General features: G+C 38.5%; 105 protein-coding genes (1 of these 105 cut by a window edge). 61 read left to right on the top strand and 44 right to left on the bottom strand.

The features are described from left to right. The 3 genes in view from JI723_RS10780 to JI723_RS10770 are tightly spaced (at most 13 nt apart) and all read left to right on the top strand, a layout consistent with a single transcriptional unit that may run on beyond the window. Positions 1-956, top strand: the final stretch of a protein-coding gene (locus JI723_RS10780; protein WP_272579790.1) for a fimbria/pilus outer membrane usher protein. 1,531 nt of this gene lie to the left of the window's left edge; the window shows 956 of its 2,487 coding nt (coding positions 1,532-2,487); its start codon lies beyond the left edge, outside the window; it ends in the stop codon at positions 954-956. Continuing rightward, entirely contained in the window at positions 947-1,954 is a 1,008-nt protein-coding gene (locus JI723_RS10775; RefSeq protein WP_140187752.1) for a fimbrial protein, read from the top strand. Before JI723_RS10780 ends, JI723_RS10775 begins: the two co-directional genes overlap by 10 nt. A gap of 13 nt (positions 1,955-1,967) precedes the next feature. Further along, a complete protein-coding gene (locus tag JI723_RS10770; RefSeq protein ID WP_070929586.1) occupies positions 1,968-2,585 on the top strand; it encodes a fimbrial protein in 618 nt (205 codons plus the stop codon). A 207-nt stretch (positions 2,586-2,792) separates the two neighbouring features. Here JI723_RS10770 and JI723_RS10765 read toward each other — a convergent pair whose 3' ends face one another. Further along, positions 2,793-3,101, bottom strand: coding sequence for a helix-turn-helix domain-containing protein (locus JI723_RS10765; RefSeq protein WP_140180178.1), 309 nt, complete (start codon positions 3,099-3,101; stop codon positions 2,793-2,795). 1,136 nt (positions 3,102-4,237) lie between these two features. Here JI723_RS10765 and grxB point away from each other — a divergent pair. Then, on the top strand, positions 4,238-4,876 hold the full coding sequence (grxB, locus tag JI723_RS10760; RefSeq protein WP_272579792.1) for a glutaredoxin 2: 639 nt from the start codon (positions 4,238-4,240) through the stop codon (positions 4,874-4,876). An 86-nt stretch (positions 4,877-4,962) separates the two neighbouring features. On the opposite strand, the gene JI723_RS10755 is transcribed toward grxB, so the two are convergent. Together JI723_RS10755 and JI723_RS10750 are read right to left on the bottom strand one after the other, a co-directional pair. Further along, positions 4,963-5,400, bottom strand: a complete 438-nt coding sequence (locus JI723_RS10755) for an META domain-containing protein (RefSeq protein WP_319065965.1) — start codon at positions 5,398-5,400, stop codon at positions 4,963-4,965. 15 nt (positions 5,401-5,415) lie between these two features. Next, positions 5,416-6,414: a 2-hydroxyacid dehydrogenase gene (locus JI723_RS10750; RefSeq protein WP_070928625.1), complete on the bottom strand. Its 999-nt coding sequence runs from the start codon at positions 6,412-6,414 to the stop codon at positions 5,416-5,418. A gap of 214 nt (positions 6,415-6,628) precedes the next feature. Between JI723_RS10750 and JI723_RS10745 the strand changes: the two genes are divergently transcribed. The 4 genes from JI723_RS10745 (at position 6,629) to hrpA (ending at position 13,776) form a co-directional block, all read left to right on the top strand. Further along, positions 6,629-9,217, top strand: a complete 2,589-nt coding sequence (locus tag JI723_RS10745) for a YdbH family protein (RefSeq protein ID WP_337979362.1) — start codon at positions 6,629-6,631, stop codon at positions 9,215-9,217. A gap of 49 nt (positions 9,218-9,266) precedes the next feature. After that, positions 9,267-9,440 (top strand): YnbE family lipoprotein, encoded by a 174-nt coding sequence (locus JI723_RS10740; protein WP_139158679.1) that lies wholly within the window; start codon positions 9,267-9,269, stop codon positions 9,438-9,440. Then, a complete protein-coding gene (locus JI723_RS10735; RefSeq protein ID WP_070928620.1) occupies positions 9,437-9,763 on the top strand; it encodes a YdbL family probable chaperone protein in 327 nt (108 codons plus the stop codon). The genes JI723_RS10740 and JI723_RS10735 overlap by 4 nt, the downstream gene beginning before the upstream one ends. Positions 9,764-9,876: 113 nt before the next feature. After that, positions 9,877-13,776 carry an ATP-dependent RNA helicase HrpA gene (gene hrpA, locus JI723_RS10730; protein ID WP_272579795.1) on the top strand — a complete coding sequence of 1,300 codons (3,900 nt, stop codon included), beginning with the start codon at positions 9,877-9,879 and terminating at the stop codon, positions 13,774-13,776. A 49-nt stretch (positions 13,777-13,825) separates the two neighbouring features. Here hrpA and JI723_RS10725 read toward each other — a convergent pair whose 3' ends face one another. From JI723_RS10725 to ydgH, 6 genes are all read right to left on the bottom strand, one after another. After that, positions 13,826-14,794 carry a fimbrial protein gene (locus tag JI723_RS10725; protein WP_081335958.1) on the bottom strand — a complete coding sequence of 323 codons (969 nt, stop codon included), beginning with the start codon at positions 14,792-14,794 and terminating at the stop codon, positions 13,826-13,828. Then, entirely contained in the window at positions 14,791-17,259 is a 2,469-nt protein-coding gene (locus JI723_RS10720; RefSeq protein WP_337979361.1) for a fimbria/pilus outer membrane usher protein, read from the bottom strand. The genes JI723_RS10725 and JI723_RS10720 overlap by 4 nt, the downstream gene beginning before the upstream one ends. Continuing rightward, a complete protein-coding gene (locus JI723_RS10715) occupies positions 17,252-17,923 on the bottom strand; it encodes a fimbrial biogenesis chaperone (RefSeq protein WP_272579797.1) in 672 nt (223 codons plus the stop codon). The genes JI723_RS10720 and JI723_RS10715 overlap by 8 nt, the downstream gene beginning before the upstream one ends. A 43-nt stretch (positions 17,924-17,966) precedes the next feature. Continuing rightward, positions 17,967-18,494: a fimbrial protein gene (locus tag JI723_RS10710; protein WP_140180160.1), complete on the bottom strand. Its 528-nt coding sequence runs from the start codon at positions 18,492-18,494 to the stop codon at positions 17,967-17,969. Between the two features lie 457 nt (positions 18,495-18,951). After that, positions 18,952-20,343 carry an amino acid permease gene (locus tag JI723_RS10705; protein WP_140180158.1) on the bottom strand — a complete coding sequence of 464 codons (1,392 nt, stop codon included), beginning with the start codon at positions 20,341-20,343 and terminating at the stop codon, positions 18,952-18,954. Between the two features lie 278 nt (positions 20,344-20,621). Further along, the gene (ydgH, locus tag JI723_RS10700) at positions 20,622-21,572 is read right to left on the bottom strand and encodes a DUF1471 family protein YdgH (protein WP_070928610.1); all 951 of its coding nucleotides are present in this window, start codon (positions 21,570-21,572) and stop codon (positions 20,622-20,624) included. A gap of 383 nt (positions 21,573-21,955) precedes the next feature. Between ydgH and pntA the strand changes: the two genes are divergently transcribed. Together pntA and pntB are read left to right on the top strand one after the other, a co-directional pair. Next, a complete protein-coding gene (gene pntA / locus JI723_RS10695; protein WP_070928608.1) occupies positions 21,956-23,488 on the top strand; it encodes a Re/Si-specific NAD(P)(+) transhydrogenase subunit alpha in 1,533 nt (510 codons plus the stop codon). Between the two features lie 13 nt (positions 23,489-23,501). Further along, positions 23,502-24,890, top strand: coding sequence for a Re/Si-specific NAD(P)(+) transhydrogenase subunit beta (gene pntB, locus JI723_RS10690; RefSeq protein ID WP_272579890.1), 1,389 nt, complete (start codon positions 23,502-23,504; stop codon positions 24,888-24,890). Positions 24,891-24,953: 63 nt separating this feature from the next. Here the strand turns inward: pntB and uspE are convergent, their stop codons facing one another. Together uspE and JI723_RS10680 are read right to left on the bottom strand one after the other, a co-directional pair. Continuing rightward, a complete protein-coding gene (uspE, locus tag JI723_RS10685) occupies positions 24,954-25,895 on the bottom strand; it encodes a universal stress protein UspE (RefSeq protein ID WP_070928606.1) in 942 nt (313 codons plus the stop codon). A 132-nt stretch (positions 25,896-26,027) separates the two neighbouring features. Continuing rightward, positions 26,028-26,786 (bottom strand): FNR family transcription factor, encoded by a 759-nt coding sequence (locus JI723_RS10680; RefSeq protein ID WP_070928604.1) that lies wholly within the window; start codon positions 26,784-26,786, stop codon positions 26,028-26,030. 339 nt (positions 26,787-27,125) lie between these two features. Here JI723_RS10680 and JI723_RS10675 point away from each other — a divergent pair, with 339 nt between their 5' ends. The 5 genes from JI723_RS10675 (at position 27,126) to JI723_RS10655 (ending at position 32,836) form a co-directional block, all read left to right on the top strand. After that, positions 27,126-28,136, top strand: coding sequence for an NAD(P)H-quinone oxidoreductase (locus JI723_RS10675; protein WP_272579799.1), 1,011 nt, complete (start codon positions 27,126-27,128; stop codon positions 28,134-28,136). Positions 28,137-28,530: 394 nt separating this feature from the next. Further along, positions 28,531-30,471, top strand: a complete 1,941-nt coding sequence (locus JI723_RS10670; protein WP_272579800.1) for a pyridoxal phosphate-dependent decarboxylase family protein — start codon at positions 28,531-28,533, stop codon at positions 30,469-30,471. An 83-nt stretch (positions 30,472-30,554) separates the two neighbouring features. Further along, on the top strand, positions 30,555-31,703 hold the full coding sequence (gene tyrP / locus JI723_RS10665; RefSeq protein ID WP_272579891.1) for a tyrosine transporter TyrP: 1,149 nt from the start codon (positions 30,555-30,557) through the stop codon (positions 31,701-31,703). Positions 31,704-32,085: 382 nt separating this feature from the next. After that, entirely contained in the window at positions 32,086-32,646 is a 561-nt protein-coding gene (locus JI723_RS10660; protein ID WP_070928596.1) for a PadR family transcriptional regulator, read from the top strand. Beyond that, positions 32,630-32,836: a DEAD/DEAH box helicase gene (locus JI723_RS10655; protein WP_272579801.1), complete on the top strand. Its 207-nt coding sequence runs from the start codon at positions 32,630-32,632 to the stop codon at positions 32,834-32,836. Before JI723_RS10660 ends, JI723_RS10655 begins: the two co-directional genes overlap by 17 nt. A gap of 276 nt (positions 32,837-33,112) precedes the next feature. Here the strand turns inward: JI723_RS10655 and JI723_RS10650 are convergent, their stop codons facing one another. Together JI723_RS10650 and JI723_RS10645 are read right to left on the bottom strand one after the other, a co-directional pair. Then, the gene (locus tag JI723_RS10650; protein WP_272579802.1) at positions 33,113-34,042 is read right to left on the bottom strand and encodes a DUF1266 domain-containing protein; all 930 of its coding nucleotides are present in this window, start codon (positions 34,040-34,042) and stop codon (positions 33,113-33,115) included. Between the two features lie 232 nt (positions 34,043-34,274). Then, complete coding sequence (locus tag JI723_RS10645) at positions 34,275-36,011, bottom strand: ABC-F family ATP-binding cassette domain-containing protein (protein ID WP_272579803.1); 1,737 nt, start codon at positions 36,009-36,011, stop codon at positions 34,275-34,277. A gap of 394 nt (positions 36,012-36,405) precedes the next feature. Here JI723_RS10645 and JI723_RS10640 point away from each other — a divergent pair, with 394 nt between their 5' ends. From JI723_RS10640 to alr, 7 genes are all read left to right on the top strand, one after another. Beyond that, entirely contained in the window at positions 36,406-36,882 is a 477-nt protein-coding gene (locus JI723_RS10640; RefSeq protein ID WP_070928587.1) for a GNAT family N-acetyltransferase, read from the top strand. Positions 36,883-37,266: 384 nt separating this feature from the next. Next, positions 37,267-38,337 carry an HlyD family secretion protein gene (locus tag JI723_RS10635; RefSeq protein WP_272579804.1) on the top strand — a complete coding sequence of 357 codons (1,071 nt, stop codon included), beginning with the start codon at positions 37,267-37,269 and terminating at the stop codon, positions 38,335-38,337. Next, complete coding sequence (rbbA, locus tag JI723_RS10630) at positions 38,334-41,093, top strand: ribosome-associated ATPase/putative transporter RbbA (protein ID WP_337979360.1); 2,760 nt, start codon at positions 38,334-38,336, stop codon at positions 41,091-41,093. The genes JI723_RS10635 and rbbA overlap by 4 nt, the downstream gene beginning before the upstream one ends. 6 nt (positions 41,094-41,099) lie before the next feature. Further along, positions 41,100-42,224, top strand: coding sequence for an ABC transporter permease (locus tag JI723_RS10625; protein ID WP_175442538.1), 1,125 nt, complete (start codon positions 41,100-41,102; stop codon positions 42,222-42,224). 182 nt (positions 42,225-42,406) lie between these two features. Beyond that, on the top strand, positions 42,407-42,970 hold the full coding sequence (gene ahpC / locus JI723_RS10620; protein ID WP_070928636.1) for an alkyl hydroperoxide reductase subunit C: 564 nt from the start codon (positions 42,407-42,409) through the stop codon (positions 42,968-42,970). 90 nt (positions 42,971-43,060) lie between these two features. Then, positions 43,061-44,635, top strand: a complete 1,575-nt coding sequence (ahpF, locus tag JI723_RS10615; protein ID WP_272579806.1) for an alkyl hydroperoxide reductase subunit F — start codon at positions 43,061-43,063, stop codon at positions 44,633-44,635. 471 nt (positions 44,636-45,106) lie between these two features. Beyond that, positions 45,107-46,336, top strand: coding sequence for an alanine racemase (alr, locus tag JI723_RS10610; RefSeq protein WP_337979359.1), 1,230 nt, complete (start codon positions 45,107-45,109; stop codon positions 46,334-46,336). Positions 46,337-46,543: 207 nt separating this feature from the next. On the opposite strand, the gene JI723_RS10605 is transcribed toward alr, so the two are convergent. Next, a complete protein-coding gene (locus JI723_RS10605) occupies positions 46,544-47,125 on the bottom strand; it encodes a YebB family permuted papain-like enzyme (RefSeq protein WP_337979358.1) in 582 nt (193 codons plus the stop codon). A 131-nt stretch (positions 47,126-47,256) separates the two neighbouring features. Beyond that, entirely contained in the window at positions 47,257-48,744 is a 1,488-nt protein-coding gene (pdxR, locus tag JI723_RS10600) for a MocR-like pyridoxine biosynthesis transcription factor PdxR (RefSeq protein ID WP_070928644.1), read from the bottom strand. A 106-nt stretch (positions 48,745-48,850) separates the two neighbouring features. Between pdxR and JI723_RS10595 the strand changes: the two genes are divergently transcribed. The 3 genes from JI723_RS10595 to JI723_RS10585 all read left to right on the top strand — a co-directional run bounded on the left by JI723_RS10595 (position 48,851) and on the right by JI723_RS10585 (position 50,587). Next, a complete protein-coding gene (locus JI723_RS10595) occupies positions 48,851-49,309 on the top strand; it encodes a GNAT family N-acetyltransferase (protein WP_070928646.1) in 459 nt (152 codons plus the stop codon). 413 nt (positions 49,310-49,722) lie between these two features. After that, the gene (locus tag JI723_RS10590; RefSeq protein WP_337979357.1) at positions 49,723-49,947 is read left to right on the top strand and encodes a hypothetical protein; all 225 of its coding nucleotides are present in this window, start codon (positions 49,723-49,725) and stop codon (positions 49,945-49,947) included. Between the two features lie 58 nt (positions 49,948-50,005). Further along, positions 50,006-50,587: a helix-turn-helix transcriptional regulator gene (locus tag JI723_RS10585; protein ID WP_337979356.1), complete on the top strand. Its 582-nt coding sequence runs from the start codon at positions 50,006-50,008 to the stop codon at positions 50,585-50,587. Positions 50,588-50,726: 139 nt separating this feature from the next. On the opposite strand, the gene JI723_RS10580 is transcribed toward JI723_RS10585, so the two are convergent. Beyond that, positions 50,727-51,275, bottom strand: coding sequence for an NADAR family protein (locus tag JI723_RS10580; RefSeq protein ID WP_272579810.1), 549 nt, complete (start codon positions 51,273-51,275; stop codon positions 50,727-50,729). Between the two features lie 251 nt (positions 51,276-51,526). Between JI723_RS10580 and JI723_RS10575 the strand changes: the two genes are divergently transcribed. After that, positions 51,527-52,435, top strand: coding sequence for an AEC family transporter (locus JI723_RS10575; RefSeq protein WP_272579811.1), 909 nt, complete (start codon positions 51,527-51,529; stop codon positions 52,433-52,435). Positions 52,436-53,016: 581 nt separating this feature from the next. After that, positions 53,017-54,444 carry an AMP nucleosidase gene (locus tag JI723_RS10570; RefSeq protein ID WP_476445222.1) on the top strand — a complete coding sequence of 476 codons (1,428 nt, stop codon included), beginning with the start codon at positions 53,017-53,019 and terminating at the stop codon, positions 54,442-54,444. Between the two features lie 434 nt (positions 54,445-54,878). Here JI723_RS10570 and hiuH read toward each other — a convergent pair whose 3' ends face one another. Next, positions 54,879-55,292, bottom strand: coding sequence for a hydroxyisourate hydrolase (gene hiuH / locus JI723_RS10565; protein ID WP_070928659.1), 414 nt, complete (start codon positions 55,290-55,292; stop codon positions 54,879-54,881). 209 nt (positions 55,293-55,501) lie between these two features. Between hiuH and JI723_RS10560 the strand changes: the two genes are divergently transcribed. From JI723_RS10560 to JI723_RS10540, 5 genes are all read left to right on the top strand, one after another. Continuing rightward, entirely contained in the window at positions 55,502-56,038 is a 537-nt protein-coding gene (locus tag JI723_RS10560; protein WP_070928661.1) for a GNAT family N-acetyltransferase, read from the top strand. Positions 56,039-56,060: 22 nt separating this feature from the next. Then, positions 56,061-56,480, top strand: a complete 420-nt coding sequence (locus tag JI723_RS10555) for a helix-turn-helix domain-containing protein (protein ID WP_306803286.1) — start codon at positions 56,061-56,063, stop codon at positions 56,478-56,480. A gap of 116 nt (positions 56,481-56,596) precedes the next feature. Then, a complete protein-coding gene (gene accA, locus JI723_RS10550) occupies positions 56,597-57,556 on the top strand; it encodes an acetyl-CoA carboxylase carboxyl transferase subunit alpha (RefSeq protein WP_319065987.1) in 960 nt (319 codons plus the stop codon). A gap of 82 nt (positions 57,557-57,638) precedes the next feature. Then, a complete protein-coding gene (locus tag JI723_RS10545) occupies positions 57,639-58,337 on the top strand; it encodes a phosphohydrolase (RefSeq protein ID WP_272579814.1) in 699 nt (232 codons plus the stop codon). 26 nt (positions 58,338-58,363) lie between these two features. Continuing rightward, positions 58,364-59,254 carry a LysR family transcriptional regulator gene (locus JI723_RS10540; RefSeq protein WP_070928667.1) on the top strand — a complete coding sequence of 297 codons (891 nt, stop codon included), beginning with the start codon at positions 58,364-58,366 and terminating at the stop codon, positions 59,252-59,254. 14 nt (positions 59,255-59,268) lie between these two features. Here the strand turns inward: JI723_RS10540 and JI723_RS10535 are convergent, their stop codons facing one another. The 4 genes from JI723_RS10535 to JI723_RS10520 form a co-directional block, all read right to left on the bottom strand. Beyond that, positions 59,269-59,739, bottom strand: coding sequence for a YehS family protein (locus JI723_RS10535; RefSeq protein WP_272579892.1), 471 nt, complete (start codon positions 59,737-59,739; stop codon positions 59,269-59,271). 276 nt (positions 59,740-60,015) lie between these two features. Beyond that, entirely contained in the window at positions 60,016-60,330 is a 315-nt protein-coding gene (locus JI723_RS10530) for an AzlD domain-containing protein (RefSeq protein WP_070928671.1), read from the bottom strand. Then, positions 60,327-61,028: an AzlC family ABC transporter permease gene (locus JI723_RS10525; protein WP_140180120.1), complete on the bottom strand. Its 702-nt coding sequence runs from the start codon at positions 61,026-61,028 to the stop codon at positions 60,327-60,329. Before JI723_RS10525 ends, JI723_RS10530 begins: the two co-directional genes overlap by 4 nt. A 146-nt stretch (positions 61,029-61,174) precedes the next feature. Beyond that, positions 61,175-62,014 (bottom strand): AraC family transcriptional regulator, encoded by an 840-nt coding sequence (locus JI723_RS10520; RefSeq protein WP_070928675.1) that lies wholly within the window; start codon positions 62,012-62,014, stop codon positions 61,175-61,177. Between the two features lie 513 nt (positions 62,015-62,527). Here JI723_RS10520 and leuE point away from each other — a divergent pair. Further along, on the top strand, positions 62,528-63,169 hold the full coding sequence (gene leuE / locus JI723_RS10515) for a leucine efflux protein LeuE (RefSeq protein ID WP_140180116.1): 642 nt from the start codon (positions 62,528-62,530) through the stop codon (positions 63,167-63,169). A gap of 179 nt (positions 63,170-63,348) precedes the next feature. Here the strand turns inward: leuE and JI723_RS10510 are convergent, their stop codons facing one another. From JI723_RS10510 to JI723_RS10500, 3 genes are all read right to left on the bottom strand, one after another. After that, positions 63,349-63,810 carry a GNAT family N-acetyltransferase gene (locus JI723_RS10510; RefSeq protein WP_272579816.1) on the bottom strand — a complete coding sequence of 154 codons (462 nt, stop codon included), beginning with the start codon at positions 63,808-63,810 and terminating at the stop codon, positions 63,349-63,351. 7 nt (positions 63,811-63,817) lie between these two features. Beyond that, a complete protein-coding gene (locus tag JI723_RS10505; protein WP_319065992.1) occupies positions 63,818-64,447 on the bottom strand; it encodes a GrpB family protein in 630 nt (209 codons plus the stop codon). 140 nt (positions 64,448-64,587) lie between these two features. Further along, positions 64,588-65,460: a DMT family transporter gene (locus JI723_RS10500; RefSeq protein ID WP_272579818.1), complete on the bottom strand. Its 873-nt coding sequence runs from the start codon at positions 65,458-65,460 to the stop codon at positions 64,588-64,590. A gap of 99 nt (positions 65,461-65,559) precedes the next feature. On the opposite strand from JI723_RS10500, the gene JI723_RS10495 reads away from it, so the two are divergent. The 3 genes from JI723_RS10495 to JI723_RS10485 all read left to right on the top strand — a co-directional run bounded on the left by JI723_RS10495 (position 65,560) and on the right by JI723_RS10485 (position 67,832). Continuing rightward, positions 65,560-66,897 (top strand): aminotransferase-like domain-containing protein, encoded by a 1,338-nt coding sequence (locus JI723_RS10495; protein ID WP_272579819.1) that lies wholly within the window; start codon positions 65,560-65,562, stop codon positions 66,895-66,897. A gap of 70 nt (positions 66,898-66,967) precedes the next feature. Next, entirely contained in the window at positions 66,968-67,360 is a 393-nt protein-coding gene (locus JI723_RS10490) for a cytidine deaminase family protein (protein ID WP_081335959.1), read from the top strand. A 4-nt stretch (positions 67,361-67,364) separates the two neighbouring features. Then, positions 67,365-67,832, top strand: coding sequence for an NUDIX hydrolase (locus tag JI723_RS10485; RefSeq protein WP_070928687.1), 468 nt, complete (start codon positions 67,365-67,367; stop codon positions 67,830-67,832). 2 nt (positions 67,833-67,834) lie between these two features. Here the strand turns inward: JI723_RS10485 and JI723_RS10480 are convergent, their stop codons facing one another. Further along, positions 67,835-68,449 carry a LysE family translocator gene (locus JI723_RS10480; RefSeq protein ID WP_272579820.1) on the bottom strand — a complete coding sequence of 205 codons (615 nt, stop codon included), beginning with the start codon at positions 68,447-68,449 and terminating at the stop codon, positions 67,835-67,837. A 149-nt stretch (positions 68,450-68,598) separates the two neighbouring features. On the opposite strand from JI723_RS10480, the gene JI723_RS10475 reads away from it, so the two are divergent. Together JI723_RS10475 and ddlA are read left to right on the top strand one after the other, a co-directional pair. After that, a complete protein-coding gene (locus tag JI723_RS10475; RefSeq protein ID WP_175442536.1) occupies positions 68,599-69,483 on the top strand; it encodes a LysR substrate-binding domain-containing protein in 885 nt (294 codons plus the stop codon). 135 nt (positions 69,484-69,618) lie between these two features. Beyond that, the gene (ddlA, locus tag JI723_RS10470; RefSeq protein ID WP_070928692.1) at positions 69,619-70,719 is read left to right on the top strand and encodes a D-alanine--D-alanine ligase; all 1,101 of its coding nucleotides are present in this window, start codon (positions 69,619-69,621) and stop codon (positions 70,717-70,719) included. A 53-nt stretch (positions 70,720-70,772) separates the two neighbouring features. Here ddlA and JI723_RS10465 read toward each other — a convergent pair whose 3' ends face one another. The 6 genes from JI723_RS10465 to JI723_RS10440 all read right to left on the bottom strand — a co-directional run bounded on the left by JI723_RS10465 (position 70,773) and on the right by JI723_RS10440 (position 76,992). Then, the gene (locus tag JI723_RS10465; protein ID WP_319065996.1) at positions 70,773-71,834 is read right to left on the bottom strand and encodes an alpha/beta hydrolase family protein; all 1,062 of its coding nucleotides are present in this window, start codon (positions 71,832-71,834) and stop codon (positions 70,773-70,775) included. Positions 71,835-71,868: 34 nt separating this feature from the next. Next, positions 71,869-72,417, bottom strand: a complete 549-nt coding sequence (locus JI723_RS10460; protein ID WP_319065997.1) for a shikimate kinase — start codon at positions 72,415-72,417, stop codon at positions 71,869-71,871. Between the two features lie 421 nt (positions 72,418-72,838). Then, positions 72,839-73,612 (bottom strand): GNAT family N-acetyltransferase, encoded by a 774-nt coding sequence (locus JI723_RS10455; protein WP_070927935.1) that lies wholly within the window; start codon positions 73,610-73,612, stop codon positions 72,839-72,841. Between the two features lie 3 nt (positions 73,613-73,615). Then, on the bottom strand, positions 73,616-74,716 hold the full coding sequence (locus JI723_RS10450) for an NAD(P)/FAD-dependent oxidoreductase (protein ID WP_319066000.1): 1,101 nt from the start codon (positions 74,714-74,716) through the stop codon (positions 73,616-73,618). Positions 74,717-74,869: 153 nt separating this feature from the next. Beyond that, positions 74,870-76,033: an MFS transporter gene (locus tag JI723_RS10445; protein WP_319066147.1), complete on the bottom strand. Its 1,164-nt coding sequence runs from the start codon at positions 76,031-76,033 to the stop codon at positions 74,870-74,872. A gap of 161 nt (positions 76,034-76,194) precedes the next feature. Then, positions 76,195-76,992 carry an inositol monophosphatase family protein gene (locus JI723_RS10440; RefSeq protein ID WP_272579824.1) on the bottom strand — a complete coding sequence of 266 codons (798 nt, stop codon included), beginning with the start codon at positions 76,990-76,992 and terminating at the stop codon, positions 76,195-76,197. A 92-nt stretch (positions 76,993-77,084) separates the two neighbouring features. Between JI723_RS10440 and JI723_RS10435 the strand changes: the two genes are divergently transcribed. The 4 genes from JI723_RS10435 to JI723_RS10420 all read left to right on the top strand — a co-directional run bounded on the left by JI723_RS10435 (position 77,085) and on the right by JI723_RS10420 (position 80,545). Further along, the gene (locus JI723_RS10435) at positions 77,085-77,855 is read left to right on the top strand and encodes a DeoR/GlpR family DNA-binding transcription regulator (protein WP_272579825.1); all 771 of its coding nucleotides are present in this window, start codon (positions 77,085-77,087) and stop codon (positions 77,853-77,855) included. Between the two features lie 387 nt (positions 77,856-78,242). Continuing rightward, a complete protein-coding gene (locus JI723_RS10430; RefSeq protein ID WP_318705724.1) occupies positions 78,243-79,166 on the top strand; it encodes an alpha/beta hydrolase family protein in 924 nt (307 codons plus the stop codon). 187 nt (positions 79,167-79,353) lie between these two features. Further along, entirely contained in the window at positions 79,354-79,890 is a 537-nt protein-coding gene (locus tag JI723_RS10425; protein ID WP_070927941.1) for a dihydrofolate reductase family protein, read from the top strand. A gap of 46 nt (positions 79,891-79,936) precedes the next feature. Beyond that, positions 79,937-80,545: a LysE family translocator gene (locus JI723_RS10420; RefSeq protein ID WP_070927943.1), complete on the top strand. Its 609-nt coding sequence runs from the start codon at positions 79,937-79,939 to the stop codon at positions 80,543-80,545. 18 nt (positions 80,546-80,563) lie between these two features. On the opposite strand, the gene JI723_RS10415 is transcribed toward JI723_RS10420, so the two are convergent. Continuing rightward, entirely contained in the window at positions 80,564-81,343 is a 780-nt protein-coding gene (locus tag JI723_RS10415; protein WP_318705723.1) for a GNAT family N-acetyltransferase, read from the bottom strand. 165 nt (positions 81,344-81,508) lie between these two features. Here JI723_RS10415 and frmR point away from each other — a divergent pair, with 165 nt between their 5' ends. The 4 genes from frmR (at position 81,509) to yqfB (ending at position 84,233) form a co-directional block, all read left to right on the top strand. Beyond that, on the top strand, positions 81,509-81,781 hold the full coding sequence (frmR, locus tag JI723_RS10410; RefSeq protein ID WP_070927947.1) for a formaldehyde-responsive transcriptional repressor FrmR: 273 nt from the start codon (positions 81,509-81,511) through the stop codon (positions 81,779-81,781). A gap of 18 nt (positions 81,782-81,799) precedes the next feature. Further along, a complete protein-coding gene (locus JI723_RS10405; protein WP_319066005.1) occupies positions 81,800-82,912 on the top strand; it encodes an S-(hydroxymethyl)glutathione dehydrogenase/class III alcohol dehydrogenase in 1,113 nt (370 codons plus the stop codon). Between the two features lie 60 nt (positions 82,913-82,972). Then, complete coding sequence (fghA, locus tag JI723_RS10400; protein WP_272579829.1) at positions 82,973-83,803, top strand: S-formylglutathione hydrolase; 831 nt, start codon at positions 82,973-82,975, stop codon at positions 83,801-83,803. A 91-nt stretch (positions 83,804-83,894) separates the two neighbouring features. Continuing rightward, a complete protein-coding gene (gene yqfB, locus JI723_RS10395; RefSeq protein WP_070927951.1) occupies positions 83,895-84,233 on the top strand; it encodes a N(4)-acetylcytidine aminohydrolase in 339 nt (112 codons plus the stop codon). Here yqfB and JI723_RS10390 read toward each other — a convergent pair. Further along, on the bottom strand, positions 84,211-85,080 hold the full coding sequence (locus JI723_RS10390; protein ID WP_070927953.1) for a LysR family transcriptional regulator: 870 nt from the start codon (positions 85,078-85,080) through the stop codon (positions 84,211-84,213). The two genes, yqfB and JI723_RS10390, sit on opposite strands and share 23 nt — an antisense overlap. Before the next feature lie 105 nt (positions 85,081-85,185). On the opposite strand from JI723_RS10390, the gene JI723_RS10385 reads away from it, so the two are divergent. Beyond that, positions 85,186-86,118 (top strand): DMT family transporter, encoded by a 933-nt coding sequence (locus JI723_RS10385; RefSeq protein WP_272579830.1) that lies wholly within the window; start codon positions 85,186-85,188, stop codon positions 86,116-86,118. A gap of 74 nt (positions 86,119-86,192) precedes the next feature. Here the strand turns inward: JI723_RS10385 and JI723_RS10380 are convergent, their stop codons facing one another. The 5 genes from JI723_RS10380 to JI723_RS10360 all read right to left on the bottom strand — a co-directional run bounded on the left by JI723_RS10380 (position 86,193) and on the right by JI723_RS10360 (position 90,957). Beyond that, positions 86,193-86,708, bottom strand: coding sequence for a GNAT family N-acetyltransferase (locus JI723_RS10380; protein WP_140180073.1), 516 nt, complete (start codon positions 86,706-86,708; stop codon positions 86,193-86,195). A gap of 21 nt (positions 86,709-86,729) precedes the next feature. After that, on the bottom strand, positions 86,730-87,167 hold the full coding sequence (locus tag JI723_RS10375; protein ID WP_272579831.1) for a GNAT family N-acetyltransferase: 438 nt from the start codon (positions 87,165-87,167) through the stop codon (positions 86,730-86,732). A 336-nt stretch (positions 87,168-87,503) separates the two neighbouring features. Next, entirely contained in the window at positions 87,504-88,493 is a 990-nt protein-coding gene (locus JI723_RS10370; RefSeq protein ID WP_272579832.1) for a D-cysteine desulfhydrase, read from the bottom strand. 17 nt (positions 88,494-88,510) lie between these two features. Next, on the bottom strand, positions 88,511-89,938 hold the full coding sequence (locus JI723_RS10365; protein ID WP_272579833.1) for a Na+/H+ antiporter NhaC family protein: 1,428 nt from the start codon (positions 89,936-89,938) through the stop codon (positions 88,511-88,513). A 473-nt stretch (positions 89,939-90,411) separates the two neighbouring features. Next, the gene (locus tag JI723_RS10360) at positions 90,412-90,957 is read right to left on the bottom strand and encodes a GNAT family N-acetyltransferase (protein WP_272579834.1); all 546 of its coding nucleotides are present in this window, start codon (positions 90,955-90,957) and stop codon (positions 90,412-90,414) included. Positions 90,958-91,085: 128 nt separating this feature from the next. Here JI723_RS10360 and JI723_RS10355 point away from each other — a divergent pair, with 128 nt between their 5' ends. After that, positions 91,086-91,928: a helix-turn-helix domain-containing protein gene (locus JI723_RS10355; protein WP_272579835.1), complete on the top strand. Its 843-nt coding sequence runs from the start codon at positions 91,086-91,088 to the stop codon at positions 91,926-91,928. Positions 91,929-91,935: 7 nt separating this feature from the next. Here the strand turns inward: JI723_RS10355 and JI723_RS10350 are convergent, their stop codons facing one another. Continuing rightward, positions 91,936-92,835, bottom strand: coding sequence for a LysR family transcriptional regulator (locus tag JI723_RS10350; protein ID WP_272579894.1), 900 nt, complete (start codon positions 92,833-92,835; stop codon positions 91,936-91,938). A gap of 175 nt (positions 92,836-93,010) precedes the next feature. Here JI723_RS10350 and JI723_RS10345 point away from each other — a divergent pair, with 175 nt between their 5' ends. The 6 genes from JI723_RS10345 (at position 93,011) to JI723_RS10320 (ending at position 100,380) form a co-directional block, all read left to right on the top strand. Next, positions 93,011-94,195, top strand: a complete 1,185-nt coding sequence (locus JI723_RS10345) for an MFS transporter (RefSeq protein ID WP_140180064.1) — start codon at positions 93,011-93,013, stop codon at positions 94,193-94,195. A 280-nt stretch (positions 94,196-94,475) separates the two neighbouring features. Then, positions 94,476-95,540 carry a bifunctional DNA-binding transcriptional regulator/O6-methylguanine-DNA methyltransferase Ada gene (gene ada / locus JI723_RS10340; RefSeq protein WP_070927967.1) on the top strand — a complete coding sequence of 355 codons (1,065 nt, stop codon included), beginning with the start codon at positions 94,476-94,478 and terminating at the stop codon, positions 95,538-95,540. 266 nt (positions 95,541-95,806) lie between these two features. Further along, entirely contained in the window at positions 95,807-97,054 is a 1,248-nt protein-coding gene (locus tag JI723_RS10335) for an adenosylhomocysteinase (RefSeq protein ID WP_070927969.1), read from the top strand. A 19-nt stretch (positions 97,055-97,073) separates the two neighbouring features. Further along, positions 97,074-98,342 carry a NupC/NupG family nucleoside CNT transporter gene (locus JI723_RS10330; RefSeq protein WP_070927971.1) on the top strand — a complete coding sequence of 423 codons (1,269 nt, stop codon included), beginning with the start codon at positions 97,074-97,076 and terminating at the stop codon, positions 98,340-98,342. Positions 98,343-98,364: 22 nt separating this feature from the next. Next, the gene (locus tag JI723_RS10325) at positions 98,365-99,018 is read left to right on the top strand and encodes a Crp/Fnr family transcriptional regulator (protein WP_070927973.1); all 654 of its coding nucleotides are present in this window, start codon (positions 98,365-98,367) and stop codon (positions 99,016-99,018) included. Between the two features lie 201 nt (positions 99,019-99,219). Continuing rightward, a complete protein-coding gene (locus tag JI723_RS10320) occupies positions 99,220-100,380 on the top strand; it encodes an MFS transporter (RefSeq protein WP_272579837.1) in 1,161 nt (386 codons plus the stop codon). 29 nt (positions 100,381-100,409) lie between these two features. Here JI723_RS10320 and ydeE read toward each other — a convergent pair whose 3' ends face one another. From ydeE to JI723_RS10305, 3 genes are all read right to left on the bottom strand, one after another. Next, a complete protein-coding gene (gene ydeE / locus JI723_RS10315; protein WP_272579838.1) occupies positions 100,410-101,603 on the bottom strand; it encodes an efflux MFS transporter YdeE in 1,194 nt (397 codons plus the stop codon). 289 nt (positions 101,604-101,892) lie between these two features. Continuing rightward, positions 101,893-102,732, bottom strand: coding sequence for a glutathione-dependent disulfide-bond oxidoreductase (yghU, locus tag JI723_RS10310; RefSeq protein ID WP_140180058.1), 840 nt, complete (start codon positions 102,730-102,732; stop codon positions 101,893-101,895). A 48-nt stretch (positions 102,733-102,780) separates the two neighbouring features. Next, a complete protein-coding gene (locus JI723_RS10305; RefSeq protein WP_272579839.1) occupies positions 102,781-103,938 on the bottom strand; it encodes an iron-containing alcohol dehydrogenase in 1,158 nt (385 codons plus the stop codon). Between the two features lie 314 nt (positions 103,939-104,252). Between JI723_RS10305 and JI723_RS10300 the strand changes: the two genes are divergently transcribed. Continuing rightward, entirely contained in the window at positions 104,253-105,425 is a 1,173-nt protein-coding gene (locus JI723_RS10300; protein ID WP_272579840.1) for an anthrax toxin-like adenylyl cyclase domain-containing protein, read from the top strand. A gap of 189 nt (positions 105,426-105,614) precedes the next feature. Then, positions 105,615-106,499 carry a 4Fe-4S binding protein gene (locus JI723_RS10295; protein WP_319066075.1) on the top strand — a complete coding sequence of 295 codons (885 nt, stop codon included), beginning with the start codon at positions 105,615-105,617 and terminating at the stop codon, positions 106,497-106,499. 175 nt (positions 106,500-106,674) lie between these two features. Here the strand turns inward: JI723_RS10295 and JI723_RS10290 are convergent, their stop codons facing one another. Continuing rightward, the gene (locus JI723_RS10290) at positions 106,675-107,568 is read right to left on the bottom strand and encodes an alpha/beta fold hydrolase (protein WP_272579842.1); all 894 of its coding nucleotides are present in this window, start codon (positions 107,566-107,568) and stop codon (positions 106,675-106,677) included. A gap of 520 nt (positions 107,569-108,088) precedes the next feature. On the opposite strand from JI723_RS10290, the gene JI723_RS10285 reads away from it, so the two are divergent. The 3 genes from JI723_RS10285 to JI723_RS10275 are packed head-to-tail and all read left to right on the top strand — an operon-like array spanning position 108,089 to position 110,926. Then, positions 108,089-109,300, top strand: coding sequence for a hypothetical protein (locus JI723_RS10285; protein ID WP_319066077.1), 1,212 nt, complete (start codon positions 108,089-108,091; stop codon positions 109,298-109,300). Positions 109,301-109,359: 59 nt separating this feature from the next. After that, positions 109,360-110,394 (top strand): autotransporter outer membrane beta-barrel domain-containing protein, encoded by a 1,035-nt coding sequence (locus tag JI723_RS10280; RefSeq protein ID WP_319066078.1) that lies wholly within the window; start codon positions 109,360-109,362, stop codon positions 110,392-110,394. Next, positions 110,369-110,926 (top strand): autotransporter outer membrane beta-barrel domain-containing protein, encoded by a 558-nt coding sequence (locus tag JI723_RS10275; RefSeq protein ID WP_319066079.1) that lies wholly within the window; start codon positions 110,369-110,371, stop codon positions 110,924-110,926. Before JI723_RS10280 ends, JI723_RS10275 begins: the two co-directional genes overlap by 26 nt. A 97-nt stretch (positions 110,927-111,023) precedes the next feature. Here JI723_RS10275 and JI723_RS10270 read toward each other — a convergent pair whose 3' ends face one another. Next, on the bottom strand, positions 111,024-113,210 hold the full coding sequence (locus JI723_RS10270; RefSeq protein ID WP_319066080.1) for a glycoside hydrolase: 2,187 nt from the start codon (positions 113,208-113,210) through the stop codon (positions 111,024-111,026). A gap of 252 nt (positions 113,211-113,462) precedes the next feature. Here JI723_RS10270 and alkB point away from each other — a divergent pair, with 252 nt between their 5' ends. Both alkB and JI723_RS10260 read left to right on the top strand, forming a co-directional pair. Then, positions 113,463-114,095, top strand: a complete 633-nt coding sequence (gene alkB, locus JI723_RS10265) for a DNA oxidative demethylase AlkB (protein ID WP_319066082.1) — start codon at positions 113,463-113,465, stop codon at positions 114,093-114,095. Positions 114,096-114,219: 124 nt separating this feature from the next. Next, positions 114,220-115,245, top strand: coding sequence for a threonine aldolase family protein (locus JI723_RS10260; protein WP_272579848.1), 1,026 nt, complete (start codon positions 114,220-114,222; stop codon positions 115,243-115,245). The last annotated feature ends 98 nt before the right edge of the window (positions 115,246-115,343 follow it).

Raw genomic sequence — 115,343 nt, 5'->3', positions numbered from 1 at the left:
GGGGACTTTATTTTACTGGGCGTATCTCTAGTTATTGGGAACGTTCAGGAACGGAAAAGCAATATCAATTTAGCTATAACAATCAATTTCAACGAGTTTCTTATTCTATTAACTTTATGCGTGTTTATTCGGACAATAATAATAATGGAAAGAAAGATGATCGTATTAGCTTAAATATTAATCTTCCTCTTTATTATGGTGATAGCCGAAGCACGACACTAACATCAAATACAACGTTTAATAACGAAAAATTTGGCTCTACTCAGCTTGGGGTTAATGGTGCATTTGATGACGAAAATAACTGGACTTACGGGCTCAACACTGCGGCAGCAAATGGTGGTGAGTATAGTGTCGCAATGAACACTGGTTATCGTTCACCGTATGTTAATACCAATGCTAACTACAGCCAAGGCCAAGGTTATAGGCAATATGGCTTAGGCGCTAACGGCTCTGTCGTTATACATTCGGGCGGTGTGGTTCTTACACCAAATACGTCAGCGACGATGGCTTTGATTGAAGCCGAAGGGGCTGAAGGGGCATCAATTACAAGTGCGCCGGGGGTGCGGGTGAATAAGGGGGGTTATGCTTTAGCACCTTATGTTAGACCTTATCGCATCAACAATATTGAAATTGACCCTAAAGGGAGCCCTGAAGATATTGTGTTTAATAATACCGCAGAACAAGTGGTTCCATATGAAGGCAGTATTGTTAAAGTAAAATTTGGCACAAAAGTTGAGCGCAATCGTACCTTTAATGTTGTACGTCTCGATAAAAAACCAATGCCATTCGGCGCTGAAGTGACTAACCAGCAAGGCGAATCAATTGGTGTAGTTGGACAAGGCGGTACAGTATTTATTAGTAATGAAGAAGCAAAAAATGCTTATGTGAAATGGGATAACGGTCAGTGCGTATTTTCTCTGGAAGCCGGAACCAGTAAGGATAGTGTATGTCGATAAATGTGATTTTACGTAATGGGATAGCGCTGGTGGCAGTGCTATCAAGTATCTCCGCATATGCGGCATGTACGGCAATAAATCAAAATCCTGTTGTTGTAAATATGCAAATGGGAAGGGTTATTGTCTCGCCAGATTTACCTGTCGGTAGTGTTATCAAAGAACAACCATTTCCAATGCCATCTAATGTTGGAACTTACGCGTCATGTGATGGACAAACACCTATGGAAGCTATTGTGACAGCGATCGGAATGACTGAAGGCGCTAATAAAGTTTATAGCACCAACGTCCCTGGCATTGGTTTGCGATTCGAAAGAATTGGTTCTATTTCTATGATTTACCCGGATGTTTATAAAATAAATGGTAATCGCTGGCAAAAATTTTCAGTGAGCTTAGCTAAATCTACATTTAAATTACAAGTTATTAAAATTGCAGAAAATACAGGCTCTGGAACTATTAATGCAGGTGAATACACTCGGTATGGCTATCAAGTTGCTTCTGGTGGTATGCCTGCTTTAATTACTCGATTAGACGCAAATGCCATTACCATCGTGTCACCCTCTTGCAAAATTACCACAGGTAAAAATCAAGATGTGATCTTACCGCCGGTGAATCGTACAGAGTTTAGAGGTGTAGGAACAACGGCTGGTGAAAAACAATTCCCAATTAATTTACTTTGCAATGGTGGGATCAGCATTTCCCCTGATTCTATTGCCGTGAATATGACCTTTGGTGGAACCAAAGCACCTAATACCCCAATAAATAAAGGTGTATTAGATAATGCGGCAAAAAATTCTATGGCTCAGGGGATTGGTGTTCAAGTACTAACGGATAAGAACAAAGAGTTAGAATGGGGCAAAATTTATAAGGTCGGTGAGTTAACTAGCGCGCAAGATAAAGAAATTCGTATGAATTATATCGCTCGTTATTATCAGTTTGGCTCAAAAATTTCTGCCGGTGAAGTCGAAGCTAAAATGTTATTCAATATTACTTATGACTAACAGGGGATACCTAATGAAAAACTGGTTACTGATAATGCTCCTGTCTGTATTGAGCTGTGCAAATGCTACCGCTGCGTTGGAAGCAAATTATGATGAAGGTCTGGTCAATTTCGCAGGGAAAGTCGTTGATATTTCTTGTGAGATTTCAGTTAATGATCAAGGTAGTGATGCGAATATTTATCTAGCTCCCATTTCATTATTTGAAATTCATAATAGTGAAGGCGGGGCTTATATGAAGTCTAAAATGTTTACCATTAAACTATCACAGTGCCAATCGATTAGTCATAATGGTGAAGTCGTTGATGCTGATTTAAATAAAATTAGTGTAGCGTGGTCAAATGGTTACTTGGTACCTAAAACTAATTTTGAAACATCAGGATTGCTAAAAAATATGTTAGCAGATGGAGCTCAAAATATTAACTTTGCACTATCGATTAATAATAATACAACGTTAGATGCAGATAATAAAATTGTGCCAGCTGATCCTGCTCAGCTTAAAGTCATTCCTAAAGTTTCCGATAATAAGGATGCTATATTTCAATATTATATCGGATATACAACAGGATCCCCTAAAACGGTGACAACAGGTTTAATGGCAAGTTATGCCACTTATGAAGTACAGTATAATTAAAAATATAAAAAATATTTAATTTAAAATAAATAAAGCACTTCTAATGTATAGTTAGGAGTGTTTTTTATTGTTAGATAATAAAATAAAAATAACATAGCGTTCAATTTGCTATGTTATTTTTATATTTGATTTCAAATTTTTGACGGTATGATTGTATGGTTCAAAAAGAGTAATGAGAACTATGATAATTTTAAATAAAATATTAAATTACATTTTATTATGGATGATAACGCTTTCTGCTGTATATTTTAACTCTTGATTTTTGATACCCGTATTACTATCTTGAATTGAATAATCCTCATCAGAAATACAGCCTTGAAAGAACCAGTCTATAGGGCACTTTAAGGCGATAGCTATACTAACTAGATGATTTAAAGGTATTTTGTTGATTCCGTTTTCATAGCGAGATATTTGCTGTTGGCTAATATTTAATATTTTGGCTAAATTAGCACCCGAGAGTCCTAATTCTTTTCGCCTTGCTTTTATCTTGATTCCAATAAAATAATGAATGTCCATGTGACACCCTCGATTGATAAAGGGATTATAGTGAATGCTAATGCATAATAAAATTATACAATATATAAAATATTAAAAAAACAATTAATTTCAATATCGACAATATTTAATTTGTGTATGTCTGAAAGGGAATGAGCGATTTTTTTAGTTGGAATCATCAGGTGCTGATAATTTACACATGTAATAGTGAGGCGATGTAATGTTTTAGGTTTTTATTTTTGTTTTTGGCAGTTAATTTTATGATGGGAAAATTAAAATATAAAAAATATTATATAAGGAGTGTTTTATGGGTATCTACATGAAATAAAATATAATGAATTAAATTTTAGTTTAAATTCGTTTTGGGAAGGTCTTAGTTAGATTTTTTTGTTAATTGATGTGAGTTACTAATGATTATTTTCTATATAGTATTATGCTAATCATCAAATAAAGAGGAGCTTGAATATAGCATAAAATGAGAATACACGTAAATTGAGTATATTAAGATGCCGCTAAATAATTTTATAAAAAAGTTAAGTAAATTTTATTATTTGAGTTAGTGTATATTAATTAAGTATAAATACGTTATTTTATTACATTTTTATGATAAAAAAATGTAATATATAAAGCAGTTCATCATATGTTCCTATAATAAGTAACAGGATCAGCATTAATGTGAATGCACTAAAAGAAAGCAAATTTGTCATAACTAGCTTACTTATGCTTCGTTGATAGTATAAATGGATAGATTAAGTATAACCGAATTAGATTATGAAAAATGGGTAATTATGTAAACATACGTTTCTAGGAACTTAATCTATAAAATAGCCTTTCTGTATTTTATTTGTTTGTATCCTTTTGAATTTTATTGTTTTTAAGGTTTTAACTCGATTTGTTTTGGTGGTGGTTAGCTTAATATTTATGATCATAATCTTGATTATTTCAAATTGTAACAAAAATCTAATTTTCTTTAATCTAATTGAATTTATAGGTAAGGGGAGTCGATTAAATTAAACTTTTGTTGAAATAGAACTAATAGCGATAATTAATTATTAGGCTAAACAATAAATTTTACAAATTTCTCACATTATAGACTATAGTGAAAGTAACGGAATGTAATGTATAGCTATAACTCTTCAACTAAAGAGGTTCCCATAATGAAACTCTATATTTATGATCATTGCCCATTTTGTGTTAGAGCCAGAATGATTTTTGGACTTAAAAACATTGACGTTGAGCAGATCTTTTTGATGGAAGATGATAAAGCAACGCCAACGAAAATGATTGGCCGCAAGATGCTACCCATTCTACAAAAAGAGGATGGAAGTTACTTACCAGAAAGCTTAGATATTGTTCATTATGTTGATCAGTTAGCAGAGCCTAAAATCATTCAGTCCGAGGTTTCACCTGAAATTGATAGATGGTATCAAGCTGTTTCTGAAACGGTATATAAATTAGTTGTTCCTCGTTTTACTCAGGCTGAATTTCCTGAATTAAGTACGAAAGAGGCTAGAGCCGCGTATGTTGAGCGAGAAGAAAAGGCATTTGGTGATCTGAATATGCTACTAAAGGAAACACATACCTTGATTGTAGAATTAGAACCTCATATGGATGCCCTTGATATATGGCTAGAAAAACGGACAAACAGTTATAATATTGACGATATCATGATTTTTCCGTTATTACGCAGCTTATCTATTGTGAACGATATCCCATTTAGTACAGTAATACTCAATTACATGAAAGATATTGCGAAAATAACAGGGGTGAGTTTGTTATTTGACCAAGCCAAATAATTTTCTGATTATTCAAATGGTTAAAATCCCATTATTTTTTTATAATGGGATTTTTGTCGTCTTTACACTAATGATAAGTAATAGATTTAATTAATATAATCGCGTAGTGTGTATACCAGCTTATTTCTACCTTGAGTCAAAATTAGCTTTTTACCATGATAGGAAACCACTGAGCCATCAGTTAGCATTCGTTTAATTAACTTATCCCACTTCGATAAATCTTCATCAACGCACTCTAGTTCGGTTTTGGATAAGTGTTTAACTGTCAGAACGGAGTCGCTGATGCGTCCCATGCCATAAAAATCATTGCACATTGTTGCCGAAATAAACATTTTTTCACCGAAAGAGAGTGTTGGCACGCCAACTTTACCCGTAATGGTATTGCCGTCCATTTCAGTCAACACAAAACTGTGATGAATGAGTTGTTGCTCAGTCACGTAATCATTATTATCTGCGCTGACCTTTGCAGTTTGGCAAGTGGTTAATAAAAATCCTAGTAACATTAAAGGAATAATCCGTTTCATTATTTCCAGTCTCTGTTAGGATTTGACTATATTAGGACAAGTGTCACCACGGGCTAATTGGCGGATATTCCCTAATGTTGTTTCACTAATACTAGTTAATGCTTCATCGGTCAAAAATGCCTGATGGCCTGTGAATAATACGTTGTGGCATGATGAAAGGCGGCGAAAAATATCATCTTGGATCACATCATTTGATTTATCTTCAAAAAATAGTTCACGTTCATTTTCATAAACATCCATACCAAGAGAACCTATTTTTTGTGCTTTTAGAGCATTGATTGCAGCAACTGAATCAATTAACGCACCTCGACTAGTATTGATGATCATGACACCATCTTTCATCTTTTTAAACGCTTGTTCATCTAATAAATGGTGATTTTCAGGTGTTAAAGGGCAGTGTAGTGAAATGACATCAGAGTTTTTATATAATGTGTCTAAATCAACGTATTCTGCACCTAAATCGAGAACAGCTTGATTTGGGTATGGGTCATGTGCCAGTAAGCGCATGCCAAACCCTTTTAGGATCCGTAGTGCTGCTTGACCAATTTTACCTGTACCAATAATACCAGCCGTACGGTTATGCATGTTAAAACCGGTCAAACCTTCTAGAGAGAAGTTTGCGTCACGAGTACGTTGATAAGCGCGGTGAATACGGCGGTTAAGGCATAACATCATGCCCACAGCATGTTCTGCAACAGCTTCGGGTGAGTAGGCTGGTACGCGAACGACTTGGATCCCGAGTTCTTCCGCGGCCACTAAATCAACATTGTTAAACCCTGCGCAGCGTAAAGCTAAAATATGAATATTCAGTGCCGCTAGCTCTTCTAAAACCTCACGGCTGGCATCATCATTAACAAAAATACAAACAGCATCAGCCCCAACAGCATTTTTTGCAGTTTGTACGGTTAATGGAAAATCAAAGTATTCGATATTAAAATCAAAAGCGGATCCTTGATTGACTTGATCCATATGTTTGCGATCATACTGCTTAGTACTATAAGAAACGATTTTCATCTAAGGAACTCCGTGTACTATTTTAGGAACCAAAACAAAAAATAATAAGGTAGTAAAAGCCGGTAGCTACCAAAACTTAAATCAGAATAAGATAATTATTACTGTAAATCACCAAAAAAATACGGAAAATAATGAGTTATTAAACTTTGACTCTTAATAATAGTCGTTTAGAGATAAACAATATTAGTCAACACGAAAACAAGGACGCAGTTTAATGAAAAGGGCACTGAAATATTTATTGTTAAGCGTGATCGGGTGCTTAGTGCTCTTATCAGTTTTATGGGTAACGGTAACCCGTTGGCTTCCTGTTGTCGCTAAAGTTTATCTACCTGAGAATGTGACGTTGTCATTAAGCCAACCTGTTTTGAACAACCAGCAGCTACTGGTTGCTAACATACAACTGAAAGTGGGTAATTGCTTGTGGTTTGATGCTAAAGATAGTCGTTTTTCTCTTTTTCCCATGCATTTATTGGTGAAAACACTGTCTGAGGATAACCAATGCCTTAGCCAATTATCGAAAAATGAACATACTGATGACTCACCCATTTCAATTATTGATATTATTGATAGTCTCCCTGCGTTTTCTGTTGTAATTGAAAACGTAGAAGTCTCTCCTTGGGGGCAATATCAAGGGAGTTTTTGGTTACATAATCGTAAAGGGGCTTCACTAGCACTAGACTATCATGGTGAAAATGTTGATTTATCCGCTTATATCACGCCAACTAATCAGCTAGTGATTGAACGTTTTTCTGTTCAATTACCAGATCAAGAACAACGTCTTTATCTCAATGGTGAATTTGGTTTGCCGTTAACCACCGATGAGCTTCCTTCTACAGGTGTGCTAGATGCGGAATTTGTTTTATCTCATCCTGCAAAATTGTTACAAGCTAAATTACATTGGCAAGATAAGCAGGGGAGTATTTCCCTTTATGATAAAAGTACGGGGGATGAGATTGCACATTTGCCTTGGCAATTTGATGCAAATGTTTTTCGTGTTGTCGATGGACGCTGGCAATGGGAAGAAAGTGGTATTCCATTACATGGTGGCATAGCATTCCAAATAAAAAATTGGCAGGCAGATATTGCTGATATGGTCATCAGTGGCCGCACAAATATGGTGACCGAGGGTAAAAAAGGGAAAGCAAACATTGTGCTAACGCTTCCTGAAAATAAAATTAATTTACTTGAGACCGCGATTACGTTTGGGCTAAATGGGCAGCTGAAATATGATGATATGATCTTGGATATTCATTTGCCTTCTCAAATTACAGGGCCGATTGTTGCTCCGGCTATTTCATTTCGTTCTGGCTCACTCTTAAGAGCTTACGGTCGAGTATCGCCAACGTTACTTTTACAAGAGGCTCGCTTGCCATTAGCTGGAACAATGCTGAGTGCTGAAGGTATTTCTGGGCGCCTACAAGCTATTTTGAAAGTAAAAGAGCAGTATTGGGGGAGTTTTGCTATTCATTTAGATGGGAAAGCGAACAAATTTACGCCTGACCAAGGTAAGTGGTTTTGGAATTACTGGGGAAATGCTCATTTACCTTCACTAGCCGCAAATTGGGATATAAAAGGTCAAGGTAGCTGGCAAGATACCTTAATTACTCTGAATACATTGAATACAGGTTTTGATCAGATCAAATATGGGTTACTTTCGATGAAGGCTACCCGCCTAATTTTAACGAAACCTTTATTGTGGCAGCGTGATCCAATTAAAGAGCATTTTCAAGGCGAATTACAGCTCACCAGCGATCGTATGCAATTTGGTTCTGCGAGTTATTTACCTAAAATTACCACCAATGCAGCGCTTAATGGGAAATCACCTGCTGATTTTCTATTGAAAGCGGATTTAAGCACGAAAGAAGTCGGGCCAATTGTGATTTTTAGCCGTTGGGATGGTGAACGTTTTAGAGGGCAAGCACGTTGGCCAGAGCAGTCAGTTAGTGCATTTCAGACCTTGATACCTAGCGATCTTGGGATAACCTTGCGAGAGGGTAAATTATTTTCGCAGGCAGCATTTTCCATTGATCCAGAAACAGGATTTATCGCGGGTGGGCACTGGCGAGTGGAAAATACTGGATTGTGGCTTAAAGATGGTGAGGTTAGTGGCCTAAATTTTGTTTTACCTTGGAAGTTGCAAGATAGTACTTGGACGTTAGGTGAAAAATCACCAGTAAAGTTACGCATAAAACAGCTAACCAACTTGTTTGAATTAACCGAAATTCGTGCTGATTTATCAGGAACCTATCCACCGACAGAGATAAAACCCTTAAAACTGAGCAATGTAGGGTTTAAGATGCTTGGAGGAGAGGTTAGCCTAGATTTATTACGTTGGCCTCAAAAACAGCCCGCGACCATTCGATTACATCAAATTGAATTGAGCAGACTATTTACTATATTGAAAGTTACGCAGTTTGCCGCTTCAGGCAAAGTTGATGGTGAATTGCCTTTTTATCTGAATAATCCCGAATGGATTGTACGCAATGGTTGGATGGAAAATAGCGGCCCGCTTGCTTTACGCCTTGATACTCAATTTGTTGAATCGATTAAGAAAGATAATATTTCTGCGGGTTCAGCGATGGGCTGGTTACAATACCTAGAAATTTCACGCAGTCGCACTGATGTCAACATCACTAATTTAGGCCTATTAACGATGAAAACGATCATTCAAGGTTTTAATTCACAAGAGTCTAAAAAACGTGAAGTTCACTTAAACTATACACACGAAGAGAACATTTTTCAGCTGTGGCGTAGCTTACGTTTTGGTAGCAACTTGGAAGAATGGTTAGAAAAGAACCTCTAAAGGAAAAGGAATAAAAGTGAAAACTTTAAATCTATGCGCATTCACGTTAATGAGTATGATGCTGACAGGGTGCTTAAGGGTCGAGGTTGCGACACCTGATAAGCCTATTAATATCAATATGAATGTTAAGATTGAACATGAAATACAGATCAAAGCAGATAGACAGGTTGAAGATCTACTTAAAGAAAACAGTGACCTTTTTGGTAAGGTGGATACGCAATGAAATATTTTTTTCGAGTACTGCTCTTATCTAGCTTATTCACATTCTCTGCTTACGCACTAACGGTTGATGAAGCGAAAGATCAAGGCTTAGTTGGCGAAACATTGTCAGGTTATTTAGCGGTGGTTAACACCAATAATTCTACAGTGACTCAATTGGTGGATGATATAAATCGCGAACGTGAAATTAAATACAGTGAAATAGCAGCAAAAAATAACCTACAGACTAAAGATGTTGGTAGAATTGCGGGACAAAAGTTAGTTGAGCGAGCCGGTAGTGGCGAATATGTTCGCGGTATTAATGGGCAATGGCTTAAGAAAAAATAGTCGCTATATGAAATCATTTGTTGATTAAATAATATTGATACATTTTGACTGTGAATAGATGCGCTCAAACTTGCTCAATTATAGAAATAATATAAATAATAAGGATTTAACAAGTGAAATCCATACTGACAGCTCTAGAAGCTGATATTGGACAAACTTCATTGCGTGATCAGTGGTTGCTAAAAAAGCGCCTCCATGGGATGACTAAAATTACTAATGAAAAGTCACGCGCCGCGGTATTAAATACGATTAAAATAGATATTGAAACAGCTAAGCAAAAAATAGCCAATAAACTGCTAAATCCAGCCAAAATTATCTATCCAGAAAATTTACCTGTTAGCCAAAAGAAACAAGTTATTTATGATGCGATAAAACAACATCAAGTCGTGATTATTGCCGGTGAAACCGGATCAGGAAAAACGACGCAGATACCTAAAATCTGTCTGGAGCTTGGGCGAGGTATTAAAGGATTTATTGGTCATACTCAGCCAAGACGTTTGGCTGCTCGGGCAGTCGCTACGCGTTTGGCTCAGGAACTTGAAAGCGAAATAGGTACCATTGTCGGCTATAAAGTTCGTTTTAATGACCAAGTCGGTGATAATACCCAAGTCAAATTAATGACTGACGGTATTTTGCTGGCAGAATTACAAAACGATAAATTATTGTTGCAATACGATACGATTATTATTGATGAAGCGCATGAACGTAGCTTGAATATTGATTTCATCTTAGGTTACCTTCGCCAGTTATTACCAAAACGTCCCGATTTAAAGGTGATCATTACCTCTGCGACTATCGATCCTGAAAGGTTCTCACGTCATTTTAATCAAGCGCCAATCGTTGAGGTGTCTGGTCGTACTTACCCTGTTGAAGTTCGTTATCGCCCAATTATGGGGGATGATAATGATAGCGAGCGAGACCAGATAGATGGCATCATAGATGCAGTGAATGAACTTGGGCAAGAAAGTGCGGGTGACATTCTTATTTTCATGAGTGGTGAGCGCGAGATCCGCGATACCGCAGATGCATTAACAAAATTGCAGTTACGTCATACTGAGATCCTACCGCTATTTGCTCGTTTATCTAATAGTGAGCAAAACCGCATATTCCAACCTCACGGTGGGCGACGTATCATTTTAGCGACGAATGTCGCAGAAACATCACTCACTGTACCCGGTATTAAATATGTTATTGATACTGGGTATGCGCGGATCAGCCGTTATAGCTTTAGAACCAAAGTACAACGTTTGCCGGTTGAACCTATTTCTCAAGCATCGGCTAACCAGCGCAAAGGGCGCTGTGGGCGTGTATCAGATGGTATCTGTATTCGTTTGTATTCAGAAGAAGATTTCCTAAGCCGCCCAGAATTCACCGATCCTGAAATTTTAAGAACTAATCTAGCCTCAGTTATTTTACAGATGACCTCAATTGGTCTAGGGGATATTGCTGCGTTTCCATTTGTCGAAGCGCCAGATAAACGCAATATTCAGGATGGTGTAAAACTATTAGAAGAGTTAGGTGGTATTAAACCACATAAACAAACAGAGCGAGGTTATACACTCACAGATATTGGTCGCCAATTAGCCCAATTACCTGTGGATCCTCGTTTGGCTCGAATGGTAATTGAAGCAAGAAAGCATGGTGCAGTACGTGAAACCATGGTGATTGTTTCTGCTCTATCGATTCAAGATCCGCGTGAACGTCCATTGGATAAACAGCAGGCTTCGGATGAAAAACATCGTCGTTTTCATGACAAACAATCTGATTTTTTGGCGTTTCTCAATCTATGGAACTATTTAAAAGAGCAGCAAGAAGAGTTATCTAACGCCCAATTTCGTAAAATGTGTCGTCAAGACTTCCTGAATTATTTGCGGATCCGTGAATGGCAAGATCTTTACACCCAACTACGACAAGTCATTAAAGAACAGGGCTTCGCGATTAATAGCGTCGCAGCTGATTTTCGCGGGATCCACACATCATTACTGGCGGGGTTACTCTCCCATATTGGCCAAAAAGATGTAGAAAAACCAGAATTTACAGGCGCTAGAAATGCACGATTTACTATTTTTCCAGGCTCTGGATTATTCAAAAAACCACCTAAATGGGCAATGGTTGCGGAGCTTGTGGAAACAACAAAATTGTGGGGAAGAGTTGCTGCATCAATTGAACCTGAATGGATTGAGCCGCTAGCGGAACATTTGGTCAAACACCATTACAGTGAACCTCATTGGTCTAAGTCGCAAGGTGCTGTGATGGCATCAGAAAAAGTGACGTTATATGGTTTAGCAATCGTTACAGCGCGACAAGTTAACTATAGTACGATAGATCCATTATTATGCCGTGAGTTATTTATTCGCCACGCCTTAGTGGAAGGGGATTGGGTTACTCGTCATGCATTTTTTAGAGAAAACCATAAACTACTTGCTGAAGTTGAGGACTTAGAACATAAATCACGTCGTCGTGATATTTTGGTTGATGATGAGACCTTATTTGCCTTTTATGATCAGCGTATTCCAAATGATGTCATTTCTGCTCGTCATTTTGATAGCTGGTGGAAATCAGCATCTAAGCTGCAACCTGATCTGCTTAGTTTTGAAAAAAACATGTTGATTAAAGAAGATGCGGCGAATGTTTCCACGCTGGATTATCCTAATTATTGGCACCAAGGTGAGTTAAAATTCCGTTTAAGTTATCAATTCGAGCCGGGCACTGATGCAGATGGTGTAACGGTACATATTCCTTTAGCTATTTTGAATCAGGTACAAAATTCAGGTTTTGATTGGCAAGTACCGGGCTTGCGACAAGAGCTGGTTGTTGCGTTAATTAAGTCTTTACCAAAACCCATACGACGTAATTTTGTACCTGCGCCAAACTATGCCGAAGCATTTCTTGAGCGAGTACCAGTACCCGACGGTAGCATTTTAGATAAGCTAGAGCGTGAATTGCGCAGAATGACGGGAGTCACCGTTGATCGTGAAGCTTGGCAGTTAGAACAGTTACCTATTCATTTAAAAATGACTTTCCGTGTGGTTGGTGAAAAGAATAAAACCATCGCCGAAGGACAAGACCTTGATGTATTAAAAAATAGCTTGAAAGAGAAAGTGCAAGAAACACTTTCGGAAGTGGTTGATGATGGTATAGAACAAAGTGGCTTACATATATGGAGTTTCGGTGAGCTACCGCAGCGTTATGAACAAAAACGTGGCGGATATTCAGTCAAAGCTTACCCTGCATTAGTTGATGAAAAAAATAGTGTTGGGATCCGAGTATTTGAAACTGAGTTTGAACAACAACAAGCAATGTGGGCAGGTGTTCGCCGATTACTATTACTAAATATTCCATCGCCAATTAAATATTTACATGAGAAGTTACCGAATAAATCTAAACTCGGTTTGTACTTTAACCCTTATGGTAAAGTATTAGAATTAATTGATGACTGTATCGCTTGTGGTATTGACCAACTTATTGATAGCTATGGCGGACCAGTATGGTCAGAAGAGGGTTTTAATCAGCTGCAAGATTTTGTCCGTGCTGAGTTGAATGATGCGGTTGTTCATATTGCTAAACAGGTTGAACAAATTCTCACCGCTGTATTTGCTATTAATAAGCGTTTGAAAGGTCGCGTTGATTTTTCAATGGCAATGGCACTTTCTGACATAAAAGCACAAATGTCAGGTTTAGTCTTTAAAGGCTTTGTCACCGAGCATGGCTGGAAGCGCTTAGCTGATGTGTTACGGTACTTAAATGGAATTGAACGTAGATTAGAAAAGTTAGCGATAGATCCAAATAGAGACCGTGCTCAATTAAGTAAAGTTGAGCACGTGACGAATATGTGGCAGCAATGGAAAGCCAAGCTAACACCAGCGCAGTTGAAGCTACCTGAAGTTCAAGAAATTCGCTGGATGATAGAAGAATTGCGTATTAGTTTATTTGCGCAGCAATTAGGAACACCATATCCAATCTCAGATAAACGGATTATTCAAGCAATGGAAAGCTTGAGCCAATCCCTTTAATGATTAGTATAAGCCTGTGAGCCCTCGTTTTATCGCGAGGGCTTCGCGTTTATGGGTAAATAATTTGTAGTGTTGCTGTTGCATTAGCCTTGCCAGCACGAATATGAGGTTGAGTTTGGGTATATTGCGCGGAGAAATAGACGGCATAGGGGCTTTTATCAAAACTAGTTCCTAAATGGAATGGCTTATTTAGGGGAATTGCTTGACCTTCAAAAAGGATTTGTAGGCCAATACCTTCAGCACTGTCCGAACGGTTGTCTAGTGCTATCACTGAATCATCAAAGTAACCCGCAGATCGTCCACTAAAAATAGCACCAACAGCTGTTGCGCCATTACAGTTTAAAGTTAAGTAAAAGGGGATCGGTGATGAGTGGCTACCGACGCCTCGAAATTGGCTTTGCTTAACTTTATTCATTTTGACGCGCTTATGTTTTTCTTGTAATTCACAGCTTGGGGTAATAATTCGAGTGTTGAGAAAACGATAACTTTGCACGATCAAATTACCTATTGAAGCAGCAATTAATTGATGTGAATCGAGTTCACCAGAGCCTGTAGATGACTTGGTTTTAATTAATTGAACTCGGATCCCTCTAAATGCATTCCCACAATAGCGATAACGATATGAAGTGTTGTCGCAAAAGTAGGGTGAATGATTGATAAAAGGGAGCTTAGCATGACTAAACGTGTGTTCTTGGGGAATAAAACGAATACCAATACCATCAATATTAGTTTGATGTGTTGCGTGGTGTTGCTCTGATAATAAAGGAAACAGACTATTATCCCATTGAGCGCTAGTTGGTGTCGGGCAACTTACCATCGGTGGGTATTGATCAATCTCATTAAGTGTAATTTCTTTGATCACCGATCCTGCTGGGAGTCGGTGAGGTATGATGACATCACCGAGGGAGAGAGAATTATGATGTGGAGTAAAGTTGGGCTCATACTGGCATTGTGATGCATAAACGCTTTTTGAGACTAAAATACAACCAATCCATAAACGAGAATTTAATATTGTCATAAAGCTTCCTTACGTTGACATATGGCGGGTAGGTGGTAAAACCCTTGATCAAAGTGCGACGCTAATAATTGATATTCAAACTCACATTGTTGAGATTGTTGTTCTCCCCATTTCAATTTAATAGTACCTGAGGATTCAAGCCCACTTAAGTAAACTTGCCCCATGTCACTAATAATCCCAACATTGATATCTGTTTTTGTATCAATAACGTCTTTAGTACTTAAGCTGGCGATGGCACCAAATGGTGCAAGTGAACCATCAGTAAGTTGGATGGTAAAAAATACACGTTTACCAAGTTTCACGGGGAAATGAACAGCAACTAGGGCGCCTTTCGTCGGCAGAATAGATTGATTACTATCATCAATTTCAGCTTCTAAAGGTAAAGTCTGCGTATCAATAGCAAAACTATTTCTCCGATATGGTTGAAGGTAATTAACGATAGTATGCCCCGCACTGTCAGTAATATTGTTTGTATGATGATCTAAATGAACATTTTTAGTTTCAGGTACAATGATCAGAGCGGCCGTATCGCCTCGACTAGGAGTGAATGTCACCCCATAAGGGTGAGCCACAATGGCGCTGTGTAAGCCATAGTTAATTTGATGGTGTTGGTTATAACCATAACCTGCATTCAACGAAAATTGATGATGTTGGTATTGGGTATAAACGCGTGTTTCTGAATTGGGAGCTGATGTTGAGCAACAAAGAGGGTTACGGTAGTTATGTTGTAAGGTATAGGCCATGAAATGATCACCCTCAGTTGTTCCTGTTAGAGTCGCTTGATGATTATGATAACTATTTTGAATGAACTGAGTTTGATAGCTAAAATGTGTATTGGGTAACCAAGCACTAATTGGAATAATCAGAGCAGCGGAGATGGCATGTTCACTCTTTTTATCAATAAAAGAGTAATTCGATTGGTAATTGAGACTAAAATGATATTCGTGAATATTTCCAGAATAGCCAATATTGTATAACCAATGATAATTATCGGTATTAGCAAATTTCTGTTGGGAAGCTGATAATGATAAATTACCATAATGGCTAATAGGCTGTGATATATGTAGCTTAAATGTTTGTTGGGGGTAATGGGGATAATAAGGTGGCATTCTTTTGATCACATCAGATATTTGGCGAATTTTCGGGTTATCTATCCATTGTGTACTGAACGAAATATCGCTACCTGTTGAAACAAATGTTCGCGAATATTCTATCTGATAGGTATTTGAACGCTCCTTATGACTATATGCATGGCTCCAATCAAGAGTAAAATCGCCTAAATAGTTAGTAAATGAACCTCCTACGGTTAAAGATTTAAAAGGCGATGACAGAATTGCGCCTGTATAGGTTGTTAAGTGATTATTAATTCCATATTTTATTTCACCATGAATAAAATAGGGTGTTAATGTTCCTTGTTTTTCTGTGGTTTTTCCACTATTTAAAGCATAACGAAATTGGCCTGACTTTATCATTAATGGAGTAGATGAGTATGGGTAAAGATATTTACGTACTTTACCATTGGTTTCAGTGATCGTCATTTCAAAAAAACCTTTATGGCTAAGAGGTTTTAATCTATTTAATGTAAAAGGACCAGCAGGTAAGTGCTCATTATAAATAACAATATTATTTTGTGTCACGGTTACTTGGGATGGACTATAATTAATGCCTTGTAAAATAGGAGAAAAATAAGAATCATAATCAGGATACATTAACTCATCATTTGATAGTGATATCCCTTTAAATGTGAAGGGCATAAAAAATGATGAAGCTAGATAATACTCACCTATAATTAATTGACTTTTTAATAAAGCAAGTGGATAAGACAAGGTGGTGTTATAAAATTGCCATTTATTTTCTTGTGAATAGGTAAAGTTGTTACGTAATCGCCAACCAAGATAATTAAAGCCATTTTGTAGTGAGAGATTAATATGGTTGTTTTTTTTTAGTTTATTATTTGTATTGTGACTACCAGAAATATCATATTCAATGAAGGCGGATGTTATTCCATGATCCCAATGTTCTTGCCCCTCATTTCCATAAGGCAACTGATTGAGGTATATTTGTGGTATATTGATATTCAATACTAAATGATTAAAATCAAAATAATCAGAATAACCATCAATAACTGTTTCTAGATTATTACTCGTGATATCATTATTAATAGAAAACAGAGTATTAATAATATGGTTAGTTAAGCCCATACGTATAAGATGTTTTTTAGTAAACGTTGGGGATAATCGATTTTTCATACGTTTAAACTGAATGTTTTCTGTGAATGATTTTTGGTTGTTAATAACAATATCAACAGAATAAAACCCTTCGGGTTGATTATCTAAATGGAATAATATATTTTCTACTTCATTTGTATTTTCAATGTGATCTAGAGCTTCTAAGTTAAAATGTTCTGCTTGAGTAGAAAAGGAAATTATTATTGCTAGTAATAGAGATATTTTATTTTTATTCATTGTTTAATAATAGTTTTTGTGATGTTAATTGTGTTTTCCCACCATAGTCATTTAATGCATTCCAATATACAGTGTTAGGCTTGGAAATGGGAATTTCCCATGATAATTCACTAAAAGGAGCAATCATTCCTGGGTCAGTGATATCAATACCATCAATCCTCAACTCCCTAAGTGTAATGTAATGACCTGTTGGGTTCTTCGCAGTTAGAGAGTGGTTTCGGTAATTGAATAATAATTTTTTAAAGGCAGAGTCGGCAGTTTTACTTAATGATTCAGGACGATAAAAAAGTTTAAAACTTGATTTCACAACAATATGAAGACTGTTTTCAATATTTTCACTAAGAGAGGGTAATGATTTAATATGTAGCCAATATAGTGTTTCTTTATTATCTTGAAGTGATGGTTTAGTTTTTATTATTCTTAACTTATTTATTGCTTGGGGATTTAGTTTAAATAATGGGGGAGTGAGTATAAAATCATTAGTTTTATAGTTTTCTTTTTCAATCCATGATTGGATAAGATAGGTTGTATTTTCCTCTGGATTCTCTATAGATAAGGCAATTTCACGTTCATTTTGTGAATAAATAAAACGCGTGCCATTAATTACGATACCACTATAACAATTAAAAGTTATAAAAAATAAAATCAATAATATATTTTTCATAATAAATAAGGAGAGAATATATTCTCTCCTTCCTCTCTCCACTTTATTGATAAATAATACTAAAATGTGCTAATGCATCTGCGGAACCTGGCGTTACTTGATCGCTAGTCGCGATGTATTTAGCGACAAAATTCATTTCAACTGTTTTACTCGGTGATATTTCCTTAAATTGGGTGCTACCATTTAAAGGAATACGGCGAATACTATTTTCTTCATAAAGGGCAACTGCTACACCAGTTGCTGGCGTAGAGGTTGGATTATTTGAAAGGCTTAATAAGCTTGGGTTAGATTGATCGGTTTTTCCATCAAATTTAAACTGAATTTTTTTATAGTCAGTAGGGCAATTGGATAGCGTGATCCTAAAAGGTGTTGCTGCTGCAACACTATTTTTATTATTGAAAGAGGAGGCTGAAACTTTGCCCATATTAACAACTTTATGAACTGAGTCAGTATCAATGGAGCAAGCTGTGGGTATTATACTACCTACAAACTTTATTTCACCATCAACAGCGAAAGACAAAGAAGAACTAAAAGATAGAATAATTAGTACGTATTTTAATATATTTTTCATTATATAACCTTGTAAATGATGTATTGCTATGTTTATTTAAAATAACCAACGAATTGTGCGCAATATAATAAGGCCATTTAGAGAACGAAAAAGAGGTATTTTTAGATAAACTAAATCAAGAAATTTACGCATATTTTTTTATCAGTAGTAACTACTTTCTATTATTTGAATTAGTAACTAGATATTTTTTTAGGTTAATATGCTGATAATTTTCTTGTGAAAAACAAGAAAAGGGTACTAATACTAAATTAGTTAACCATTACCACTTCATTTAAATAAGGTAGTTTAGTTACAACATGCTAGTGGGTGGCGTTAACCTAATGCAGCAAAAGCGCGGAATGTAAGTATATAAAAAGGCTATCAAGGGAAAAATGTGAGGAGTGGGAGTAAATAGTAAACAAAGGTGAGTAGAAGAGGTCACTACATGGAATAACCCATGTAGTGACCTAGTGAAGCACTATACAAAAAGATAGTACGTAGCAGGAATGGCTCCAGCTATGATGGCAAGCGCGGTTATTTTTTCAATGCTGCTTAAAGCGACTTGATTTGATTGTTGTGAACGTGCATACCAAAAAACAAGTATTCCTGGAGCATAGAGTACAACGGATAACATCAAATTAATAAGTCCAGAAGCATACAATAGCCAAAGGCCATAAGAGCTTGCGACAATGCCGACCATTAATAGTGGCTTATTGTGACGTTCAAAAGCCACTTTAATCAAAAAGGCCCCAACCAAAAAGTAGGGTACCAAAATCATTTCTGAGGCAATAGTCAACAATGTATTATAGTTACTACCGCTTAGCCATATCAGAACTAAAGAGAGCTGTACTGCACCATTTGTTAGCCACAAAGAGGATGAAGGGGCATCGTTATTATTTAATTTGTTAAAGATCTTTGGGAACGATTGATGTTGTGCTGCGATATAAGGCACCTCTGCTGCCATAATGGTCCAACTAAGGTAGGCACCACACACAGAAATGATCAGCCCTGCGGCGATAATAATTTCACCGCTAGATCCAATCAGATTTACCATCAAACCTGCCATTGATGGATTTTTTATCTCGGCAAGTTCAGCTCTTGGCATAATGCCTAGTGAGAGCAGTGTGACTAAAATATAGATAATTAATGCAGAGCTGACGGCAAAAACAGTGGCTAAGCCGACATCGCGGCGATTTTTAGCACGCGCTGAAACGACAACAGCGCCTTCGATACCAATAAATACCCATAGGGTAATTAACATTGTGTCTTTGACTTGTTGCCATACAGGCACTTCAAGGCTAATCCCACTAAAATCTGCGTCGAAAATATCAAGTTTAAATGCAATGAATGCCAAAACAATAAACAAACCTAATGGGATCAGTTTTGCCATAGTCGCGAGTTTGTTGATACCCGCAGCGGTCTGTACACCACGTAACACAAGATAATGCACAAACCACAATAAAATCGATTCGCCAATCAATGCTTGCCAAGTATTACCATCACCAAAAATGACTCTTTCAGGGGTATCAGTAAAAAAGCTAATGGCAGCAAAGACAATGACTAAATAGGAAACATTGGCGACAACCGCACATAACCAATATCCCCAAGCCGAACAAAAGCCAACCAGCTCACCAAAGCCTTCTTTTGCATAGGTAAAAATTCCGCCATCAAGGTCTGGACGTATACGCGAAAGTAGTAGCAGTGAAAAAGCAAGAAATAGGATACCAATACCCGTGATCGACCATCCAATAATCAACGCTAGTGGACTAGCAACTTCAGCCATGTTTTGTGGCAGGCTAAATACACCGGCGCCTACCATGGAACTAAGAACGAGAGCGGTAAGGGCAGTGAGACTAAGTGTATGTTTCAATGTATTTCCTGGTTATTCTACAATCAGAAGTTAAAATAACGTTAAATCTATAATTTGTCTGCGCATTTAAACTAAAACGGTTTTAAATTATAGATAGTTCATCTATTAGTACGATAAAGTGCAGGGATTCTACAAGGAAATGGCAGTTATGCAATGGGAAAATATGCACTTCTAGAAGATTTTTATTCAGATAAGAGATTGTGAATGTGGGGTAATTAATCTAGAAAGTAAAAGAGCCAGTTCTTTCGAAGCTGGCTCTTTTTAAAGCGTGATATGATTTATTTGAATAAATCAGCACTAATTGTCACACTACCACCGTTAGACTGCCACTCACGAGTGATATGGAAGTATTTAGCACCTTTCGCTTCAGCACGCTTGGCGATTTGGTAACGAACTTCAGGTGTATTGGTGTAATAGCCAGAGAAGGTAATCGAATCAAATGGTACCATTTGTGCAGCTGCCATTTTATTGACTTCTTCAATTACATAACCACTAGGTAACGTTACACTGGTTTTACCCGGAGCGCTGCTTGAAGTTTCAAAGAAACGACCAACAGCAACAGTAGGCTCCTCTGATGACGCTACACCTGGAATACGTACTTTCTTAGCGGCTTCGCCACCTTCAGCGAGTAATGCTCTACCTGCTTCTGAATCTGCGGGAACAACAGCGTCTTCAAGTTGAACTTGGCGTTTAGGAGCATCTTTTTTGTAAATATAAGCAGTTGCGAGGGTATTACCACCATCGTTTACTGCGACGTTACGCACCACATAGAATGAAGCTGCATCTTTTTCTTTGGCTTTTTTAGCAATGGCTTCGTATAGGTCAGGCTGAGAAGGGTAAAAACCATTTACAGTTACAGCATCAAACGGTTCATACTGTGCAGCATCTGCCTTTGACATTTCTTCAACACCGCCAAATACACGGCGCTTAGTTTCTTCTACTGATTTAGCATCTTTTTGGTAAAGATCTGCAACAACTCGCATATTACCGCTATCACCTACATCATCTAAGCTTTGGATATAAAAGGCATAAGCGCCCACTTTATCAGCTCGACGTGAAACGGCATCGGATGCTTCATAAATAGCATTAAAGCGCCCAGTCACAGTTATGCGCTCATAAGGTTTTAACTCTTCTGCCTGTTTGGGCGTCAGTTCAACAGCTGCCTGTGTAGCAGTAATACTGATTAATGATAACACCGCGGCTGCGATGGCCGTAGTTTTCAGCTTCATACAAAATCCTTCCGACTTGCGCAATTTATTTTAAAAGTGCTGGATCTTAGTTGTAACACATGCATGTGATTATTACACGTAACTTGCCAAGTTGTCTCATCATTTTCTTTTTATAAGAAATAAATAATGATTGACTAGTCATTATTACCAGTTTTTTTAAGCTATCCAGTGTTTTATTGACCTAAAACTAAGATTTTCACTGCGAATTCCATTTACTGTCTAAGAATCGAGATCAATTATGGATCAAGAAGCTTATTTTCAGTAGGTTATTAGGACATGATAAGAGTGTTTTGACTAAAAATAAGACTTTTCCATCTAATATGGTTAATTTTTAGTAAACCTGAATAAAGACAAAATTACTTTAGCTTTGAAAAGGGAACATTATGCGTATTGGTATACCAAGAGAACGACTTGCCAATGAAGCTCGTGTTGCTGCTACACCATCAACAGTGGCTCAGTTACTTAAACTCGGTTTCACTGTTTGTGTAGAAAAGGATGCGGGACATTTAGCTAGTTTTGATGATGTAGCATATGAGCAGGCAGGGGCCGAAATTGTTGATCGTGACACTGCATTTTCGGCTGATATTGTATTTAAAGTTAATGCACCATCAGAAGATGAAACACCATTATTTAAAGAAGGTGCAACCTTAGTAAGTTTTATTTGGCCAGCGCAAAATCCTGAATTATTAGATGCTTTAAAAGCAAGAAATATCAATGTGATGGCGATGGATGCTGTACCAAGGATTTCTCGTGCTCAAGCACTGGATGCGTTAAGTTCAATGGCCAATATTGCGGGTTATCGTGCTATTGTGGAAGCGGCTCATGAGTTTGGCCGTTTCTTTACTGGTCAAATTACTGCTGCGGGTAAAGTACCGCCAGCAAAAGTGATGATTATCGGTGCTGGTGTCGCGGGGTTAGCGGCAATTGGTGCGGCAGGTAGTCTAGGAGCCATTGTTCGTGCCTTTGATACTCGTCCTGAAGTAAAAGAGCAAGTACAAAGTATGGGTGCAGAGTTCCTTGAATTAGATTTCAAAGAAGAAGCTGGTAGTGGTGACGGTTATGCAAAAGTGATGTCAGAAGCCTTTATTAAGGCCGAAATGGCATTATTTGCAGCTCAAGCAGAAGAAGTGGATATTATTGTCACAACGGCTCTGATCCCTGGTCGTCCTGCACCTAAATTGATTACCAAAGAAATGGTTGCATCAATGAAACCGGGTAGTGTCATTGTCGATTTAGCTGCACAAACAGGTGGTAACTGTGAATTGACTCAGGCCGACAAGTTAGTTGTCACTGATAATGGCGTCAAAATCATTGGTTATACTGATTTACCGAGCCGTTTACCGACTCAATCTTCTCAACTGTATGGTACCAACCTCGTGAATTTAATGAAGTTGTTATGCAAAGAGAAGGATGGTCAAATCAACATTGATTTTGATGATTTAGTCATTCGCGGTGTCACTGTGGTTAAGCAAGGTGAAATCACTTGGCCAGCACCACCCATTCAAGTATCTGCTCAGCCGCAGGCGAAGCCTCAAGCGACAGAAAAAGCGAAAGCTCCAGAGAAGAAGAAAATGTCACCTGCGGTAAAATATAGCTTGATGGCATTGGCAATCATTCTTTTTGGTTGGTTCGCCAATTCAGCGCCAAAAGAGTTTTTATCGCATTTTACTGTGTTTGCACTGGCTTGTGTTGTGGGTTACTACGTTGTTTGGAACGTTACACATGCACTACATACGCCGTTGATGTCTGTAACAAACGCGATTTCTGGCATTATTGTTGTTGGAGCTGTGTTGCAGATAGGCTCAGGGGGATGGGTTGGTTTCCTATCCTTTATTGCCATATTGATCGCCAGTATCAATATATTCGGTGGGTTCACGGTTACCCAACGTATGTTAAAAATGTTTCGTAAAGGATAAGGGGTAACTTATGTTGTCAAGTGGAGTTGTGACAGCAGCTTATATCGTTGCTGCTATCCTATTTATTTTTAGTCTTGCAGGGCTATCGCGTCATGAGAGTTCTCAACGAGGGAATACATATGGTATTGCAGGAATGGCTATTGCCTTATTGGCAACGATCCTTGGACCAGATAGTGCCAATATCGGTTGGATGATCGTGGCTATGGTGATTGGTGCCGTAATCGGTATCCGTTTAGCCAAAAAAGTTGAAATGACAGAAATGCCTGAATTAGTTGCTATTTTACATAGCTTCGTTGGTTTAGCGGCAGTACTTGTCGGTTTCAATAGCTTTATTGCCAGTGAAGGGCATCTGGAACCCGTGATGGAAAATATCCATCTCACTGAGGTTTTTCTGGGTATTTTCATTGGGGCAGTAACCTTTACGGGGTCGATTGTCGCCTATGGTAAGCTTTCTGGTAAGATCTCATCCAAACCAATGATGCTACCAAATCGCCATAAATTGAATCTAGCGGCTTTGGTTGTCTCGTTTGTTCTGTTGCTGATCTTTGTAAAGACAAATAGTGTTGGTCTACAAGTCTTTACGATGTTGATCATGACAGTGATTGCATTAGCATTTGGTTGGCACTTAGTGGCATCAATCGGTGGCGCAGACATGCCAGTTGTTGTTTCAATGTTGAACTCATATTCAGGTTGGGCAGCGGCGGCAGCAGGCTTTATGTTAAGTAATGATCTGTTGATTGTCACAGGGGCTTTAGTTGGTTCATCAGGGGCAATACTGTCTTATATTATGTGTAAGGCAATGAATCGTTCGTTCTTTAGTGTTATTGCTGGTGGGTTTGGTACAGATGGCTCATCAACGGGCAACGAAGAAGAAATGGGTGAGTACCGTGAAACAACCGCTGAAGAAGTCGCTGAATTATTGAAAAACTCCACTTCTGTTATTATCACTCCAGGTTATGGTTTGGCAGTGGCTCAAGCACAATACCCTGTGCATGATATTACCGCGAAATTACGTGAGCGCGGTATTAACGTCCGTTTCGGTATTCATCCCGTTGCAGGGCGCTTACCCGGCCATATGAACGTGCTATTGGCTGAGGCCAAAGTACCTTATGATATCGTATTAGAAATGGATGAAATTAATGATGATTTTTCTGATACAGATACAGTATTAGTGATTGGAGCTAACGATACGGTTAACCCAGCAGCGCAAGAAGATCCAAATAGCCCAATTGCAGGTATGCCTGTTTTGGAAGTGTGGAAAGCAAATAACGTGATTGTATTTAAACGTTCAATGAATACTGGGTACGCAGGTGTGCAAAATCCATTATTCTTTAAAGAAAATACACAGATGTTGTTTGGCGATGCAAAAGCCAGTGTTGATGCAATTTTGAAATCGTTGTAAATAATAAAAGCTCTGTAGTTGATTAGCTACAGAGCTTTTTAGAACGCTAAAAGTTATGTAAGACTAATCATCAATAGTGATAGGACATACAAAACCATCTGGTTTGATTGCCAATAAATCACATTTCAGTTTATCAATCACATGTTCGGCAGTATTGCCTAGAAAAGCCGCAGAAATACCTGTGCGACCTAATATTCCAAGTACTACAACCCCTGCATGTAGCTCTTCGCACATTTCAGGGATGATTTTTTCAGGTAAGCCTTCACGAACATGGGTATATTTTTCATCAATTGAAAATTTTTGGCGTAGCTCTTTCATTGCGATGAGATGCTGACCACGTAAAGCATTGTTATAGAGGCTTGGGTCAAAATCAGGTAATTCGATAGCGATATTCATCGGTGCAACAGGGTAAGCACTGACTAAATGAATTTCCTGCTCTTTGACAATACGTGTTGCTAAATCTTTAGTTTTCTCAACTAATTTGATATTAAGGTCATCATGGTAAGACTCTTCATTCGATAAATTGACGGCAACCACAACAGAGCCATGATCCGGCCAAACTTTATCTTTCACCATCCAAACAGGGCAAGGGCATTTTCTTAATAAATGCCAATCTAGAGGTGTAAAAATAATCGATTCAAAGTTGTCTGTTTGGTGAGCCATTTTTAATAACAGATCATGTTCACCGCTAATAACTTCCTGAATAATTGCTTCATAAGGTTTATTGTGCCAAATAACTTTAATTTCTATCTCAATACCTGCTTCGAGATAGAAATGAGCTTGTTGCTTGATCCACGCAGCTTTTTGGTTAATGACCCCTTTACGCATAGCGTCCCGCTCTTCTGGGGAGAGTAAGGTCGTCATATCATAGGAAAGATCATAGATAGGTAAGAATGCTTTAATCCGTCCACCATTACGTTGCACTATATAGACAGCACGTCGTAATGCAGGTTGATCATCCTGATTTGGGTCAATTGCAACTAGGAGATTTCTATAGTTTGCCATATTAAAATCCTCATAACGGCTGGACATTCCTTAACTAAAGATAAACTAAGGTATTGAGGAAAAATAGGCAAGGATTGATAAAAAATAATAGTGAGAGGTCACAAATTGAAATTTGTGACCTGTGAAATAGCACTATGGGCAGGAGACAGTGGAAACTTTACCAGCAATATCAGTTAGTTTTTCCATATCTTCGATAGTAATGTATTTACCTTTCACACTTAACATACCGCTTTTTTGGAAACGTCCTAAAAGACGGCTAATGGTCTCAACGGTAAGGCCTAAATAGTTACCAATATCACCACGAGTCATGGTCAAACGGAACTCTCTAGGAGAGAAACCACGTTCTGCAAAACGATGAGATAAATTAAGAATAAATGCAGCTAAACGTTCTTCAGCATTTTTCTTAGACAATAAAAGGATCATTTCTTGATCACCTTTTATTTCTCCACTCATCAAACGCATAATTTGTTGACGCAGATTCGGCATTTTGCCTGACAAATCATCAAGTGTTTCAAATGGAATTTCACAAACCATTGATGTTTCAAGGGCTTGTGCGAAACTTGGGTGCTGTGTATGTATAATTGCATCAAAACCAACCAAATCACCTGCTAAATGGAAACCGGTAATTTGCTCATCACCTTCTTCAGTGATGGTATAGCTTTTGATTGTTCCTGAGCGGATGGCATACAAAGAACGTAATTCATCGCCAGCCTTGAATAATGCTTGGCCTTTTTGGATAGGTTTTTTACGTTCGATAATATTATCAAGTTGATCCAGTTCGTGTTCATTCAATGTGAAAGGAATGCATAGTTGGCTAATACTACAATCCTGACAATGAATAGCACAGCCACCAGACTGGATGCGACGAACAACTCTTTTTTCTGGGATCATATTAAATGCTCAATACAAGTTAAAATTATTGATATGAGTCAATTTTAACATAAGATAAAGCGACTGATAAGTAGAAAGATAAAACAGAATTATCTAGAAAAGAAAATCGTATAAAAACAAAAGAGTTGAGCAATTACGCACAAATATAAATAACTTTATGATATTATTAATTTAACTTAAGCGGTAATAAAACAGAAAAAACGCTAATAGGTAAAATGGATAGTCTCACTCATATTTATTTGAAATTCATATTTTGACAATCATAAAATTAACATTCCCCCTAATATTTAAACAAACTTGTAATATTAGGTTTAAATTGAAAGTTCCTAGGAGCCATAAATGGAAAATAACCAATTAAATATTCCCACTACGATGAAAGTCGTCGACGTTATTACTCCTGGTAGTGCAGATAAATTGCAAATTATTGAGCAACCTTTACCTGTTGTTACTGAAGGCTATTTACTAGTTAAAGTTGAAGCCGCTGGGGTTAATCGACCGGATGTTTTGCAACGTATGGGAGCTTATCCACCGCCTTCGGATGCATCGCCAATTTTAGGGTTAGAAATTGCGGGGGTTATTGTTGCCAAAGCCGATGATGTAGAGCAGTGGCAGATTGGAGAGCGAGTCTGTGCGCTAGTAGCTGGAGGGGGTTACGCAGAATACTGTTTGGTACATAAAGACATCGCATTACCTTTAGGTAATTTATCTTTTATTGAAGGTGCTGCGGTACCTGAAAACTTTTTTACTGTCTGGGCCAATGTATTTCAAATAGGTAAATTATCTAAAGGCGAAAGCGTTTTGATCCATGGCGGAACATCTGGGATAGGCTCTGTGGCTATTATGCTGGCGAAAGCGTTTGGTGCGACAGTAATAACTACCGTTGGTTCTGTCGAGAAGGCGGAAGTCGCTAAATCATTAGGTGCTGATTGTATCATTAATTACCGAAATGATGATTTTGTTCAAAAAACGCTTGAATATACCCATTCACGAGGCGTTGATATGGTTGTTGACATTGTGGGTGGTGATTATGTAGCTAAAAATTATCAGGTTGCTGCTAAGTTCGGCAGGATCATACAGATTGGTATGATGCAGGGAAATCCTAAAAACCTTAATTTAATGCCATTAATGTTAAAACGATTGATTCACACCGGTTCAACGATGCGTTCCCGTACTATCGCCGAGAAGGCGAGTATCGCTCAGGAATTAAAAGAGCAGGTATGGGGCATGTTGCAAAAAGGTGAATTAAAACCTTTTGTTAACAAAATATATCCATTGAGTGCAGTGATTGATGCGCATTTGTATATGGAATCAGGCGATTTATATGGAAAAATAGTGTTAACAAACAACTGATTAAATTTAATCTTACTTTTTGAAAACCATGGTAAACTCGTGTTATCATGGTTGGTTTACATGCCTCATCTATAACAATTCTTTTACATTTTCAAGCTATTTTGGCGTAAATATCTCTTTACAGCAGACAATTTTTCTAAATTTTGTTCTTGCGCACAAATCCGATTTAAATAAAGAAACGTTTATTAATATTTTAATAAATATGGATTATATCTATACCTAAGTTGGCTTTTTAACGGTTTGTCTATCAAAAATTTCTAACTGACAACAATATTATTAATATATTCTTGTCTTTTAAAGACATGTATTCCGTTATATCACTTTCCAATGATAGTAGTTACCTAAATTAAATATGACCTTTCATCATGGGTGATAATTTAAAGGTGTAGTGATAATGACAAATTTTAATAACTCAAAAATGAACGTAGATGCGTTATTCCTTGGGCCTAAATCTGAAAATGCAGTGTTTTTCAAAGAGATGATGGAATACGCAGTCACTGAACATATGCATTGGCGCTCTGGTTACCATCCTGAAGATCCTGAATATGTGACTACGGTTGACCGTTATGCCCCCGATTACCGGGATACTTTATATCGTACCGAAGGTATTTTAAATCAACTATCCTCAAAGCTAAAAACAACGTCAATTCCTTGGTTTTCACCGCGTTATATGGGGCACATGAATGCGGACACCTTGATGATTTCCAATCTCGCCTATGTTATGGCAATGATGTATAACCCAAATAATTGTGCTCAAGAATCTTCACCGACAACAACTCAATTAGAGCTAGAAGCAGGGTTAGATCTGTGTGCTATGTTTGGTTATGACGTAAATCGCTCTTGGGGGCATATTACCTCGGGGGGGACCGTTGCTAATTATGAGGGGCTATGGGTTGCTCGTAATATTAAAACGTTACCATTAGCAATGTCTAAACACCCACAGGCACAGCATTTGTTAAAAGATAAAACAGAAAGGGCATTATTAAATATGCCAACTAATGCTGTTTTAGATTTGATTGATGAATTAAAGAAAAAAGGTATCTTCGAAGAAGTTAGAGATATGACGTGCCGAGGTGAGGGGGTTGAACAAGGCAAATTAGGTAAATTGCTTGTTCCACAGTCGAAGCACTACTCATGGCTAAAAGCGATGGATATCTTGGGATTAGGGCAGCAAAATATCGTTCAACTGCCTGTTGATGATAGCTACCGCACCGATACAGCTCAAATGAGGCAAATTGTGTTTTCATTAATTGAGCAAGGTGAGCCTATTTTAGCCGTTGTCGCTGTGGTTGGAACAACGGAAACCGGTGCAATTGACAATGTAGCTGAACTGATTGCTTTACGTAAAGAATGTGAGTCGCGTTTTGGCATCTCTTTTTATATACATATTGATGCTGCTTATGCAGGTTACGCATGTGCCATGTTCAGAGATGAAAACAATCAATTTATTGAATATGAGATGTTGATCCAGCGTTATCATAATGAAGGTATTTTTCCCCCAGATATTGTTTGGCCTAAGCGGGATGTCTACCAAAGTTTTAGAGCTTTGCAGGAAGCCGATTCCATCACCGTTGATCCTCACAAAGTCGGCTTTATTCCTTATGCAGCTGGCGCTATTTGCATGAAAGATAAACGTATTGTTGATCTTATTTCTTACCATGCGGCTTATGTTTTCGAAGAAGTTGTAGAAAAAGGGCGAAAAACAGAAAAACCACAAAATGTTTTGTTAGGTTCTTCGATCATGGAAGGCTCAAAAGCGGGGGCAACTGCTGCGGCAGTATGGGCTGCTCACCGCTTAGTACCTTTAAATATACTTGGTTATGGCAAGGTGATAGCCGCTGGACTCACCACGGCAAACTGGTTGATCGAAAGCATGAATGCCTCCGCGCCACTTGAAATCGAAGAGCGTAAATTTGAAATTGTGACGATGCCAGCCCCTGATTTTCATATGGTTAATTTTATGTTCAAGGAAGTGGGGAATCGTTCCTTAGAAAAGCAAAATCAGCTTAATAAACGACTTTATGAATTATGTTCCTATGCTGCTGGCCGTTCTTATACAAACGATTTTCTCACTTCATCGACGTCGCTAACCGCTGAAGAGTATGGTGATAACCCTCAAAATTTTTGTCGACTCATGGGGTTTAGCGATCAGGAATGGGAAAAAACACACTCACTGTATGTTTTGCGTGCCGCCATTATGACTCATTGCTTGCGTGATAAGCAGCACTTTAGCGATTTTTGGCAAGAGCTAAAGGGGATTTTCGTAAGCAAATTACAGCAACTTATAGATGAAGAAAATAAAGTCACTCATTCAAAACAAAAAATAACTCTATAGGCCATTTGGTTTAGGAACTCAATATGAAGAATCGTACACTTGGTAGTGTTTTTATTGTTGCAGGTACGACAATCGGTGCAGGTATGCTTGCGATGCCTATCGCAGCGGCAGGTAACGGTTCATTAGTTAGCTTAGTGATGCTGTTCGCGCTATGGGCACTGATGTGTTATACCGCTTTGTTATTAGTTGAAGTGTATCAACATGAGTCTTATGAAACTGGTATAGGCAGTGTCGCACAGCGTTATTTAGGCTCAGGCGGTAAATTCATTACTGGTTTTAGCATGATGTTTTTGATGTATGCACTTACCGCGGCTTATGTTAGTGGAGCAGGTGAAATTATCACGTCTAATTTAAAAAGCAGTTTCGCGATTGAAATGGCTGATTGGATGGGGATTGTTATTTTCACTGTTATCGGAGGCGGTGTCGTCTGTTTTGGGACTTCTTCCGTCGATTTTATCAACCGTATATTATTCGCTGCAAAAATCGTTTTTTTAGTAATTATTTTGGCTCTAATGATGCCACATGTTGAGCAACAAAATTTATTATCAGCGCCAACAGAAAAAGTGCTTATTCTGTCTGCTATTCCTGTCTTTTTCACTTCCTTTGGCTTTCATGGTAGTGTGCCAAGTATTGTCAAATATATGGGTGGCAACGTGAAAAAATTACGGATAATTTTTATTATCGGTAGTGCTATCCCGTTGATTGCTTATATTCTGTGGCAAATAGCGACATTAGGTAGTATTGATACCACCACTTTCGTTGGCATATTGGCAGAGAATTCAGGTTTAAATGGTTTACTTGATGCTATTCGTAATGTGGTTATGTCAGGTAGAACGGAATTTATCGCTCAGATGTTTATGAGTTTAGCTTTAGCAACCTCATTTTTAGGTGTGGCATTAGGGCTATTTGATTTCCTTGCTGATTTATTTAAGCGTCAAGACAATATGTCAGGCCGTCTACAAACAGGATTACTGACTTTTATCCCTCCATTAGTGTTTGCCTTGTTTTACCCTAAAGGGTTTGTGATGGCATTAGGGTTCGCCGCTATTGCATTATCGATTCTTGCTTTATTATTACCGAGTGCAATGGCATTCAAATCACGATTAACTAACGATAAAAAATATCAAGTTAAAGGTGGGGCACCTGCGTTATTTATTGTCTTTGTATGCGGCATAATCGTTATTGGTGTTCAGTTTGGGATTGCATTTAACTTATTGCCGAATATTGGTTAGTAGTAAAATAGTTTATTAAGGTAAAAACCAATCGCAATTAGAATGCGATTGGTTTTTTATTTCTAGAATCTAATCGTCATGGTCAAAATTTGATTACTGGTATTATGTATATATTGGAGGGCTTTTCAGCTATCAATATGAACAATTGAAATGATAGCTATAGAAAAGAAGCTTATTTTGGTAGAGTAAGCAAGTAGATAAAAAGATAGTTATCAATTGAATGTGCACTCTCGTCACCGCATTTTTCATGCATCCATATAATAATAATTCTCATTAGCATTTTATGCAAAAAAACAGATATATCTAAACTGGTATTTTTTGCAAATTAGACTATGATATCGATATATCGGTTTTAAAGCTGTATAGATAACTGAGAGTACAAATGACAGATGAACAACCGGCAGAGCAGTGTGCTTGCGATGGTAAAAGTTTAAGCAGAATGTTTAACCCGAAACAGCTGCGTATTTATATTCTGTATTTATTAGCGGATGGGTCGAATTACGGTTATGAGTTAATCAAAAAAATAGCAGCAGAAACAGCAGGGTTTTATTGTCCAAGTCCTGGGGTCATTTATCCAACCTTAACATTACTGGAAGAGTTGGGTTTTATTGTGGCTCAAAAAGAGCAAGGGAAAGGACGAAAATGCTTTTCACTGACCCCTGAAGGTAAATGTTTCTTATTGCTAAAGGCTGATATTTTAGAACAAGTCAAACATAAGCTGAACTATGCACAAGAGTTAAAAGCAGGCAATCAGCACGCCAAAGAGATAGAGCTTGCCGTAGAGAAATTTAAGTCGTTGTTGAGACATAAAATTGTTTTGCAACAACTGAGTTTAGATCAGTCAAAGCAAGTTGTTGAAATTATTAATCGCGCAGTAGAGCGTATCGAACAGGTGAACTCCGTGTTGACAAATGAAGGAAATGAACATGGCAAAAACCAATGAAATTATTCAAGCTAAAGGGCCTTCTTATATGAAAGATACTGTAAAAAAAACCTCGGAAGAGCATAAAGAAGTCGCAAAAGAAAATACGGAAGAATTTTCAAGCAAAAAAGCTACTTTTAAAGAGGTTGTGTGTCCTAAAGTACCGACTTCTTACTTTAAAAGAGCAAAGCGTCAGCGCAACGGTAAATAGCAGAGCCACTAGCCAATAAATTTATTATTCATGGCTGGGTTTTGTACATAACAAAATATCGTATCGTTATTTTGTTATGAAAGCTCTTATCCTAATAAGAGGATAAGAGGCTATGAAAATAAAATTAGTATGGTAGATGAGAGTTGCTTTGTATTTTGTATTAGGAGTTGATACCCATATCAAAGCTAGTAACTCTCAATTCTTTAGATGGAGCTGTCAAATCTCGCAGAGGCTAATTGGCTTTTTTGAAAAAAAACCATCATTGTCATTGGGTAATTAGCTATCAAGTCGGCTTGAGATTAAACGCTGTGATATAGATGCTTCAAGTTGTGATAATGAAACAGGCGTACCGTCTTCAGTTGTAAAGCCCACCCCAGCCACTGCTCGGGTAAAAGACTCTAAATCCATAGCGGGTAGATTGAGATCCCAAGTCTCTTGGGTTATCGGGTAACTGGTATCAAATAATATTTCTTGAATTTTATCTGCAAACTCTTGCTGACTTTCGGACCAATTACTATCATTAGCCGCCCATAGCCAGCGTGTTTGAAGGAAATTTCCCCAAAAATCCTCCCATCCAGTATAAATACGTTTGATCATAGACGCGCTCATCAGTGACCAATCTTGTGCTTCTTGTATCGTAATATAACCCGCGCGGCACCCATCAAGACACAATTTGCTGAAGCGGACAAAATCCCAAGCAATATATTTGACGTTACAGATATCATTGACGTTCTTATCCATCATTTCTATACGCCAAAGTTGTTCTTTTTTATTTTCTTCAGAATCGGATGAGTTTTCTACTTCTTGAATGATGTCTTGTAACTCAACTTTATTTGCATATGACACTTGGTCACGTAATAAATAATAATTATTTGTATGGCCTGATGTTATTAACCAATAAAGTTGCTGGATGAGGCTGTAGCGATCAAATACTCCCCAAGCCTGTGATAGTCCACCGTCATGTGGTCCTTTATTATAATCGTTATAGGCATGTCCATTAAAGCATGAATACGGTAGGCTTAAAATCAGCCCCCATTCATTTGGTTTTAGCGTTGGAGTGTCAATTTCAAGAGATTCGGATATATGACCGAGCTGAGGTTCTGCTTCGGAAAAAGATGTGATTGTTGATGTTTCTGATGTATATTTTTTCAAAAAATAGAAAATAATAGCAATAACTATAGCAATTATAACGCCAATACCGATCATTTTTGTCCCACTGATTTTATGTTTTACGTATAAATAGAGTTTTTATTTGAATGAACTCACTTCAATTAAAGTGATGTTGTTGTCACCGACGCAAGATGCTTAACATATCCTTTATTATCGATATATTAATTAAATTTTTAGTGGAAAGATACGCTATAAAATGAAGCATTATTAGAACTAATAGGCCCCCTGATAAATATTCTACAGGAGGCCTTTATTTTATGAGCTCAATTTAGAGGTTTAATTGTGCCTGTATTTTTTCTATTTCATCCATCCATTGTTGCTGAAGTTGTGGTTTTTGATGTGCTAATTTACGTTGCTTATCAGCTTGCAGCTTTTCTTCAAGTTGTAATAATGTTTCTAACAGTTCATCTTCATGGGAAGCCATTTCAGTGATTGTTGTTTCAGCTGGAGAGAAACGGCTAGCTTCAGTAATATTATTTGACTGAGATTGCATTTCTATCTGCTGATATATTTCATTCACATCAAGATATTCTTCTAGCCGATTATCATTGATATACCAAAAACGTTGGCAACTATTTTCGATTAACCATTTATCATGGCTAACCACCAGTAGTGCACCTTCGAATTGTGAAATTTGTTCACTTAGAGCTTCTTTCCCTTCTAAATCAAGATGGTTAGTAGGTTCATCTAACAAAATTAGCTCATATTGAGCGAGACTTAAGCCAATAAATAACAGCCTTGCACGCTCTCCACCACTTAATGTCGCCACCTTTTGTTGATGGCGGTTGTAAGCAAAACCGGCACTAATGAGGGCCATTTTACGTTGTTCATCGACTAAGGTAGCAAATGGCCTCAAAGCGTCTGACAAACTATCATCATCATTCAACTGGTGTAGTTGTTGGTCATAATAGCCTGTACTGATTGCTGGATGAAACTTAACTTGTGAGCCATAACGCATATCATGTTGAAAACGTTGCCATAACAAACGTAACAACGTCGATTTACCACAGCCATTAGCTCCAATAATCGCGATACGGTCGCCACTTTTTACTTGATGAAATCCAGTCGTAAACAGAGGATTTCCATTGGGGGTTTCAATGTGAGCGTTATCAAGCTCTAATACTCTGTCAGCCGGAATCGACTTACCGTTTAGTGCTAGTTTCCATTGATAACCTTCAGTTAGCTCTGTTTGTGCATCTTTTAGTTTATCAATGTGTTTTTCCATTTGCTTAGCTTTACGGGAAAGACCTTCGTTGTCATAAACATGCCCCCATATTGCTAAACGTTTGGCGCTTGAAGCTATACGGTCAATTTCTTTTTGTTCTGCTTGGTGGCGTTGTGCATCACTGATGTCTTTTTGATTCAGCGCTTGACGTGCCGCAGTACAAGCAAGTCGGAAGAAATGCAATGTTTTATCGCGTAGGATCCATGTGCTGTTCGTCACTTTATCAAGTAGTTCTTGATCATGTGATACTAAAACAAAGCTACCTTTCCAATTATGCAAGAAGTTACCTAGCCAAATTAATGTTGGTAGATCCAAGTGGTTGCTTGGTTCATCTAATAGCATTAAATCAGGTTGTTGAATTAAAGCACGACCTAACAGCAAACGTGTATGTTGACCGCCACTAATTTGATTCGCTTTTTGTTCCCATTGACTTTCATTGAAGCCTAAATCCGTTAATAAGATTTCTGCTCGCCAGCGTTCTGTTTGTCGTTCATGAATTGGCAACTGATGCATGATGGCATCGATCAATGACAGGCAAGCGACGTCATCAGGTAAATGTTGCTCAATATAGCTAGTCACGCATTGAGTTGCGTAAACAATGCTACCGCTGCGAGGGGACAATTTGCCAGTTAATAGCTTTAATAATGTACTTTTACCGCTACCATTATGGCCAATTAAGCCAATACGATCGCCTGCTTTTAAGGTGAAATCGATATCGCTCAGTAATGATGTGGTAGATGTATCATAGTTTAATGATTTTACAGATAATAATGTGCTCATAGCTTACTCAATTTTTAGGCATAGCAATGCCAGGGTATAGTCAGAACGACAACCCAGTAAGCTGAGGAAGGTTTCCTTGAGTCACTTCGCTCAGGCAGGGTTATCGCAGTGTATCACTGTGAAAGCCTGAGCTTTGGCGATTACCAAAGAAGTGTGAATAGTCAATAAGATCACACAACATCATAATAAGCCTCCTTGTTTTTTCCTGTGTTGAACAATGTTTACATGATAACAAACTAAATAAATTATTATCAATGGCAATGTGTCATGGTGTTTAATTACTGTTGTAAATAGTTCTAATACGTTGAGTTATTTCATTAATAAAACTACTAGTCGTTATAGAGAAAAGAAATAATGAAGTAAAATCTATTCAGATACACTAAGGGAACAAAAAATGAACGTTGAAATCAAACCTGCTACATTAAAAGATGCCTCTTTGATCCTCGATATGATCATCGAACTCGCGGAATATGAAAAGGCACGCCATGAAGTTAAAGCATCAGTGACAGATATCGAAAACTCACTTTTTGGTGATAATTCAAACACTGAAGCACTAATTTGTTATGTTGACGGTAAGCCTGCTGGCTATGCTGTATTTTTCTCCAGTTATTCCACATGGTTAGGAAACAATGGAATTTACTTGGAAGATTTATATGTTTCTCCGAATTATCGTGGAGCAGGTGCGGGTAAAAAACTATTAAAATATATTGCTGAAATTGCCAGCGAAAGAAAATGCCAGCGTTTAGAGTGGAGCGTATTGGATTGGAACCAACCAGCAATTGACTTTTATAATAGTATTGGTGCTGAGCCTCAAGCTGAATGGATCCGTTATCGTATGGATGAGCAGTCTATTGCTAAATTCGTAAACTAATTTCCACCCAAAGTTAATTTTATAACAAAATAATGCTAACAATTTTTTTTGTTAGCATTATTTTTTTTGTGTTTAATCTATTTTTTATGCAATAAGTGCCAAGTCGGGAAATTAATGTTTTGAATATGGCAATTTGTGATATATGTGCTATTTTACTTAAGGTGAATTAAGGTAAAATGCTGTTAAATTAAATAGATAGAAATTGATTTCTTACAGATCTAAAGTGGAGTGTCGTAATAAGAGGGTTGTATAATAATATATTTTAGTCATTTTTTATTTTCTTTGTTTTATTATTTTAAGTACAACTAAATTAGTTACGCAATACTGAAATATTAAATTAAAAATTAGTTATTTTCTTTCACAAAAGAGAAAAGAAGGGATGGTATGAAAGTAAATAAACAGAAGATCGTTTTTTATGTTGTCATTATTTTGATTATTGCCTTGGGTGGTTATTATTATTGGAGCGTTAACTCCAGCAACTTACCTGCCGGTTTTGCTCAAAGCAATGGCCGTATAGAGGCAACAGAAATCGATATTGCGACTAAAATGGCAGGGCGGATTGAATCCATTACAGTAAGAGAAGGGGATTTTGTTAAAGAAGGGCAAATTCTTGCTAAAATGGATACCCGAGCATTGCAAGAGCAGCTTCATGAAGTTCAAGCGCAATTACGTCAAGCAATTAGCAACGTATCAACGGCTGAGTCAGGTTTGGTTCAGCGTCAAAGTGAAAGATTAGCCGCACAAGCCGTGGTTCGTCAGCGTGAAGCAGAACTCGATGCTGCTCAAAAACGCTTGAATCGCTCTCGCGCACTTGTAAGAACTAAAGCCGTTTCACAACAACAAGTCGATGATGATACCGCTCAAATGCAAGGCGCTAGAGCCGCATTAGAAGCGGCGAAAGCCCAAGTGGCCGCTTCACTTGCCGCGATTGATTCAGCAAAAGCGGGTGTTGTACAAGCAAAAACCCGTGTTGATGCTGCGACTGCTACAGAACGACGTATCACTGCTGATTTAGATGATAGTGTACTTAAAGCACCACGTAATGGACGTATTCAATATCGCGTTGCAGAGCCCGGAGAAGTATTAGGTGCAGGTGGTCGTGTACTAAATATGGTTGATCTCAGTGATGTTTACATGACTTTCTTTCTACCAACCGAAGATGCAGGAAAAGTCGCATTGGGTAGTGAAGTCCATATTGTATTAGATGCGGCACCGAATATTGTGATCCCTGCTAAAACGACATTTGTGGCAAGCGTTGCTCAATTCACACCAAAAACAGTAGAAACTCAAAATGAACGTTTGAAGTTAATGTTCCGTGTGCGTGCACGCATTTCACCTGAATTATTAGAACAGCATCTTGAATATGTTAAAACGGGTTTGCCGGGCAAAGCTTATGTTCGTTTAGATCCTGATGTTCAATGGCCAACCGATCTTGAGGTGAGGCTCCCACAATGACCTATAATTTGATGGATGATGTGATCGTAGATTTAAGCCATGTCAGCCAACATTATGGTGATAATTGTGCGTTGGATGACATTACGTTATCAATACCTGCAAGGAAAATGGTTGGTTTAATTGGCCCTGATGGTGTGGGTAAATCTAGTTTGATTTCTTTGATTGCAGGTGCAAGAGAGATCCAACAAGGAACGGTAATTGTGTTAGGGGGCGATATGGCAGACAAAGAGCACCGTCGTGCTGTTTGCCCGAAAATAGCCTATATGCCTCAAGGGTTAGGAAAAAACCTCTATCACACACTTTCAGTTTATGAAAACGTGGATTTTTTTGGTCGTTTATTTGGGCAATCCAAAGAAGAACGTCAATATAGAATCAATGACTTACTTGAAAGTACAGGGTTAGCGCCATTTAAAGACCGCCCAGCAGGTAAACTTTCTGGCGGGATGAAACAAAAACTTGGTTTGTGCTGTGCGTTAATTCATGACCCCGATTTATTGATACTTGACGAACCAACCACTGGTGTTGACCCCTTATCGCGTGCTCAGTTTTGGGATCTGATTGAACGAATTCGTGAGCGACAAACAAATATGAGCGTGCTCGTAGCTACCGCGTATATGGAAGAGGCGGAACGTTTTGATTGGTTAGTGGCAATGGATGATGGCAAAGTGATGGCAACAGGCCATGCCTCAGAGCTTAAGTCGCAAACTCAATGTGACGATTTAGAGGCTGCGTTTATTGCATTGCTACCAGAAGAAAAACGTAGTGGTCATAAAAAAGTGGTTATTCCACCACGAGATACTTCAGCGGATGATGTGATAGCGATTGAAGCACAAGATCTCACGATGCGTTTTGGACAATTTGTTGCTGTTGACCATGTTAATTTCAAAATACCTAAAGGGGAAATCTTTGGTTTTCTAGGTTCTAACGGTTGTGGTAAATCCACGACCATGAAAATGCTGACAGGTTTGCTACAAGCAAGCGAAGGGCAAGCATGGTTGTTTGGACAAGAAATCGATCCTAAAGATATTGAAACGCGTAAGCGCGTTGGTTACATGTCGCAAGCGTTTTCACTCTATAGTGAATTGAGTGTAGAGCAAAACTTAGTCCTACACGCTAAATTATTTCACATTCCCGAAGAACAAATTAAGCAACGTGTCGATGAAATGTGTCAGCGTTTCGAATTAGAAGATGTACGTGACACTATGCCAGATGACCTACCGCTAGGTATCCGTCAACGGTTATCGTTAGCTGTGGCTGTGATCCACAAGCCTGAAATGCTCATTCTAGATGAACCGACGTCGGGTGTTGACCCAGTTGCGAGGGATATGTTCTGGAACTTGATGGTAGACCTTTCCAGACGTGACGGCGTCACTATTTTTATCTCCACTCACTTTATGAATGAAGCGGAGCGTTGTGACCGTATTTCACTGATGCATGCAGGGAAGGTACTTGATTGTGATACACCAAATAACCTGATTAAAAAACGTGGACTGGATACACTAGAAGAAACATTTATTGTTTATCTACAAGAGGCGGTTGGAGATGCTGGGTCAACAAAAGATGATACTGTTCCCGAATTCCATGTTGACCCTGAACTCAAAAAACAAACTGATGAGGCGCTAAAAAGTCGTTTTAGCTTGCGTCGCTTGTTTAGTTATAGCATTCGAGAAGGTATGGAGCTGCGTCGTGATCCTGTACGTTCAACATTAGCATTACTGGGTACTGTGATTTTGATGTTTATCATGGGGTATGGGATCAGTATGGACGTAGAGAATTTACGTTTTTCCGTCCTTGATCGTGACCAAACAGGACTTAGCCAAGGATATACATTGAACCTTGCTGGCTCGCGTTATTTTATTGAGCAACCTCCGCTGAAAGATTATGACGAGTTAGAAACCGCTTTACGTAGCGGCAAAGTCACCGTTGCGCTTGAAATTCCGCCTAATTTTGCTCGTGATGTTGCTAAAGGGCATAACGTAAAAATCGGTGTGTGGGTTGATGGGGCAATGCCTAATAGAGCTGAAACGGTACGTGGTTATGTGCAAGCGATGCATTTAGCATGGTTAAGTACAATGGCGGCCAAACAACCAGTGGGTGTCGCTGGTATGCCAGTGATTGATATTCAAACGCGCTATCGTTACAACCCAGATGTTAAGAGCTTACCGGCGATCGTTCCAGCAGTCATTCCATTATTGTTGATGATGATCCCTGCAATGCTCAGTGCTCTTAGCGTGGTACGGGAAAAAGAGCTGGGTTCGATGATTAACCTTTATGTTACCCCGATCACCAAATTGGAGTTTTTATTGGGTAAACAGCTTCCTTATATTTTATTAGGGATGTTTAACTTTTTGATGCTGTGTGCGCTCAGTGTTTTTGTATTTGGCGTGAGTTTTAAAGGTAGCTTCTTAACTCTAACATTAGCCGCATTTTTATATATCACGATTGCAACAGGAATGGGGCTTTTGATTTCCTGTTTTATGAAAAGCCAAATTGCGGCGATTTTCGGTACTGCTATCATCACACTGATCCCAGCCACCCAATTTTCAGGCATGATTGATCCAGTATCATCATTGGAGGGTATTGGTCGTTGGGTTGGTATGGTTTATCCAACTTCACATTTTTTGACGATCACGCGAGGAACTTTCTCTAAAGGATTAAATTTGTTTGACTTACAAGCCTCCTTTATTCCTTTATTGATAACAATTCCAATTGTGATTGGCCTCAGTGTCATTTTCCTGAAAAAACAGGAGTCTTAACTGATGATACGTAAGTTACAGAACATATTTCATTTGGGGGTTAAAGAGCTGCGCAGCTTGGGGCGTGATAAAGCGATGATGGCATTGATTGTATTTGCTTTTACTGTATCAATCTATTCATCGGCCACGGTGACGCCGGGTTCACTGCACAATGCCCCAATTGCTGTGGCCGATCAAGATAAATCACAGTTATCTAATCGTATTATTAATAGCTTTTATGCTCCTTATTTTAAGGCGCCTGCTGATATCATTCCTGAACAAATTGATGGTTTGCTTGATAGGGGAACTTACACCTTTGCATTAGATATTCCACCTAATTTTCAAAGAGATGTGCTCGCTGGGCGTCATCCTGAAATTCAGGTCAATATTGATGCAACACGTATGAGCCAAGCTTTTTTGGGCAATAGCTATATTCAAAATATTACCCTTGGTGAAGTAAATGAATTTCTTGCCAAATATCGTAGTAATACAAGTTTGCCGGTAGATCTTGAAGTTCGTATGCGCTTTAACCCAAATTTAACACAATCATGGTTTGGCTCAGTGATGGCGATTATTAACAACATCACGATGCTATCGATTGTATTAACTGGTGCTGCGCTAATCAGAGAACGGGAACATGGTACGGTTGAACACTTGATGGTGATGCCATTAACACCTTTCGAGATCATGCTTTCTAAGATTTGGTCTATGGGGTTAGTGGTATTGATTGCATCAGCGGTTTCATTGTTGTTAGTGGTCAAAACATTACTACAAGTCCCTATTGAAGGTTCAATATTGCTATTTATGTGCGGAGTGGCTTTAAGTTTATTTGCAACCACGTCAATCGGTATTTTTATGGGAACGATCGCGCGTTCAATGCCACAATTTGGTTTATTGATGATCTTAGTCCTGCTGCCTTTAAACATGCTATCGGGTGGGATGACCGCGAGGGAAAGTATGCCTCAATTGGTTCAAGATATTATGTTAACCATGCCAACAACCCATTTTGTTAGTCTTGCACAAGCTATTTTGTACCGAGGTGCTGGTTTCCAAATAGTATGGCCGCAATTTGTTGTGTTATTAATCATCGGTATGGTGTTCTTTTCATTTGCATTAATGCGCTTCCGTAAAACCATTGCCACCATGGCATAACGTATCTAGGTATAAAATGACTAAAAACGCTTGCTGAAATCTATAGCAAGCGTTTTAATGTTATTCCTATCAATAATTAAACAATTATTAGGTATTACCTATCAAATTGATAGTAGCAACTGATTGGATAAAAAGTCTGTAAACCAGTAACTTAATAAGCAACCAAACAGGAGAACGTAAAAATGTCTTTAATTAATACTCAAATCAAACCATTTAAAAACCAAGCGTTTAAAGACGGCAAATTTATCGAAGTTACCGAAAAAGACGTAGCAGGAAAATGGAGCGTATTTTTCTTCTATCCAGCTGACTTTACTTTTGTTTGTCCAACCGAACTTGGTGACGTAGCAGACCACTACGCAGAATTCCAAAAAATGGGTGTTGAGATTTATTCTGTTTCAACTGATACCCACTTTACCCATAAAGCATGGCATGAGAGCTCAGAAACCATCGGTAAAATCAAATACACCATGATTGGTGACCCAACTGGTGCTCTGACTCGTAACTTTGAAAATATGCGTGAAGCAGAAGGTTTGGCTGACCGTGGTACTTTCGTTGTTGACCCACAAGGTATTATCCAAGCAATTGAAATCACTGCTGAAGGTATTGGCCGTGATGCAGCTGACCTGTTACGTAAGGTGAAAGCAGCGCAATACGTTGCTAGCCACCCAGGTGAAGTTTGCCCAGCTAAATGGAAAGAAGGTGAAGCAACACTGTCTCCATCTTTAGATTTAGTCGGTAAGATCTAATTTAAAATAAATTTCGAAAGTAAAAACGATATTCGAAAATGTTTATGTTATCGGGTGCTATGCACCCGATTTTATGACCAAGGGGATCATATGCTCGATAACAATATGCAAGCGCAATTAAAAGCTTACTTAGAAAAATTAACCAAGCCAGTTGAATTAGTGGCGAATTTAGATAGTAGTAATAAATCAAATGAAATCAAACAACTGCTAAATCAAATCGCTACTTTATCAGATAAAATTACTGTTCGCGAAACGCATGATAGCAATGAAAGAACACCATCATTTTTAATCACAAACCCAGGTGTTGATAGTGGACTGCGTTTTGCTGGCTCACCATTGGGTCATGAATTTACCTCTCTTGTGTTGGCATTATTGCAAATTGGTGGTCACCCATCCAAAGAGGCACAAGAACTGTTAGATCAAGTGAAAGCTCTTGAAGGAGAGTTCCACTTTGAGACTTATTATTCACTGTCTTGTCATAATTGCCCTGATGTTGTTCAGGCACTGAACTTAATGGCAGTGTTAAACCCAAATGTTACGCATACAGCCATTGATGGCGCATTATTCCAAAAAGAAATAGATGAACGTAATGTTATGGGCGTACCAGCTGTTTTCCTTAACGGAAAAGAGTTCGGCCAAGGTCGTATGACGCTAAGTGAAATCGTTAATAAAGTGGATAGCAACGCAGATGCTCGTGCAGCAAAAGCATTAACAGAGCGTGAACCGTTTGAAGTATTAATCATCGGAAGTGGTCCTGCGGGTGCATCGGCGGCTATCTATACTGCACGTAAAGGTATTCGCACTGGTGTTATTGGTGAACGCTTTGGTGGGCAAGTCATGGATACTGTTGATATCGAAAACTATATTTCAGTGATCAAAACTGAAGGGGCGATATTTGCAGGAGCATTAAAAAATCACGTTGATGACTATAGTGTTGATGTGATTGATGGGCAATCAGTGACTAAACTGATCCCAGCAGAAAAAGCGGGTGGCTTACATCAAATTGAAACCGCATCAGGCGGCGTGATGAAATCACGTAGCATTATCATCGCAACTGGCGCTCGCTGGCGTAATATGGGGGTACCGGGTGAACAAGAGTATCGCACTAAAGGTGTAACATTCTGCCCACACTGTGATGGCCCATTATTTAAAGGCAAACGCGTTGCGGTGATTGGTGGCGGTAACTCAGGAATTGAAGCTGCGATTGACCTAGCGGGTATTGTTGAGCACGTAACCGTTCTTGAATTTGCACCTGAATTAAAAGCTGATTCTGTATTACAAGACAAAGCTCGTAGTCTGAAAAATGTTGATATTATCGTCAATGCCCAAACTTTAGAAGTGAAGGGTGATGGTACCAAAATGACCAGTCTTGAATACAAAGATCGTACGGATGAAAGTGTTCATTCACTGGATGTTGCAGGTGCATTTGTTCAAATTGGCCTGCTGCCAAACACGAATTGGTTAGGTGATACTGTTGCCCGTAACCGTATGGGTGAGATTGAAGTCGACGCTCGCGGAGAAACCAGTGTGAAAGGTATTTTTGCCGCGGGTGACTGTACTACTGTCCCATATAAACAAATTATTATTTCAGCAGGTGAAGGAGCCAAAGCCGCACTTAGCGCCTTTGATTACCTCATCCGCACAAGTACCAGAACCGCTGAATAGGTGTAATTTACTTTATATTCAGTGAGTTGTAGTCAAAAGGCACTCGGGGGCGAGTGCCTTTTTTTGTCAATATTACACCATTTTCTAGGAGCAAGCAGGCGGAACCATTTATTGTGTGAGGTTAGCTGAAACATGTAGCTAACAATGATTGCTCATCGCACAAACGAATCTAATGTCATTTGTGTGGTAACACGCGAAAATGTGGTGTTCTTTCATGTTATCGCTACCTTTCATTGAATACTTCAGTTCAATATCCTAGCTATTTTGCTCATTGAGTACATTTCCTCTTAACTCATTCAAATCGCGAAGAAAGATTTGTCACGGAATGCAATAACCTCTATATATATAATTCATGCGATAAATAATAAGCTAACTATCAATTGATTGAACAATGCCTATCGCATGTTTTCATCCTATTTAATCAAAAAATGATTTAAGGGTAATTTTAATTTGTTACTTAAGGTAAATGTGATGTCTTTTAAGCTGCGATATCTTGCGTTATTGCCTCTACTTGTCGTGACGGCTTGTCAGCAATCTAGCCATATCAACACCAAAACGAATACAATACCGAATGTTCAGGTACAGCCTGAGGTTGTTAACAACGCTTGGATAGAAATTTCTCGTAGTGCTCTCGAATTTAATATTCAGAAAGTTCAAAACTTGCTAGGGGATAAATCGGCTCTTTGTGCTGTCCTTAAAGGGGATGCATATGGCCACGATTTAACTTTAGTGACACCTATCATGATAGCAAACAATGTCCAATGTATTGGTGTGACAAATAATCAAGAATTACAGACTGTCAGAGAGTTAGGTTTTAAAGGGCGCTTGATGCGTGTGCGTAACGCCACTGAGCAAGAAATGGCGCAAGCAACCCAGTATGATGTTGAAGAGCTAATTGGTAATCTTGAGATGGCGGAACGGCTTAATGCAATCGCTAAGAAACAAGGTAAAACCATAGCGATACATTTAGCTTTAAACTCAGGCGGAATGTCACGTAATGGACTAGAAGTCGGTAATGCCGCTGGTTTAAATGAAGCAAAGCAAATTTCGCTATTACCACAATTGAAAATTGTTGGGATCATGTCTCATTATCCAGAAGAAGATGCTGCGCAAATCAAAGCGGATTTAGCTCGCTTTAACAAACAAGCAAAACAGGTATTAGAGGTTACCGGTTTAGACCGCAAAGATGTCACACTACATGTTGCGAATACCTTTGCAACAATTACGGTTCCTGAATCTTGGTTAGATATGGTTCGTGTAGGTGGTATTTTCTACGGAGATACGGTTGCAACGGATGAATATAAGCGTGTCATGACATTTAAATCAAATATTGCGGCTCTTAATCATTACCCTAAAGGTAATACAGTTGGCTATGATCGCACCTATACATTAAAACGTGATTCCGTGTTAGCAAATATTCCTGTGGGCTATGCTGATGGTTATCGTCGTGTATTTAGTAATGCTGGATTTGCTTTAATTGATGGGCAGCGGGTACCTGTATTAGGGAAGACCTCGATGAATACAGTGATGGTCGATGTTACCGATCTAAAACAAGTAAAACCTGGGGATGAAGTAGTCTTTTTTGGTCAACAAGGTAATGCTGAAATTACGGCAGAACAGGTAGAAGATATTAGTGGTGCATTATTTACTGAAATGTCTATCCTTTGGGGGGCAACTAACCCTCGTATATTAGTCGACTGAGATATTAAGTCGCGATCAATATACTTGTCATAATTTAAGGTGCAGCGTTGTTGAGTAAGCTCATTCGTATTAGCTACAGATTTCTCTATGTTCCTAGCAATTTATGAGCATGTTGCTTAGCTGCACCTTGAAGTATTTAGAGTAGATAATTTACGTATCTATGGCTGTTTTTCGTTCATTTACCACGTTACGGCTTAAAATACTTCATTAGTGAATGTCATCATGACTACGATAGATTAATTCTAATTGAGGGTGGCTCCACAAACTTGCGGGTGTTACTGTTGCTCGTTCCCATGGGATTTGTCCAATAAACCACAATTTCCAAAAATTAAGTTTGGCATTGGGATTTTTACTTAACAATTCTTCGAAGGTTTCAATTTCACCAATTTTAATAGAAAGGGCGGATTGATAAATATCAAATACAAATTTTGAGCAAAATTGCCGAGATGAATTATAGTCAAACCCTGTATGGTAAAATTTATTTAATCTTGAAGGGACTTGTGCGATTAAAGCCGCTTTTTGCTGGTCACTAAGGTGTGTTGATAACCTACGGATACCATAACGGTGATCAGCTGAGCGTTGAATAAAACGGGTTAAAGTCGTCGTGGTTGAGAAGGGAACTCGACTTTCTGCAACTAAATAGTCTTGCCCATTATGGCCAATAATCAAGCCAACATGATTACTCCAACATAAAGAGGCTGAGGCGATTTGGCGAAACAAGGTCGTTCCAATACAGGTAAAGATAATATCGCCAATTTCGAGCTTGCCCAGATCGCTACTATCTATCATCAATACACCTCAAAATTTATCATGAATTTGATTGATACTAGTGCATAGTTAGCTGAGTCAACAATCAGAGCTTGGATGAAAACCGTGTATATTTTGCTTTCGTTTATATTTTGTTAACTTCCAATATTAACTTATATTTTTATTGTGCTTTCCAATAATTGACTCAATGCAATGATATTTTTTGTAATTTCAGATTCAGTATGCGCGGCGTAACCAAATAAAATAGCATTGTTGTTTTGGTTATTTATGCAATAACGAGACAACGGCTGTACGCCAAATTGCAACTGATGACAGGCAGATAAAATAGATTGTAAATTGATATCCGGTTTTAACCAACATACAGCATGGATCCCTGAATCAGTTGGCGTTACTTCAAATATATGGGCTAAATATTGGTTTATTGCGTTAATTAATGTGTGTTGGCGTGAATAGCATATTTTGCGAATTTTTCGTACATGCCGTGCATAATGCCCTTCTTGAATAAATTGTGCTAACGCAGCTTGTTCTAAATACCCCGAATGACTATCACTGTAATATTTTACCATCGTAAAGGGTTCGATCAGTATTTCCGGTACAATTAAAAAACCAAGGCGAAAACCTGGGTACATCATTTTAGAAAATGTGCCTGCATAGATAACACGCTGGTGGGTATCTAATCCTTGAAGTGCTTGAATAGGCTTAGAAAGATAACGGAATTCACTGTTGTAATCATCCTCAAAAATCCATGCATTATTTTGATGTGCCCACTCTAACATCGTTAATCGTCTAGCTAAGCTCAGTGTGGTCCCAAGAGGAAATTGATGTGATGGTGCGGTATAAATCAATTTAGCATCGGGGCAGTGCTCAGCGGCATAATCAATATCCATTCCATCACTGTCAGAGGGAATAGGTGATATTGTTGCTTCAGATGCCGCCAAGATTGCACGAGCACTGTCATAACCAGGATCATCTAGCCAAACGCAATCACCCCGTTGTAACAGTACTTTAGCAGCTAAATTAATCGCTTGTTGAGTTCCATTGACGATAATAACTTGCTCTTCACGGCAGTTGACACCACGTGTAGAACGGACGTAGTCAACTAAGATTTTTCTAAGGGGGAGGTAACCATCAGGGTGATTATAATGTGTAATTTCATGTTTAGATTTTCGCCAAACACGGCCTAAAAGCCTACCCCATAAATCATGAGGAAATTGATCGACGCATCCAATGCCAATATTAAAAAATTGACGTTTATTGGTATTCGGTCGAGAGTTTTCCCATAATGTCGTTAAATGATTGAGTACAGGGCTAAGTTTTAATGCAGAATATTGTGATTTATTGTTGTTTTTGGGATTTGTTGTGAAGCGAATTAATTCATCAGGGATGGTTGTTGCTACATAAGTTCCTGAGCCTTGTTTAGTGACCAAGTAACCTTCATCAGTGAGTCGTTCAAAACCCGCAATCACTGAGTTGCGTGAAATAGACATCATTTCAGCGAAAGCTCGGCTTGATGGCAATTTAATACCAGACGTAAGTCGCCCATCAAGAATGGCATTTCGGATAGTGTGATAAACACTTTCTTTAATGTAGCCCGCTTCTAATAATAAATGCGGAAATTGAGCTTGAGGCTTACGCTTCATAAAAAGTGGATCCTAAATAAATATCAAAAGTGTATCTTATTAAGTACCAGATTGGTATGTAATATAACGCCATTGTTTTTACATGTCTCATTTTAAAGGATATATTATGAATAACAATGTGTTACCTGTTACTGTTCAGTTTGTATCACCAGATCATTATGCTCAATGGTTAGTATATTGGTTACAGTATCAAGAGTTTTATCAGGTTGATTTAAAAGAAGATATTACTTTAAAAACCTGGGAGCGCTTTTTTGATAAGAATGAGCCAATGTATTGTGCTGTAGCTCTCGAAGGAGACAAAGTACTTGGTTTTGTTAATTATCTTTACCATCGTTCAACATGGTCAAAAAATGATTTTTGCTATTTAGAAGATCTTTTTGTCTCTCCTGATGTTCGCGGACGTCAAATAGGCAAACACCTGATTGAATTTGTACAAGATCAGGCTCAAAAACAATCCTGTGGACGTCTATATTGGCATACACAGGAAACAAATTTACGTGGTCAGCGTTTATATGATTGGGTTGCTGAAAAACCAGGGGTGATTGAGTATAGAATGCCGTTGTAATACGGATATTTTTCCCAACTCTTGGGACAAATATAAAGATCGCAAATAAAGCCAGATGATATGTAGCTAATATTTATATTTTTTGTAAATCGATGCTTTAAATTATTCGAAATATAGCTGGATGCATAGAGAATTGTGTAACCAGCGCAAGTTAATGACGTCAAAAATGAATCATGACGATTATATTTGTGGGCTCTTCCCATCCCTGTCGGTTATGTAACGATGGGGTTTTTGTTTGCGCCCAAGTTATCCTTTTGATTAATTTCAGACAAAGTTCAAAGTCTCTTTTTGCTAAGTTATGTTTGTCTGTTATTGAAAAATAACAAATAACAGTTAAACGCAATGAAATAATCAATACCCACGAATGTTGATGAATGTCAACGAATTGGGTAAAGTATAAATACAGGAGGATGATGAAGAGACACCCTAATAAACATATTCAAATGGCTATAGAATATGCTGTCTCAAAAGGCTCGACCTTAGTAGAAGCAGGTCAGAGCTCACATGCATTTTGTCGTTTACGTTGTGGTGACCCAAATAGGGAGCATCAAAATCATCAAATGAGTGTTTGGTCGACACCAAGTAGTCCTGAGAACCATGCTAAACAGATCAAACGGAAGGTTGATAGTTGTATTTGATCATCAGTTGGCTTAGGCGGCTGAAGCCGCCTACTTTAGTAGCGTCAATGAGGGCACAATGACTTTATATAATTTCACATTAATGCTATCAGGTGTAAATATTGACACACCTAGACTTGAAGATGCCCTGTATGAAAGTGGTTGCAGCGATGCATTAGTTTGTTTTTATGGGAAATCTGTTTATTTAGAATTTGACAGGGAATCCCAATCATTAGATAAAGCAATTGAATCAGCGATCGATAATATTGAAATGGCGGGGATTGGGGCAAAAGTTAATTCGGTTGATTCAGCATTAGTTGGTTTAAGTGACATTGCTGAATTAACTCATTTATCGCGACAAGCGATTGCAATGTTAAAAGATGGTACGCGCGGTTCTGGGGATTTTCCTAGCCCAATTCAGCGTATTAAAGGCCAATCACCGCTATGGGATTGGGCTGAAGTGGCAAACTGGCTTCTAAAGAGCGGTCGGCTAGATAGTCATACCGAATTAGTTTCTAATGCCCAGGTTTTAAGCAAGTGGAATTTAGCATTACGAGCAAGTGCTTGTTCTGAATTACAGCAAGTTGAAGCGATTACTAAAAAAATACTCAGTAATCGTAAGAAAAGAACGAATTGTTCAAATATCGAGAGTACCACGTAATAACATTTAATCGTTATTTGCAGAGCAGTTAGACAGTAAAAATATTAAGGGGAGCGAATTAGCTAACAAATAAACCGTTAGATGTCTCGTCTCCTCATACTACTTTTATTGTTAACTCATAATGATGTTTAGAAAGAAATTAGTTATTTTGGGCTTTTAAACGATTACGGACCTCCATTAAAGCAAAACCCAGTAGATTTAAGCCTTTCCATGTTAGTGGGTTTTCAATGTTTTCTGCATCTTCAGCAAGACCAATCCCCCAAATTTTATCTACAGGACTAGCTTCAACAAGAATTCTTTCATTGGTATTAAGCAAAAACTGCAACAACATCTCATTTTGAGAAAACTTCGCAAAGTTAGCGTTAATAACAATATCAAATTTATGCATATCCCAATGTTCTTGTTTAAAGCCACGAACTTCTCTACCAAAGGCTTTCGCTGCTCCTGGGTTTGGTGCATTAATAATTTTTGTTAGTGTTTCTTGGTCATCAAATAACCGAGCTTTTTCTGCCATCATAAAATGTTCGGCGCTAGCAAAACGGTTACCGCTAACAATAAAAGGAGCAGGGTACCATTGGCTAAAACAGCTTTTAGTAACGGTATTTGATTTGGATTGATGTCCCCAAAAAAAGAGGTATTTAAATTTTTTGCCAGCGCGATAGTGTTTACAAAGTGTTTTAATATCCATAATAAAAATTATTCATAGTTAGGTTTATCATTAGGTTATAGAAATAATGACCAGTATACCATCAGAAATTCCCTTAATTGAGAAAGTGTATAATAGATGTAGCAATTTAAAAATGTGAGGAACTAAACACTTTCTACAAAAAACTGACCAGATGAAATATAAAGCCTTTTTTACCTAACCATTACATTTCTTTAATCTTTACAGTTAACTAGTATCATTAATGAAGTTTAGAGAGATTAAAATATAAAAATATGGAACAGGTATTATTAGTTTTATGGCCGTTGTTTGCTTTGATAGCGATGGGTTTTATATTACGTCGCGTATCATTATTTGCTGCTGACTTTTGGCCAAGTGCTGAAAAATTAAACTACTTTATTTTATTTCCAGCTTTACTAATTAACAGTTTGGCGAGTGCACCGCTTGATAACCCTAAATTGCCATATCTTGCCGCCGCAATTTTTTTTATTTTAGGGATAAGCAGCGCATTAGTTCTAGTGACTAAAATATTCTCTAAAATGCCAATACCTCGTTTTGGTGCGCATATTCAAGGTATTACCCGATTTAATACGTATTTGGGGTTAGCTATTGTCGCTGATTTATTTGGTACCGAAGGAATAGCGATTGCTGCAGTTCTTATGGCAATATTGGTACCCAGTTGTAATGTGATAGCCGTATTATCACTAACATCAGGAGCAAAAATTTCCATTAAGCAGCTCATCTTACCTATTATTAAAAATCCATTAATTATCTCGTGTGTGATAGGAATATTACTTAATCTATTACCCATCGGATTACCTTTTGGAACGGACCAATTACTTAAATTACTTGCCGCCGCGAGTTTACCATTAGGGTTAATTTGTATTGGCGCAGCACTACAAACGGCTACACTTAGAATTGAATTTAAACCATTAATGATATCAAGCCTAGTTCGGCTATTAGCGATGCCTGCACTTGCTATTTTTACGGCCAAGTTATTTTCTTTACCAACGCTTGAATCGGTATTATTGGTCATTTTTTTCGCTATACCGACAGCGCCAACAGCTTATATTTTAACACGGCAGCTAAAAGGTGATAGCCAGCTGATGGCAGGGATCATCACACTGCAAACGGTAATGGCAGTAATAACATTACCAGTGATACTCTCTTTAATGTTGGATTAAATTTTTCATTTTTTAGCTAATAATCGTTTTATTGAAGATATAAATAATCGCTAATGTAAGATTATCGTGATCTTTTGCAAAAAAGATACCCTTAGACAAAGATTTCACTTGTTTTATATTTTACATTAGAGATTTAAATATGCATTTAAACATTAATTTAGCATGTATATCACGTCCATCTTTACCTAAGTTAGACATTGGAGTTCCAACTTTAACTGGGTCGACTAATGTTTCAATAGCCGACCAAATAAAGAAAACTAATAACACTTTACTTGGATATCGGGATATTGATGTACGGATTGTTCGTGGAGAGAATGGGAAAGAATATCATTTATCATCAAGTGAAGTTAAGTGGCTTGCTAGAATAACTAGCTATGAAATTAACCGATAAAAGAATTAAGCTTAACCTTACTATTATACATATTTAACAGCGCATTAATTTGGTTTATCTTGTGGCGCTACAGGTTTTATACCTTGTTTGCGGAATGCTAAAGACATACACTGCTCTACAGTTAACTACGCCATCCAATAAGGGGTTATGTGTGTCTTTAGAAAAATGTAAAAGCTATGAAAATCTATCTATTGATGACGTTTTAGACAAACTTTCTTTATTATACGGTAATGCTATCGAGTCACTCCGCAATGCGATAGCGGCTTATATTAATAATGGGCAACTTCCCGAAGTAGATGCACGTGAAAAAGGTTTATTTGCTTACCCTGAATTATGTGTTGAATGGCGTGGTAAAGTTGATCGTTGTGAAAAAACAAGAGCATATGCTCGGTTTGTCAAGCCAGGTAACTACTGCATTACTATTACCCAACCAAATTTGTTTCGCCAATATCTTACTGAGCAATTAGCTATATTGCAGCAAGATTATGATGTTACTTTTTCTGTTCGTCCATCTAAAACAGAAGTGCCTTATCCTTTTGTCATTGACGGTTCAGATCTTGTTTTAGACCGCAGTATGAGCAGTAGTTTAGCTGCACATTTTCCTATTACTGATTTAGCTGATATCAGTGATGATATTACTGATGGTTTAGTTCAATTTAAAGGTGAAATGCCGCTTTCTCATTTTGACGCATTACGGGTTGATTTTTCTCTAGCTCGGTTAAAGCATTACACGGGTACACCGCCGGAGCATGTACAACCTTATATTTTGTTCACTAATTATAATCGTTATGTCGATGAGTTTGTTAGTTGGGCATGTGAGCAAATTAAGGATCCTGATAGTCGATACATAGCACTATCCTGTGTTGGGCATAATTATTTAACCGCAGAAAATGCGGATCCACAAATTGCCACATCTGACCTAACGTGGAAAAAATTCCAAATGCCGGCCTATCATCTATTAGCGAAAGACGGTATAGGAATAACATTAGTGAATATTGGTGTTGGGCCATCCAACGCCAAAAATATTTGTGATCATTTAGCCGTATTACGCCCACATGCATGGTTAATGATTGGTCATTGTGGTGGGTTACGTGAAAGTCAAAAAATTGGTGATTATGTGTTGGCTCATGCTTATTTGCGTGATGACCATATTTTAGATGACGTGTTGCCACCTGACATTCCAATTCCAAGTATCGCTGAAGTGCAAAGAGCGTTATACGATGCAACTAAGCAAGTCAGTAATATGCCTGGTGAATTAGTCAAACAGCGTTTACGCACTGGTACTGTTGTGACAACCGATGATCGTAACTGGGAGTTGCGTTTTTTTGCAACAGCACGTCGCTTTAGCTTAAGTCGTGCGGTAGCTGTTGATATGGAAAGTGCTACCATTGCAGCTCAAGGTTATCGTTTTAGAGTCCCATATGGAACATTATTATGTGTCTCTGATAAGCCATTACATGGCGAAATAAAATTACCAGGTCAAGCCAACAGCTTTTATGAAGGAGCTATTTCTGAGCACTTGCAGATAGGGATCCGTGCGATAGATCTTTTACGACAAGAAGGCGATAAGCTGCATTCAAGAAAATTAAGAACGTTCGATGAACCACCTTTTAGGTAGAGAAGGGTAAGCATTTATGGCCGAGCGCTCTTACAAGTTCAATGTTTGGATAATTGATTAAAAAAGAGGCACTGATTTTGTGCTAGCCTACCCGTAAGATAATTTCTGCATTTTAGAAAAATGCCACCTTAATAAGGTGGCTAATCATAGATTACTTGATAACTGAGTTTAAGGATAGGTTATTCAAGTAGAATAAATATAAGTTGAAGTGAATAATTATGCTTTGTTATCGTTAACATTTGAATAAGAAAGTTGTTTTACTGTGTAAGTAATCAATTCTAAATATTTAAAGAGGGTATCTGGTAGGGCACATATTTTATTTTTAGAGCAGCTGGTTCTGCACGTATCATTATGTGGATGACAACCCACATAACAAGCAACTAAAAGTGCTAATCGTGATGACCAGCACTCAAGTTAAATAGCTTAATTAAAAATTAACTGCCTCTATAAGTAGAGTAGCCATATTGGCTTAAAAGTAATGGAATATGATAGTGCTCATTCACATTATTTATATGAAACTCGACGGGAATTTCAGGGAAAAAACTTTCTTTGCCTTGCTCTTTAAAATATTCGCCCGTTTTAAAAACAACTCTATAGTCACCAACAGTCGGAGTTTCTGTATTATCTGGCCAGATCGACTTAATTCTACCATCATTATCCGTTTTTTCTGAGTTTAGTCGGACCCATGTATTTGATTGTTTTTTTTCTAATGTGACTTCAACGTTAGATGCAGGTTTTCCTGTTTGTTGATTGAGTATATGAACACTTAGTATGTCACTGGCTGCAATAGAAAGAGCAGGAGCCATCATTAAAGGGGTGAGCAGTAAATATAAGGCACTTTTGTTCATTTTGATATCCTTTCATTAATCAAGAGAGAATATTTTAACTATAAGAGTGTGGAATTTACCTTACGGGAAGGTTACATTTCTGTCATTTATTATGATATCTATATGTTTTTAGCGTATTTGTAATAAATAAAATGTTTGAGTTGTTGTTAGGCTTATGAATGAGAATGAATTAACCATAACTCGCTAAGTGATCGGGGGAAGGAAAAATAATGACAAGTTTCAGCGGTACTATTCCTCAGCTTGAAACCGAAAGGTTAATTTTATCTGGGCACCAACAAAGTGATTTTGCTGCATTAACACAATTATGGGCCACTGAAGCGATGGTTCAGCATATTGGTGGCGTACCTTCTACCGAACGTGAATCGTGGATGCGAATGTTGGCATACGGTGGTTTATGGCCAATACTTGGTTTTGGCTATTGGGCTGTAAGAGAAAAGCATACAAGGCGTTATGTTGGGGATCTCGGATTTGCAGATTTTCATCGTATAATCCAACCACCAGTAAAAGGTATTCCTGAAGCGGGTTGGGTGATCGCTCCTGAGTTTCAAGGCAAAGGGTATGCGACAGAAGCCATGCAAGCCGCACTAAATTGGCTAAGCGACTTGAATCAATTTGAGCGTTCAATTTGCTTTGTTGCTTCAGAGAATACGCCATCTCTACGAGTAGCTCTAAAGTTGGGCTATATCGTACAAAAAGATGTTATTATGAATGGTACGAGTTCAGTATTACTTGAGAAAAAACTGTAAATAAAATTAGCGAGTCATTAACATGATGGTAGATGAATTAGATATTTCAGAAGTGAGTGAATTATCAGGTTTACCAGCATCCACTCTTCGTTATTATGAGGAGAGAGGGTTGATTAAACCTATTGGTCGTAAGGGACTAAAACGTGTTTATCATGCAAAAGATGTCATGACTCGCTTATCATTAATTTCTTTAGGCCGCGAAGCTCAATTTACACTTGATGAAATTAACGTCATGTTGAATAAAGAGAAAGGACCAAGTATCGAACGTCGCCATTTACAAGCAAAAGCCAGTGAATTACAAAATACTATTGATAATTTAATGACATTAAAAAATGCCCTCTTGCATATTGCTAATTGTCCAGAAGAGGATCACCTACTTTGTCCAAAATTTCAGAAAATCATGTCTATAGGATTGCGAAATAATCGAAAGCTGAATAAATAGTAATTACCTTCCTATTATCCCATTTCAGATAGTAATCTATCCCATTTTCCTGCATAGAAAGCCCTGAAAATCTTAACTACACTTAAAGTCATCGCCTCATTGATTCAAAGGGTCTTATGTCTACTCATTTTTTAGCATTTGAAAAACCGATAGTCGAATTGAATGAAAGAATCGACGCTTTAGCCGCTTTTAAACAAAGTGGTCAACAGCCCGACATTGAGTTTGATGAAGAAATTAAACTGTTAGAAAAAAAATGTCTTACTCTCACTAAGAAGATTTTTTCTCAGTTGGGTGCATGGGAGATTGTTCAGTTAGCAAGACATCCAATGCGTCCGTATACATTGGACTATATTTCTTTGATTTTTACAGATTTTCAAGAACTCGCGGGTGATCGCGCATTTGCGGATGATAAGGCTTTGGTTGGTGGATTAGCACGGCTTGAAGGCCAACCAGTTATGGTGATAGGACAGCAAAAAGGGCGTACGACAAAAGAAAAAGTGTTACGTAATTTTGGTATGCCTTCCCCTGAAGGGTATCGCAAAGCACTGCGTTTAATGAAAATGGCTGAACGTTTCCATTTACCCGTAGTGACATTTATTGATTCAGCAGGTGCTTACCCAGGAATTGGCGCTGAAGAACGGGGGCAAGCAGAAGCCATTGCTCGGAATATTATGGAAATGTCTTGCTTAAAAACGCCGATTATTTGTGTGATTACTGGTGAAGGTTGTTCTGGTGGTGCACTTGGTATTGGTGTCGGTGATCGTATTAATATGTTGGAATATAGTACTTACGCTGCAATTTCACCTGAAGGTTGCGCATCCATTTTGTGGAAAGACGCACAGAAAGCTCAAATTGCAGCAGAAACTATGGGAATGACTGCAAATCGCCTTAAAGAATTGAAAATCATTGATACGGTGATCCCTGAACCATTAGGTGGTGCACACCGTGATTATGAACAAGCGGGAAAAAATTTAAAGCAGCAATTGATTACTGATTTAGTAGCATTAAAACAATTGGATATTGAAACTTTGCTGGCGGAACGTTATCAAAAAGTTATGGCTATTGGTTATTGCTGATAGCCATAACGGTTGTTTTAATACTTCAAAAGGCTGTTCATGTTATATTGATTTATCTAACAAAATCAGAGTCGAGATTTGAATGGATATTCATAAATGGGCAACCTTATTTGATAATTATTTGCAGAAAAACTGGACGATAACTGATAATAGCCACGATATTTCCCATGTACGCAGAGTTTGGGGAACTGCGCGGCATTTGATGGAAAATGACAGTAACGTAAATCCTTTAATTGTACTTACTGCATGTTATTTTCATGATTTTGTAACTCTCCCCAAAAATCATCCACAAAGACATCAAGCATCCTCTCTGAGTGCGGATAAGACAATCAAGGTATTACAAAACTATTTTCCAAGCTTTCCTGAATATTATTATGTCCCAGTTAGACATTGTATTATTGCTCATAGTTTTAGCGCTAATATTGAGCCAATTACAATTGAAGCAAAAATTGTACAAGATGCTGATAGATTGGAAGCATTAGGCGCGATAGGTTTAGCGCGCGTGTTTGCAGTAAGTGGCCAATTAAATCGAGCGCTGTTTGATGCCAATGATCCTTTTGCGAAAAATAGGCCTTTAAATGATAATTTATGGGCACTTGACCATTTTCAGGAAAAATTACTGAAATTGCCAGAAACAATGCAAACTAAAGCTGGTAAAATTCTAGCGACGCATAACGCAAATTATCTTGTGCAATTTATGGCAAAATTAAGTGCTGAATTAAACGGTGATCCACTGCAAGTTGATCAACACATTATTGATAGGTTTGTACTCGATGTTTAATCATAAATCGTGGTGAAGGATCCTTAATGTCAGTTGACCTAAATTTATTAAAAGTATTTATATCCGTCGCCTCTCAAGGGAGCTTTGCGCGAGCAGCACAGCAATTATCAATGCCGACATCGAATGTTAGCCGTAGTATAAAACAGTTAGAACAACAGCTAAATTGTCGCTTAATTGAACGAACAACGCGCAGTATGAGGCTAACCGAACAAGGTGATATTTTATTAAAGCAGAGCCAAAGGCTTTATGAAGAACTCGATGAGACTTTAGATCAAATTAGTCACCGTGAAATATTATCGGGTGCTTTACGTCTTACTATTCCGAGTGAAGCGGGGAGCCTATTATTAGCCGAGATAATCGCTGAATTTGCATTACAGCATCCGAAATTAGCGATTCACTGTGATACACAGCTTATGCCCTTGGATGTGATAAATGATGATATCGACTTACTGTTTACCTTTCATCGTGGTGAATTGGATAATAGCAGCTATCACTCTCGGCTAATTAAAACGTGGCAAAGTGTGGTCGTCGCATCACCACAACTTATTGAGCGAACAGGGCGGCCTCAAACAATCGCAGACCTCGCCAATATGCCATGTATTTCTAGTTTAAGTGCCTTATCAGGCCAGCCATGGGTGTTTATTGATCAACAACAATGCCAGCAAAAAATTAATATTAATAGCCAATATCGAGTGAATAGCGGTATTTTAGCCAATGTTGCAGCTCTTAAAGGGGTCGGTTACGCTATTTTGGCCAAAGAGCCTTGTGAACAGGAAATTGCACAAGGATTACTTGAGGTGATTGAGTTTGATGAGCAGCCAGCTCCGATTGAATTACGAGCTATTTATGCGAGCCGTCGTTCATTATCACCGAAAATAGATGTATTTTTGCAATATCTATTGCAACGGCTCGCGTAGTTAATGTAAGTAAATTACTTGGATAAATTACGCAGTTGCATCGTCATGCCTTTCAGAAAATAGCGTAATAACTGATCGCCGCAATCACGGTAGTTTTTATGATCAGGTTTGCGGAATATGGCATTAAGTTCAGGTTTTGAAACACGAAAATCAACTTTTTGGTAGATCTCGATCATATCAGTGTCTTTTAATGCAAAAGCAACTCGTAGTTTTTTTAGGATAATATTATTGGTAATACGAGTTTCTACTTCAGGCATTGGGTTATTGTCATCTTTACCACGGCGGAAATAGATCAAACCGTTCAAGAAATGGCCAAGTAATTTGTCATTGCATTCAACATAGTCAGGATCGTCGTCTTTTTTTAACCAACCTACCATTTCAGCTTTAGTTACAGTTAAATCAGCAAGTTTAATAATTTCAACCATCTGGTTATCACTCAGATCTAGCATGTAACGGACACTACGTAACACATAATTATTCAGCATATTTAATGATCTCATCTGTATTTCAAATCAACCACCAAGGCTGAAATTTAAAAATAGTGTAATTTTGAGGTGAGGATATTAGAAGGAATAGAGGGGTATGTAAAGCTAGCGATTTTGTTGTTTTATACTCGTAATACCCAAGTTGCAGCGCTTTGCATTAAGTGGCCATTTGCGCGGGTCACATATTGGCACATGATCTTAGCGACTTATTCACTTCTTGTTTCGCTGCATCTTGAATTATTTAGAGTCTATATTAGCGATACATACCTTATGAAATCAGCCAATAAAGTAAATCAAGCTATAGAAAAAGAGCAATGTGAGTCCAACTGTCATTAACATATTTCGAATAAGTGATGCCGTGATGACACAGAAAAGGGCACCCCATAGATAGGGGTTATCAGGAAAGTCGCGTAGCTGGTGATTTTCTAAAAGGATCACCGGCGCGCAAATAGCAGTTAAAAGACAAGGAGCCGAGTAGCTTAAGGCTTGTTTAATAAACAGTGGTAACCTAACAGGTAACTGCGGGATCAAAAAAATATAACGCAGAGAAAAAACGATGATGGAAAGCGAAATAATTAATACCCAAATCATTTTTCTTCCTTAAGTAAACGAGAAACTAAAACTGATACGCACATTCCACCAACCCCAGCAATGACAATTGCACTGCTAATTGAGTAAAGTGAAAGTACCACCGCAACAATCAGTGAGAAGAGGACACCACAAATCGTACTGACTTTTTTAGTCAGGGGGACAACAATTGCTAATAATGTTGCGACAACAGAAAAATCTAAATGTAATCGGCTAAGATCAGTAATGAAATTAGCCATGACGATGCCGCAGAGGCTAGTGATTAACCACACGATATAAAAACTAAACCCCGCACCAAATAAGTAAGGGAAACTTAATGGCTGCCGCTTAGCTGCACTGATGGCAAATAATTCATCAGTTAATAAAAAACCAATACTTAGGCGTTCTGCTGTAGTAAAATTTTTTACATGGGGGCGCATGGTGAGACCGTACAGTAGATGCTGCGATGTAATGAAAAACACAGAAATAATAATGGTTAGATAGCCCGCTCCTGAATTTAATAAACCTAAAGTCACAAGCTGAGCCGCTCCCGCAAAGATCATGATCGACATAGAGATACTTTGCCAAAACGAAAGTCCAGCCTCTACAGCCATTGAACCCGCTAAAATACCCCATGGAATAACGGCTAAGTTTAATGGTGTCATATGTATTGATCCATCAATAAAAGCACGCCGCCAATGGCGACTTTGTTGTAACTGCATTGATTTAATACCCTTTTTGACCGTTTTCTTTATCATACTGGTGTTGTTATAAAGGTTATAGAATAAAATTGCTCTTTTCTCGTCAGACTTCAAGCTGCCGCGCATTTTATTAAGGTCTGGTGAGTTCGCTCATTCGTGCTAATAAGCTATTTATGGTCACTTAGCCTATTTATTTGATGTTGAATATATTGGCCTGGAGTCACACCAATAGCTTGCTTAAAATGGCGAGTGAAGTGACTTTGGTCAGAGAAACCGCATTGACTTGAAACATCAGCAGGTTTTAATCCTTGAAGAAGTAATTTTTTGGCTTTGTATAATCTTGCTTGTATTAAAAAAACGTGTGGCGTAGTGCCAGTATGTAATTTAAATTGTCTCAAAAAATGCCACTGGCTAAAGCCTGCTATTGTAGCTAATTCAGTTAATGAATGTTCTTGCTCAGCGCTATTCATCATCAAGTCACAAATATTTTGTATGCTTTGCTTGGCAGGGGTAATGTCCTGAAGTCGCAACCTACTTTTGTTGTATTTTAAAATTAACCAACTCATAGAAGAAAGTAACAAGGTTTCTTTTAACAAGGTATTGTTTGGTTGTAGCAGTAAATCGAAGAGTAGGCTAAGTTGGCTTGCTAAACCTGAGTCATGAATAACGGCATTTGGAAACCAAGGGGTAACTCCATAGTTTTCAGTGTTGAGATCTAATGTTAAACGTTCAAACATTTCAGGTGTGGGATAAATAGCTTTATAAGCCCAGCCATTTGCAACAGCAGAAGAGCCAGTGTGAATTTCATCAGCATTGATAATAATAATGTCGCCTTTTGGTGCATAATGATTTTCACCAGTACGAAAAAACTGTTGTGCGCCATCCTCCATTACACCAATACAAAAGCCTTCATGAGTATGTCGGGAAAATTTTTGATGATGGTATTGAGCTTGGATCATTTCTAGCCCATTGAGCTCTTGTAGATGAAAATAGTTGGCGCTATCCAAAGTGGGTTCCTACAAAATTCAAATAAATATACTCGTGATACTTCAAGTTGCAGCGCTGTTGATTATGCTCATTCGCACTAATCACATACATGTATATTCTCCTAGCGAGTCACTCACTTGTCGCCTAGCTGCCCCTCGAATTATTTAGAGTATCGATGCGATTAAATCCAGAATAGTTATACCGCTAATCGTTATGAGTTTCACTATCACTTTCAAATATTTTTAATTAGTTTATAAATTCAATAAAAATAAATAAATTGGAATAAAAAACTGTTTTAAGATTGAAAACAACAGGGTTCTATTTCTCACAGATAAAGTGAAATATAACTCTAACTTAAGGGTGTTTTTAGGTTTAAAATGTATATCTGTGTATTTATAACTAGTTCATATGACTGTATTTTGTATTGCATATAGTGATATCTTTTACAGTTTAATAAACCCGTGTATCATAGGTGTCATCAAGTAGATATGTTTATTTTTTGTTATAACTTTTATTAAGTTAGCGGGTTCCTTATGCTTGAAAATTTTGGTATCACAAACTTATGGACTTATTTAATTGGTGTGATTTTCATTACACTTGTTCCAGGCCCTAATTCTTTATTTGTATTAACAAGCAGTGCAAAATATGGCATCAAAAATGGCTATAAAGCGGCGTTAGGTGTGTTTTCAGGTGATGCGATACTGATTTTTTTATCATTTTTAGGGGTTGCTTCATTAGTAAAAACATCGCCTATCTTCTTTAGTGTTATTAAGTATGTTGGTGCAACTTATTTATTTTATTTAGGAGTGAAAACGCTTTACAGTGTTTTCCATAAAAAAGAGCAAGCCGCAGATGTGGATGCAATTGTCCTAGCGACAAAAGGGACGTATCAAAAAGCGGTATTTTTAAGCTTGCTCAATCCTAAAATGATTATTTTTTATGTGTCATTCTTTATCCAATTTATTGAGCCTACTTACCCGAATGCGGGGATCCCATTTTTTATACTGGGTAGTATTTTGGAAATATGTAGCATGATTTACTTGTCATTATTAATCTTTGGTGCCGTCGCTGTTACGAATATGGTTAAACATAACCAAAAACTCTCTAAGCTATCTAATAGCTGTATTGGTGCCGTGTTCTTAATGTTTGGTGCTAAACTTGCATTAGCCGCTTAAAATCTTACATATCGCTTATTCTTTGCCGGCCATTTTATGGTCGGTAAATGGCTGCGAAACGGAATAAAAGCGTGCTTTCTCCCGCTTCGTGTTATCAGCCGAAAATCAATCAATTGATTTTTCTCGTTTATGTCAAAACATTAGTCACTGTTGCCAAACATAATACGTTTGGCAACAGCCTAGCCGCGTTTCATTACAGTTACTTGCTCATTATTAGCGATAGTGTGTTGTACATCACGCCATCCCATTCGGCGATAAAGCGCTTGCATATCTGGTGTGTATAAGTACAGACATTCATCAGTATGTTGTTTAAATTTGTGATAAAGCTGCTCAATGAGCTGACTACCGATACCCTTACCACGAGCAGAGGGCACCGTAACGATTTCACCAATCCACCATTTGCTATCTTTAATGCCAATGAGCTCATTCAAAATGATACTGGCGGTAGCAAGTAATTGCTCGTTATCATCTATAAAGCAAGCAACGGTTTGTGGGCTAGGCGCTGTAATACGTGTGATTAAGCGCTGACGAATATTATCAAGATCACTCCATGATTTGAGTTCGTGCCATTCAGTATGCAGAGTATGGGTAATTTGCTCGATAAGGTGAGTATGGTGTTCATTTAACGTAATAAAGTGCATAGGTGACCTAATAATTAGTAATAAGTAATGCAGGTAAAAGGGTATCCAGTTCAGCAAATATGTGTTGATAGATTTGTTTAACTACTTCATTTTTATTCAGGTTATAGGTCACAACATCATTGGTACCCATTTTCGCCGACAGTTTAGTTTCCTCATATAAAGCGCAATCTTTTGGATGTGTGATTAACCAATCACGAAACAAGAGATGGCGTATATGTTCAGGGCAATTTTGTGGGAAGATATGTAGATTCACTCGGGGTTCAGCTAAGCGTAACATCCGATGTTGATACCATGATAGCTCTCTTACCGTCAGCTCATAACCTAAGCTTTCTAAGGCCGCTAGATAGCGACTTTCATCATTAGGTGATTGAACAATCAGATCAATATCAATAACAGGCTTTGCCGCTAATTTAGGTACTGCGGTTGAACCTACATGTTCAATACTTATAAATTGATTAGCAAGTACATTACTAATTGCTTGTTTTTGCTCAGTAAAAATTAATGGACATTCATTATTATATTTAACAACATCAATCTGTTCAGGTTGAGGTTTTCCTTTTACCCATGGGTTTTCATTAGGATCACCATCCAGAAATGTCATTATTTGTTGCTTGAGCTGCTCGATTGATATTGTCATAGATAATTCCAATGCGATTGTAATAATCTTTTCATCTTAGCTAAACGTGGATCAAATGATCGCGCTTTAAGTGCATTAACTGGCTCTTTTAATAAAAAAATGGGCAGTTCAGTGATTGAACTTCACCATTTTGCTTGTTGTTAGTGGCTAAAACGTTTTGAACCGATAACACAAATAATAACGCCTATTGTTGAGATAACCATCAATGTGTTAATTGATTCTTTAAGTATCCATGCTGAAATCATTAATCCCATAAAAGGTTGTAGTAGTTGTAATTGGCTTACACCTGCAATACCTCCTTCCGCTAATCCGCTGTACCAAAAGAAGAAGCCAATTAGCATGCTAAATAATGCGACATAGCCAAGCCCACCCCATGCAAAAGCAGGAACAGCCTCCAAACTGTCAGGCCAAAGTAATAGGCAGAGAATAAGCATGACCGGTAATGAAATAACTAATGCCCAACAAATGACCTGCCAGCTACCTAAATGCTTTGATAACTTTGCGCCTTCGGCATAACCAAGGCCACAGACTAAAACAGCAGCGAGCATATATAAGTCACCGATTAATGTGCTGTTTCCTCCCTGAAAATAGGCAAATCCCATAACAAACAGACTACCTAATACAGAAAAGAACCAAAATGCTTTATGGGGTCTTTCACCACCACGCAACACACCAAAAATAGCGGTAGATAAAGGCAGTAGCCCTAAAAAGACCATAGAATGCGCAGAAGTTACCTGTTTTAAGGCGAGGGCGGTTAAAAATGGAAAACCAACGACGACACCTAATGCAACAACAGACAATCCAATAATTTGTTGTCTATTTGGTAATTTTTGACGAAACAGTATTAAAATCAGCACAGAGAGTAACCCTGCGATAGCGGCTCGGCTGGCAGTTAAAAAGTCAGGAGAAAAGCCAATTAAAGCTGCTTTAGTTGCGGGCAGTGAACCACTGAAAATAGCGACTCCAATAAAGCCGTTTATCCAACCGCGAGTAGTATGAGAATACGATTTCATTTTAATTACCTAATAATTTATGCCTATATTGCGACTTGTATTCAGCTAAACTAATCGAGATAATCATGACAATCAAAAAATTGTCATAGGTACAATTGCATGACACAGGCTCGGTATAAAAGCTATGTAGATGATTTAGCGAATAGGATCCATAGTGGTGAATTAGCACCCGGTACCAGATTGCCGACACATCGTGCGTTTGCTAAGCAAAATGGCATTTCATTGGTGACAGCGTCACGTGTCTATAATGAACTGATCAAACAAGGATTAGTGAGTGGTGAGACAGGAAGAGGAACATTTGTACGTGACGTAAGCTTATTGCCTACATCAAGCATTGAACATGATGTTGTCCCAACAATGTTAGATCTTAATTACATTTATCCAGTCGAAAATGAGCAAACACAAAGGTTAAGAGAAGCATTACGGCATTTGTCTTCAGGAGGAGATATAGAAGGTTTTCTTCATTATTTACCTCATGTGGGGCGTCGTCATGAAAGGGCTATTTTTGCTAACTATCTGGCTCAAAGAGGAATAAAGCAGATAGATCCTGATCAAATTGCAATTGTCGGTGGCGCCCAACATGGCCTTGCAACGATTGTGTTAGGTATTTTTAGCCCGGGTGATGTGATTGCTGTTGATGCGCTAACTTATCCAGGTTTTAAAGCATTAGCGAAGATTTATCATATTGAACTGGTTGTGGTGCCTGTAACGGCAACAGGGCCAGATATGGTTGCATTCGCAAGGCTGTGCCAACAAAGAAATATTCGTGGTTATTATGCAATGCCTACACTTCATAACCCATTGGGATGGGTGATAGATCTTCCTACACGACATGCGATTATCCAGTTAGCTAAACAGTATAGTTTTTGGTTAATTGAAGATGGCTCTTACGCTTATTTACAGCATCCTGCACCTCCCACTTTTGCTCAGTTAGCCCCTGATATCACGTTTTATGTCACTGGTTTTTCAAAAAATGTTGCAACAGGGCTACGAGTAGGCATGGTGGTTGCCCCTAAACAGCAAATCTCAGAAATAGAACGGATAATTCGTATCACCACGTGGAATACACCCGCAATTACAACAGCGATTGTGTGTCATTGGATAGAAAGTGGTGAAGTTGCAAAATTAGAGCGTAAAAAACGACGAGATACCAAGGCACGACAAAACATTGTCAGAGAAGTGTTGAACCAAATAGACTATATCGCCCATCAATATAGTTATTTTATTTGGATCCCTTTACCTGAAGGTGTTCGTGCAGAAGCGTTAGTGAGTCGGCTAAAACAAGTCAATATAGCTGTCAGCACGGCTGAGTCCTATGCAGGGGGGGCATCATATCCACAAGCTATTCGAGTGGCACTCAGTTCCATTTCCTATGAACAATTAAGAGTCGCATTAGCACAAATTCAAGCAGCGGTGTTGTATTTAGTCGATCTGTGAGAACGCACGATTGGCTTTTGCCTTATTTAACATCTGAAATAGACTCGCTTTGTAAATAAAGAGGATGAATATGAAACACTTGATTGAAATCGCTAAAAAGTATGCCAAACCCACGGTGGTGAGTCATTATATTGAAAGTGGTTATGTTGCCGCAGCGTTAGAAACAGAAAATGGTGAAGTTTATACGGGGATCAGTATTGATACTGCGTGTTCCTTAGGATTTTGCGCGGAGCATGGTGCGGTTGCAGAACTACTTAAAGCAGGTGGTTCAGTGGTTAAAGCGATGGTTGCTGTTGATTCAACCGGAAATGTCGTACCACCTTGTGGCCGATGTCGTGAATTAGTCAGTCAATTATCGAATAAAAATAAACAAACGCGAGTTGCGGTTGATAATGACACTGAAATGACTTTAGAACAGTTAATGCCATTTGATTGGAAAGCAACGCAAAATAGGGAGTCATGAAGCGATGGAACAACAAAGTAAGCATTTTACAGCGACAGCAATGATCCGTAATGATAAAGGTGAGTTTTTATTACATGAGCACCCTAAGCTAGGTTTTTGGCTGCCGCCTGGGGGGCACATTGAAGAAAATGAAGAGCCTCAAGATGCTGTGATCCGTGAAGTCTTCGAAGAAACTGGTCTCATGTGCCGTATCATTGATTGTGCGTATCCCACGGTAACCAAAGTTCGAAGGACTGATCATGTATATGCTTTGCCCGTTCCTTTGGCCATTTTGAAAGAGTTTATTATAGATGGTAAGCAGGGTAATCATTGGCATATTGATATGGTATATCTGTGTGAATTAATCACCCCAGAAAGAAAACCAGCAGATGAATTTAAATGGATCCCCTTTGAGGAGCTTGCCAAACTGAATATTCCGAATGATTTATTACAGTTGGCAAGTATGGTAAATGAAGCAAATTTGCTGAAGTAAAATTATTTACTATTCAAAAACAGTAACGAAATACCAAGTATCATCAATAATGCTCCAATCACTTTATCCATAGTTAATTGATAGTTAAGTATACGATTACGAATGGTTGGAGTAGCAAAAAATAGGGCGATCAAGCTAAACCATAACCAATGAGCAAAAGAGATAAATAGCCCATAGCTGAAATTAAGCCATTGTGAATTATTGTTTTGGATAACTTGAGTATAAACGGAAACAACAAAAAACATCGTTTTTGGATTTAATGCATTAGTCAAAAAGCCCATTCTGAATGCCGTCAGTGATGAAGGCTTCGTAAGGTTGTTTCCTTCAGTATTCATTTTTTGTGTATTCGTAAAGGATTTAAAACCAATATAGACCAAATAACCAACACCCAATAATTTTACGATAGTAAACAGTGTTGGTGACCCCATAATAATCAGTGTCACTCCAAATAGGGTATAGAAGACATGCACTTGAACGCCAACAGCAATACCTAATGCTGCAAATAAGCCTACTTTAGTCCCGTAGGCGTAGCTGTTGCGTGTCACCATCGCAAAATCAGGTCCTGGACTTATAACAGCTAAAAATGTAATAGTTGCCACTGTAATCAGTTCATTCATTTGATGCTCCTCTGATAGGCAATAAAAACTGACATAAATACTTCTCTTGTGATCGATTTATCTTTTTGATTATTTGTATTATCAATAGATTGTATTGAGTTAAAAAGCGATTTATGCTGACGTAAATCTGTCAGTTTTTGTAACCTATAATGAAACTACCTCCATTATCGTCATTGCGTTTTTTTGATGTCGCGGCACGCAGTGGCAGTTTTGTGAAAGCGGCTCAGGAATTACATGTCACTCACAGTGCTATCAGCCGACAAATACGTTTGCTAGAAGAGCATATTGGTGTAGAGCTGTTCGAACGGCGCAATCGTGCTGTATTTTTAACTTCTGCGGGTAAACGACTTTCTCAAACCACCAGCGAAATATTTTCACAGTTAGAAAAAACGCTTGTTGAATTACAGTGTTTTGATGATAGCAACGTCGTTAGCATTTCTTGCGAACCAACGATTGCGATGAAATGGCTAATTCCTCGATTAACTCAGTTTTATCAATTGTTTCCAGATATTACGGTACATTTAATTGCTGCTGGTGGCGCTATTGACTTTGCTAAAGCGGGGGTTGATTTAGCACTACGGCGTAATGACTTTAAATGGAATAATGATATTTATGCGCAGAAGGTTTGCAGTGAAAAAGTGGGCGTTGTACTACAACCTAATTTAGATTGGCAAAATAAAACCAGTGATATTGCGTTATTGTATCCAGCCTCTCGCCCATCTGTTTGGCATCAGTGGCAACAACAAATGGGGAGCTTTCATCAAATAACTCGACAAGTTTCCTATGAGCACTTTTATTTATGTATTCAAGCGGCAATTTCAGGACAAGGTGTGGCAATTGCTTCATTTTTAATGGTTGAAGATGAGTTACAGTCAGGGCAATTGATTGCACCACAAGGATTCATTGAAGATGGTTCTGCTTACTATCTATTAGCACCAAAAACACCGATCAGCGGCAGTGCATTGGCAGTTTTTATCGATTGGTTAAAACAAAGCCTACAACAAAGTGCAATGTTAACTGAAAACGGTTACTGACATTTCACCTTTGTTATTAATTGTTTATTCTTTCAGCGAACCTATGTGAAAAATAAAGATTTTATCCCATAACTATTTCTTGACGTGTTATATTTTCTAGCTGGGTTTTGTTGGTTTCTTAAGGTGGAGTGAGTAATGAGTAAATTACGGGTTGGTGTGATTTTTGGCGGTAAGTCAACAGAGCATGAAGTTTCATTGCAATCAGCGAAAAATATTATAAATGGTCTTGATCGCGATAAGTTTGATGTATGTCTTATTGGTATTAATAAACAAGGGCATTGGCATGAGTATGATGAAACTAACTTTTTAGTTCATGCAAATGATCCTTCTAAAATTGCATTGAATACGCCAAAACGCAGTATTGCTATTATTCCAGGTAAAACAACGCAGCAGTTTATTTCACTTGAAGACGCTCAGCCACTCCCGCAAATTGATGTTATTTTTCCTATCGTCCATGGTAATTTAGGCGAAGATGGCTCATTGCAGGGGCTATTGCGTATGACGAATTTGCCTTTTGTCGGCCCTGGGGTTTTAGGCTCCTCAGCCTGTATGGATAAAGATATCACTAAACGCCTATTACGTGATGCAGGCTTGCAGATTGCGCCATTTATTACCTTGATGATAGCTGATCGCGCAACTGTTACCTACGATGCAACAGTAAAACAACTCGGATTACCTTTATTTATTAAACCCGCTAATCAAGGCTCTTCTGTTGGCATCAGTAAAGTGACTAACGAATCAGAGTTCAACGCAGCACTTGATTTTGCATTCTTATTTGATGTGAAAGTCTTGGTTGAAAGTGCAGTAAAAGGGCGCGAAATTGAATGCGCTGTATTGGGTAATGAACAACCGTTAGCAAGCCCATGTGGTGAAATTGTTTTGCATGATAGCTTCTATGCATATCATACAAAATACATCGATGAGAATGGTGCATCCGTTGTCGCTCCCGCTGATTTGTCGACAGAGGTAAGTGATAAAATAAGAGAGATTGCTTTACAGGCTTATCGAGCTTTAAATTGCAGTGGCATGTCACGGGTTGATGTATTTTTAACAGAAGATAATCAAGTTATCATTAATGAAATTAATACGTTACCTGGTTTTACAAATATTAGTATGTATCCAAAATTGTGGCAGCAAGGTGGTATGACTTATCAAGAGCTGATCAGCCGATTAATCGAACTTGGTATTGAAAAATATCAACAGAATGCGGCGTTAAAAACGGCTTGTGATGCCTAATTAAATTATGATTTGTCTGGCTGAACATGCTCAGCCAGACCCGCTATTGTTGGTTACTGGGAACACGCTGGTTGCCAATCTTTGGGAATAGCGATTGGCTGTTGTTTTAGCCAATCAATCACTAATGGCAGTGTATGTGGCGTATAACCTTCACGGCCTAGGTAAAGAAAATAGGCTTTTTTCCACCACGGCCATTGACTATCTAGCTGGTAGTTAAACAGTGATGCATTAAGTAGCCCATGAGTACTGTTTTTTACTAGCACAACGGTGCTATTAGGATTATTTTCCAATAGTTTTTTATAACGACAAGCATCTGTTTGTGCATCAACATTCAGGTCATCTTCCCCCCATATTGCAAGCACTCGTCTGCGCATTGTAGGGATATCTTGCGATGCATCATTCAGAAAGTTGCGATCAACAAAGTTAAATCGGTCGAGGGACAGCTCAGGTGTCGAAGCTGGGTCGTGACTACCATTAATACCAAAAATAGCATCGTAAGATTGTAGTTGTTCTGCGACTTGTTGATCAATTTGAGACTTTTCGATGTTTTCTTGAGTGAGACGAATACGATGATAAAAAGCACCTTGATCTCGCCAATTTATTGCCCCACCGACAATGACTGAAAAATCAGGTGAGCTTTGTGACGCAGCAATAGGAATAACCCATCCAGCCTGAGAAAAGCCAAAATAACCAATAGAAACTGAAGGAGAAGGGTATTTTTCACGTAATAGTGCTAAAGCGGTTTTTGCCTCATCTGCACGACCTGCCATAGTTTGATTCAGCCAGTTACCTTGGCTATTGCCAATACCTGCTTTATCCCAACTGAACACAGCGATACCGTTATCAACTAAGGTATTTATTAACGGTAAATAACCTGAATTTGAAAAACGATCTTGCGGGCCATCACCATGAATGAATATAGCAATTGCGCTAGGTTGCTCAGAGCTAGGTAGCACAAGTGTGCCAGATAATTTATTACCATCGGCTGTAAAACTAATATCAGTTGTTTGTCTGTTGTCTAAATCAAAATCATCGAATTGCCCAGTTAAGATAACAGCTGTCATGATGATTAAGAGTGAAAATAGTACATATAGTAATTTGCGTTTATGTTTCATACAAAATTGCTCAAGTAACTAGGCTGATTGTCATTTATTCACTGATGTTTTTTCGCATCCATTGCAAGAAAGTGGCCGTTTCTTTGGGGGAGGTAAGACGTATAAAACGGATATGTTGGTATTGTTCATCAACCATACTGATGATCCGCCTTGCATTCCCACTATGATAAGTCTTTAAAACCCATAAAATGATCGAGTCTCGGCTAAAGAATGCTTTTTTCCATGATTCAACATTTCCCGTATTAGGCCAAAGTTCTTTTTGGTTAATCAGCCGCGAAAAGGTTCTCGATATAGATTGATATAATGTGCGAGAAAAAGAGTAATCCAGCCAAACAACCATATCGATATCTTGCCATTTAATTGGTTGTGTGCGGGTATAATTACCATCAAGTACCCAACCATCAGCGGCACTATCTAAGGCATGGATTAATTTTTCAGTTAATTGCTCATCGGTAGAGGGTTGCCAATTTTTTTGCCAATAAAGGGCATCCATCTCGATGTATGGAACTGAGTAAAGTGACGCTAATGCACGGCCAAGTGTGCTCTTGCCGCTGCCACTACAACCAATAATATTAATTTTCATCGTATTAACTTATGATATATGGATAATTCAACAGTATTTAGCGGTGGTATAGCTGCCACCTAAACGAATTAATCAATTATCCGCCACTGCTGTTGCGCAAAAAGTTGGGAAAAGTAATGCTATCAGTTAACTACCCAAATCTATCAAATAAAAAGTGCCCTATACCGTGGTGGCGATTATAGATAGGGCATAAGCAGCTATACCTCATGGGAAGGCGGAATGATTTGAAAAATTATCAATGCAATAAAACCACAGGGTATCTGATTGCGATAAGCAATCATATTTAACCCAACACCCTGTTTGTTTCGATAAGATCCCGATGATGGGTTATGTTACTTGCGCCATTAGTATCATAAATGAACCATTGGTTAATCAATGGCTCAGTTTAGGGTTGTTGGTTAAAAATGGCTAATTTAATAGATTATTTGCACCAGACATAATTGATATAGCGGAACATTGGTTCGAAACCAAATTTTTTGTACAAATCAAAACCTGCTTCAGAAGCATCTAAGAAACAATGCTCTACGCCTTGTTGGCGGCAAAACGCTAATGCGTATGCGATGAGCTGCGACGCATAACCATTACCTTGGTGTGAGGGTTCTGTACCGATATCGTCGAAACGCGCTAATGCACCTTCAATGGTGACAGTCATGGAAGTCGCAGGGGATCCGTTAACCAGTAGTACTAGATGGAATTGTGGAGCACCTTGTAGCAAGGCATCCTCATGATAACGAACGTACTCGCTAACCACTTGGTCGTGTTCTTCAGAGAGATAAAAGGCAGAAACTAATGGCTTGGCCCATAGCGAAAGGTCATGATTAGCAAAGACAATATCAACCTGATTCTCTGGTAGTTTAACTGAGCGTTGTTTATCTAGGGACAACGCCATAGCAGTTGTTACGCTGTCACGTTTGTAGCCTAAAGAGAGTGCTTCAGAGACAACTTCGGGTAGCATTTCCTCAGGGATCACTAAGGTATGATTTTTCTTTTGTGCGACAAAAAGGCTATGTGCTTGTTTAAACGCTTGAATCGAAGATTCAGGCTGGAGATAGATAAAGTTAAATACAGGCGAATTTAACGGTGTAAGGTAGCAAATGGTATGCTGTTCGATTTGTATGCTATGTTCACAAATCGAAGTCCAAAATGTCTTTTCGATCGATTGATAATGCCTTAAATAGTAGAGCGGTATATTCATGTCTCAGTTACCTGATGTAAAGCGTGTTAATCGATATGGGCGAAGTGCCGCCTGTTCTGTGCCATGTATTATTTCCTTTTGCGCTAGATGACAGATTAATGGCGCAAGGGTGATAGCGGCGTGCATACTTATAATATATAAACCACTGAAATCAGCAACTTTACCGACGACTGGCATCTCATCTTGTGGCATAGGTCGCATTCCAATGAAAGCATTTTCTAGACTTAATGTACTCGTAGCTATAAATGAATTTTGGATCACAGATAAGGCATTTCGTGCGATATTCATTGCACTGTGCTCCGGCTGTTCATCAATATAGTCTTCCGCACAGAGCGTATTTCCATCCAATGTTGGTCGAACTTCCATTTCTGGTGTAGAAATAATATGTTTCATCGCTGGCGTCGCGGTACTGTCATGGAAATGAGCAATAATTGAAGGAGAAGGTGCGATAGGAAGGCGGATCTGCAATGATTTGAACAGCTCAATAGCCCCAAGGCCTGCCGTCACGATAATTTGATCTGCATATAGATCGCCTAACGATGTTGTAACACCGACAATTTTATTATTATCTTTCAGTAATTGTTGTACATGGGTATGCGGTAAATAATTAACACCTTGGATTATTGCAAGCTCAAGTAATGTTTTTGTGGTGTAAACAGGGTCAACATAAGCTTCATCGGGTGCAAAGGCAGCAAGTTTAGGAAGAACACGTAAATTGGGCTCAAGAACCTGTAATTGTGCCTGAGTGAGGGCTTTAATATTGAATCCTGTTTTATGATGGGACTCGATAAATTGATGCGTTGCCTCAGTGTTAGCTTGCCAGCTAATGGCACCACACCAATTCACGTTGAGTTTGCCTTGAGTTAATTTATCAAGAGAACGCCATTCACTCAGAGCCTGCTTTCTGAATTGACTATAGCCACTAGGGCGACCATAGGAAACATTCAACCATGCAAAGGCGTGTTGAGTGACGCCATCCGCAGCGTCAGATTTATCAATGAGCGTAATTTTTCCTGTATAGTTACGAGATAAGTACCAAGCAAGAGTGCATCCAACAATACCGGCACCTATAATGATGATATTATTCTTTGTTTGTGAAGTCATAATGTACCAAAAATCATTGAATTAAATATATTAGTTTATTGAATGAGTATTTGAAATCTCAATAAATAGTAATGGCTATGATTCATTTTCTCTATACAGTTCTAATTCAAGGAGAAAAAACCTCTGTTATAACGATGGTTTTCATAAATGAGCTCAAACTCTGACCAATTTAGTCACAAAAGCAATAATAACCAATAACCCAGCTATCATCAGTAAAGCAGCGGCTAACGTGAACTGGAAAGCAACAAAGCCAATAGCGGCTGGACCTGCGAGGATCCCAAGGTAGCCCAAAGTCGAAACAGCAGGCACGGCCAATGCTTCTGGCATGGTGTTTTGTTTTCCTATTGCAGAAAACATCACAGGAACGATGTTTGAGCAACCAGCGCCAACTAATGCATAGCCTAATATCGCTATGGTTAAATAGGGTGATAACACTGCAATAATAAAACCAATACAAGCTAATAAACCGCCCCAAAAGACGACTCGGGCAGAACCAACACGCATCACAATTTTATCACCCGTTAGGCGGCCAAGAGTCATTGTGGTTGCAAAAGCAGCAAAACCTAAACCACCTAGGGATTCCTTTAGGCCATGGTGTTCAATTAAAAAGACTGCGCTCCAATCAAGAACAGTTCCTTCAGCAAGAAAAATCGCAAAGCAGACAATACCGATAACCAATACGATACCTTTAGGGAGGGCGAGTAAAGGACCGGTTAGAGCGTGGGCGTATTTTAAAAAGCCTTTAAAACTAATCAAGAGTAGTAATAGTGAGAATAATGAAATGATTGTTGCGGCAGCAATAGGAGATACCCCAAGGAGTAATATCGCGCTCATAGCACCTGCACCCGCAATCCCACCAACACTATAGAATCCATGAAAACCAGACATGATTGGTTTATCTGAGGCTTTATCAACAATGACGGCTTGTATATTCATGGCGCAGTCAGTAAGACCAATGCCGATACCAAAAAGTAATAGGCTGGCAATCAGTATACTGACATGTGAAATAGCGGGTAAGAGTGGCAAAATGAGGCAAAAACCAATGGTTGAAGTGACCATCAACCGACGGCAACCAAACTTAGCGGCAAGTGCTCCAGTCAAAGGCATTGCGACTAAAGCACCAACCCCAAAGCATAACAGCAATAAGCCCAGCATGGCATCGTTGGCGCCGGTATTGGTTTTTACAAAAGGAACTAACGCAGCCCATGAAGCGGTTGCAAAACCAGCAATAAAGAAAATAATTCGTGTAGCCACTTGCTCTTTTTTAGCTGGTGGCATTGCTGGTGATGTTTCTAATAATTCAGAAGATAGAGTCATTTTATTAATATATTTTATTGTACTCATTATATTTCAAGTTACAGCACCTTTCTTTAAGGCATAGTGGTTTATTTATTCGCATTTTCACATAATTTTCTATGTACTTAGCGACTTATTCACCGTTAGCTGCATCTCGAATTATTTAGAGTTAAGTGGTTACATTATCCATGATTAAGAATATCTAAAACTTGCTCATGTAAAATAGGACAGCCAGTTGCTAATACAGCGCCACCTTTCTCCGCCCGATTGCCATCAAGAGTTGTGACGCGCCCTCCTGCTTGTTCAATGATAGGGATCAAAGGGACGATATCATAAGGTTCTAGTGCGAAATCGAAACAAATATCAATTCGTCCTGCTGCTAGCATTGCCATGGCATAGCATTCACCGCCATAACGGGTCATTAACACTCTTTTTGTGAGCGCAGTAAAGTGAATATTTTTATGGCTATCGATAGGTTCTGGAGAGTTAGTGTGCAAAATGGCTTGGTCAAGAGGGATGTTTTTACGGGTTTGTAGCTGGAAATGTCCATGATGACTACTTGTCCAACTTCCTGAGTGATCAGCCCAAAAACGTTCACCAATATAAGGTTGGCTCATCATACCCATTGTAGCTTTGCCATCAATCGTTAGCCCAATTAAGTTTGCCCAAAGAGGTAAACCACATAAAAATGGGCGAGTGCCATCTATCGGATCTAACACCCATTGAATAGGGCTATCACCCGTTACTCCATACTCTTCACCAATAATAGAATGTTCTGGATAAATTTTTGTAATGTGTTCTCGCATTAATTTTTCAGCCAACCTGTCTGCTTGTGTCACGGGATCAAATTGGTAATCTGCTTTAGGCTTATTTTCTAAAACAGTTAATTCATGAGTTCGATAATGTTCAAGTGATGCTTTACCTGCAATATTAGCGAGTTCATGTAGGAAAAAGCTATCTATCAATGGATGTTGCGACATAAGAAGACCCTTATTGAACGGAAGGTATCAATTAATTTGACATCTTTTTGTGCTCGACTATGATGTTTTCAGTTTAACCATAGGATGATTTTATGCTCGATTATGCCGCTTTTCCAGATCAAAGACAAAAAAAAATACGTCAATTACTAAAAAATGAAGGGCGTGTGGTTTGCACTATTCTTGCCAGAGAGATGGGGGTTTCAGAACATACTATTCGCCGTGATCTAAATGAATTAGCGGAAGAAGGCGTTTGTAAACGAGTACATGGTGGTGCTGTCAGTGTACTGGAATCAGCAGGAACGTTCGAACAAAGAATAGGATTGAATCAAGCGGAAAAGACCACAATCGCGCAGAAATGTGCAAGTTTAATTAAGAACAATACGTGTGTTTTTATTGATTCAGGATCTACTAATCTTGAAATTGCCCGAAGTATTCCAGAAACGTTAGCGAGTACGGTAGTCACAAATTCACCTTTGATTGCGATAGAGTTGATGAAAAAGCCGTTGTGTGAGGTGGTTATGATTGGTGGTAAGATGAATACACAAATCGGCGCGAGTGTTAGCAATAGTTCAATGCATCAAATAAGACAGATATATTTTGACCAGTGTTTTATTGGTGGTTGTGCTTTTGATCCTCAAATTGGTGTAACCATTTTTGATTATGAAGAGGCTGAATTCAAAAAAGCACTTATTGAGCAGAGTAATCAAGTTATTATGGGGATTACCGCAGATAAATTACCGGGGGCAGCAAGATATTTGGTCGCAAGCTGCCAACAAATATCGATATTAGTGGTGAATAAACACATACCAAATGATTTACACCAACTATTAGTGAAAACAGATATGCAAATTTTATTTGCATGATAGGGCAAGAAATAGGGTGCGGTGATAAGTTTACCGCACCGAAAATGTTGTTTTTTGTAATAGGACATTGGTTTATGATACTTAAAATTGTCGAATATTGGCTTAGCGACATTTTGAGTACTTAAGATATATTTTTAAAAGTCCCAAGTGCTGACAACAGAAATTAAATAACAAAATAATCATATGTGACTATGAGTATACTAAATTGACACACATATTTAGGGTAACTGATTTTAAAACTAGTAAAATCTTAAATTTACTCACAACACTGTTTTATTTTAACGTAATATCAATTATATGGAACAAAGCATTTTTGGCTTATATTTAAATAATATATTTTTTATATAATATATAGGTAAAAAATAACAATAATTAATGGTTAAAAATATGAAAAAATGCGCTATTTTTTTAATGTTGACAACATTTTCTTTGACTACATTTGCTAACAATACATTTGATTTACAAAAAATCAACAATAAGTCAGGGAAAGAAATTCATTATTACATTATCAAGCGTGATGTACAGCCTTCAGATGATTTATTAGTATTAATTCAAGGTTCTGATTGCCGAAGCGTTGTTAACAACGACAGTATGATAAAAAACTTTGGAGGCGCATTTCCTAAAAATGACATTCTATTAGTGGAAAAAACGGGCTTGAATAGTCAAGTTGGTAAAGATGGAAAAGAAGTTTCGGCTAAGGATTGTCCTATTGATTATATGAAAAATGACTCTCCACTGGAACGAGCTGAAAATTATTTAGCCTTGATCGAATACCTTAAAAATAACTACCACAATATTGTGATTATTGGCGGTAGTGAAGGTGCAGTGGTGACAAATTTAATCATATCAAAAACCGATAAAGTACAAGCATCGGTATCATTGAATATGGGAGGGCAGTTTTTCATTAATGATGTTATCTATAGTATTGAAAAAACAACACCTACAGCAGAAATTCCTCAATATATTGATGGTTTTAAACAATTTGCGAAAGAAGTTGTGCAAAATAAACTCGATGAAGACCAGTTTCCAAGTGAGCATGGTGGAAAATGGTGGCGTGAGATGTTAACTATTAATAATCAAAAACTAATACGATCGGTGAAAACACCGCATTTAGTGATCCAAACCATGGATGATATTAATGTTGACCCTTACAGTGTGGTGAGAATGATGGAAAAAAGTAACAATCAACACGTTTATTTTAAAACCTATCAAGGCCTCGACCATTTTTTCGTTGATAATAAAGGCCAAGGGCAAACAGAGTTAATTGTTAAAGATATCCAATTATGGTATCAAACCGTAGATAAAAAATAAGTTGCTTAAGCCCCCATTAAAGGGATGATTGCTGGAGGTAAAAATTAATGATGAGCGAGTTTTAGTCAGTTAGCGGGTCAAAGTTAATAATCGACAAAGGCTGATTAGCGCACACATGGATAACTAAAAACCAATCATATCTTTATTATAATTTTTGTTTATTATTGTCACTTGTAGAGAAATAAAAATGAAGTTTATCGCTTATATTGCAACCAGTCTTGATGGTTATATTGCGGATAAAAATGGTGATATTGATTGGTTGACCAATATTGATAACCCCGATGGTTCTGATTTTGGCTATGCTGAATTTATGGCTAGTATTGACGCTGTTATTATGGGGCGAAATACCTTTGAAACCGTCTTGGGGTTTGGTGGTGATTGGCCGTTTGATAAGCCTGTATTTGTATTAAGTCAATCATTATCAACATTACCTGAATCACTCCCTGATTCAGTTAAGTTATTACAAGGTACACTTCAGCAAATTGAACTAACACTTAAACCTTATAATTTTAAAAGGGTGTATATTGATGGGGGAAAGGTAATACAGACGTTTTTAGCAGAAAACAAAATTGATGAGTTGATTTTGACTAGAGCTCCAATCTTATTAGGTCATGGTGTACCTTTATTTACCCAAAGTGATATTCAATCTCACTATCGCCACGTTAAAACAACAGTTTACCTCGATACCCTAGTGAAATCTCATTATATAAAGCTTGCTGAATAGCAAACTTTTATCTGCTTGTTAACTAGGAAATAAAAAAGGGGAGGCCATGGATATTTGGGGATTCATATTAACATTATTACCTATCGTTATCTCTCCAGGGGCAAGTTTTGCGATTGCTCTTAATAGTTCGTTGAATAGCGGATTTCGTGGCCTTGTTGTTCCCATTGTAGGAACTGGATTAGGGATTTTAACTCATGGATTGTTAGTTGGTTTAGGTGTAACAAAAATCATCGTTTCTTCGCCTTGGTTATTTAAATTGATCGGTATCCTAGGCTCGATTTATTTAATTTACCTGTCTGTGATGTTAATTTATTCAGGAATCAAAGCATCGAAACAATCTATTGGTAAAAAGCTTAAAACTGTTACCTTAAAAGATGCCTATTTAGCGAATTTGCTTAACCCAAAGGCGATCATTCTTTATTTAGTGGTTGTTACCAGTTTCGCTGGTATAGATCCAACTCTATTTAGTTTTCTTTTATTATCAACTATTCATATTATTATGATGGCACTTTGGTTAGTACTGTCATGTGGTCTATTAATAGTGACATCAACAAAAATTGATATCGTGAAACTAAAAAAAGTGATTAATATTGGTGGTGGGATATTACTATTAATTATGACGATAGTACCTTATTTAACTACAGGTACTTTTTAATCAGTACCTGTAGATGGTTTATTCGACAATAAAGCAATGATACTGAAACAACGAAGTAAAGCCTAATTTTTTATAAATCGATAAGCCATCGCTTGATGCTTCCAAAAAGCACGACTCAATTCCTTTATTCTTACACTCGTTTAACGCATATTTAATCAAGTGCGTTGCTAGTCCTTTCCGCTGGTATTGGGTTTCTGTGCCGATATCATCTAAACGTGCCATTTTGCCATTTACAGTGAGTGTAAGTGAGCATACTGGTTGAGCATCTTTTAATAATACATAATGTTCTAATTGTGTATTCCTATCCAACGCTCTTTGGTGATAGCGAATGTATTCATTAATTACAGTTAAATCTTCTTCTTCATCATTATCTTGTGAACCGAAAGCACTGATCAATGGTTGTGCCCAATCAGTTAAATTCTGATTACATTGCATGATGGTATATCCTTCGGGAATTGTACTATCTGCATTTTTTATGATGTCTGCTTTGGCTAATATCATAGCCGTCGTTTCACCGTCACTTTGATAACGATGCTCAGTAATTAATGGCATGACTTGTTGTAATGTGTTCTCATGAACCACCAATAAATAAGGTTTGTTTTTTATCGTAAACTGATGATTAGCAGCAACAAAATCAGATAATTCAGCGTTTGCATGTAAGTAAATAAAACTAAACGCGGGGATAGGCAACTCCGAGAAATAAGCAGTTGTCGCCTGGCCAAATTGCATGGTTTCTTGGCAGATAGCCGACCAAAAATGTTGCTCTTGTTGATAGAATTTTATTTCATCGTTATTCATTGGGTTCACTCAAAAAATTAATTTTTTTCAGTGTATAAAAAGCGTATTGCTATTAATAGTATTACGCTAATAGAAAGCACTTTCTAACCCATATAGCATCAATTCTGTACAGATTATCTTAATAATACTATACTCCCCCTATGTATATTATAGGTACTCATTATCATGCCTCATTCACCGAAAGAAAAAAAAGCTGTGTTGACTCGAGTTAGAAAATTAAAAGGTCAGTTACAAGCTCTGGAAACCGCCTTGGAAGATGAGGTGGAGTGCGGCTTAGTATTGCAACAAATTGCCGCTATCCGAGGAGCCGTGAATGGCTTAATGGCTGGGGTGTTAGAAAGTCATTTACGAGAAGGGCTACAAGAGTCCGCAACAACACAAATCCAGAAAGAATCTGTTGATGATGCTATTTCACTCATTCGTACATACCTGCGTTAATAACAAAAAGGATCCATTATGAAATCACGTGCAGCGGTGGCATTTGGCCCCGGAGAACCACTGAAAATTGTTGAAATTGATGTAATGCCACCTCAAGCGGGTGAGGTACTGGTCAAAATCAGCCATACTGGTGTCTGCCATACGGATGCTTTTACACTATCAGGGGAAGATCCTGAAGGGCTTTTTCCTGTTGTTCTAGGGCACGAAGGGGCTGGTGTAGTAGTTGAAGTCGGTGAAGGGGTCACCAGTGTGAAACCGGGAGATCATGTTATTCCTTTATACACAGCAGAATGTGGTGAATGTCTATTCTGTAAATCAGGAAAAACCAATTTATGTGTCTCGGTACGTGCAACACAAGGAAAAGGTGTTATGCCTGATGGTACGACACGTTTTTCTTATAATGGTCAACCGCTATATCACTACATGGGATGTTCTACATTTAGCGAATATACGGTGGTTGCAGAAGTTTCATTAGCAAAAATTAATCCCGAAGCCAATCACCAAGAGGTTTGCCTATTAGGTTGTGGTGTGACAACGGGTATTGGTGCTGTTCATAATACCGCCAAGGTACAAGAAGGTGACTCTGTAGCCGTTTTTGGTCTCGGGGGAATTGGTTTAGCAGTAATTCAAGGTGCGAGACAGGCTAAAGCGGGGCGTATTTTTGCTATCGATACGAATCCAGCAAAATTTGAATTGGCACGTCAATTTGGGGCAACAGATTGTTTGAACCCTAACGATTTTGATAAACCTATTCAGCAAGTGATCATTGAAATGACCGAATGGGGTGTCGATCACACATTTGAATGTATTGGTAACGTGAATGTGATGAGAGCTGCATTAGAAAGTGCACATCGTGGTTGGGGCCAATCCGTAATCATCGGTGTCGCAGGTGCAGGGCAAGAAATATCGACCCGCCCATTTCAATTAGTTACAGGACGTTCATGGAGAGGTACGGCCTTTGGCGGTGTGAAAGGGCGAAGTCAACTTCCGGGCATGGTTGAAGATGCCATGAAAGGTGATATCGAACTGAAACCATTTGTTACTCATACATTACCTTTAGATAGTATTAATGAAGCTTTTGATTTAATGCATGAGGGCAAGTCCATCCGTACGGTGATCCATTACGATTGATTATCAAAGCCCGAATTATCGGGCTTATATTATTTACATACATATTTGGAGTCTGCATACATGGAAAGAATTGAACGCCATGCTTGCTTTGGTGGCTGGCAAGATGTTTATCAACACCATTCAGTAGCTTTAAACTGTACGATGAAGTTTGCCGCTTATTTGCCTTCTGATGTGATAGATAAACAATATCCTGTGATTTATTGGCTTTCAGGGTTAACTTGTAACGAGCAAAATTTTATTACTAAAGCGGGAGCTCAGCAATTTGCCGCTGAACATGGAGTGATCATTATTGCGCCGGATACTAGTCCTCGAGGGGAGCAAGTTGCTGATGACGATGCCTATGATCTCGGCCAAGGTGCCGGTTTTTATCTCAATGCGTTAATGGCGCCTTGGCGTGATCATTACAATATGTATGACTATATTGTTGATGAATTACCTACATTAGTTGAAGCGCATTTACCTGCAAATGGGAAAAGAGCTATTTTGGGGCATTCAATGGGTGGCTATGGTGCATTGATGATCGGGTTACGTAATTCTGAACGTTATTGCAGTATTTCTGCATTTGCACCTATTGTTGCGCCAACTCAGGTTCCGTGGGGGCAAAAAGCATTTTCTGCCTATTTAGGAGAAGATAAGTCTCTCTGGGCTCGTTACGATACCATTAGCTTATTGAATGAAATACAAGTGACTCCCCCTATGTTGGTTGATGTAGGGACTCATGATCCATTTTATCACGATCAGCTAAAGCCCGAATTATTCGCTGAAGTGTGCCAAAGAAAATGTCATGATTTCACCTTAAATTTACGTGAAGGCTATGACCATAGCTATTATTTTATTGCGAGTTTTATAGGTGAACATATTGCATTTCATGCCCGCTATCTAAAAAATTGAGTTACCTATTTTAGGTACCGCTGTAGCTACCATGCCTCAATGTACAGTACTTGGGAGCATGGTTAATAGAGATTAATTGAAAGGATTTTTGATGAAGAAGAACGTACCTGATACGATCACTTTTTTTGAGCGTTTGCTGCCGTTGGTCACTTCTGGCGAAAAAGTGATTACCATTCGTGATAAAAGTGAAAGCCATTATGTTCCGGGTACGGTTGTAAAGGTCTTTGCCCTAGAAACAGGCAAGTATTACACCAACATTGAAATCCTTTCTGTTGAAGCAATTCGTTACGATGATATCTCGGATTATCATGCTACCCAAGAAGCGATGACACTTGATACGTTAAAAGCCCTGATCCGTGAAATTTATCCAACAGAACAATCATTGTTTGTCATTCGTTATCGTCTAGTTAACGGATCTCAAGCGATTTAGCGATTTTTATAAAAGCTCTTGTTGCAGGCGATATTTCACTTTCATTAGTAATAGCAAAGGCAACAGTACGTTCAACTTTTGGATTAAGTGGTTTAATCACAATATTGTTTAAGTCAGAGGGGATCGCCAGTTGTGCAACAATAGATACTGCTTCTCCTCGGCCGACTAAAGCAAAAGTACTGAGTAATTGACGAGTGCGAAATTGAATTTTGGGCATCAGTTTTTGTGCATGAAAAAGCGCCATTACCATTTTACCTGAGCCCGCTTCAGTAAGATTAAAGGGATATTGGCATAGTTCTTTTAAACTCACTGCGTCTTTCGCTGCTAAAGGGTGCTCTAGTGGCAGAATCGCAACCATTTGGTCTTCAATAACTTTAAAAGTCTCAAATCGCTCATCAGGTAAGATCACGAAACCAATATCAACCCGTTTCTCTAATAACCACCTCGCCACACTTTCGTCATCACCTTCATCTACGATCACACTTATCAAAGGGTATTGTTCTCGATATTTTTTTAGTAATGGCGGCAAAATACCTGAAGATGAGCCAGGTCCAAATGATCCTATTCGCAAAACACCTTGTTTTAGCCCATTTGCGGCTTGAGCTTCCTGTTTCATAGCTTCATGAATATTCAACATATGTTGAGCTTTAACCAATAAAACACCGCCAATTTCAGTCACTGTAATTTGGTTTTGTTCACGGGTAAATAAAGACACGTTGAGATCTTGTTCCAGTGCTTTTATTGCATGAGAAACTGCGGATTGAGAGATATTTAATTGCATTGCCGCAAGGGTAAAGCTTTTTAGCTCGGCGACTAATGTGAAGATTTCAAGTTGGGTCAATGTCATGAGTAATTACTCATTTGTTTATGAGAATAAAGAAGTAATAACTTATTCTTCTAGCGCTGTCTAGTGTCAGTGAACTTTTAATTTAAATAGATAATAAGGGATCCTATGTCCAATGGTCGTGTTATCAATTTATCGCAGTCAGTGAATTACACATTCATTCAGTTGACATTGGTATCAATTCTATGGGGGGGGACGTTTATTGCGGGGCGATACATTCAACCTGAAATTTCACCATTACTTTCAGCAACTATTCGTTTTATTTTAGCATCTGCCGCTTTAATTTTAGTATTAAGCTGCAAAAACATAGGTTGGAAGAAAGTGTCTTTAAAGCAATTTATGCAAGTTGCTATTTTAGGTTTGTCTGGTGTTTTTGTTTATCAAGTTTTGTTTTTTTATGGATTGCAAATTATTCCTGCTTCTCGGGCAGCACTGCTGGTGGCTATTAACCCTGCAATGATAGCATTAATATCGTTTTTAATTTGGCGTGAGAAAATATCTATTAGTAAAAGTATTGGTATTATTTTATGTGTATTCGGTGCTTTTATTCTTTTGTCGGACAAAACATCTGGTATAGAAGGTTTTATGACAAATACAGGTGATTTGGCTATTTTAGGCTGCGTGGTTAGTTGGGGGATCTATACAGTTGCAGGTAAACATGTGATTAGGCAAATTGGCGCATTACATACTGTCGCTTATGCTGTTTTATTTGGAACATTCTTACTGATTATTTGCACTGTATTTTCAGGGGAAGCTGTGTTAAATGATCTTTCAAAGTTAAATATGACGGATCTCTTGAGTTTAAGTTATTTAGGTATTTTAGGCTCCGCAGTAGCTTATGTTTGGTATTACCAAGGCGTTAATAAAATTGGTGCTGCTAATGCAGGGGCATTTATTGCACTCAATCCATTAACTGCGGTGATCGCAGGAGGGATATTATTGGATGAAAAGGTTAGCGCAATGGTGCTGTTTGGTGGTGGTTTGATTATTATGGGGATCTTGATTGCGAATAAACGCACTAAGACACAAAGTGAGTTGTAGAGAATAAACCTACCGTATAAGGTAGGGTTTATTCGCTTAGTGACTTACCGTAATTTATTGGAAAAATAGAGTGATTACAGATTTTTGCTCATAATAAATTCAAGATTTTGCTGAGTTTTACTCGTAAATATAACTTCTTTTAGTTTTTGCATACCATTCGCTTGATAGAACCGAAGGGCGTGGGCATTTTGTGCTAAGACATCTAGCCATAAAAGAGAGTCATTTTGTTGTTTTGCCAATGTTTCTATTTGAGTAAATACGGTTTTGCCTGTTCCTTTACCTGTTGCATCAGGTAAAAAATAGATTTTATTTAACTGCGTACCACAGAGAGATTCATCGGGGATCATCGCATGATAGGTTAGTTTTACTAAACCTATAGGCTGTTGTAGCTCCTTAATCAAAAACCATTCTGTATTGGTTGTTTGTATATCCTTAATAATTTGTTGAGGGGAATACTCTTGATAAAGATAATCCGCTAATTCGTCTACATTCAGCCACAACTTAGCGAAATGATGGCGATAGCTTTTTACTCCGATCTCGTGGAGCAGCTGGGCATCCTGTTCTGTGGCTTTTATAAGGGATACAGTCATAAAAATCATCTCAGGGTGCTGTTATAAATTAATAATAGCGAGCATTTCTTCACCATCTTCATCCAAACCTATTTCCATAAAACCAAGTGATGAATAGAACGATTTAGCAATACGGTTTTTGGGATCGTAGCAAATCTCAATTTGTTTTAATTGCTGATCTTGTTTAATTTCCGCTAAAGCAAGGTGCATTGCTTGGCGGCCAATACCTTTGTGCTGATGCTTTTTATCAACCATAAAACGCCAGATAGCAATTTTTTGACTTGATGTAGGTACCCACATAAAGAAACCTACAGGAGTATCCTTTAAATAAATAGCTCTAATTATATATTCAGGATTATAGGCAGCTTCAAGCATAGACCAAGTATTCGATGCAATGAAATCTTCCTGCTCCTCATAAACATCCAATAAAGAAACTGCTTCAAAATTATCTTTTGTAATTTCACGTAGATAAATGTTCATAGAATTCCCCTGAATGAGATAGTTAGTCTATACAACTCAAAGTTATTTGCCTATGACAGGTTATAGATAAAGCACTTTTGACGCGAAAAAGTAGGTCTGATGGGGAGCTAGGTTTGATGCCAATATCAGCATCATATTTAGTAATCAAAAAGACACGATTAATACAACGATGAATATCAAAATCTATTTTTAATGTGGTATTGGTTTTGCATAACTCGGAGAGTATTGTCGCTGGGGCGCGAGAGGGATGGTAATACTAGTAACGAAGATGTTTTAAAGCGTATTTTTAGATTAAAAACGGCTCACTTAAAGTACATGAGCCATTTTTTATATTAATCAAATAATCGATTTACTGACCTCAGGATAGGCAAATAACGCAGGAGAACCACCTGTGTGCACAAAAAGTACAGGTGTTTTTTCATTAGAGTTTTCTAAGTAATCAATTAAGCCAGCCATGGCTTTTCCTGTGTACACAGGATCTAATAAAATACCTTCACTACGAGCAAGCAGGGTGATTGCATTTAACCCCGCACGATTTGGCATACCATATTCAGGTTCAAAAAAATTATCCCACAGATGGATTTCCGGCGTTTTTACTATTGCCAGTAATTCCGCCAATTCTCTCTGAATTTTCTCAACTTTTGGCGCTTGGTCTTGTTTAAAACGTGACACGGTAACGCCGATAACTTGTGTATGAGGGAGAAGTTCTTGTAAACCAATAGCAAGTCCTGCATGAGTTCCCGCACTACCAGAAGCGACGACGACTTTGTCGAACTCTACCTGTAATGGTTTTTGCTGAGCGATTTCGATGGCACATTGAACATAGCCTAATGCACCAAGAGCATTAGAACCACCAACAGGCACAATATAAGCATCGTCTAACTCCAAATCCTCAATCAATTGTTCCATCTGTGATTGTGGATCGGTTAATGCTTCGCACATTACTGACTCCGTACCAAATAAGTCAGTGAGTAATTTATTACCATTATGAAGGAAGTTAGTGTCTTCACTCTGTATGGGATTTTCAAGTAAGGCAACGCATCTTAAACCGTACATTGCTGCAATCGCGGCAGTTTGGCGAACATGATTAGATTGGATAGCACCGGCAGTGATAATGACTTTGGCTTTTTTTTCTAATGCATCTGCAATTAGGAATTCTAGTTTGCGTAACTTATTTCCTCCCATGGCAAGGGATGAAATATCATCTCGCTTGATATATATCTCACGTCCATAAACACGTGATAAATTTTCAAGTCGTTCAAGTGGAGTCGAGACTTTGTTCAAACTCACTTTGGCGAAATGTGCTAATTTTTGTTGCAGTGACATTGTGACTCCCTCGAAAATTAATGTGAAAAACCTAAATATAAATAAATCGCAAGAACCATACTGGCAGTAACCAATGCATAAGGCATTTGCGTGCGAATATGTTCAATATGGTCACAGTCTGTCGCCATTGATGCAACAATTGCATCGGCTGAAATTGGCGATGTCATATCACCAAATATTGAACCTGAAATAGCGGCACCAATCATATATTCAACAGGCATATCAACTGAAATACCGAGTTGAACACCGATTGGGATCATAATGGCAAAAGTTCCCCATGAGGTACCTGTTGCCAATGACATAATGGCGCTAATAATGAAAATAAAGCCGATTGAGAAGCCTGGAGCCATTACACCTTGTGTAACTTCGGCAATATAGGCACCTGTATTGAGCTCAGCAGAAACATTACCCATTAAAAATGCAAGGATCATGATTGAGCTAATTTTCAGCATATTAGCATAACCAATAAAGAGTTCTTTAAAGAAGCCATCAATATTGAGTAAACGACGGCCAATAAACCAACAGAAAGAAACGACAGTACCAAACATGACTCCCCAATAAACAGAGGTAGAGCCACTGCCTTTACTGAAATCTCCATCTCCCGTAATGTACAGTGCGATAGGGACCATCAGTACGGTAGATAGGATTGGGATAAAAAAGTTTAAAACAGAATGGGCATTAGGATGCTCAATGATCTCAGCTTCATCGTCGGTAAGGTTGTGTTGAGAGAGAATACCTGCACTGTGGTCAGCCTGATATTGCATTTCTGCTTTTTTCATCGGCCCCCAAGAGATATTGCTGAACACATAAAATAGGATTGAGGCTAAAGAGAGCCAAGCCATTAGGTTATAGCCGAGAGATTTTATTAAAATATCAAAAGGTTCACCACTAATTAGTCCTTGTGAGATTTGCACGCCAATCAATCCCATAATCACGGCTCCCCAACCATTGATCACTGCGGAGGAACATACAGATACACAGGCCGTTTGGATGATGTACGACATTTTTTCGGGGGCGACAGCATATTTACGCGCTAGGTTCTTGGTTGAAGCACCGGCAACTAACTGATTGATAGAGCTTTCAATAAAAATCAGCGATGTGATCACAATAGCTAATAATTGAGTTGCCACACGATTTTTCACTAGTTTAGTACGATTTGTTAGTAACTGAACTAGCGCTCGTACACCGCCTGTTACGACAACTAAGCGCATAATACCGCCAATCATCACGATAAAGATAATAGTACGCGTATTTCCGGGAGAGGCAAAAGTATCGATAATGCCGTTAACTGTGCCTTTAACACCGAGTAAAATATTGTGGTCATGAATAACAGTAAAACCGACCAAAATCCCTAACATAAGTGAAAGCATCACTTGCCGAGTAAAAATTGCCAAAAGGATTGTGACAATGGGTGTGATGATTGTCCAAATGCCATAGTCATGCATGTGTTTACCTATTAATTTTATTTTAAAATTATAATTGTCGAAAAATCATAGCACTGATAGATAGGATAAATGAACAGTTATATGCAAATTTGCAGCGTTTTGTAACAAAAAACACGCATATACTCGTCATACTTCAAGTTATAGGGCTTTTTGTTGAGATATAAGTGGCTACGTTCAGTTTTTATCTATACTCCTCGGTTATCGTCAATTGTGGCCTGAGTTACTTAGAGTATAAATAGTCACATGGGTATTCTTGTGGCAATAAAAGACAAAAAAAGCGACCAAAAGGTCGCTCAGACTGTTGACAAACATAGCATGTTTGGCGGCAGTCGTTAGGGGTTTTGAAATAAACGAGAAAAATCAATTCATTGATTTTCGGCTGATAACACGGAGCGGGAAAAACCCTGCTTTTATCCCGCTTCGTCAGCAACCTCAGCGACCAAAAGGTCGCTCAAATAAAAGTAATCGTGCAACTATTGTTGTGCTATTCGCCATTCTTGATAAGTGATCCGACTGGTTTCTTCTATCCTTGTTTCGCCAATTAACTCAATATATTGTGGAGCTAAAGTGGCATAATGGGTAAAGCCACATTTTTCTTGAGCAACTTTGGATTGCGCATTACCTTGGAAATAACCACACCAGAGATTATTCAGTTTTAAATCATTAAAGGCATGGCGCATAATTTCTCGTATCGCTTCGGGTATCAAACCTTTCCCCCAAAAAGGTACACCTATCCAGTAACTGACTTCTGCGTCATTTTCGCCGATCGGAAAATTACTGTCAGAGCTAAAGGATAAACCAATCAAGCCAATAGCTTGGTTATCTTCTTTTAATGCAACGGCGTATATCTCATCACGCATAAATATTTGCTGAATAATCGCTGCACTTTCTTCAACACTTTGATGTGGCGGCCATCCAGCAATAGGGCCAATATGTTCATCTTTAGCATAACGATAAAGGTTTTCTGCATCGCTGAGTTGCCAAGGGCGGAGGATCAATCTTTCGGTATAAAGTATCATTTTTTCATCTCTATATTGATATATGATGAAGCATATTTTAGGTGTTTTTGTGATATATATAAGCGCAAAACCTCGTCAATTTGGGTACTTTTGACAACTATCGTTGTTTTTGATGGAGTAATGGCACTATGGTTAATGGCTTAAGCCAACAATACAGTATTCCTAATAAGGTGAGTATAGGGGCATCAACACTCGATAAGATGTTGTTAGTACCATTAACGCCGAGCTATGTTTCGGTGCTGATATGTAAAAGTGGCTGTGCGGTTTTTAATATTAATTTCATGACCTATGCGGTTAAGAAAAACGATATTATTGTCTTATATGACGATACCTATGTGATGTTGCACCGACGTTCGCGTTTGGCGCAGTTTGATATTATTACATTAGAAAAAGCGTTCGCGACCGATATCGCTTTTAAATTACCAAACTCACTATTTGCATTCTTTAATCAATCCCCAGTGCTTCAGGTTGCTTTAGCAGAACAGGTTGTATTACAGCAATGGATGTCATTATTTGTTTATCTTATTCAACAGAAGGGGGAGTTTACTGAGTTAATGCTATGTCAGCATGTACAAAACTTTTTCTTATTGATTGCTGAAAAAATCCCTACAACGCTGTTACAACAAAAAATGCAACGTAGCCGTAAAGAGCAACTTTGTTGGCGTTTTTGGAATATGATCACTGAATATTGTCGCGAACAGCGTGATGTTCAATTTTATGCACAAAAGTTGTCGATCACACCGTTTTATTTATCCCAAATTACGCGTAATTTTTTTAATGACGCGCCAAAAGCTTTGATTGATAGACAAGTTGTATTGGAAATAAAAGCGCTATTAGGTACGGGGAAGCTATCAATTAAAGAAATTGCTGCTACCTTAAACTTTGAAGATACATCTTATCTATGTCGTTATTTTAAACGGCATACTGGGCTGACGTTATCTGCATTTAAAAAACACATTGCTCAAGTTTGAGTCACATTTAGTGTGTTTCAATTTGGCTGCTGTGTTTTTTCACAAAATCAATAAAACAGCGTAATCGTGGCGAAACAGCTTGATTGCGGTAATAGACAGCGTGAATTGGTTGCCTTAATTTATTGGTCTGTGCAGTTAATATTTGTACCAACTCACCATTGGCAAGCGCCTCATAGCTGACAAAATCAGAAGAAAGTAAGATCCCACTGCCGTGGAGCGCCAGATGGAGCAACACTTCGCCGCTAGAGGCTGAAATATCGGGTATAATTTTAAGTGGAGTCCCATCGTCCATATTCAGTGGCCATATATTTAATGACTCAGGCGCGGTGAACCCTAATAAACGGTGATTAGCTAAATCTTCGATACGGGTAGGGACACCATATTTTTTTAGGTATGTGGGGCTAGCAAGTAATCGCCGTTGGCTATAACCAATTAAGGTTGCATTCAGTGATGAATCTTTCAACTCACCAATACGAAAGGCAACATCGGTTTTTTTCTCTAATAAATTGGTAAAACCTTCAAAATTTGTGATTTCTAATTCGACTTGTGGATACTGTTCACTAAATAATGGAATGAGTGGGGCGATGACGCGAGTTAAAAATGGGGTCGATGCATCAATGCGCAATTTCCCTGAAGGGATACTTTGACGCGTTGAGAGCATCTCTTCGGCTTCTTGAGCCAATTGAATTATCTCTCGCGATTTTTGCAAAAATGCGGCACCTTCATCGCTGAGTTTAATTTTACGCGTTGTACGATAAACAAGGGTGGTTTGCATTTTTTCTTCAAGTCTGAGTAATGCTCTACTCACGGTGGATATCGTCAGGTTTAACTGTTCTGCGGCTGCGGTTATCGACCCACAATCAATAACGCTAATAAAGACTTGCAACTCTTCAAACGTGATCTTCATTTTTGCAATTTCCGCAAAAGTTTTTTCCACCTTAACGTCTTTTTCATTGCATATCAATGTGGAAAAATCTTGCCCCATCAGATGATTCAATAAACAAATATTTTTATGCTCAATAATTCACAATGCCTCTGAGTCAACATGCTATGCGGAATTATTGTGCCTAATAAGGTCAATTATGAAAATCAATACAGCGTTACTCGCATTAGCTGTCGGTGCTTTTGCTATTGGAGTCACCGAGTTTTCCCCTATGGGGATGTTACCTTACATCGCCGATAATTTGGATGTTTCGATTCCTTCGGTCGGCGCGATCGTGATTATTTATGCGTTGGGGGTCATGATAGGGGCTCCAGTCATGACATTAATTTTAGTCAAATATCGACCTAAGTATGCACTGATCTTTTTAATGTCTATATTTGCTGTTGGGAATTTATTATCGGCGATGTCACCTGATTTAGTGACGCTGTCACTTTCTCGCTTTGTGACCAGTCTAAATCATGGCGCATTTTTTGGGATTGGTGCCATTGTGGCTGCAAGTGTTGTTCCACCGAGTAAACAAGCAAGTGCGATTGCCGCTATGTTTATGGGATTAACCATTGCCAGTATAGGTGGTGTTCCTTTGATAACGAAATTGACTCAAGTGATTGGCTGGCGACAAGCGTTCTATCTGATCTCAGTACTTGGTTTCGTCACCATTATCAGCTTGGTTTTAGCGTTACCAAAACATTTAACAGGTAAAAGTGTGAATGTGCGGGAAGAGTTACGTATTTTACGCAAGCCACAAGTGATGTTAGGCATGTTGAGTACTGTGCTCGGCGCTAGTGCAATGTTTACTTTGTATACCTACGTAACACCGATGTTGATGGTATTTATTAATGCATCAGATCAAATGGTGACATTGATGCTGATGATTATTGGTATTGGTTTGACTGTGGGTAACTATCTTGGTGGCTTGTTTGCAGATAAATCATTGTATGGTTCATTATTTGCTTTCTTCGCAATGTTGGCGTTGAGTATGGCTATTTTCCCAATTATTGGGACGACGCCAATTGGGGCTGGAATTGGTTTAGCATTTTGGAGTATTTTCAGCTTCAGTATTGTACCTCCATTGCAAATATTGGTCATGAAAGCAGCTACTGGTGCACAAGCCCTAGCTTCTTCTGTAAATATTGGCGCATTTAATTTAGGAAACGCGATCGGTGCGATGATTGGTGCCAGTGTACTTGCTAATGGCTTCAGTTACGCAATGGTCAGCTATATGGGGACGGTGGTTGCTTTGTTAGGAATATTCGTTCTGTGGATCAAAGTACGTCAACATTCCAAACAAGCGGCTCTACAACAAGTGGCGTGTCTTTCGGATTAAACGGCCTGTTTATTAAGGCGTTGTCTTTCATTAATCGCTTGGTTTAGCTCTTGTTCTTGGTGGTTAGGCCGAGCGTTTCTGCTGCTGTTGTCTATGGCTTAGTGCCGAAGATAGTTTATCCCTAATTTACGAGTTCCTATAATTAACAGGGTTAGCTTTATTACTGTCATCATGAATTGGAGACGAAATAATTTGTGAATTAAAAAGCAAGAGATGGAGTTTGTGGTTGGATGATCTTCTCAATAATGACACCATCACAGGCAAGATGGAGTAACTTATTATGACAACAACAAATAAATGGTTAAACGATGAGGCACGTTGGCAAGCAGTTGTTGAACGTGATAAGTCAGCTGATGGTTATTTTGTCTATGGCGTGCGTAGCTCTTTAATCTATTGCCATCCATCAGCAGCGGGTCGTTTACCTAATCGTAATAATATTGAGTTTTTTGATAATGAACAGCAAGCGCTAGATAAGGGTTATCGTCCTGGAAAACGGAGTAATAAGCAGGCGCCACAACTAGAACAGTTTTACCAACAAAAAATAGCTCAAGCTTGTCGATATATTGAACAAAATAATGGTAATGCCAAGCTGGATGAGATTGCGGCTTTTGTCGGGATCAGTCGTTATCATTTTCATCGTCTATTTAAAAACCTCATAGGGCTAACACCTAAAGCATATGCAATCGCATATCGTCATGGAAAATTACAGCGGCAGCTACAACAGCAACCGAGTATTACTGATGCAATATATGATGCGGGTTTCAGCTCCAATAGTCGTTTCTATGAAACGTCTACTGAACGTCTAGGTATGACACCTACCGCATGGAAAGCGGGTGGCGATGGCTCAAGAATTTACTTTGCATTAGCGGCATGTTCATTAGGGGATGTTTTAGTGGCTCAAAGTGAAGTTGGAGTCTGCGCCATTTTATTAGGCGATGATCCGGAGCGTTTATTACAAGATCTGCAAGATAAGTTCCCTCAAGCCGAACTGATTGGGGGAGATCATCAATTTGAACACGTTGTTGCACAAGTTATTGGTTTTATCGAAGCGCCTGAAATTGGGTTAAAATTACCCTTAGATATTAGAGGTACCGCATTTCAGCAGCGAGTTTGGCAAGCATTACGTTCGATCCCTGTCGGAACAACCGTAAGCTATAGTGATATTGCTAAGCAAATCGGTGATCCGAAAGCGGTTAGGGCGGTGGCGGGAGCCTGTGCCGCCAATATGTTAGCGGTTGCTATACCTTGTCATCGAGTTGTGCGTAATGACGGCTCTTTGTCTGGTTACCGTTGGGGAATAGCGCGTAAACGCAGTTTATTGGATAAGGAATCCATCAACAAATAATTAGGAATGGTTAATCTTTGTTGCACCATTAATTATTTGAGTGAATTATTGTGTTTGAACGCTGTTCTACTGTTTTTAATACGAATAAAAAGCGACCATTGAAGACAGGTTGCCTAAGTTTAAAAAATAACTGTAGCTAACTATTGTTTGTAATTATTATATCTCGTTAACACTTTTCCAACCTAATATGGGCAAATGACCTATTGTGACCATCAAGCCTTTTGTATGTTTTGCTCCAATTAAAGCAACACGAAAAGGAATATATGATGGTCACCAGTATCTACAAAGATTTATCGTTAGCACCAGCAGGTGAGCAAAAAATTGCTTGGGTACGCGCCCATATGCCACTGTTACGTGCTCTTGAAGCGCGCTTTACACAAGAAAAACCCTTCGCAGGAAAGCGTATCGCACTCTCTATTCACCTTGAAGCGAAGACCGCTTATCTGGCTCAAGTCTTTGCGGCTGGAGGAGCAAAAGTTTCTGTTACAGGTAGTAATCCAATGTCAACCAAGGACGATATTGTCGCGGCTTTAGTCAAAAATGGCATCAATACGTTTGCCATTCATGGTGCAAGTGCTGAAGAATATCAACAATTTGTTAAGCAGACCCTTGCTTGTGAGCCACACATTGTGATTGATGATGGTGGTGATTTGGTGCATGAGTTGCACAGCGTTTACCCTGAATATGCTAATCACGTGATTGGTGCTTGTGAAGAAACAACCACGGGTGTATTGCGCGCAATGGCCCGAGAAAAAAGTGCTGAGTTAAATTTCCCTGTTATTTCAATTAATGGCGCACAATCAAAGCACTTGTTTGATAATCGTTACGGCACTGGGCAATCAACATTTGATGGCATAATGCGCACAACGAATCTCGTGATTGCAGGAAAAAAAGTGGTGGTTGCCGGTTACGGCTGGTGTGGTAAAGGCTGTGCGATGCGTGCTAAAGGTCTCGGCGCTGAAGTTATCATTACCGAAATTGATCCAATTAAAGCATTGGAAGCCAAAATGGATGGTTTTGAGGTGATGACAATGGAAGCCGCTGCACCACTTGGGGATATTTTTGTCACTGCAACAGGCTGCTGTGATGTATTAACTGATGTTCACTTTAATTTAATGAAAGAAGGTGCATTGATCAGTAACACTGGTCACTTTGAAGATGAAATCAATCTTAAAGCACTACAAGAGATCGCTATTTCAACGTTTGAAGCACGTGAAAATATCGAAGCATATCGTCTACAAAATGGCCGTACGGTTTATTTACTCGGTCGTGGTGCATTAGTGAATATTGCTTGTGCTGATGGCCATCCCGCAGAAATCATGGATATGAGCTTTGCTTTGCAAGCACTCGGTGCTGAGTATCTGTTAAAACATGATCTTGAAAACAAAGTCTATGCGGTTTCTGATGAAATCGACAGCGAAGTAGCACGTTTGAAATTGCAAGATATGGGTGTTTCTTTCGATATGCTCAGTGATAGGCAATATCAGTATTTAAATGCGTTTGAGCTGAAATAAAAGCAGGCGGAGGACGTTGATGTCGATACTGAATAGCCTTTTGGGTATTGCAGTCATCTTATTGGTTGCCTACCTATGTTCGAACAACCGCCGCAGGATCAGTCTGCGGCTTGTTTCCATCGCATTGCTAATGCAATTTTCCTTTGCCTTTTGCATGCTTTACCTTCCTGTGGGCAAGCAGGTTATGATGTGGATGGCAGATAAAGTCACGGCGTTATTAGACTACACCCAAACAGGAACGCAGTTTTTGCTCGGCGGCTTAGCAACCGATAAAATGTTTGATCTGCTAGGTGCTGACGGATTTATCTTTGTATTCAAAGTATTGCCTGTTTTAGTGTTTTTATCAGCACTGTCAGCTTTGTTGTTCCATATCGGTATTATGCAAAAGCTAATCATTTTGATTGGGGGGGCATTACACCGTTTATTGGGGACTTCCCGTGCAGAATCTATGTCATCTGCTGCGAATATTTTTTTGGGGGTAACTGAGGCTCCGCTGGTTATTCGTCCCTATTTGAAATATCTATCCTCATCAGAATTTTTCACCATTTTAGTCGGTGGGATAGCCTCTATTGCAGGGACTGTATTATTGGGCTATGCGCAATATGGCGTTAAAATTGAGTATCTTCTTGCTGCATCTTTTATGTCTGCGCCAGCAGGGTTATTATTTGCAAAAATATTTTTCCCTGAAACCAAAGAAAATAGTGATAAGCACACGACAGCAACATCCATGAAAGGGGAAAAATCAGAGTACCGTAATAGTATTGATGCGGTGACTCAAGGTGCTAGCGTCGGTGTTAGTATGGCATTAAACATAGCAGGTATGTTGCTGGCATTGCTGGCGATTATTGCGATGTTTGATGGAATTATGATGTGGGCCACGAGTTTCACGGGCTATGAGGTTTCGCTCACTCAGTTGATCGGGTGGTTATTTTCACCTGTTGCTTGGCTGCTAGGTGTTGATTGGCAGGAGGCTCAGTTTGCAGGGCAACTATTAGGGCAAAAAGTATTATTCAATGAATTTATTGCCTATGCTAATCTACAGCCTTATTTGGATGGTTCGATTCTACCTGCGACAGGTGAGGCTCTCAGTGCGAAAACACAAGTGATCTTATCTTTTGCACTGTGCGGTTTCACTAATATAGGTACTATCGGTATCGCGATAGGTGGGATTGGTGCAATGTGCCCTGAGCGCAGAGGGGAGCTAACAAGCATCGCATTTAAAGCATTTGGTGCAGCAATTTTAGCTAACTTAATGAATGGTGCTGTGGCTGGATTAATTTTAGGTTAACTAACTATTAAATGGTGGCACTATGATGGATGAAACGCCTTTTCGTGAGTTATGGCTGAAGTTTAGTGAACAAGAGCTATTGCCCGATGTGGATTGGCTATTTCGTCATGCGCCACCTTCAGTTAAGAATACTTTTTGTACTATTCACTTACAAGAAGGCTATAAGCTGATCCAACAAGGCACTGAAAATCAATATACCTATATTATTATTGAAGGTGAGTTTGTGGTAAACAAACTCGCCGACAATGGTAAAGAGTTAGCATTAACCTTTTGTTATAAAGGGGAATTCTTAGGGGAAATGGAAGCGCTGTGTCAGCAAAAACACTACTGTTATGACGTCATTGCATTAACAGATGCAAGAGTGATCCGTATACCAACTGACAGCTTTTTAGTTTGGTTGTCGCAAGATCACCGCTTATCTATTTTATTGAATCGTCAATTAGCCAAACGCTCACTGATTAATGGCGAACAGCGCTTAATGACCGCAGTGGATTCAATCGAAAAAAACCTGTTGTATATATTGACGCAGATTTCAAGCCATCAAATTCGCCTACCACGAGAAACGCTTGCCGCGATTTTAGGTACTTCACGCCGCCATCTGGATAAAGTGCTGTTTAAATTAAAAGAGCAGGGTATGATCCGACAGGAAGGTCAAATTATACTGCTAAGTAACTAAGTTTATTGACACTGATAATATCTTTTTATATGCTGATATATCTACATTTGTTCTTCTTATAAATCTCCTTTTTTACCTCTTTTTTCGTCCAGTATTACCTTCTGTTTTAAATTCCAAACTCCACAAAAACATGCCATTTCTTTGCTGTAGCTTTTGCTAGCGGCGGGTTTGTTATTGTCTTTTTATCTACGAATAAGGTTAATGATGTTATCTCAACGCTATTTATTATTGGTTTTCGCCGCTGCGGTTTATTTGGTGGGTACCACTGAATTTATGTTATCAGCGACATTAACGCCTCTCGCTGAAGTCTTTTCCGTCGATCCTATTCAAGTATCATGGCTAATATCTGCTTATGCATTAACTTATGCTATTACCGCGCCAGTACTAGGTTATTTTTCAGACCGTGTTGATCGTCGAAAGTTATTATTAGCGGGGATGCTTTTATTTGCCATTGATAGTTTGGCAATAATTGTGTCACCGAGCTTCGGTGTTGCGTTAATTTTTCGTATTTGTGGTGGTTTAGCATCTGCGATTATTGTTCCCACCGTATTTGCGCTTATTGCAGACATTGTGCCATCGTCACAGCAACCTGTCGCAATGGGGCATGTCATGTTGGGTATGACTCTCGGTATTGTATTAGGGCCAGTATTTGCAGGCGTTTTGACAGAGTATGCTGCTTGGTATGTGCCATTTATCATGACTGCAATCGGCAGCTTTATCGTGTGGTTTTGTGCATATCGCATATTGCCAAGTCATCAACCCTACGATATTCGGCAAAAACAAGCCAGTTTTCGCTGGTTACGTGACTTTAAACTAATACGCCTTGTTGGAGCAAAGGCCCTATGGAATGGCTCTGCGGTTAGTGTTTTTCTATTAGCTGGTGAAGTACTACGCCATAAATTTAAGATTGATAGCGCGGTGATTGGCATGGTGATCAGTGCATTTGGGATTGGCTTATTGGTAGGGAATTGGCAAGTTAAATCGCTTAGTAAAATTCTCTATAATAATCATCAACGATTATTATCTGTGGTGACCTTGATGTCTATTGCAATCATTGTATTCATGATAGCCAATTATTCTTTGTTGATAGCGATAGTTATTTTATTTATTTGGGGCAATTTTCTAGGCATGGCCGCACCGCTCAGTGCAAGTATTATTGCCACCGAAAGTGGTGAAAATAAAGGGCAGGTGCTAGCCGTTTCAGAGAGTTTGAATAATATTGTCTTATTTACAATGCTGCCGTTTTTATCATGGTTATTGAACCAGTTTGGGTTAAAAGAAGTGGGGGCGATGGTGGCAATCATACTTGTTAGCGCATTGTTAATTAGTTTATTTTCCATGCGGAAAAACCAAGAAGGGTGAGCGTTATAGGCTTTCACCCTTAAGTGTTGTCATGATTCAATTTTCAACGGACTTTTGGGCTTTACACTCATCCCTTTTAGCATGCTCATCCAGGCCAAAACGGTGACTCCCATCAATATGATAAATATAGTTTTAGGTGGGAATTCAGTTAAAACAACCCCTGTTAACATGGGGTTAAAGGCGCCACCTAATAAGCCAAGTGCTTGTGCAGAAAAATAGCTCGATTTCATGCCTTCAGGAGCAATATTATCAATTAGCATATATTCACCAGGCGCATAAATAATCTCACCTAAAGTAAACACAAACGAAGCAAACGCCCATAGATAAAGATTTTCACCTGCCTGCATAAACGTTGCTAAACCAGCAACAAAAAATACCGTTCCAATAGTCATATAACGCTTTAAATTATCGCGATGTAAACGTTTACCAACAACATATTGTAAGGTCACTACGACAATTGCATTCACAGGAAGAATAACGCCGATAACGGATTGAGCAAAATCACTGTTTGCAACGGTTATCACATATTGTGATATCCAAGTCATAAACGAGCCAAACACTAATGATCCGAGAAAGGTAGATAAGATAAACCAAGCCAATGCGCGATCGTAGAGCATTGCCATCGGGTTCCACACAACGGATTTACCTTCTGTATTTTGTAACGGCTTTACACTTTGTACAAAACGTTGCACAAAGAAAATGGGCAATGCTGCGGACACGGCTGCTAGCCAGAAGGGTAAATTAATACTATACATGAGCAGCCAAGTGCCTATTGGAGGGCCAACAGTCCAACCAATATTGAGGAAGGTATAGTTAAGCGAGAAGACCTTAGCTTTAATATTAATTGGTAATGTATCTGAGAAATAACCTTTTAATACGGTGGCAAATACAGAATATGAACAGTTAATCAGTGAAAAAAACACTACCACTAATGCCGCATGATTAGTGAGTGGAATGGCAATAAAACCGCAAATAAACGCGATGATAGCAATAAGCATACAGCGCTTTTTATCGACCCGATCAGCCAAAATACCAAATACAATGCTAAACAGTACACCGACTGTTAAGGCTAATGACATGGCAAATCCGACAATATCAATTGCCATTTGATATTGTCGCGTGAGGTATATTGCCATAAAGGGCAATGTTGCGCCGCGCCCAATGGTCAATAGCAGTGACGAACAGAGTAAGGCACTATTTGAGATATTTGATTTTGACAACATGAACTCACGATCCAGATTTTATTATTATGATGTTGTGATTATAGATATAAACTACCGAATTTTGTGGTCACTGGAAATCGCTTATGTGCTATGAAAATCAAAAAATAGAAAAACAAAATATTCCATCATACCTATCTGGGATTACGATTTTAAAGATAGAAAATAGTATGTAAGTAGTTATTTTTCTAGATTATCCTACTGCTGTTTTTTTATGCATGAACGCATTAAGGATCATCAAGCCTTACAATTTACAGTGTAAGGCTTGATGGGAGATTATAACAGGGTTGGGTTATCGTAAATCACTGGCATCATGGCGTTCACGCACTTGTTGTGCAGGATCGCCTTGTAAGCGATTTACCCTGCGGCCACGTTGTACAGCCGGACGTGCATAGACTTCATCAGCCCAACGTATCAAATGTTTATATTCATGTACGCTCAGGAATTCACCTGCATCATATTGCCAACCTTTAACCAAAGCACCGTACCAAGGCCAGATAGCGATATCAGCGATAGAATAATGTTCACCTGCTACAAACTGATTTTGGGCTAAACGTTTATCTAACACATCGAGTTGACGCTTCGTTTCCATGGCAAATCGGTTGATTGGGTACTCAAATTTTTCTGGTGCGTAAGCAAAGAAGTGTCCAAACCCCCCACCTACGAAAGGTGCTGAACCCATTTGCCAAAATAGCCAAGACAACGTTTCTGCACGTTCAGGTTGGGTGGTTGGTAAAAATGTAGAAAATTTCTCGGCTAAATAGGTCAGAATCGAACCTGATTCAAATACACGAATGGGCTGAGAACCACTTCTATCAACGAGAGCAGGAATTTTTGAGTTAGGATTGATTTCTACGAACCCAGAACCGAATTGATCACCATCACCAATATTAATGAGCCAAGCATCATATTCAGCTTCTTTAATACCTAATTCAAGTAGCTCTTCTAACATGATGGTGACTTTTTGGCCGTTTGGTGTTCCTAAAGAGTAGAGTTGTAATGGATGCTTACCAATAGGCAGCTCTTTCTCATGTGTCGCACCAGAAATAGGGCGGTTGATATTAGCAAACTTACCGCCATTACCGGCTTCCCAATGCCAAACTTTAGGTGGCGTATAGGTTGAATTGCTCATTTTATCTCCTAATTAGCGTTCCCACCAGATGAGGTAGGAACGTAAGATTTATAAGGATGCAACATAAACACGGCGACTGATTTCAGGTGTAATATCATGATGTTCACCTAACGCGGTCATACCATTTTTCGTCAAACTCTCGATCAACGGCTCAATAACATCTTGACCAAGGTTATAGTCACTTAAACGTGTTTTGACCTGCATGCGTTCAAAAAACTCGCGTGTTAGTTCAATGGCCTGTAATGCCTTTTGTTTATCTGAACCATCATGAACTCCCCATACTTGTTCAGCATACTGAGCGAGTTTAGCTTGTTTTTGTGGTAATTTCTCAATCAACATAGAAGGTAAAACAATAGCGAGTGTTTGTGCATGGTCTAAACCATATAACGCGGTTAACTCATGGCCTAACATATGCGTCGACCAGTCTTGAGGGACACCAACACCAATTAAGCCATTCAAGGCCAGTGTGGCAGTCCACATTAAACTCGCTCTGATATCGTAGTCGTGTGGGGTGGCTAAGGCTTTAGGACCAATATCAATCAAGGTTTTTAATAACCCTTCAGCAAATACGTCTTGTACCGGCGCATTCGCGGGATAGGTTAAATATTGTTCCATTACGTGGACAAATGCATCCACAACACCATTACTGATTTGGCGTGGTGGAAGTGTAAAAGTTTTTACTGGATCTAAAATGGAAAACTGTGGATAGACACTATCATGCATAAATGCCCGTTTGGATTGTGTCGATTCACGTGTGATCACAGAACCTTTATTCATTTCAGATCCTGTTGCAGGTAGCGTTAAAACGGTACCAAAAGGTAGGGCGGAGGTCACTTTTGCACCACCACTGGTCAAGATGTCCCAGCTATCACCTTCAAAATTAACAGCTGCGGCAACAAATTTGGTGCCGTCAATCACTGAGCCACCACCTACAGCTAATAGGTAGTCATAGCCTTCTTGCTTAATTTGTTCGACAGCCTTGATTAATGTTTCATAACGTGGGTTGGCTTCGATGCCGCCAAATAGGCCAATTTGGCGGTGACCAAGTGCTTTTTCTACTTCATCTAATGTGCCTGTTTTACGGGCACTTTCGCCACCAAAAAGAATCAATACTTTCGCTTCTTTAGGGATCAATCTGTTCAACTCAACGATTTTTCCTTCACCAAATACAATACGGGTTGGGTTATAAAATTCGAAATTGTTCATGTACAGACCTTATTTCAGCATGGGAGGAGTAGGATCCTTCTCGTCAATATGTTCTTAACGATGAAGAAAAGCTTAATGAGATCATTAGGCAGTTGAATGCACTAATCAAATAACTAACCTAGCTATATTCTACATATATTAAGTAAATTTGTATTATCGCAATATGCGATTTTTTATAAATAATTGTAATTATTAATGATTAGGTATTTATTGTTAGTTGTAGGTAGTTATTGGTGCTGCAAAATTATTAAGTGAAAATTTTATTTTTACGAGTAAAAAGGAATGGTGAAAAATGAGTAGATAAGGAGAATTCAATGATTAAATTAAATAATAAACCAATATTACTATTGCAACCAGAAACATCATTAAACCACCAAACAGTAGAATCCACACAAGGTGAGCATATAGATCAACTGGTTAAAAAGGTCAGTGAAACGTCAGGACTTGTCAGTACACATTTAGCTCCTCTGCAAGCTGTTGCACAAACGCAAAACTGTATTATTGGTGTTCGACCTGTTGATCGACTAGCCACAGATCTTATTGCCGCAGGGTATCCTACTAAAAGCTTTCATATTAAAGGAAAAAGTGCTTCATGGGGGGCTCAAGCAGGGTTGATTTGTACCGATCAGCGGTTTAGTAAATTAGAAAATAAATCAACTGAACAAATAAAAAAATACAATCGTTTGATTGAACAATGCATTGCAGAACAGCATGCTGAGTCAGTGCCATTGGCGGTCACTTATGATCGCTTACATACATTATGTCAGCTCAAAGCTATTGATTCTCTGTCACTTGAAAATGAAGATGGCATTATCCAATTCACAGCAACAGCGCCAAGTCTTCAAACGTATCAATTTGAAGCTAAATGGGACGTTGGGTATCAGAGATACCTTGTTTCTTACCATGGAAAACAGCTACAAGTACTTTCACCTAAACAATCGACACTGCCTTTGACAGCGGACTATGATTTGTTACTGATTGGCCCCTGTTTGGAGGATTTTGGCGTAAAAGATAATCTACCAATTCAAGATGTAGCCCATGAAGTTTTCTTACGTCGATTTAGCCAGTATCGTCGCACCTCAACGGATTCAGCGTTATTTCAATACTATAAAGATCCGCAGAATTTTTATAAAAATGAAGATAAAGAAATTGGTAATGCTTCGTTACGTGTTCGTGAAATGATCCCATTGATCAACCAAGCATTGGTTGGTGACGGTGAAAAAGTGGTACATCACAGCATTGATGCGACTAATCCAGTTAGTGAATTAGAGGCTAATTTCCCTGCAACTTTTGCGTTACCCCGAAAGATAGGTCACTTTGACCCATTGTGCATGATCAATACTAAAGAAGAGTTAGTTGAGCTGGTCAAAGCAGCGAAAGCAGAGGGATATCATATTAAAACTAATCCACTATGGGAAAAAGAGTTGCCACAGGTGAGAAGGCCGAGCTTCGACCAAGCGCAACGGAAATTTTCTCTTAATAAATAAAATAATGATTATCGAATGCAAGTGGTATAGAGGGGACTACGCCTCCTGAGCCCGCTTATATTCACAGCATATTACTTGTTTTTACTGATGATTTGATTTGACAACTGATCTGCCTAATCAAAGCATGTTAAGATATTTATCGATTTTAAGCGTTATTTTGTTTGTTGCTAGGTCATGGAGTTTAGTTATATGAGGCGTTTTATTCGTGTGGAGCTTCCACCTGAACCCGTTATCAATGATAAATGTGTAAGAAAACGCCTCAAAAATAGCGTTTGTGACAGCTGTGCACAAGTTTGTCCTGTCGATGCGATTGCCTTTGATACTATGGATGCGGTAATCAATAATCAACTCTGTTATCAATGTGGCAATTGCTTATTTTCTTGTCCTGTTGATGCGATTGATAACATTTCGCCCCATGAACGTACCTATCAGAACAATCATTTAGTGATCAGCCATGATGAACCTTTAGCCAGCGTAGAAGAGCTACTGGTTTGGCATAAGCAATATCAAATCGATGGGATAGAAATTGCGGAACCGTTAGTTGATAAGTGGTTACCTGTATTAGCGGCACTAAACTTAAAGCTTAAAACACTTCAAGAGCCTGTTTGGCAATTGATCATGACGCAACCCCCCGAGGTAGACAGTGGTCGTCGTTTAATGTTTTTCCGACAAAAGTTAGACGAGGTACCTTTAAATAAAGGGCAAGTACGTACAGGACTCAATGCACGTAAACAGTTCTATCCGCAAGACAGCTGGTTCCATATTGAGTTAGATCCGGAAAGTTGCATTCTTTGTGGCGCTTGTGCCAAAGTTTGTGATGAGCAAGCGATTACTTTTGGCAATCACCAATTTAATTTTGATGAAAAGCGGTGTACAGGGTGTATGAGCTGTCAGGTGGTTTGTTTTCCTAAATCGCTCCAAGTTAAACCGCAGGTAGCAAAAGACAATGAACCTGTTACTTTTCAATACTACGATGCACATTGTGAACGATGCCGATTACCTTTCTCTGCTTGGCAGCAAAATGAGCGATTGTGCCCAATCTGTATACAACATAAAAAACAGGGCTGGTTATAATGAATAAGACTGTTGACAAACATATCATGTTTGGCGGCAGTCGTTAGAGATTCTGAAATAAACAAGGAAAATCTATTCATTGATTTTCGGCTGATAACACGGAGCGGGAAAAACCACGCTTTATCCTGCTTCGTCAGTAACCTCAATAAGACCGCCTAAGCGGTCTTATTATGAGTTATTCACTACTAGCAGAATTTAAATGTGTAATGATTTTATCTGCTATTAGAGGAATTAATAGTGGTGGCGTTTCATGCCCCATATCTGATATCAAATCAAAAGTAGCATTTGCAATATTGTCGGCAATATCTTTCCCCGCAGCGGTAGGGAACAATGGATCTACTGAACCATGGATCACTAGCGTTGGTGCCGTGATCGTGGTTAGATGAGGACGCATATCTCCCGTAATAGCGACTGCAACTAGCTGACGTTTAGTCCCTTTTGGTGAATAATTGCGTGCTAAGGCTTGCAGTATATAATGACGATAATAAGCTTCGTCGAATGGAAAAAGTGTCGAGCTGATACGCCGATAAAATGCCAATTGACCTTCTAGATACCCATCAAGATCTTCTTTTGGATTTGCACCTGAACTCATCAATAGTTGCATCACGTCAGGCTCTGGCTGTGGTAAAGCAGGGTTGCCTGTACTTGACATAATAGGACATAAACTTAATACGTTTTCAGGCGCTAAAGCCGCAACTAATTGTGCAACCATCCCCCCCATTGAACGACCAATAATATGTGCTTTTTCAATCGATAGTTGGTTTAACAGCCTTAGAACATCTTCCGCCATATCAAATAAGGTATAAGGAATATCAACGTGTTCACCACGTTGTAATCGTTCAATCAATTCAGGAATATTGATCTCAGGGAAATGATCAAAATGGGGTGACAGACCACTGTCACGGTTATCAACACGAATTATATAATAACCTGCATTTACCAGTCGTTGGCAAAAGTCTTCTGACCAACTAATGTTATGGCCACCTAAGCCCGGTATCAATACGACCGCGGGGTTAGCGCGATCGCCAAATGAATCATAATAGAGTGTAATTGGCGCATTATTAGTCATTTTATATCCAAATCTTGTGAATTAGTTTGTTATTTATCGAACAAAAGCATATGCAAAGTAACAATAAAAAAACTTAAAAGTCATCCGAAAACACCTTAACCTTTGCGGTAGCTTAACAAAAGAATTAAAGTTGCAAGCAGAAAAAGTAAAGCAATCGATAGATTCGTGTAAAAATCACTCAAATTTTGATGAGCATTGGCAGGTCAAAGCGGTTTGGGAACAAAATCATTAGCCTTGATTATGTCTTGGCATAGCGGTAATAAATAGAAATACGGAAAACATCCCAATGTTGAGCGACAGTGTCTATTGATTTTTTGATATTAAGTAACACCTTTATTTCTGAAATTCAGACTAAGATTTGATCTGATAATATCGACATTGTGCCATTGCCCGCCTAAATTATATATAGGCGGGTTATTTGTAAATCTATTATGTCGTCAGATCGGTTGTTAATCCTCTCCTTATCTCTTATCTAGCGTTTCATTCACGTGTAACAATTACTCACGAAAAGGTTGCAGTTATGCGTAAACTATTTCGTATTCGTCAACAGATAATACTGAGCATGCTGACTTTTATGGTTGAAACGGCACAAGGAGGAAACTGCACTGGAGAACTGGGGGTTTATGTTTGTTCAGGGGGGATCACTGACAATGACCAAACAATTATTCTACTTGGTGTTAGTGGTAAACCTACCATAGTGACGACAACAGACGGATTTGGCCTTTCAACTCAAAGCAATTATTCCATGATGTTAGCATCTAATGGCAATGGCATAACGTTGATTGATGATTATAAATCAACTATTTCCAGCGTTGGCTTTGGGATGTACGTATCAAGTGAAAATGGCGATCTTTTCGTCAAGCTAACCGGAGATGTCATTAATTTAGGTGATATAGGTCGTGCCGCTATAGCCGCAAGTATTAGTAAAAATGCAGAGGAGCTGACTTTGCAAGTTGCTAATACATTAGTTACTGACCATTATGCGAGTGCAATTAATGTATCGAGTTTTGGAGAGAATGGTAAAAATATTACTTTAATTGCTACAGGGGATACAGTTTCTACAAATGGCTGGGGGATCACAGGCACAAGCTATGCCGATAATGCATATATCACAGCAACTAATATTATTGCTGGTATAGGCGGTATTTCATTTCAAAATTATGGCAATGGAGAAAGCATTATTAATGTCACTGGTGAAATTCACTCTATGGGAAAAAATGCTTATGCTGTCAATATTATTAATAGTGAAAATGCAAAATCATTAATTATTAATGTGAATGATATTTTATCTGAAGGAAGTGGAATTTATGCTGTCGATCTCGGTTCTGGAACTGGATTTATTTCCATTACAACAACAGGATTAGTAACAGCTTTAGGGAATGGTAGTTATGGTATCTTTACTCAAAGTACTAAACCGATCTCTATCAATGTACAACAAGACAGCCTGATTGAAGGATCAGCAACGGGGATTGAGATACAGCCTTACAATGATGTCATCGCTAAGAAAGATGTTGCTATTGAAATCACTAACTCTGGCACTATACGTAATATTTCAGATTTATCGTCATCCAATGCAATCAAGAGTCAATGGGGTATGTATCCTTATGAGGTGACACATACTATTGTTAATAATGGTCTAATCAAAGGGCAAATATTACTGTCATCTCTTACGGGGGACAATATAGCAGGACCAATAATGTTGGTAGCATTTGGGATCTATCTGGGGGAATAAGTTTCCTCGGAAACTCAAAAAGTACATTAGACAACCATGGATTAATAACCGCTGCCAATTTGGAGTCCTTTGGGGGATATCAATCGACAATATTAACAGTAACCAACTTTAATAACTCAGGAACTATCAGTTTAGATAATGCACTAGCGGGTGATAATTTTACACTTGATGGGAATTATATGGGTAACAATGGGTATTTGCTCTTAAATACTGAATTAAATGATGATAATTCAGCTAGTGATTTATTATATATTACAGGAAGTACTTCTGGTTCGACCTATGTAACTATTAATAATGTAGGAGGAATGGGAGCAGCAACACTCAATGGAATACGAGTAATCCAAATAGGTGGAGAATCTAATGGGGAGTTCATTCAAACAGGCCGTATTGTGGCGGGAGCATATGATTATTGGCTAACTAAGGCTAGCAATAATAAAGATTGGAAGTTAATTAGTACTTTTATAGCAGCCGAGAAACCAGAGATAATCACACAACCTATTGAATCGATACCTACAGAAGCGCTGACTCTACCTATCGAACCCGCTCTCTCTACTGAAACAAAGATATCAACTGAACCGACCTTGATTGAAGAGAGTGTTGCAATTGAAAGGCCTGAGCTCGGGATTTATTCGGCAAGCCTATCAACAGCAAATACATTATTTATGCCTTCACTCCAAGATCGTAAAGGTGTCGCTCAAGAAGTTGGTGTGGCATTACGTATTTTCCAACCGTTTGGGATCATGCAAGCTCAATCACAAACTACAAATACCAAAAGACTTAACAATTTATGGATCCGCAGTGAAGGTCGCCACCAGCAAATAAATGATACACACGCTCAACTAAAAACACAGTCTAACAGTTATGTTTTTCAGCTAGGAAAAGATTTAGTACAGTGGGTTGAACAGAAAGTAGCTCGTTTTAGTTTTGGTGTGATGGCAGGTTATGGTGAAAGCCGTAGCAATACTCACTCAAGTCTTTCTCATTACAATGCAGAGGGGATGTTACGCGGTTACAGTTTTGGAGTGTACGGGTTAGGAGGGGCAAATACTGTTGATAATACCGGTTTATATGTCGATACATTGGTTAATGTATAGCCTATTTAACAACACTGTTTCAGGCGAAGGATTAGCAAGTGAACAATATAAATTGAAAGGGATAACTAACTCTATTGAGGCTGGCTATACGCTGAAATTGGCTGAAAACACGACAAAAAATATCGCTTATTTTATTCAGCCTAGTGTACAGTTAATTTGGATGGGAATTAAACCCGATATTCATTACGAAGCAAATGGTACTGAAGTGAAAGGTATTGGTGATGGTAATATTCAATCACGTGTAGGTATTAGACTATTAATCAATGGAGTGAATGTTCAATCTACAGATAAAAATAGCCTGTTTTATTCCTATATTGAAGCAAATTGGAACCATAATAGTAAGGATTTTGGCGTGAGTGCCAATGGTGTCATTAGTACACAGAAAGGGAAAAAGGACACTGGAGAATTAAAGTTTGGTATCGAAGGGCAGTTGAATAACCAATTGAATATATGGGGTAATGTAGGTTACCAAATAGGTAGCCATGGTTATCATGACTCAATACTAATGTTAGGTGTTAACTACCAGTTTTAATCGCTTATTTATAGCGCTATTCGAGCTAAAAACAAGCGTAAAATATGGTCGAATACAGCTTGCTTTTTTTGTCGTTAAACCAGTAACCCATTATCTTTTAAGGATAACTTTGTTTAACGATTTTCCCATTCGATAACATAGCTTTTAATGAACGAGGTGGCACATCATTAAATGGTTTATCGGCAAAATTAGCGATAATCACTGAACCATCGCTAAAGGTGGTTTGTTGTACCCAACCTTCTTTATCGAGCCATGTAAATCCGACTAGTTTTTGATCCCATAATACTTGGTGTATAGGCCGAAAAACACTATCGGATTTGAGCATTGCGGGGAGCCGCTGATTAATCGTCCCTCGACTTAAATTATATAAAGGCGCTGTATTATATAATTGGCTTAATAACTCTCTAGTCGTTTGTACTTCAGGGAATTTGAGGTTATCAAATGTCCAGTGATGTGTGCTAATAATTGCGTCGTGAAATACTGTTTGATAGAGCGGCAGTCGCCAACGCGGATCAAACTCAACGGTTAAATAGGGTTGTTTTAACTTAGCTTTATTAAAAAAAACAGCTGGCTCACTTTCAGGCCACCATGCGCCTAAATAATAAGGTGAATTTTTATCTTTATGGATGCTTTTATCGCCCCAACCAAAACCCCATGTTTCCATTCCATCAGCAAACATAAGATGTTTAGCGGTCACCGCATTACCATCTTCTGAACCTAATGGGATCCGAAGCGTTTTTTCAATCCAACCTAATCGCGCATTACGTGCAGCTGTCATTTGCTCGGCACTCATAGAATTAATATCACTATAGTCATTGACCACCATACCGGTGCCATCGACATCGAGAAATAAGCTATTGATGTGCGACAGTTCAAGTAACGCTTTGATACGCGTTTGTGAATAATCTTGCATACAGTTTGGATTTAAGTAATAGCCTTTTCCCCCAAAGCCAGGGCTTTTTTGTCCATTTTGTTGCACGATGGCACATTTTTGTCGCAAAACAGTAGGAATTTGCGCGGTTAGCCAATGCTCATTGACTCCGATAGGGATCGCGGTGTCATATGAGTCATAAGCTCCTATCAAGTAACCCAATTTTACTGCCTGCTCAACGGCTTCAGGCTGGTAAAAAGTCACTGACCAATTATCAACACCTAGCCATAACTTAGGTAATCCATGAAGGTTCAACTGATTGATTAGTGGAATGGATAAACCTTGCCCCCAATTTTCATTGCCAGTTAGCCATGGTCCAAGTTGTTTTAACACCATGTGTTCTATCTTTTGTGCTTGAATTTGTTGATAGAGTAAGAAATCACTGTCTTCAGGCGTTTTAGGATTAGGCACGACAACTTTAAAAGCTTCATTAAGAGCACTAACTAAATAAGGTTGTTGCCATTTTTCAGGGGGAGATTGTTTGATTTTTTTGAATGCACGTTGTGCATCTTTATCAAGAGCATCCCAAATGGATTTACCTTTAGGTGATTGCAAATATTCATTTAAACCTGACCAGTTTTTAATGTCTTGTTGATCCAATAAACCTTTACCCCAAATATAGACATGAGAGGCACCAATCAATTTATTGCCATCTGGGATATTAAGGAATTTTTGTTGCAAGGTTTTAATTTCATCTATCGATTCTAAATAGCGCCGATAAGCCAATGCACCATCTATTGGACTTTCGCCAATAGAAAGAATGACTTCAAATGGTTGAGTAAGGTTAAATTGGTCAAATATGTGACTAGATGACATCTGCAATTGATTAGCTTGCTCAGAAAAGGTAATTTTATTGCTAAATGGAGTGACAAGTAGCCAACTATATACTTGATTTTGTTGTTGGCTCCATAGCGGTAATTTAAGATCATAATTGGTATCAATCCCGTTTTGTTCATTAATTAAATATTGTCGCCAAATTGGGTTGTTGATAGGAACGTGGCTACCTTCACCGATAGGTAAATAGAGTGCAGAAACAGATTTAGGAAGTTGATACCAATCTAATTTTTGCTGTTTTGAAGTTTGAAAATGCAATCGTAATTGCTGATTTTCGAGATGAGCGGTGACCTGCATTTGTTTATCAGACCAATACCACTGAGCTGTATCTGTCTTGGTATTAAGTTTATCCACCGCAGTTGGTGACATTCCCTCATTAATAAGCGCATTTTTATGCGTTATTTTTAAGGTATCAGGCTCGATATCAAGTAAAAAACCATTATGTTGAAGAGTCAGTGCATATGTGGATGAGCTAAAAACGAAAAAAGCTAAAGCAAGATAGTAAGGATATTTTGTCATGTAAAGGTGAAATCCTATATTTATAAAATATCGCGATATGATTAATAATATTCTAGCACTGTCCTTATTTAATCAAAAACAGATTTATTTATGGGTGAAAATCTAGTAAATCGAATGATATTTGAAATTATTAACTATTTATATAGTCACATTGGAAAATAATAATTTTCACATGAATGTATAATGGCATCTGTCAAAAAACGTCATGATGTTTAACACTATTGCACGGATTTTAATTTTCTTGGAGTTGGTATGTTGTTTTCAGATGAAGAAAATACTTTGCTAATGGCTGAAGATGCTTGGTTATTGAAAGGGTATCTATTAGGGAATGGGCAAGAACTGCTCGCTGCATTAGAGCAGGTAATACAACAGTCTCCATTTCGACATATGCTAACACCCGGTGGTTATTCAATGTCAGCATCAATGACTAATTGTGGATCTTGGGGCTGGGTGAGCGATCTCAATGGGTATCGCTATCAAATGGATGATCCTATCACTCAATCACCATGGCCAAAAATGCCGGCTATTTTCTTTGAATTGGCACAACAAGCCGCTAATAGTGTTGGATTTGAGCATTTCTCTCCTGATGCTTGTTTGGTGAATCGCTATGGCGTTGGGGCTAAATTGTCTTTGCATCAAGATAAAGATGAAACTGATTTTTCACAGCCAATCGTTTCATTTTCTTTAGGTTTACCAGCAATGTTTGAATTCGGTGGCTTGACCAGAGATGCACCGAAAAAAGTATTTTTATTAGAGCATGGTGATGTTGTTGTTTGGGGAGGAAAATCACGCTTAAATTACCATGGAATACGTAGCATAAAAGCAGGTAGCCACCCAGTATTGGGGGAATGCCGTATTAACCTGACTTTCCGGCGCAGCCAGTAACATCCTTCTAATCGTTATTAAAACATCCTACGAAAAATTAAAAATAACAATATCAATCGATTGATTGAAGATGGGGCAGTATTCGAATATAAATAATAATCTATATTAATTAGTAGGAATAGTAATGTATAGCTTTCAAAATGATTATAACGAAATAGCACACCCAAGGGTTATGCAAGTATTAAACGATTTAGTCGGAAAACGTTTTGACGGGTATAGCACGGATAAATATACACAGCAAATCACAGATAACATCAAGAAAAGGATCGGCCGCAACGATGCGGATCTCCACTTTTTTAATGGTGGGACAATCACTAATCTAACTGCGATTTCTCATGTGCTTCGCCCACATCAAGCTGTAATTGCAGTCGACTCGGGTCATATTGCAACTCATGAGACAGGAGCCATTGAAGCAACTGGGCATAAAGTGATTACAGTGAGTTCTGGATCAGGAAAATTAGAGCCGAAGCATATCCAAGCGATTTTGTCAGAGCATACTGATGAACATTCCGTTCAAGCTAAATTGGTTTACATCAGCAACTCAACGGAAATTGGTACCGTTTACCGTAAACAAGAGTTACAAGCACTGAAAGCGGAATGTAATAAACATGGGTTATTACTGTTTATGGACGGTGCGCGCCTTGCATCTGGTTTAATGTCGAAAGAAAGTGATTTGACGATCGAAGATATTGCACAGCTTACCGATATGTTTTACATCGGCGGTACTAAAATTGGTGCGTTTGCCGCAGAGGTATTGGTTATCTTACATCCTGCATTAAAATCTGATTTTCGTTTTTCTATCAAGCAGAAAGGGGCATTACAAGCCAAAGGTTGGTTATTAGCCGCGCAGTTTGATGCACTTTTTACCGATGATTTATTTTTTGAATTAGGGAAATATGTTAATGATAAAGCCCAACAGTTGGTGAGCTTATTCGAACAAAAAGGATTTAGTTTCCTTGCTCCACCTGAGTCAAATCAAATTTTTGTGATCCTTCCTGATGAATTAGCTAAAAAATTAATGGCGCACTATGCACTACGCAAAATTTGTGAGCCAGATGATGGGCTAAGCTGTTTACGTCTGTGTACTTCATGGTCAACGACTCAGCAAGATGTTGATAAGTTTATTTCTACATTTAAGCAATTACTGTAGTTCGTGATAGCACAGTAATAAACTGTGCTATCAATGATGACTTCTCTCATCGTTAATGAAAGAAGTCATTTAGATATTAAAACATGATTTGTGAGTGA

The organism is Providencia manganoxydans, from assembly GCF_016618195.1.
GTDB classification, from domain to species: Bacteria; Pseudomonadota; Gammaproteobacteria; order Enterobacterales; family Enterobacteriaceae; genus Providencia; species Providencia manganoxydans.
This window is presented reverse-complemented; position numbering and strand designations above follow the sequence as displayed.

Excerpts from the sequence above, each read along its gene's own strand:
- JI723_RS10775 (WP_140187752.1), top strand. The coding sequence starts at position 947 with ATGTCGATAAATGTGATTTTACGTAATGGGATAGCGCTGGTGGCAGTG.
- JI723_RS10770 (WP_070929586.1), top strand. The coding sequence starts at position 1,968 with ATGAAAAACTGGTTACTGATAATGCTCCTGTCTGTATTGAGCTGTGCA.
- JI723_RS10765 (WP_140180178.1), bottom strand. The coding sequence starts at position 3,101 with ATGGACATTCATTATTTTATTGGAATCAAGATAAAAGCAAGGCGAAAA.
- grxB (WP_272579792.1), top strand. The coding sequence starts at position 4,238 with ATGAAACTCTATATTTATGATCATTGCCCATTTTGTGTTAGAGCCAGA.
- JI723_RS10755 (WP_319065965.1), bottom strand. The coding sequence starts at position 5,400 with ATGAAACGGATTATTCCTTTAATGTTACTAGGATTTTTATTAACCACT.
- JI723_RS10750 (WP_070928625.1), bottom strand. The coding sequence starts at position 6,414 with ATGAAAATCGTTTCTTATAGTACTAAGCAGTATGATCGCAAACATATG.
- JI723_RS10745 (WP_337979362.1), top strand. The coding sequence starts at position 6,629 with ATGAAAAGGGCACTGAAATATTTATTGTTAAGCGTGATCGGGTGCTTA.
- JI723_RS10740 (WP_139158679.1), top strand. The coding sequence starts at position 9,267 with ATGAGTATGATGCTGACAGGGTGCTTAAGGGTCGAGGTTGCGACACCT.
- JI723_RS10735 (WP_070928620.1), top strand. The coding sequence starts at position 9,437 with ATGAAATATTTTTTTCGAGTACTGCTCTTATCTAGCTTATTCACATTC.
- JI723_RS10725 (WP_081335958.1), bottom strand. The coding sequence starts at position 14,794 with ATGACAATATTAAATTCTCGTTTATGGATTGGTTGTATTTTAGTCTCA.
- JI723_RS10720 (WP_337979361.1), bottom strand. The coding sequence starts at position 17,259 with ATGAATAAAAATAAAATATCTCTATTACTAGCAATAATAATTTCCTTT.
- JI723_RS10715 (WP_272579797.1), bottom strand. The coding sequence starts at position 17,923 with ATGAAAAATATATTATTGATTTTATTTTTTATAACTTTTAATTGTTAT.
- JI723_RS10710 (WP_140180160.1), bottom strand. The coding sequence starts at position 18,494 with ATGAAAAATATATTAAAATACGTACTAATTATTCTATCTTTTAGTTCT.
- ydgH (WP_070928610.1), bottom strand. The coding sequence starts at position 21,572 with ATGAAGCTGAAAACTACGGCCATCGCAGCCGCGGTGTTATCATTAATC.
- pntA (WP_070928608.1), top strand. The coding sequence starts at position 21,956 with ATGCGTATTGGTATACCAAGAGAACGACTTGCCAATGAAGCTCGTGTT.
- uspE (WP_070928606.1), bottom strand. The coding sequence starts at position 25,895 with ATGGCAAACTATAGAAATCTCCTAGTTGCAATTGACCCAAATCAGGAT.
- JI723_RS10680 (WP_070928604.1), bottom strand. The coding sequence starts at position 26,786 with ATGATCCCAGAAAAAAGAGTTGTTCGTCGCATCCAGTCTGGTGGCTGT.
- JI723_RS10675 (WP_272579799.1), top strand. The coding sequence starts at position 27,126 with ATGGAAAATAACCAATTAAATATTCCCACTACGATGAAAGTCGTCGAC.
- JI723_RS10670 (WP_272579800.1), top strand. The coding sequence starts at position 28,531 with ATGACAAATTTTAATAACTCAAAAATGAACGTAGATGCGTTATTCCTT.
- tyrP (WP_272579891.1), top strand. The coding sequence starts at position 30,555 with ATGCTTGCGATGCCTATCGCAGCGGCAGGTAACGGTTCATTAGTTAGC.
- JI723_RS10660 (WP_070928596.1), top strand. The coding sequence starts at position 32,086 with ATGACAGATGAACAACCGGCAGAGCAGTGTGCTTGCGATGGTAAAAGT.
- JI723_RS10655 (WP_272579801.1), top strand. The coding sequence starts at position 32,630 with ATGGCAAAAACCAATGAAATTATTCAAGCTAAAGGGCCTTCTTATATG.
- JI723_RS10650 (WP_272579802.1), bottom strand. The coding sequence starts at position 34,042 with ATGATCGGTATTGGCGTTATAATTGCTATAGTTATTGCTATTATTTTC.
- JI723_RS10645 (WP_272579803.1), bottom strand. The coding sequence starts at position 36,011 with ATGAGCACATTATTATCTGTAAAATCATTAAACTATGATACATCTACC.
- JI723_RS10640 (WP_070928587.1), top strand. The coding sequence starts at position 36,406 with ATGAACGTTGAAATCAAACCTGCTACATTAAAAGATGCCTCTTTGATC.
- JI723_RS10635 (WP_272579804.1), top strand. The coding sequence starts at position 37,267 with ATGAAAGTAAATAAACAGAAGATCGTTTTTTATGTTGTCATTATTTTG.
- rbbA (WP_337979360.1), top strand. The coding sequence starts at position 38,334 with ATGACCTATAATTTGATGGATGATGTGATCGTAGATTTAAGCCATGTC.
- ahpC (WP_070928636.1), top strand. The coding sequence starts at position 42,407 with ATGTCTTTAATTAATACTCAAATCAAACCATTTAAAAACCAAGCGTTT.
- ahpF (WP_272579806.1), top strand. The coding sequence starts at position 43,061 with ATGCTCGATAACAATATGCAAGCGCAATTAAAAGCTTACTTAGAAAAA.
- alr (WP_337979359.1), top strand. The coding sequence starts at position 45,107 with ATGTCTTTTAAGCTGCGATATCTTGCGTTATTGCCTCTACTTGTCGTG.
- JI723_RS10605 (WP_337979358.1), bottom strand. The coding sequence starts at position 47,125 with ATGATAGATAGTAGCGATCTGGGCAAGCTCGAAATTGGCGATATTATC.
- pdxR (WP_070928644.1), bottom strand. The coding sequence starts at position 48,744 with ATGAAGCGTAAGCCTCAAGCTCAATTTCCGCATTTATTATTAGAAGCG.
- JI723_RS10595 (WP_070928646.1), top strand. The coding sequence starts at position 48,851 with ATGAATAACAATGTGTTACCTGTTACTGTTCAGTTTGTATCACCAGAT.
- JI723_RS10590 (WP_337979357.1), top strand. The coding sequence starts at position 49,723 with ATGAAGAGACACCCTAATAAACATATTCAAATGGCTATAGAATATGCT.
- JI723_RS10585 (WP_337979356.1), top strand. The coding sequence starts at position 50,006 with ATGACTTTATATAATTTCACATTAATGCTATCAGGTGTAAATATTGAC.
- JI723_RS10580 (WP_272579810.1), bottom strand. The coding sequence starts at position 51,275 with ATGGATATTAAAACACTTTGTAAACACTATCGCGCTGGCAAAAAATTT.
- JI723_RS10575 (WP_272579811.1), top strand. The coding sequence starts at position 51,527 with ATGGAACAGGTATTATTAGTTTTATGGCCGTTGTTTGCTTTGATAGCG.
- hiuH (WP_070928659.1), bottom strand. The coding sequence starts at position 55,292 with ATGAACAAAAGTGCCTTATATTTACTGCTCACCCCTTTAATGATGGCT.
- JI723_RS10560 (WP_070928661.1), top strand. The coding sequence starts at position 55,502 with ATGACAAGTTTCAGCGGTACTATTCCTCAGCTTGAAACCGAAAGGTTA.
- JI723_RS10555 (WP_306803286.1), top strand. The coding sequence starts at position 56,061 with ATGATGGTAGATGAATTAGATATTTCAGAAGTGAGTGAATTATCAGGT.
- accA (WP_319065987.1), top strand. The coding sequence starts at position 56,597 with ATGTCTACTCATTTTTTAGCATTTGAAAAACCGATAGTCGAATTGAAT.
- JI723_RS10545 (WP_272579814.1), top strand. The coding sequence starts at position 57,639 with ATGGATATTCATAAATGGGCAACCTTATTTGATAATTATTTGCAGAAA.
- JI723_RS10540 (WP_070928667.1), top strand. The coding sequence starts at position 58,364 with ATGTCAGTTGACCTAAATTTATTAAAAGTATTTATATCCGTCGCCTCT.
- JI723_RS10535 (WP_272579892.1), bottom strand. The coding sequence starts at position 59,739 with ATGCTGAATAATTATGTGTTACGTAGTGTCCGTTACATGCTAGATCTG.
- JI723_RS10530 (WP_070928671.1), bottom strand. The coding sequence starts at position 60,330 with ATGATTTGGGTATTAATTATTTCGCTTTCCATCATCGTTTTTTCTCTG.
- JI723_RS10525 (WP_140180120.1), bottom strand. The coding sequence starts at position 61,028 with ATGCAGTTACAACAAAGTCGCCATTGGCGGCGTGCTTTTATTGATGGA.
- leuE (WP_140180116.1), top strand. The coding sequence starts at position 62,528 with ATGCTTGAAAATTTTGGTATCACAAACTTATGGACTTATTTAATTGGT.
- JI723_RS10510 (WP_272579816.1), bottom strand. The coding sequence starts at position 63,810 with ATGCACTTTATTACGTTAAATGAACACCATACTCACCTTATCGAGCAA.
- JI723_RS10505 (WP_319065992.1), bottom strand. The coding sequence starts at position 64,447 with ATGACAATATCAATCGAGCAGCTCAAGCAACAAATAATGACATTTCTG.
- JI723_RS10500 (WP_272579818.1), bottom strand. The coding sequence starts at position 65,460 with ATGAAATCGTATTCTCATACTACTCGCGGTTGGATAAACGGCTTTATT.
- JI723_RS10495 (WP_272579819.1), top strand. The coding sequence starts at position 65,560 with ATGACACAGGCTCGGTATAAAAGCTATGTAGATGATTTAGCGAATAGG.
- JI723_RS10490 (WP_081335959.1), top strand. The coding sequence starts at position 66,968 with ATGAAACACTTGATTGAAATCGCTAAAAAGTATGCCAAACCCACGGTG.
- JI723_RS10485 (WP_070928687.1), top strand. The coding sequence starts at position 67,365 with ATGGAACAACAAAGTAAGCATTTTACAGCGACAGCAATGATCCGTAAT.
- JI723_RS10480 (WP_272579820.1), bottom strand. The coding sequence starts at position 68,449 with ATGAATGAACTGATTACAGTGGCAACTATTACATTTTTAGCTGTTATA.
- JI723_RS10475 (WP_175442536.1), top strand. The coding sequence starts at position 68,599 with ATGAAACTACCTCCATTATCGTCATTGCGTTTTTTTGATGTCGCGGCA.
- ddlA (WP_070928692.1), top strand. The coding sequence starts at position 69,619 with ATGAGTAAATTACGGGTTGGTGTGATTTTTGGCGGTAAGTCAACAGAG.
- JI723_RS10465 (WP_319065996.1), bottom strand. The coding sequence starts at position 71,834 with ATGAAACATAAACGCAAATTACTATATGTACTATTTTCACTCTTAATC.
- JI723_RS10460 (WP_319065997.1), bottom strand. The coding sequence starts at position 72,417 with ATGAAAATTAATATTATTGGTTGTAGTGGCAGCGGCAAGAGCACACTT.
- JI723_RS10455 (WP_070927935.1), bottom strand. The coding sequence starts at position 73,612 with ATGAATATACCGCTCTACTATTTAAGGCATTATCAATCGATCGAAAAG.
- JI723_RS10450 (WP_319066000.1), bottom strand. The coding sequence starts at position 74,716 with ATGACTTCACAAACAAAGAATAATATCATCATTATAGGTGCCGGTATT.
- JI723_RS10445 (WP_319066147.1), bottom strand. The coding sequence starts at position 76,033 with ATGACTCTATCTTCTGAATTATTAGAAACATCACCAGCAATGCCACCA.
- JI723_RS10440 (WP_272579824.1), bottom strand. The coding sequence starts at position 76,992 with ATGTCGCAACATCCATTGATAGATAGCTTTTTCCTACATGAACTCGCT.
- JI723_RS10435 (WP_272579825.1), top strand. The coding sequence starts at position 77,085 with ATGCTCGATTATGCCGCTTTTCCAGATCAAAGACAAAAAAAAATACGT.
- JI723_RS10430 (WP_318705724.1), top strand. The coding sequence starts at position 78,243 with ATGAAAAAATGCGCTATTTTTTTAATGTTGACAACATTTTCTTTGACT.
- JI723_RS10425 (WP_070927941.1), top strand. The coding sequence starts at position 79,354 with ATGAAGTTTATCGCTTATATTGCAACCAGTCTTGATGGTTATATTGCG.
- JI723_RS10420 (WP_070927943.1), top strand. The coding sequence starts at position 79,937 with ATGGATATTTGGGGATTCATATTAACATTATTACCTATCGTTATCTCT.
- JI723_RS10415 (WP_318705723.1), bottom strand. The coding sequence starts at position 81,343 with ATGAATAACGATGAAATAAAATTCTATCAACAAGAGCAACATTTTTGG.
- frmR (WP_070927947.1), top strand. The coding sequence starts at position 81,509 with ATGCCTCATTCACCGAAAGAAAAAAAAGCTGTGTTGACTCGAGTTAGA.
- JI723_RS10405 (WP_319066005.1), top strand. The coding sequence starts at position 81,800 with ATGAAATCACGTGCAGCGGTGGCATTTGGCCCCGGAGAACCACTGAAA.
- fghA (WP_272579829.1), top strand. The coding sequence starts at position 82,973 with ATGGAAAGAATTGAACGCCATGCTTGCTTTGGTGGCTGGCAAGATGTT.
- yqfB (WP_070927951.1), top strand. The coding sequence starts at position 83,895 with ATGAAGAAGAACGTACCTGATACGATCACTTTTTTTGAGCGTTTGCTG.
- JI723_RS10390 (WP_070927953.1), bottom strand. The coding sequence starts at position 85,080 with ATGACATTGACCCAACTTGAAATCTTCACATTAGTCGCCGAGCTAAAA.
- JI723_RS10385 (WP_272579830.1), top strand. The coding sequence starts at position 85,186 with ATGTCCAATGGTCGTGTTATCAATTTATCGCAGTCAGTGAATTACACA.
- JI723_RS10380 (WP_140180073.1), bottom strand. The coding sequence starts at position 86,708 with ATGACTGTATCCCTTATAAAAGCCACAGAACAGGATGCCCAGCTGCTC.
- JI723_RS10375 (WP_272579831.1), bottom strand. The coding sequence starts at position 87,167 with ATGAACATTTATCTACGTGAAATTACAAAAGATAATTTTGAAGCAGTT.
- JI723_RS10370 (WP_272579832.1), bottom strand. The coding sequence starts at position 88,493 with ATGTCACTGCAACAAAAATTAGCACATTTCGCCAAAGTGAGTTTGAAC.
- JI723_RS10365 (WP_272579833.1), bottom strand. The coding sequence starts at position 89,938 with ATGCATGACTATGGCATTTGGACAATCATCACACCCATTGTCACAATC.
- JI723_RS10360 (WP_272579834.1), bottom strand. The coding sequence starts at position 90,957 with ATGATACTTTATACCGAAAGATTGATCCTCCGCCCTTGGCAACTCAGC.
- JI723_RS10355 (WP_272579835.1), top strand. The coding sequence starts at position 91,086 with ATGGTTAATGGCTTAAGCCAACAATACAGTATTCCTAATAAGGTGAGT.
- JI723_RS10350 (WP_272579894.1), bottom strand. The coding sequence starts at position 92,835 with ATGAAGATCACGTTTGAAGAGTTGCAAGTCTTTATTAGCGTTATTGAT.
- JI723_RS10345 (WP_140180064.1), top strand. The coding sequence starts at position 93,011 with ATGAAAATCAATACAGCGTTACTCGCATTAGCTGTCGGTGCTTTTGCT.
- ada (WP_070927967.1), top strand. The coding sequence starts at position 94,476 with ATGACAACAACAAATAAATGGTTAAACGATGAGGCACGTTGGCAAGCA.
- JI723_RS10335 (WP_070927969.1), top strand. The coding sequence starts at position 95,807 with ATGGTCACCAGTATCTACAAAGATTTATCGTTAGCACCAGCAGGTGAG.
- JI723_RS10330 (WP_070927971.1), top strand. The coding sequence starts at position 97,074 with ATGTCGATACTGAATAGCCTTTTGGGTATTGCAGTCATCTTATTGGTT.
- JI723_RS10325 (WP_070927973.1), top strand. The coding sequence starts at position 98,365 with ATGATGGATGAAACGCCTTTTCGTGAGTTATGGCTGAAGTTTAGTGAA.
- JI723_RS10320 (WP_272579837.1), top strand. The coding sequence starts at position 99,220 with ATGATGTTATCTCAACGCTATTTATTATTGGTTTTCGCCGCTGCGGTT.
- ydeE (WP_272579838.1), bottom strand. The coding sequence starts at position 101,603 with ATGTTGTCAAAATCAAATATCTCAAATAGTGCCTTACTCTGTTCGTCA.
- yghU (WP_140180058.1), bottom strand. The coding sequence starts at position 102,732 with ATGAGCAATTCAACCTATACGCCACCTAAAGTTTGGCATTGGGAAGCC.
- JI723_RS10305 (WP_272579839.1), bottom strand. The coding sequence starts at position 103,938 with ATGAACAATTTCGAATTTTATAACCCAACCCGTATTGTATTTGGTGAA.
- JI723_RS10300 (WP_272579840.1), top strand. The coding sequence starts at position 104,253 with ATGATTAAATTAAATAATAAACCAATATTACTATTGCAACCAGAAACA.
- JI723_RS10295 (WP_319066075.1), top strand. The coding sequence starts at position 105,615 with ATGAGGCGTTTTATTCGTGTGGAGCTTCCACCTGAACCCGTTATCAAT.
- JI723_RS10290 (WP_272579842.1), bottom strand. The coding sequence starts at position 107,568 with ATGACTAATAATGCGCCAATTACACTCTATTATGATTCATTTGGCGAT.
- JI723_RS10285 (WP_319066077.1), top strand. The coding sequence starts at position 108,089 with ATGCGTAAACTATTTCGTATTCGTCAACAGATAATACTGAGCATGCTG.
- JI723_RS10275 (WP_319066079.1), top strand. The coding sequence starts at position 110,369 with ATGTCGATACATTGGTTAATGTATAGCCTATTTAACAACACTGTTTCA.
- JI723_RS10270 (WP_319066080.1), bottom strand. The coding sequence starts at position 113,210 with ATGACAAAATATCCTTACTATCTTGCTTTAGCTTTTTTCGTTTTTAGC.
- alkB (WP_319066082.1), top strand. The coding sequence starts at position 113,463 with ATGTTGTTTTCAGATGAAGAAAATACTTTGCTAATGGCTGAAGATGCT.
- JI723_RS10260 (WP_272579848.1), top strand. The coding sequence starts at position 114,220 with ATGTATAGCTTTCAAAATGATTATAACGAAATAGCACACCCAAGGGTT.